101 protein-coding genes and 1 pseudogene (2 of these 102 cut by a window edge) are annotated in these 113,424 nt (G+C 70.9%); 47 read left to right on the forward strand and 55 right to left on the reverse strand.

Annotated elements, in window-relative coordinates; translation table 11 throughout:
- Positions 1-936, reverse strand: partial view of a heparinase II/III domain-containing protein gene (locus Adu01nite_RS27635; RefSeq protein WP_203730779.1) — the 5' portion only. The gene continues 861 nt to the left of window position 1, outside the view; the window shows 936 of its 1,797 coding nt (coding positions 1-936); its start codon is at positions 934-936; its stop codon lies beyond the left edge, outside the window.
- Positions 937-1,101: 165 nt separating this feature from the next.
- On the opposite strand from Adu01nite_RS27635, the gene Adu01nite_RS27640 reads away from it, so the two are divergent.
- The 10 genes from Adu01nite_RS27640 to Adu01nite_RS27685 all read left to right on the forward strand — a co-directional run bounded on the left by Adu01nite_RS27640 (position 1,102) and on the right by Adu01nite_RS27685 (position 11,275).
- The gene (locus tag Adu01nite_RS27640) at positions 1,102-2,961 is read left to right on the forward strand and encodes a DUF2264 domain-containing protein (RefSeq protein WP_239132738.1); all 1,860 of its coding nucleotides are present in this window, start codon (positions 1,102-1,104) and stop codon (positions 2,959-2,961) included.
- On the forward strand, positions 2,958-4,259 hold the full coding sequence (locus Adu01nite_RS27645; RefSeq protein ID WP_203730780.1) for an ABC transporter substrate-binding protein: 1,302 nt from the start codon (positions 2,958-2,960) through the stop codon (positions 4,257-4,259). The genes Adu01nite_RS27640 and Adu01nite_RS27645 overlap by 4 nt, the downstream gene beginning before the upstream one ends.
- A gap of 67 nt (positions 4,260-4,326) precedes the next feature.
- Complete coding sequence (locus Adu01nite_RS27650; protein ID WP_203730782.1) at positions 4,327-5,232, forward strand: carbohydrate ABC transporter permease; 906 nt, start codon at positions 4,327-4,329, stop codon at positions 5,230-5,232.
- Positions 5,232-6,113: a carbohydrate ABC transporter permease gene (locus tag Adu01nite_RS27655; RefSeq protein ID WP_203730784.1), complete on the forward strand. Its 882-nt coding sequence runs from the start codon at positions 5,232-5,234 to the stop codon at positions 6,111-6,113. The genes Adu01nite_RS27650 and Adu01nite_RS27655 overlap by 1 nt, the downstream gene beginning before the upstream one ends.
- A gap of 5 nt (positions 6,114-6,118) precedes the next feature.
- On the forward strand, positions 6,119-6,778 hold the full coding sequence (locus Adu01nite_RS27660; RefSeq protein WP_203730786.1) for a hypothetical protein: 660 nt from the start codon (positions 6,119-6,121) through the stop codon (positions 6,776-6,778).
- Positions 6,775-7,893, forward strand: coding sequence for a glycoside hydrolase family 88 protein (locus tag Adu01nite_RS27665; protein WP_203730788.1), 1,119 nt, complete (start codon positions 6,775-6,777; stop codon positions 7,891-7,893). The genes Adu01nite_RS27660 and Adu01nite_RS27665 overlap by 4 nt, the downstream gene beginning before the upstream one ends.
- Positions 7,894-7,901: 8 nt before the next feature.
- Complete coding sequence (gene iolB / locus Adu01nite_RS27670; RefSeq protein WP_203730790.1) at positions 7,902-8,723, forward strand: 5-deoxy-glucuronate isomerase; 822 nt, start codon at positions 7,902-7,904, stop codon at positions 8,721-8,723.
- Positions 8,724-8,725: 2 nt separating this feature from the next.
- The gene (gene kduD / locus Adu01nite_RS27675) at positions 8,726-9,493 is read left to right on the forward strand and encodes a 2-dehydro-3-deoxy-D-gluconate 5-dehydrogenase KduD (RefSeq protein ID WP_203730792.1); all 768 of its coding nucleotides are present in this window, start codon (positions 8,726-8,728) and stop codon (positions 9,491-9,493) included.
- A gap of 256 nt (positions 9,494-9,749) precedes the next feature.
- On the forward strand, positions 9,750-10,424 hold the full coding sequence (locus Adu01nite_RS27680; protein WP_203730794.1) for a FadR/GntR family transcriptional regulator: 675 nt from the start codon (positions 9,750-9,752) through the stop codon (positions 10,422-10,424).
- 8 nt (positions 10,425-10,432) lie between these two features.
- A complete protein-coding gene (locus tag Adu01nite_RS27685; protein WP_203730796.1) occupies positions 10,433-11,275 on the forward strand; it encodes an ABC transporter ATP-binding protein in 843 nt (280 codons plus the stop codon).
- Here the strand turns inward: Adu01nite_RS27685 and Adu01nite_RS27690 are convergent.
- Together Adu01nite_RS27690 and Adu01nite_RS27695 are read right to left on the reverse strand one after the other, a co-directional pair.
- Positions 11,236-11,595 (reverse strand): hypothetical protein, encoded by a 360-nt coding sequence (locus Adu01nite_RS27690; RefSeq protein WP_203730798.1) that lies wholly within the window; start codon positions 11,593-11,595, stop codon positions 11,236-11,238. The genes Adu01nite_RS27685 and Adu01nite_RS27690 overlap by 40 nt on opposite strands.
- Before the next feature lie 19 nt (positions 11,596-11,614).
- On the reverse strand, positions 11,615-12,544 hold the full coding sequence (locus tag Adu01nite_RS27695; protein ID WP_239132739.1) for a helix-turn-helix transcriptional regulator: 930 nt from the start codon (positions 12,542-12,544) through the stop codon (positions 11,615-11,617).
- A gap of 56 nt (positions 12,545-12,600) precedes the next feature.
- Here Adu01nite_RS27695 and Adu01nite_RS27700 point away from each other — a divergent pair, with 56 nt between their 5' ends.
- Positions 12,601-13,191 carry a mycothiol transferase gene (locus Adu01nite_RS27700; RefSeq protein ID WP_203730800.1) on the forward strand — a complete coding sequence of 197 codons (591 nt, stop codon included), beginning with the start codon at positions 12,601-12,603 and terminating at the stop codon, positions 13,189-13,191.
- Here the strand turns inward: Adu01nite_RS27700 and Adu01nite_RS27705 are convergent.
- A complete protein-coding gene (locus Adu01nite_RS27705) occupies positions 13,137-13,994 on the reverse strand; it encodes a hypothetical protein (RefSeq protein WP_203730802.1) in 858 nt (285 codons plus the stop codon). The genes Adu01nite_RS27700 and Adu01nite_RS27705 overlap by 55 nt on opposite strands.
- Before the next feature lie 195 nt (positions 13,995-14,189).
- Between Adu01nite_RS27705 and Adu01nite_RS27710 the strand changes: the two genes are divergently transcribed.
- The 3 genes from Adu01nite_RS27710 to Adu01nite_RS27720 all read left to right on the forward strand — a co-directional run bounded on the left by Adu01nite_RS27710 (position 14,190) and on the right by Adu01nite_RS27720 (position 17,033).
- Complete coding sequence (locus Adu01nite_RS27710) at positions 14,190-14,780, forward strand: phosphoesterase PA-phosphatase (RefSeq protein WP_239132740.1); 591 nt, start codon at positions 14,190-14,192, stop codon at positions 14,778-14,780.
- 23 nt (positions 14,781-14,803) lie between these two features.
- On the forward strand, positions 14,804-16,177 hold the full coding sequence (locus Adu01nite_RS27715) for an 8-oxoguanine deaminase (protein WP_203730804.1): 1,374 nt from the start codon (positions 14,804-14,806) through the stop codon (positions 16,175-16,177).
- A gap of 115 nt (positions 16,178-16,292) precedes the next feature.
- Entirely contained in the window at positions 16,293-17,033 is a 741-nt protein-coding gene (locus Adu01nite_RS27720) for a hypothetical protein (RefSeq protein ID WP_203730806.1), read from the forward strand.
- 8 nt (positions 17,034-17,041) lie between these two features.
- Here Adu01nite_RS27720 and Adu01nite_RS27725 read toward each other — a convergent pair whose 3' ends face one another.
- The 9 genes from Adu01nite_RS27725 to Adu01nite_RS27765 all read right to left on the reverse strand — a co-directional run bounded on the left by Adu01nite_RS27725 (position 17,042) and on the right by Adu01nite_RS27765 (position 27,730).
- On the reverse strand, positions 17,042-17,869 hold the full coding sequence (locus Adu01nite_RS27725) for a carbohydrate ABC transporter permease (protein ID WP_203730808.1): 828 nt from the start codon (positions 17,867-17,869) through the stop codon (positions 17,042-17,044).
- The gene (locus tag Adu01nite_RS27730; RefSeq protein WP_203730810.1) at positions 17,866-18,783 is read right to left on the reverse strand and encodes a carbohydrate ABC transporter permease; all 918 of its coding nucleotides are present in this window, start codon (positions 18,781-18,783) and stop codon (positions 17,866-17,868) included. Before Adu01nite_RS27730 ends, Adu01nite_RS27725 begins: the two co-directional genes overlap by 4 nt.
- A gap of 2 nt (positions 18,784-18,785) precedes the next feature.
- Positions 18,786-20,093 (reverse strand): ABC transporter substrate-binding protein, encoded by a 1,308-nt coding sequence (locus Adu01nite_RS27735; protein ID WP_203730812.1) that lies wholly within the window; start codon positions 20,091-20,093, stop codon positions 18,786-18,788.
- On the reverse strand, positions 20,090-22,135 hold the full coding sequence (locus tag Adu01nite_RS27740) for a glycoside hydrolase family 36 protein (protein ID WP_239132741.1): 2,046 nt from the start codon (positions 22,133-22,135) through the stop codon (positions 20,090-20,092). Before Adu01nite_RS27740 ends, Adu01nite_RS27735 begins: the two co-directional genes overlap by 4 nt.
- Positions 22,136-22,159: 24 nt before the next feature.
- Positions 22,160-24,265, reverse strand: coding sequence for a carbohydrate-binding protein (locus Adu01nite_RS27745; protein WP_239132742.1), 2,106 nt, complete (start codon positions 24,263-24,265; stop codon positions 22,160-22,162).
- Positions 24,266-24,424: 159 nt separating this feature from the next.
- The gene (locus Adu01nite_RS27750; RefSeq protein WP_203730816.1) at positions 24,425-25,486 is read right to left on the reverse strand and encodes a LacI family DNA-binding transcriptional regulator; all 1,062 of its coding nucleotides are present in this window, start codon (positions 25,484-25,486) and stop codon (positions 24,425-24,427) included.
- 98 nt (positions 25,487-25,584) lie between these two features.
- Positions 25,585-25,995 carry a hypothetical protein gene (locus Adu01nite_RS27755; protein ID WP_203730818.1) on the reverse strand — a complete coding sequence of 137 codons (411 nt, stop codon included), beginning with the start codon at positions 25,993-25,995 and terminating at the stop codon, positions 25,585-25,587.
- 35 nt (positions 25,996-26,030) lie between these two features.
- On the reverse strand, positions 26,031-26,345 hold the full coding sequence (locus tag Adu01nite_RS27760) for a hypothetical protein (RefSeq protein WP_203730820.1): 315 nt from the start codon (positions 26,343-26,345) through the stop codon (positions 26,031-26,033).
- Positions 26,342-27,730, reverse strand: coding sequence for an aminotransferase-like domain-containing protein (locus tag Adu01nite_RS27765; protein WP_203730822.1), 1,389 nt, complete (start codon positions 27,728-27,730; stop codon positions 26,342-26,344). The genes Adu01nite_RS27760 and Adu01nite_RS27765 overlap by 4 nt, the downstream gene beginning before the upstream one ends.
- Positions 27,731-27,776: 46 nt before the next feature.
- Here Adu01nite_RS27765 and Adu01nite_RS27770 point away from each other — a divergent pair, with 46 nt between their 5' ends.
- A complete protein-coding gene (locus tag Adu01nite_RS27770) occupies positions 27,777-28,643 on the forward strand; it encodes a DMT family transporter (RefSeq protein WP_239132743.1) in 867 nt (288 codons plus the stop codon).
- Here the strand turns inward: Adu01nite_RS27770 and Adu01nite_RS27775 are convergent.
- Positions 28,633-29,421, reverse strand: coding sequence for an SDR family oxidoreductase (locus Adu01nite_RS27775; RefSeq protein ID WP_203730826.1), 789 nt, complete (start codon positions 29,419-29,421; stop codon positions 28,633-28,635). The two genes, Adu01nite_RS27770 and Adu01nite_RS27775, sit on opposite strands and share 11 nt — an antisense overlap.
- On the opposite strand from Adu01nite_RS27775, the gene Adu01nite_RS48550 reads away from it, so the two are divergent.
- Positions 29,420-29,545, forward strand: coding sequence for a hypothetical protein (locus Adu01nite_RS48550; protein ID WP_275414701.1), 126 nt, complete (start codon positions 29,420-29,422; stop codon positions 29,543-29,545). The genes Adu01nite_RS27775 and Adu01nite_RS48550 overlap by 2 nt on opposite strands.
- 30 nt (positions 29,546-29,575) lie before the next feature.
- Here the strand turns inward: Adu01nite_RS48550 and Adu01nite_RS27780 are convergent, their stop codons facing one another.
- Entirely contained in the window at positions 29,576-30,535 is a 960-nt protein-coding gene (locus Adu01nite_RS27780) for a phosphotransferase (RefSeq protein WP_203730828.1), read from the reverse strand.
- A gap of 52 nt (positions 30,536-30,587) precedes the next feature.
- Here Adu01nite_RS27780 and Adu01nite_RS27785 point away from each other — a divergent pair, with 52 nt between their 5' ends.
- On the forward strand, positions 30,588-30,779 hold the full coding sequence (locus Adu01nite_RS27785; RefSeq protein ID WP_203731087.1) for a hypothetical protein: 192 nt from the start codon (positions 30,588-30,590) through the stop codon (positions 30,777-30,779).
- Here Adu01nite_RS27785 and Adu01nite_RS27790 read toward each other — a convergent pair.
- From Adu01nite_RS27790 to Adu01nite_RS27800, 3 genes are all read right to left on the reverse strand, one after another.
- The gene (locus Adu01nite_RS27790) at positions 30,776-31,846 is read right to left on the reverse strand and encodes a TFIIB-type zinc ribbon-containing protein (protein ID WP_203730830.1); all 1,071 of its coding nucleotides are present in this window, start codon (positions 31,844-31,846) and stop codon (positions 30,776-30,778) included. The two genes, Adu01nite_RS27785 and Adu01nite_RS27790, sit on opposite strands and share 4 nt — an antisense overlap.
- An 11-nt stretch (positions 31,847-31,857) precedes the next feature.
- On the reverse strand, positions 31,858-32,955 hold the full coding sequence (locus tag Adu01nite_RS27795) for an SPFH domain-containing protein (RefSeq protein ID WP_203730832.1): 1,098 nt from the start codon (positions 32,953-32,955) through the stop codon (positions 31,858-31,860).
- A gap of 99 nt (positions 32,956-33,054) precedes the next feature.
- Positions 33,055-33,528, reverse strand: a complete 474-nt coding sequence (locus Adu01nite_RS27800) for a nucleoside deaminase (protein ID WP_203730833.1) — start codon at positions 33,526-33,528, stop codon at positions 33,055-33,057.
- Positions 33,529-33,622: 94 nt separating this feature from the next.
- On the opposite strand from Adu01nite_RS27800, the gene Adu01nite_RS27805 reads away from it, so the two are divergent.
- From Adu01nite_RS27805 to Adu01nite_RS27840, 8 genes are all read left to right on the forward strand, one after another.
- The gene (locus Adu01nite_RS27805; protein WP_203730835.1) at positions 33,623-34,897 is read left to right on the forward strand and encodes an extracellular solute-binding protein; all 1,275 of its coding nucleotides are present in this window, start codon (positions 33,623-33,625) and stop codon (positions 34,895-34,897) included.
- Positions 34,894-35,772, forward strand: coding sequence for a carbohydrate ABC transporter permease (locus tag Adu01nite_RS27810; RefSeq protein ID WP_203730837.1), 879 nt, complete (start codon positions 34,894-34,896; stop codon positions 35,770-35,772). The genes Adu01nite_RS27805 and Adu01nite_RS27810 overlap by 4 nt, the downstream gene beginning before the upstream one ends.
- Position 35,773: 1 nt before the next feature.
- On the forward strand, positions 35,774-36,592 hold the full coding sequence (locus Adu01nite_RS27815; RefSeq protein WP_203730839.1) for a carbohydrate ABC transporter permease: 819 nt from the start codon (positions 35,774-35,776) through the stop codon (positions 36,590-36,592).
- Complete coding sequence (locus Adu01nite_RS27820; protein WP_203730841.1) at positions 36,589-37,728, forward strand: glycoside hydrolase family 130 protein; 1,140 nt, start codon at positions 36,589-36,591, stop codon at positions 37,726-37,728. The genes Adu01nite_RS27815 and Adu01nite_RS27820 overlap by 4 nt, the downstream gene beginning before the upstream one ends.
- Entirely contained in the window at positions 37,655-39,550 is a 1,896-nt protein-coding gene (locus Adu01nite_RS27825; protein ID WP_203730843.1) for a hypothetical protein, read from the forward strand. Before Adu01nite_RS27820 ends, Adu01nite_RS27825 begins: the two co-directional genes overlap by 74 nt.
- Positions 39,551-39,614: 64 nt before the next feature.
- Positions 39,615-40,175 carry a hypothetical protein gene (locus Adu01nite_RS27830; protein WP_203730844.1) on the forward strand — a complete coding sequence of 187 codons (561 nt, stop codon included), beginning with the start codon at positions 39,615-39,617 and terminating at the stop codon, positions 40,173-40,175.
- Between the two features lie 38 nt (positions 40,176-40,213).
- Entirely contained in the window at positions 40,214-40,780 is a 567-nt protein-coding gene (locus Adu01nite_RS27835) for an RNA polymerase sigma factor (protein ID WP_203730846.1), read from the forward strand.
- A complete protein-coding gene (locus Adu01nite_RS27840) occupies positions 40,777-41,817 on the forward strand; it encodes a hypothetical protein (protein ID WP_203730848.1) in 1,041 nt (346 codons plus the stop codon). Before Adu01nite_RS27835 ends, Adu01nite_RS27840 begins: the two co-directional genes overlap by 4 nt.
- Positions 41,818-41,864: 47 nt before the next feature.
- Here Adu01nite_RS27840 and Adu01nite_RS27845 read toward each other — a convergent pair whose 3' ends face one another.
- From Adu01nite_RS27845 to Adu01nite_RS27860, 4 genes are all read right to left on the reverse strand, one after another.
- Positions 41,865-42,932: a hypothetical protein gene (locus Adu01nite_RS27845; protein WP_203730850.1), complete on the reverse strand. Its 1,068-nt coding sequence runs from the start codon at positions 42,930-42,932 to the stop codon at positions 41,865-41,867.
- Positions 42,859-43,443 carry a SigE family RNA polymerase sigma factor gene (locus Adu01nite_RS27850; RefSeq protein WP_203730852.1) on the reverse strand — a complete coding sequence of 195 codons (585 nt, stop codon included), beginning with the start codon at positions 43,441-43,443 and terminating at the stop codon, positions 42,859-42,861. The genes Adu01nite_RS27845 and Adu01nite_RS27850 overlap by 74 nt, the downstream gene beginning before the upstream one ends.
- A gap of 458 nt (positions 43,444-43,901) precedes the next feature.
- The gene (locus tag Adu01nite_RS27855) at positions 43,902-44,732 is read right to left on the reverse strand and encodes a phosphotransferase family protein (protein ID WP_203730854.1); all 831 of its coding nucleotides are present in this window, start codon (positions 44,730-44,732) and stop codon (positions 43,902-43,904) included.
- A gap of 5 nt (positions 44,733-44,737) precedes the next feature.
- Positions 44,738-47,008, reverse strand: a complete 2,271-nt coding sequence (locus Adu01nite_RS27860; protein ID WP_203730856.1) for an ATP-binding protein — start codon at positions 47,006-47,008, stop codon at positions 44,738-44,740.
- A gap of 126 nt (positions 47,009-47,134) precedes the next feature.
- Here Adu01nite_RS27860 and Adu01nite_RS27865 point away from each other — a divergent pair, with 126 nt between their 5' ends.
- The 3 genes from Adu01nite_RS27865 (at position 47,135) to Adu01nite_RS27875 (ending at position 51,613) form a co-directional block, all read left to right on the forward strand.
- On the forward strand, positions 47,135-47,863 hold the full coding sequence (locus Adu01nite_RS27865) for a (2Fe-2S)-binding protein (RefSeq protein WP_239132744.1): 729 nt from the start codon (positions 47,135-47,137) through the stop codon (positions 47,861-47,863).
- A gap of 206 nt (positions 47,864-48,069) precedes the next feature.
- Positions 48,070-49,626, forward strand: a complete 1,557-nt coding sequence (locus tag Adu01nite_RS27870; RefSeq protein WP_239132745.1) for a M1 family metallopeptidase — start codon at positions 48,070-48,072, stop codon at positions 49,624-49,626.
- A gap of 76 nt (positions 49,627-49,702) precedes the next feature.
- The gene (locus Adu01nite_RS27875) at positions 49,703-51,613 is read left to right on the forward strand and encodes a potassium transporter Kup (protein WP_203730859.1); all 1,911 of its coding nucleotides are present in this window, start codon (positions 49,703-49,705) and stop codon (positions 51,611-51,613) included.
- 174 nt (positions 51,614-51,787) lie between these two features.
- On the opposite strand, the gene Adu01nite_RS27880 is transcribed toward Adu01nite_RS27875, so the two are convergent.
- The 6 genes from Adu01nite_RS27880 to Adu01nite_RS27905 all read right to left on the reverse strand — a co-directional run bounded on the left by Adu01nite_RS27880 (position 51,788) and on the right by Adu01nite_RS27905 (position 57,803).
- Positions 51,788-52,825, reverse strand: a complete 1,038-nt coding sequence (locus Adu01nite_RS27880) for a DUF6461 domain-containing protein (RefSeq protein WP_203730861.1) — start codon at positions 52,823-52,825, stop codon at positions 51,788-51,790.
- Between the two features lie 244 nt (positions 52,826-53,069).
- The gene (locus Adu01nite_RS48555) at positions 53,070-54,398 is read right to left on the reverse strand and encodes an MFS transporter (protein ID WP_203730863.1); all 1,329 of its coding nucleotides are present in this window, start codon (positions 54,396-54,398) and stop codon (positions 53,070-53,072) included.
- Positions 54,399-54,449: 51 nt separating this feature from the next.
- Positions 54,450-54,647: a hypothetical protein gene (locus tag Adu01nite_RS27890; RefSeq protein WP_203730865.1), complete on the reverse strand. Its 198-nt coding sequence runs from the start codon at positions 54,645-54,647 to the stop codon at positions 54,450-54,452.
- Between the two features lie 49 nt (positions 54,648-54,696).
- Complete coding sequence (locus Adu01nite_RS27895; RefSeq protein WP_203730867.1) at positions 54,697-55,596, reverse strand: helix-turn-helix domain-containing protein; 900 nt, start codon at positions 55,594-55,596, stop codon at positions 54,697-54,699.
- A gap of 35 nt (positions 55,597-55,631) precedes the next feature.
- Positions 55,632-55,841 (reverse strand): hypothetical protein, encoded by a 210-nt coding sequence (locus Adu01nite_RS27900; protein WP_239132746.1) that lies wholly within the window; start codon positions 55,839-55,841, stop codon positions 55,632-55,634.
- 228 nt (positions 55,842-56,069) lie between these two features.
- Positions 56,070-57,803 (reverse strand): NAD-binding protein, encoded by a 1,734-nt coding sequence (locus tag Adu01nite_RS27905; RefSeq protein ID WP_203730869.1) that lies wholly within the window; start codon positions 57,801-57,803, stop codon positions 56,070-56,072.
- A gap of 56 nt (positions 57,804-57,859) precedes the next feature.
- Here Adu01nite_RS27905 and Adu01nite_RS27910 point away from each other — a divergent pair, with 56 nt between their 5' ends.
- The gene (locus Adu01nite_RS27910) at positions 57,860-58,750 is read left to right on the forward strand and encodes a DUF1295 domain-containing protein (protein WP_203730871.1); all 891 of its coding nucleotides are present in this window, start codon (positions 57,860-57,862) and stop codon (positions 58,748-58,750) included.
- Positions 58,751-58,795: 45 nt separating this feature from the next.
- Here Adu01nite_RS27910 and Adu01nite_RS27915 read toward each other — a convergent pair whose 3' ends face one another.
- The gene (locus Adu01nite_RS27915; protein WP_239132747.1) at positions 58,796-62,314 is read right to left on the reverse strand and encodes a LamG-like jellyroll fold domain-containing protein; all 3,519 of its coding nucleotides are present in this window, start codon (positions 62,312-62,314) and stop codon (positions 58,796-58,798) included.
- A 233-nt stretch (positions 62,315-62,547) separates the two neighbouring features.
- Here Adu01nite_RS27915 and Adu01nite_RS27920 point away from each other — a divergent pair, with 233 nt between their 5' ends.
- Complete coding sequence (locus Adu01nite_RS27920) at positions 62,548-65,811, forward strand: S8 family serine peptidase (RefSeq protein ID WP_203730876.1); 3,264 nt, start codon at positions 62,548-62,550, stop codon at positions 65,809-65,811.
- A gap of 124 nt (positions 65,812-65,935) precedes the next feature.
- Here Adu01nite_RS27920 and Adu01nite_RS27925 read toward each other — a convergent pair whose 3' ends face one another.
- The gene (locus Adu01nite_RS27925; protein ID WP_203730878.1) at positions 65,936-66,496 is read right to left on the reverse strand and encodes a TIGR03086 family metal-binding protein; all 561 of its coding nucleotides are present in this window, start codon (positions 66,494-66,496) and stop codon (positions 65,936-65,938) included.
- Complete coding sequence (locus tag Adu01nite_RS27930) at positions 66,496-67,449, reverse strand: sigma-70 family RNA polymerase sigma factor (protein WP_203731075.1); 954 nt, start codon at positions 67,447-67,449, stop codon at positions 66,496-66,498. The genes Adu01nite_RS27925 and Adu01nite_RS27930 overlap by 1 nt, the downstream gene beginning before the upstream one ends.
- Before the next feature lie 217 nt (positions 67,450-67,666).
- On the opposite strand from Adu01nite_RS27930, the gene Adu01nite_RS27935 reads away from it, so the two are divergent.
- A complete protein-coding gene (locus tag Adu01nite_RS27935; RefSeq protein WP_203730879.1) occupies positions 67,667-69,133 on the forward strand; it encodes an LmeA family phospholipid-binding protein in 1,467 nt (488 codons plus the stop codon).
- A gap of 1 nt (position 69,134) precedes the next feature.
- Here Adu01nite_RS27935 and Adu01nite_RS27940 read toward each other — a convergent pair whose 3' ends face one another.
- The 3 genes from Adu01nite_RS27940 to Adu01nite_RS27950 are packed head-to-tail and all read right to left on the reverse strand — an operon-like array spanning position 69,135 to position 73,041.
- Entirely contained in the window at positions 69,135-71,237 is a 2,103-nt protein-coding gene (locus Adu01nite_RS27940) for an iron ABC transporter permease (protein WP_203730881.1), read from the reverse strand.
- Between the two features lies 1 nt (position 71,238).
- Positions 71,239-72,231, reverse strand: a complete 993-nt coding sequence (locus Adu01nite_RS27945) for an ABC transporter substrate-binding protein (protein WP_203730884.1) — start codon at positions 72,229-72,231, stop codon at positions 71,239-71,241.
- Complete coding sequence (locus Adu01nite_RS27950) at positions 72,232-73,041, reverse strand: ABC transporter ATP-binding protein (protein ID WP_203730885.1); 810 nt, start codon at positions 73,039-73,041, stop codon at positions 72,232-72,234.
- Positions 73,042-73,124: 83 nt separating this feature from the next.
- On the opposite strand from Adu01nite_RS27950, the gene Adu01nite_RS27955 reads away from it, so the two are divergent.
- The 4 genes from Adu01nite_RS27955 (at position 73,125) to Adu01nite_RS27970 (ending at position 75,769) form a co-directional block, all read left to right on the forward strand.
- A complete protein-coding gene (locus Adu01nite_RS27955; protein ID WP_203730887.1) occupies positions 73,125-73,649 on the forward strand; it encodes a GNAT family N-acetyltransferase in 525 nt (174 codons plus the stop codon).
- Positions 73,650-73,750: 101 nt separating this feature from the next.
- Positions 73,751-74,944: a cytochrome P450 gene (locus tag Adu01nite_RS27960; RefSeq protein WP_203730889.1), complete on the forward strand. Its 1,194-nt coding sequence runs from the start codon at positions 73,751-73,753 to the stop codon at positions 74,942-74,944.
- Entirely contained in the window at positions 74,938-75,591 is a 654-nt protein-coding gene (locus tag Adu01nite_RS27965; protein WP_203730891.1) for a TetR/AcrR family transcriptional regulator, read from the forward strand. Before Adu01nite_RS27960 ends, Adu01nite_RS27965 begins: the two co-directional genes overlap by 7 nt.
- Positions 75,575-75,769 (forward strand): ferredoxin, encoded by a 195-nt coding sequence (locus Adu01nite_RS27970; RefSeq protein ID WP_203730893.1) that lies wholly within the window; start codon positions 75,575-75,577, stop codon positions 75,767-75,769. The genes Adu01nite_RS27965 and Adu01nite_RS27970 overlap by 17 nt, the downstream gene beginning before the upstream one ends.
- On the opposite strand, the gene Adu01nite_RS27975 is transcribed toward Adu01nite_RS27970, so the two are convergent.
- From Adu01nite_RS27975 to Adu01nite_RS27985, 3 genes are all read right to left on the reverse strand, one after another.
- Positions 75,766-77,568: a polysaccharide deacetylase family protein gene (locus Adu01nite_RS27975; protein WP_203730895.1), complete on the reverse strand. Its 1,803-nt coding sequence runs from the start codon at positions 77,566-77,568 to the stop codon at positions 75,766-75,768. The genes Adu01nite_RS27970 and Adu01nite_RS27975 overlap by 4 nt on opposite strands.
- Positions 77,569-77,692: 124 nt before the next feature.
- Positions 77,693-78,358, reverse strand: a complete 666-nt coding sequence (locus Adu01nite_RS27980; protein WP_203730897.1) for an NADPH-dependent F420 reductase — start codon at positions 78,356-78,358, stop codon at positions 77,693-77,695.
- Positions 78,355-79,392 carry an LLM class flavin-dependent oxidoreductase gene (locus Adu01nite_RS27985; RefSeq protein ID WP_203730898.1) on the reverse strand — a complete coding sequence of 346 codons (1,038 nt, stop codon included), beginning with the start codon at positions 79,390-79,392 and terminating at the stop codon, positions 78,355-78,357. The genes Adu01nite_RS27980 and Adu01nite_RS27985 overlap by 4 nt, the downstream gene beginning before the upstream one ends.
- Before the next feature lie 77 nt (positions 79,393-79,469).
- On the opposite strand from Adu01nite_RS27985, the gene Adu01nite_RS27990 reads away from it, so the two are divergent.
- On the forward strand, positions 79,470-79,928 hold the full coding sequence (locus Adu01nite_RS27990) for a MarR family winged helix-turn-helix transcriptional regulator (RefSeq protein ID WP_203730900.1): 459 nt from the start codon (positions 79,470-79,472) through the stop codon (positions 79,926-79,928).
- 588 nt (positions 79,929-80,516) lie between these two features.
- Here Adu01nite_RS27990 and Adu01nite_RS47980 read toward each other — a convergent pair.
- Positions 80,517-80,768, reverse strand: coding sequence for a cation transporter dimerization domain-containing protein (locus Adu01nite_RS47980; protein WP_239132748.1), 252 nt, complete (start codon positions 80,766-80,768; stop codon positions 80,517-80,519).
- A gap of 80 nt (positions 80,769-80,848) precedes the next feature.
- Positions 80,849-80,914: pseudogene (locus Adu01nite_RS48965) on the reverse strand (hypothetical protein); the annotation flags it as partial.
- A 168-nt stretch (positions 80,915-81,082) separates the two neighbouring features.
- Between Adu01nite_RS48965 and Adu01nite_RS28000 the strand changes: the two are divergent.
- The gene (locus tag Adu01nite_RS28000; RefSeq protein ID WP_203730904.1) at positions 81,083-81,349 is read left to right on the forward strand and encodes a GlsB/YeaQ/YmgE family stress response membrane protein; all 267 of its coding nucleotides are present in this window, start codon (positions 81,083-81,085) and stop codon (positions 81,347-81,349) included.
- A gap of 54 nt (positions 81,350-81,403) precedes the next feature.
- Here the strand turns inward: Adu01nite_RS28000 and Adu01nite_RS28005 are convergent, their stop codons facing one another.
- Entirely contained in the window at positions 81,404-82,351 is a 948-nt protein-coding gene (locus Adu01nite_RS28005) for a LysR family transcriptional regulator (RefSeq protein ID WP_203730906.1), read from the reverse strand.
- Between the two features lie 91 nt (positions 82,352-82,442).
- On the opposite strand from Adu01nite_RS28005, the gene Adu01nite_RS28010 reads away from it, so the two are divergent.
- Positions 82,443-83,717, forward strand: a complete 1,275-nt coding sequence (locus tag Adu01nite_RS28010; protein ID WP_239132749.1) for an MFS transporter — start codon at positions 82,443-82,445, stop codon at positions 83,715-83,717.
- Here Adu01nite_RS28010 and Adu01nite_RS28015 read toward each other — a convergent pair.
- Together Adu01nite_RS28015 and Adu01nite_RS28020 are read right to left on the reverse strand one after the other, a co-directional pair.
- Positions 83,639-84,697, reverse strand: coding sequence for a maleylacetate reductase (locus Adu01nite_RS28015; protein ID WP_203730908.1), 1,059 nt, complete (start codon positions 84,695-84,697; stop codon positions 83,639-83,641). The two genes, Adu01nite_RS28010 and Adu01nite_RS28015, sit on opposite strands and share 79 nt — an antisense overlap.
- Entirely contained in the window at positions 84,694-85,557 is an 864-nt protein-coding gene (locus Adu01nite_RS28020; RefSeq protein ID WP_239132750.1) for an intradiol ring-cleavage dioxygenase, read from the reverse strand. Before Adu01nite_RS28020 ends, Adu01nite_RS28015 begins: the two co-directional genes overlap by 4 nt.
- A 274-nt stretch (positions 85,558-85,831) precedes the next feature.
- On the opposite strand from Adu01nite_RS28020, the gene Adu01nite_RS28025 reads away from it, so the two are divergent.
- From Adu01nite_RS28025 to Adu01nite_RS28040, 4 genes are all read left to right on the forward strand, one after another.
- Entirely contained in the window at positions 85,832-87,631 is a 1,800-nt protein-coding gene (locus tag Adu01nite_RS28025; RefSeq protein ID WP_203730910.1) for a sigma-70 family RNA polymerase sigma factor, read from the forward strand.
- Between the two features lie 55 nt (positions 87,632-87,686).
- Positions 87,687-88,466, forward strand: coding sequence for an SAM-dependent methyltransferase (locus Adu01nite_RS28030; protein WP_203730911.1), 780 nt, complete (start codon positions 87,687-87,689; stop codon positions 88,464-88,466).
- Positions 88,463-89,206, forward strand: coding sequence for an IclR family transcriptional regulator (locus tag Adu01nite_RS28035; protein WP_203730913.1), 744 nt, complete (start codon positions 88,463-88,465; stop codon positions 89,204-89,206). Before Adu01nite_RS28030 ends, Adu01nite_RS28035 begins: the two co-directional genes overlap by 4 nt.
- 100 nt (positions 89,207-89,306) lie before the next feature.
- Complete coding sequence (locus Adu01nite_RS28040) at positions 89,307-89,444, forward strand: hypothetical protein (RefSeq protein ID WP_203730915.1); 138 nt, start codon at positions 89,307-89,309, stop codon at positions 89,442-89,444.
- Here Adu01nite_RS28040 and Adu01nite_RS28045 read toward each other — a convergent pair.
- Positions 89,441-90,220 carry a phosphotransferase gene (locus Adu01nite_RS28045; protein WP_203730917.1) on the reverse strand — a complete coding sequence of 260 codons (780 nt, stop codon included), beginning with the start codon at positions 90,218-90,220 and terminating at the stop codon, positions 89,441-89,443. The two genes, Adu01nite_RS28040 and Adu01nite_RS28045, sit on opposite strands and share 4 nt — an antisense overlap.
- Before the next feature lie 130 nt (positions 90,221-90,350).
- Here Adu01nite_RS28045 and Adu01nite_RS28050 point away from each other — a divergent pair, with 130 nt between their 5' ends.
- Together Adu01nite_RS28050 and Adu01nite_RS28055 are read left to right on the forward strand one after the other, a co-directional pair.
- Complete coding sequence (locus Adu01nite_RS28050; protein ID WP_203730918.1) at positions 90,351-90,896, forward strand: hypothetical protein; 546 nt, start codon at positions 90,351-90,353, stop codon at positions 90,894-90,896.
- Between the two features lie 41 nt (positions 90,897-90,937).
- Complete coding sequence (locus Adu01nite_RS28055; protein ID WP_203730920.1) at positions 90,938-91,423, forward strand: DUF4352 domain-containing protein; 486 nt, start codon at positions 90,938-90,940, stop codon at positions 91,421-91,423.
- Here Adu01nite_RS28055 and Adu01nite_RS28060 read toward each other — a convergent pair.
- Genes Adu01nite_RS28060 through Adu01nite_RS28070 form a run of 3 tightly spaced genes read right to left on the reverse strand, consistent with a single transcriptional unit; the run spans position 91,358 to position 97,488 of the window.
- Positions 91,358-91,651 (reverse strand): hypothetical protein, encoded by a 294-nt coding sequence (locus Adu01nite_RS28060; RefSeq protein ID WP_203730922.1) that lies wholly within the window; start codon positions 91,649-91,651, stop codon positions 91,358-91,360. The genes Adu01nite_RS28055 and Adu01nite_RS28060 overlap by 66 nt on opposite strands.
- A gap of 20 nt (positions 91,652-91,671) precedes the next feature.
- Entirely contained in the window at positions 91,672-96,018 is a 4,347-nt protein-coding gene (locus Adu01nite_RS28065; RefSeq protein ID WP_203730924.1) for an NACHT domain-containing protein, read from the reverse strand.
- 60 nt (positions 96,019-96,078) lie between these two features.
- Positions 96,079-97,488 (reverse strand): amidase, encoded by a 1,410-nt coding sequence (locus Adu01nite_RS28070; protein ID WP_203730926.1) that lies wholly within the window; start codon positions 97,486-97,488, stop codon positions 96,079-96,081.
- Positions 97,489-97,629: 141 nt separating this feature from the next.
- On the opposite strand from Adu01nite_RS28070, the gene Adu01nite_RS28075 reads away from it, so the two are divergent.
- Both Adu01nite_RS28075 and Adu01nite_RS28080 read left to right on the forward strand, forming a co-directional pair.
- Entirely contained in the window at positions 97,630-99,411 is a 1,782-nt protein-coding gene (locus Adu01nite_RS28075) for an FAD-binding dehydrogenase (protein ID WP_203730928.1), read from the forward strand.
- 102 nt (positions 99,412-99,513) lie between these two features.
- A complete protein-coding gene (locus Adu01nite_RS28080; protein WP_203730930.1) occupies positions 99,514-100,149 on the forward strand; it encodes a DUF4232 domain-containing protein in 636 nt (211 codons plus the stop codon).
- A 50-nt stretch (positions 100,150-100,199) separates the two neighbouring features.
- Here Adu01nite_RS28080 and Adu01nite_RS28085 read toward each other — a convergent pair whose 3' ends face one another.
- The 3 genes from Adu01nite_RS28085 to Adu01nite_RS28095 form a co-directional block, all read right to left on the reverse strand.
- A complete protein-coding gene (locus tag Adu01nite_RS28085) occupies positions 100,200-101,867 on the reverse strand; it encodes a glycoside hydrolase family 43 protein (RefSeq protein WP_203730932.1) in 1,668 nt (555 codons plus the stop codon).
- 76 nt (positions 101,868-101,943) lie between these two features.
- Positions 101,944-102,720, reverse strand: coding sequence for an SGNH/GDSL hydrolase family protein (locus Adu01nite_RS28090; RefSeq protein WP_203730933.1), 777 nt, complete (start codon positions 102,718-102,720; stop codon positions 101,944-101,946).
- Between the two features lie 49 nt (positions 102,721-102,769).
- Positions 102,770-104,080, reverse strand: a complete 1,311-nt coding sequence (locus tag Adu01nite_RS28095) for a sugar transferase (RefSeq protein ID WP_203731081.1) — start codon at positions 104,078-104,080, stop codon at positions 102,770-102,772.
- A 603-nt stretch (positions 104,081-104,683) separates the two neighbouring features.
- On the opposite strand from Adu01nite_RS28095, the gene Adu01nite_RS28100 reads away from it, so the two are divergent.
- Positions 104,684-105,787, forward strand: coding sequence for an LCP family protein (locus Adu01nite_RS28100; RefSeq protein ID WP_203730935.1), 1,104 nt, complete (start codon positions 104,684-104,686; stop codon positions 105,785-105,787).
- Positions 105,788-105,954: 167 nt separating this feature from the next.
- Here the strand turns inward: Adu01nite_RS28100 and Adu01nite_RS28105 are convergent, their stop codons facing one another.
- The 6 genes from Adu01nite_RS28105 to Adu01nite_RS28130 all read right to left on the reverse strand — a co-directional run.
- On the reverse strand, positions 105,955-107,217 hold the full coding sequence (locus tag Adu01nite_RS28105) for a hypothetical protein (protein ID WP_203730937.1): 1,263 nt from the start codon (positions 107,215-107,217) through the stop codon (positions 105,955-105,957).
- Positions 107,214-108,860, reverse strand: coding sequence for a hypothetical protein (locus tag Adu01nite_RS28110; RefSeq protein ID WP_203730939.1), 1,647 nt, complete (start codon positions 108,858-108,860; stop codon positions 107,214-107,216). Before Adu01nite_RS28110 ends, Adu01nite_RS28105 begins: the two co-directional genes overlap by 4 nt.
- Before the next feature lie 5 nt (positions 108,861-108,865).
- The gene (locus tag Adu01nite_RS28115) at positions 108,866-110,020 is read right to left on the reverse strand and encodes a glycosyltransferase (protein ID WP_239132752.1); all 1,155 of its coding nucleotides are present in this window, start codon (positions 110,018-110,020) and stop codon (positions 108,866-108,868) included.
- A 1-nt stretch (position 110,021) separates the two neighbouring features.
- On the reverse strand, positions 110,022-111,119 hold the full coding sequence (locus Adu01nite_RS28120) for a glycosyltransferase family 4 protein (RefSeq protein WP_203730943.1): 1,098 nt from the start codon (positions 111,117-111,119) through the stop codon (positions 110,022-110,024).
- Entirely contained in the window at positions 111,106-112,236 is a 1,131-nt protein-coding gene (locus tag Adu01nite_RS28125; protein WP_203730945.1) for a glycosyltransferase, read from the reverse strand. The genes Adu01nite_RS28120 and Adu01nite_RS28125 overlap by 14 nt, the downstream gene beginning before the upstream one ends.
- Before the next feature lie 1,030 nt (positions 112,237-113,266).
- Positions 113,267-113,424, reverse strand: the 3' end of a protein-coding gene (locus Adu01nite_RS28130) for a hypothetical protein (protein ID WP_203730947.1). It continues 568 nt past the right edge of the window; only the last 158 of its 726 coding nucleotides appear in the window; its start codon lies off the right edge, out of view — the gene reads right to left on this strand; it ends in the stop codon at positions 113,267-113,269.

Consider the following 113,424-nt stretch of genomic DNA (forward strand, 5'->3'; position numbering starts at 1 on the left):
CGAGCGCGGCGGCCGGGCCGGGCCGTCGGCATGATTCAGATACCACTCGCCGCCCAGGTGCAGCCGGTGCGGGAAGGCGACGGTCTCGCGCAACGCCGGCCAGGCGGTCGCATCCCCGAGGGCGCCGCGGCTGGCGTGCGACAGCAGGTCGAACGCTTCGAGGAGCCGGCAGGCGCCGTTCCACCAGTACGCATACCCCTCGTCGATGGCGCCGTCGGGCGGGATCGACGCCACGTAGCGGTCGAGGCCCTCGACGATCAGCCGGACCAGGGCTTCCCGCCGCTCCTCGTCCTCGACCAGCCGCAGGGCCGCGGCCAGCACGTTGCCGTGGATCCACGGGTTCCAGTTGTGCACGTCGCCGTCGAGGCCCAGCCAGTGCCAGTCGCGGCGGGTCTCGAACGGGGTCAGCACCCGGCGGTCCACCTCGTAGCGGATGCGGGCCCGCAGGCCCGGCACCCGCTCGTCGAACTGCGCGCCGAGCAGATGGTCGGCCCAGGTCAGCTGCATCGCCACCTCGCTCGCCCCGAGGTCGAGGTAGGGGTCGGTGACGGTGGGCAGCACCGAGCCGTGCCGGGTGAACGTGTCGTCGTGGGCCGGCCAGCACCAGGTGCTCTGCTCGCACAGCAGGATCAGCCCGTCGGCGGCCTCGTCGATCCACGATGGATCGAGGGTGACCGCGGCCATCACCACGGCCCGGTTGACGCGGTATTCCCGCTCCCACAGCACCTGCTCGTAGGCGTCGCGGTCGCCGTCGCGGAAGTAGCGGGCGAATCCACTGGCCAGCGGAGTCGCCCATGGCGTGGCCCGCTCGGTCTCGGCGCGCGCCACGAGCAGGCCCATGGTGGCGTCGTCGAGCCGGGCCCGATCCCAGACGACGCGGTCGGTGGCCGGGGCGACGGGGAGTGCCGCCGGCGGCGGGAGCAGCAGATCGGACATCCGTCTCCTCCGATGTGATCGGACGTGAGCGTATCAGATCACTTCTGATTCCAATCAGGATGAACATGGCGTTGACATGACTGATTCTGAGCGTTTAACGTCCCGGAAACCACCCGCGTTCACGTTCCTCAACCCCCACCCACCGAGCCCTTCGGAGAGTGACGCGTGCCCGAGAACAGCACCGGCCACACCCGCGACGACTGGCTGCGGCCGGCCGACCGGATGCTGGCCGCCGCCCGCCGGCATGCTTCCCCCGGCCACGCCCGCATCACGTTCCCGGGCGCCGAGGGCGGCTACGGCCGCGCGATCGACGGCCTGGAGGGTTTCGCCCGCACGTTCCTGCTGGCCGGCTTCCGGCTGGCCGGGGAGCGCGGCCGGGGCCTGGACGAGCTGGCGGAGTGGTATGCGACCGGCCTCACCACCGGCACCGACCCGGACGCTCCCGACGGCGAGCGCTGGACCCGCCTCGAGGAGCACGGCCAGGCCAAGGTGGAGGCGGCCTCGATCGCCCTGATCCTCGACCTGACCCGCCCCTGGATCTGGGAGCGCCTCAAGCCGCAGGTGCAGGAGCGGATCGTCGACTACCTGTCCCCGGCGGTCGGCGACGACACCTACCCGCAGACCAACTGGGTGTGGTTCCGCCTGGTCGTGCAGACCTTCCTGCGCTCGGTCGGCGGCCCGTGGTCCGGCCCCGAGATGGTCGCCGACCTGGACACCCACGACAGCTTCCGGCGCGACGACGGCTGGCTCGCCGACGGTGCGACCCGCGCCTACGACCACTACAACGGCTGGGCGCTGCACATCTACCCGACCCTGTGGTCGCGGATGGCCGGCGCCGGCGACCTGGCCGCGTCCCGCACGGCGCAATACACGGCCGACCTCGACCGCTTCCTGCAGGACGCGATCGCGATGATCGGCGCGGACGGCTCGCCGCTGATCCAGGGCCGCAGCCTCACCTACCGCTTCGCCGCCGCCGCGCCGTTCTGGGCCGGTGCCCTGGCCGGGGTGCCGTCGCTGACCCCGGGCGCGCTCCGGCACGCCGCCGACCGGGTCGTCCACCACTTCGCCGACCGCGGCGTCCCGGGCGAGGACGGCCTGCTCCCGATCGGCTGGCACCGGCCGTGGCCGCGGCTCGCCCAGGCCTACTCGGGCCCGGGTTCGCCCTACTGGGCGAGCAAGGGGATGCTCGGCATCGCGCTGCCCGCCGACCATCCGGTGTGGACCGAGCCGGCCGAGCCGCTGCCGATCGAGACCGGCGACGTGCTGCGGGCGGTCCGCGCCCCCGGCTGGCTGATCTCCGGTGCGCGGGCCGACGGCATCGTCCGGGTCATCAACCACGGCACCGACCACGACGTGGAGGGCGCCACCACCGGCGACTCCCCGCTCTACGCCCGGATCGGCTACTCGACCGCCACCGCCCCGATCCTCGACGAGAGCGGCTGGACCGATCCGCTCGACCAGTCGGCGGTGCTGATCGACCCGCACACCGCCCGCCGTTCGCACCGCACCGGCTTCCGCACCCTGACCGTCCGGGTCGACGGCGAGGTCGGCGTGGCCGGCTCCACCGGCCTCGCGCATTGGAACGCGCCCGGCCCGGAGCAGCGCGACCACGGCCACGGCCGCACCGGCGAGTCCCGGCCGGCCGGGAAGATCACGGTGTTCTCGCTGGTCCGCGGCCCGTGGGAGATCCGCCTCGCGTGCTCGGACACCGCGGGCCGGCTGCGGATCGGCGGCTGGCCGGTCACCGGCGACCTGTTCTCACACCTCGTCCCGCTGATCGGCGCGGCCACGCCCGGCGCGGAGCGCCACGACGACGCCGGCCCCCTCGGCGGCGTCACCACCGTGCCCTGGCTCGAGTGGGCCGCGACCCCGGGGGAGTGGGTCGCGGCGCTGGTCAGCCTGCAGCGCGACCCGGTCCCGCCGCCGCGCGCGGTGATCGAAATCGACCACGGGTGGGAGGTGCGGGCCACCTGGCCCGACGGGATCCACACCCGCACTCCACTAACAACAGAGGAGTACCGATGAAACGCTCGATCGCGGCCGTCCTCGGCGCCACCGCGGCGATCTCGTTGGTCCTGACCGGCTGCAGCAGCGGCGACGACGAGGGATCCTCGTCCGGTCCGCAGACGCTGACCCTCGCCGGCTGGAGTTTCGCCACCACACCGGAGTTCAAGACCCTCGCCGACGGCTTCCACGCGACCCACCCCGACGTCACCGTGGAGCTCAAGGAATACGACGCCGCCAACTACGACACCCAGATGGTCGCCGACCTCGCCGCCGGCAAGGCCCCCGACATCTACGCCCAGAAGACGCTGAAGAACTTCTACACCTACCAGAACGGCAAGCAGCTGCTCGACGTGTCCGACGTGGCGTCGAAGCTGGGCGACAAGGTCGGCGGCATCTCCAGCTACCAGGCCGACGGCAAGACCTGGGCGATCCCGTACCGGCAGGACTCCTGGGTCCTCTACTACAACAAGACGCTCTTCCAGAAGGCCGGCGTCTCGCTGCCGGACGGCTCGTGGACCTGGGACGACTACGCGACCGCGTCGAAGGAGCTGACCGCCAAGCTCAAGGCGGCCGGGTCCAAGGCGGTCGGCGACTACGAGCACATCTGGCAGTCGACCGTGCAGGGCTTCGCGCTCGCCCAGACCAGCGGCGCCACCATCGAGAGCGGCGACTTCAGCTACCTCAAACCGTATTACGACCGTGCCCTTGATCTTCAGAACGCCGGGGCGCAGGTCAAGTTCGGCGACGCCACCACCAACAGCCTCACCTATCAGGCGCAGTTCGGTAAGCAGCAGGCCGCGATGATGGTGATGGGTTCGTGGTATATCGCGACCCTCCTCAAGCAGCAGGGCACCGGCGACGCCGAGAAGTTCGAGTGGGGCTTCGCGCCGGCGCCGCAGCAGACCAAGGCCACCACCGGCACCTCGGCCACGCCGGTCACCTTCGGCGACCCGACCGGCCTCGGCATCAACCCCAAGATCGGCAAGAACAAAGAGGCAACGGCCAAAGCATTCCTTGCGTACGCCGCGGGAGCGGACGGTGCGAAGGCGCTCGCCGGCATCGGGATCACCCCGGCCGACACCGAGGCGGTGAAGGACACCTTCTTCCAGCTGCCCGGCGTGCCGCAGGACGACCTGTCCAAGTTCGCCTTCACCAAGCACGACACGAAGCCGGAGAACCCGGTCAGCAAGTACACGGCGGCGCTGCAGAACATCCTGTCCGACCTGCACACCGCGGTCATGTCCGGCAGCAAGGGCGTGGACGCGGCGATCACCGAGGCCCAGAACCGGGCCAAGACCGAGGTCCTCAACAAGTGACAGCCGGTGCCGCGGGTGGGGCCTCACGCCGTACACCCGCGGCACCGAAACCACCCGGGAGCTTGAGATGACATCGTTGCCGTTGGCCCGCCGCAGGCGAGGCCGGCAGGTGTTGCGCAACACGGTGGTCGGCTGGTCGTTCCTGCTGCCCAACTTCGTGGGCTTCGCCGTGCTCACCCTCGTGCCGGTCGGGCTGCTGTTCTACTACGCGTTCACCAGCTGGAACGTGTTCGGCGGCGCGGAGTGGACCGGTTTGGAAAACTTCCGGCAGATGCTGCATGACGCCAGCTTCCGGACCGCGCTGCGCAACACCGTCTACTACACGGTCTTCCACATCCCGCTCACCCTCGGCGCCGCGCTCGCCCTCGCGCTGCTGCTCAACCAGCGGCTGCGCGGCGTCGCGTTCTTCCGGACGGTCGCGTTCTTCCCCTACATCACGTCGATCGTGGCGCTCGCCCAGGTGTGGAACATGCTGTTCAGCCCCGGCTACGGGCCGATCAACGCGGTGCTGCGCGGGATCGGCATCGATAATCCGCCCGGCTGGACCACCTCCGCCGACTGGTCGATGCCCGCGGTGATCGTGGTCGGGACATGGCGCGAGATGGGCTACTACATGCTGCTGTTCCTGGCCGGCCTGCAGACCATCCCGGGTCAGCTCTACGAGGCGGCGAAGGTGGACGGCGCGAACGCGTGGCAGCGGTTCCGTGCGGTGACCCTGCCCGGGTTGCGGCCCACCACGTTCTTCGTGGTCGTGCTGCTCACCATCGGCAGCTTCAAGGTCTTCGACGTGATCCTGGTGATGACCAACGGCGGGCCGGGGCAGTCGACCCTGGTGCTGTCGCAGTACATCTACCAGAAGGGCTTCGTGGAGAACCAGTTCGGCTACGCGTCGGCCGTGTCGATCGCGCTGTTCGCGATCTGCTTCGTCATCACGATCGTCCAGTTCGTGATCAACCGGCGGGGGACCGACTGATGACGCTGCTCGAAGTACCGGTCGCCGACACCCGGCTCGCGCTCGACCCGCCACCGGCCCGAAGCCGGCGCGGCTACCGGCTGCTCGGTTATGCGGCGCTGCTCGTCGCCGCCGCGGCCATCCTCGTCCCGTTCTACTGGATGCTGATGTCGTCGCTGAAGTCGAACAACGACGTCTACACCATCCCGGTGCAGTGGCTGCCCGACCCGGTCGTCTGGAAGAACTACGTCGACATCTGGCAGAAGTCGGACCTGACCACCTGGCTCAAGAACACCCTGATCCTGTCGGTGGCGGTCACCTTCCTGCAGGTGTTCACCGGCAGCTTCGCCGCGTACGGCTTCGCCAAGGTCCGCTTCCCCGGCCGCAACGTGCTGTTCCTCGCCTACATCGGCACCCTGGCCGTGCCCTGGCAGTCCTACATGATCCCGCAGTTCATCCTCTTCTCGAAGCTGCACCTGTCGGACACCCTGTGGTCGATCATCGCGTTGCAGGCGTTCGGCGCGTTCGGCGTCTTCCTGATGAAGCAGTACTACGAGTCGATCCCCGACGAGTTGCTCGACGCGGCCCGGATCGACGGGATGAGCGAGTACGGCATCTACCGGCGGATCATGCTGCCGCTGTCGGTGCCGGCGCTGGCCAGCCTCACCCTGCTGACCCTGGTGACGACCTGGAACGACTACATGGGGCCGCTGATCTACCTGCGCAGCCGCGACCTGTGGACGATCCAGATCGGCCTCAAGACGTTCGTGAACACCTACAACGCCGAATACGCGCTGATCATGACGGGATCGGTGCTGTCGGTACTGCCGATCGCGATCATCTTCCTGCTCGGGCAGCGCTACTTCGTCGAAGGCATCGCCAGCACCGGGCTGAAGGGATGAGCGCGATGTCCGCCCGCATCGGCCTGGCCTTCGACATCGCCTACGTGGGCCTGATGACCAACGTCCTTCTCATCCTGTCCTGCGCACCGCTGGTCGTGCTGCTGATGACCACCGACCCGGCCCGATCCTGGCCGCTGCTGGCGCTGTTCGCGCCGCTGGCCGGTCCCGGCCTGTGCGGTGCGTTCGCGGTGCTCGCCGCGTACTCGGCCGATCGCGACACCGCCGCGGCCCGGACCTTCGCGCGGGTGTGGCGGGCCTCGGCGCGCCGGGCCGCACCGCTCACCGCGGCCGCCACCGCCGTGGTCGTCGTGCTCGGCGTCGACCTGCGGTTCGTCTGGGGTCGCCAGGCCGGTGCGCTGGTCATCCCGATCCTGGTCGTCGCGATGATCCTGGTGGTCGCGACCGCGTTGCCGGCGCTGGTCGTGCTGTCCGAGCGGCCGGCCGTCCGGGTGCGGGACGCCTGCCGGGTCAGCCTCTACCTGGCCGTCCGGCACTGGTATCTGACGCTGTTCTCACTGGCCGTGCTCGGCCTGTTCGAGGCCCTGCTCTCCAGCCGGCCGGCGCTCGCGCTCGGCCTGGCCGCCGCCCCACTGCTCTACCTGGTGTGGGCCGGGAGCCGCTTTTCGCTCAATGCCGTACTGCCCGCTACGAGAGGAGCCGCATGACGGCGACCGACGTCCGTCCCAACGCCGAGGCCGTGGCCGCCGCCCTGCGCACCGTCGACGCGAACATCGCGGAGTTCGGCCTGCGCTATCCGGGTGACACCACCGACGGCGGCCGATATGCCGACCGCGGCGGGAACGTGGGCTGGACGACGAGTTTCTGGCCGGGCATGCTGTGGCTCGCCCACGAGCTGAGCGGGGACCCGTCGTATGCGCGGGCGGCCGCCGGGCACGTGCCCAGCTTCGCGTCCCGGATCGCGTCGCGGTCCGACGTGGACACCCACGACCTCGGCTTCCTCTACACGCTCTCCTGCGTGGTGCCGTGGCGGCTGGCCGGTGACACGGTCGCCCGGGACGCCGCGGTCGCCGCCGCCGACCATCTGCTGACCCGGGTGCTCGAACCGGCCGGGATCATCCAGGCGTGGGGCGACATGACCGACCCGCGGCAGCAGGGGCGCACCATCATCGACAGCCTGATGAACACGCCGCTGCTGTTCTGGGCGACCGAGGTGACCGGCGACCCGCGCTACGCCGACGTGGCCCGGCGGCACACCACCCAGCTGCGCGACCACATCCTGCGGCCGGACGGCACCACCTTCCACACCTACTACTGGGACCCGGTGACCGGAGAACCGCTGCGCGGCGAGACCGAGCAGGGCAGCTCCGACGAGTCGTGCTGGGCCCGCGGGCAGGCGTGGGGGATCTACGGATTCGCGCTCAATTACCGGCACACCGGCGATCCGACCCTGCGGGAAGCCGCCGAGCGCTGCGCCGAGCGGTTCCTCAGCCGGCTGCCCGCCGACGCGGTCGCCTACTGGGATCTCGTCTTCGGCGACGGGAGCGGTCAGGAGCGGGACAGCTCGGCGGCGGCGATCGCGGTCTGCGGGCTGCTCACCCTCGGCGGGGAGCGGTATCGGGCGGCGGCCGGGCGGATTCTCACGTCGCTGATCGACGGCTACTCGACGGCCGGCGAACCGGACTCCAACGCGCTGATCCTGCACGGCGTCTACGACAAACCCAAGGACGTGGGGGTGGACGAGGGCAATCTCTGGGGCGACTACTTCTACCTGGAGGCGCTCACGCGCATCACCCGTCCCGACTGGACCGACCCCTGGTGAGGAGACCCATGGACTACCAGTACCACTGCACGATCCCGTCGGCGTCCGGCGTGAACTCGTTGCCCTTCAATCCGTGCTCGCTGCTCGACTTCCAGCTCCTACGGCTGGGCGCCGGCGAATCGTGGTCGGGGGAGTCCGGTGACCGCGAGATCCTGGCCGTCGTGCTCGGCGGGTTCGCGTCGTTCACCGTCGGCGCCGCGTCCTTCACGGTCGGCGGGCGGCCCAACGTGTTCGGCGGGAAACCGCACTCGGTCTACATTCCGGCCGGGTCCTCCTACACGATTTCCGCGTCCTCCCCGGTGGAGATCGCGCTACCCAGTGCGCCCAGTGACCTGGCCACCGACCCCTACGTCATCGCGCCCGACCAGGTCGCCGCCGGCCGCTGGGGTGCCGCCAACTTCGGCCGGACCTATCACCAGATCCTCACCGAGATCGCCCAGCCCGAGCTGCCCGCGCGGCGACTGATCGTGGGGGAGACCTACACGCCCTCCGGGAACTGGAGCACCTTCCCGCCGCATCGGCACAAGTTCGACGAGTTGCCCGGCGAGGCCGCCCACGAGGAGATGTACTACTTCCGGGTGTCGCCCGGCGACGGCTTCGGGATCTCCCGGGTCTACACCGACGACGGGTACGAGGAGAACTACACCGCCCGCAACCACGCCGTCCAGATGATGCCGTCCGGCTACCACACGGTGGCCAGCGCGCCCGGCTACACCACGTACTACCTGTGGTTCCTGGCCGGCACCCAGCGCACCCAGGGTGCCTTCGAGGACGTCAACCTGTCGTGGGTGGGCCGCACCGTGCCGATGCTGCGCGACCTGGGCCACTGAGCATGATCCTGGACAGTTTCCGCCTGGACGGCCGGGTCGCCCTGGTCACCGGCGGCAACCGCGGACTCGGCCAGGGGTGCGCCATCGCCCTGGCCGAGGCGGGCGCCGACGTGGCCCTGCTGTGCCGCTCCGCCCCCGCCGACACGATGGCCGCGGTGGCCGCCCTCGGCCGCCGGGTCCTCTACCTGCCCGGCGACCTCGGCTCGGCGGACCCCGCCGAGCTGGCCGGCACCGTGCAGACCGTGCTCGACGAGTTCGGCCGCCTGGACATCCTGGTCAACAACGCCGGCATCATCCGCCGCGACGACGCGGTCGCGGTCACCGCCACCGACTGGAACGACGTCCTGACCGTCGACCTGACCGCGGTCTTCCACCTGTCCCAGGCGGCCGGCCGCGTCATGCTCGACACCCCCGGCGGCGGAAAGATCATCAACGTCGCGTCGATGCTGTCCTTCCAGGGCGGCATCCGGGTCCCGGCCTACGCGGCGGCGAAACACGCGGTGGTCGGCCTGACCAAGGCCCTGGCCAACGAGTGGGCCGCGCACGGCGTGAACGTCAACGCGGTCGCCCCCGGCTACATGGCCACCGACAACACGTCCGCGCTGCGCGCCGACCCGGCCCGCTCGACGGCCATCCTCGACCGCATCCCGGCCGGCCGCTGGGGCACGCCGGCCGACCTGGCCGGCGCGGTGGTGTTCCTGGCCTCGGACGCGGCCCGCTACATCCACGGCACGGTCCTGCCGGTGGACGGCGGCTGGCTGGCCCGCTGACCCGAGGTGACGGCCGCGGTCGGACAGGCCGGGTTGGCCGCCGAGCGCGGCCGCGCCGCTGGTTGTTGCGGGGTCGCCCCGGCCGTCGCGGCCCGACGGGGCGGGCGGGGCCGCTCAGCCGGGTGTGCGCGGCGGGTGCGGCGCTGGTGCGGTTGGGGGCTGGGACGCCGCGTACCCATATTTGATGTGCAGATGTCTGACATCTGCACTAGGGTGGGGGACTGATCGGGGTTGGCGGTAGCCGGAGGTGAGTGGCATGCGTGCGCCGGTTCGGCAGATTCCGCTGGTCACGCAGGTTTCTGAGGGCTTTCGGGAGCTGATCGCGTCGGGGCGGTGGGCGGTCGGGCAGAAGATTCCGGGGGAGCATGAGCTGGCCGCCGAGCTGGATGTCAGCCGGGCTACCGTGCGTGAGGCGCTGCGTGGGCTGAGCGTGACCGGGCTGCTGGAGGCTCGCATCGGTGACGGCACCTATGTGCGTGCCACCAACGAGATCACCGGGGTGCTGGTGCGGGACGACCTGTCCGCTCTTGAGCATGTGCTCGATGCTCGGGCCGGTCTTGAGGCGGCCGCTGCCCGGCTCGCGGCGCAGCATGCCACCCCGGCGGCGCTGGCCGACCTCGCGGCGAGTTTCGAGGCCCGGAAGCTGGCGCACGACGCCGGGGACCGCGCGGGCTATTCGCATGCCGATGGCCTGTTCCATCGCGCGGTGATCCATGCCGGCGGCAACCCGCTGCTCATCCGGCTGCACGCCGCCGTCGCCGAGCTGATCGAGGAATCCATCGAGCAGACCGCCGTGCTGCCGGAGGATCCCGAGGTCGGCGCCGCCCACGCGCGGCTCCTCCACGCCATCCAGGAGCGGCAGCCGGACGCCGCCGCCGGTGCCGCCTATGCGTTGAGCGCCTCGGTGAAGTCCGCGGCTGTTCCCGAGTGAGGTTCCCCTTGACGGCAGTTCTTGATCTGGCCGATGTCACCTTTCGCCGGGACGGTAAGGAGATCCTGCACGGGGTGTCCCTCACCGTCGCTCGCGGTGAGCACTGGGTGATGCTCGGGCCCAACGGTGCCGGCAAGAGCACCATCCTCGGGTTCTGCGGCGCGGTGACCCATCCGACCAGCGGTAGCGTGCACGTCCTCGGTCAGCAGCTCGGCCGGGTGGAGCTGCAAGCCCTGCGCCGGCAGATCGGGCACGTCAACCCGCGCCACCCGCTGCGCTCGCCGCTGACCGTCCTCGACATCGTGCTGACCGGCATCACCGGCACCGTCGAGACCCCGATGCGCTGGCAGCCCGGCCGCGACGAGCTCGACCGCGCCCACCACCTGATCGACCTGCTCGGCCTCGGCGACCGGGCCGGCGACATCTGGCCCACCCTCTCCCAGGGCGAGCGCGGCCGGGCCCTGATCGCCCGCGCGCTGATCCCCGACCCGGAGCTGCTCCTGCTCGACGAACCGTCGACCGGCCTCGACGTCGCCGCCCGCGAACAGCTCCTCGACACCATCGACCTGCTGACCCACACCCACCCCGGCCTGACCTCGATCCTGGTCACCCACCACCTCGAGGAACTCCCGGAGACCACCACCCACGCCATGCTGATCGCCGACGGCCGGATCTCCGCCGCCGGCCCGGTCGGCACGGTGCTGACCAGCGAGAACGTAACGGCGGCGTTCGCCCATCCGATCGAGGTCGAGCACCGCGACGGCCGCTGGATAGCCCGCACGGCCAAGCGGCGATCCGCCGTTCTCGCTGGTCAGGCGTCGAACAGCGGCCATCCGTCGACCTCGGATTGACCGGGCGCGTCGGCCTGCCATCCGCCGGCGATCGCCGCGTCGAGCAACGCCCGGACCACGCCCGGTTCGTTGAGATTCAGGGTTCGGCCATCGGCGTGCATCACCAAGCCGCCGTGCATCAGGAACCCGTCCGCGGCGAGGTGGCCGTCGCGAGACCTGAAGATCAACAAGAGCTGGCCCTTGGCGCCTTCCCGGCGGACCCGCACGATCTCACGGCAATCCACCCAGCGCTTCCCGTCGCCCGCCCCGTGGGCGTGCCCGACGGACCAGGCGAACCGATCCGGCCCGACCACCAGAAACCGCGGACCACGACGCGTCACCGGTCCAGCCTACGAACGATCAATCCGTGGCGGCCAGCAGGCGGTGGGCGATCCGGCGGGCTGCTGCCTTCAGCTCCGGGCTTCCGGTGATCGTGAAGGGAACCGGGACGGCGGCCAGCTGCTCGGCGTACCACCTGGGGTTGCTCGTCGTGCCGGTCAGCCGGCAGCGGTTCTCGCCGGCCGGGGTCAAGCGGCCCAGGCTCGGCGGGACGCGCGGTGCCGCCTCGGCGTGCGGTGCGTCGATCAGGACGTCGGTCGCGAACTCCCAGCCGGTGGCGAGATGCTCCTCCAGCTCCTTGACCGGGTCCAGATCGGCCGGTGGTTCGAAGGTCTCGGGTCCCGGTTCGACGTGCAGGACCCGGTCGACGCGGTAGGCGCGGCGACCGTTGGGGGTGCCGCACAACAGGTACCAGCGGCCGTGGCGGATCACCACCGCCCACGGGTCGGCCGGCAGGTCCCGCTCGGTTCCCGACTCGGTGCGGTAGCGCAGCGTCGTCCGGTGCCGCTGCTCGCAGGCCGCGACCAGGGCGGCCGTGATGGCCGGGTCGGGGCGGGCGGCGGCGCGGTCGGGGGCGGGGGCGGCTTTTTGGCGTACGGCGGCGGCCTGCGCGGCCACCGGCTCCGGCAGCGCTCGCATGATCTTGCCGAGGGCCGCGCCGGCCGGGCCCTCGGCGGCGTCGTGGTGGCCGTCCAGGACCGCCATCACCAGGCCCAGAGCCTCGCCGGCGGTGAACATCAGCGGCGGCAGGCGCAGGCCGCGGCCGATGCGGTAACCGCCGTAGGGGCCGCGGGACGACTCGATCGGGATGCCGGCCTCGCGTAGGAAACCGACGTAGCGGCGGGCGGCGCGCTCCGACACATCGAGCTTTGCGGCCAGGCGGTCGGCGGTGATGCCGGGGTTGCTCTGGACGAGGTCGAGGGTCTGCAGGGCGCGGGCGGTGGGGTTCACGATTCGCTCCCGGTTCCGGACGCCGAACGTCCGGAACCGAGCCTAACCTGGGCGCCATGACCGACGACATCGCGTTCCACGAGCCGTCGCTGACCGCCGGCGAGCAGGAGATGCTGTTGTTCGCGCTGGTGCGGTCGCGGGCCACGTTCGCCTGGAAGACCGGCGGGCTCGACGCCGCCGCCCTCGGCCGGGCGCATCCGCCGTCGGCGATGACGCTCGGCGGGCTGGTCAAGCACCTGGCCATGGTGGAGGAGCGGTACACGATCGACTTCAGCGGCCGGCCGCCCGGGCCGCCGCTGTCCGACGCCGACCGGGACGATCCGGCCTGGGTCTGGCGGACCGCGGCCGACGACTCACCCGAGGTCCTCTACGGCCTGTGGCGGGACGCGGTGGCCCGGTCCCGGGCGGCGATGGCGGCGGCGCTGGCCGACGGAGGGCTGGACCAGCCGGCGAAGTTCACCGCCGACGGCGACGGGAACCGGCCCAACCTGCGGCGCATCGTCGTCGACCTGCACGACGAGTACGCCCGGCACACCGGCCACGCCGACCTCTTCCGCGAGGCGATCGACGGAAGGGTAGGCGAAGACCCTCCTCAGAACGTCTCGGCGACCAGTGCCGACACCGCGCCGGAGATCGCCACGTCGTAGCGGTTCTTCGCGGTCTTGTAGTCGGGGGAGCTGAGCGTGCCCGGCTTCACCTCGCCCTGCGTCTTGCCATCGACCGTCGCCGACTTGGCGCCGGACGTCAGTTTCAGGCGAACCGCGGTGCCCGTTTTACGGCGTACGCTCAATTCGCCGATCGTGCCCGCCACCGACAGACGCACCGTGCCGGTCGGGGGTGGCAGTTGCAGCACCGCGTGCGCGGTGCCGCCGGCCAGCGTGATCGCCTTCGCCCCGCCCGCCTGCATGTCGACGTTCTGCTCGCTGGTGCCGCCGGTCAGCTTCAGCGTCCACGCCACCTTCGCGTTGAGCTGGATCTCCGCGCCGATCGTGCCCGCCTCTCCGGTCTTGGTCAGATCGACCTTGGCGGCGGCCTTGGTGTCCGTCAGCTTCGGCACCGCACTGCGGTCGATCGTCGCGATGTCGAACAGCTTGTCGCCCAGATCCGCGCTGCGCACATGCAGCACCGTCGCCGACGTCGCGGCGACTTCGAGGGTACGGGTCTTGATCGTCCCGAGCGGCGCGGTCAGCCGGTGCGCCTCGTCCGGCCAGGCCGGCGCGGTGCTCGGCAGCGACTGGATCACGTCGGCCGGCGCCGGGGTCTGCGCGTTGGCGGTGGACCGGTAGGTCGGCTCGAACGCCACCGTCTGCCCCAGCACCACCCCGATGGTCAGCGCGACCAGCACGGCCGTGAACGCCCACAGCCGCCACGGCTTGCGCGGCTTCTCCTGATAGACGATGACCGCCCGCGCGACCACCACCGGCGGCGGCTGCCGCGGAATGGTCGGCATCGACTGGGTAGGCTCACTGACCGCCTCGAACCAGTTCCGTTCATCCCTGTTGCCCGCGTTACCGGACACCGCGGCACCTCCACTCGCCGTGCGTGTCTGCCACGGTTCACCAGTGATACGCATCGCAGCCCATGTCGGATCGAAGATCTTCATTTCAACACGAGAAGCGCTCCCATGGAAGGCAGGATGTGATCGGTGCGTAACACCAGAGACACCTTGGCACGCGGCCTGACCGAGGTTTTCGCCCCCGCGGTGCTGGCCGCCGTGCTGCCGCTGATCGTCGGCGCGCAGGCCGCGTCGTCGGTGGGCGCCGGGTTGCTGTGGGGCCTGCTGGCCAGCACGTTCTGCGCCATCATCCCGTACGCGATGATCCTGCACGGGGTGCGTCGCGGGCGCCTGGGAGACCGGCACATCGGGGTGCGGGAGCAGCGATTGCGCCCGATGTTGTTCGGCTTGGCGTCGGTAACGATCGGGGTGGCTCTGCTCCTTTTGTTACATGCCCCGCGAGAGCTGACGGCGCTGATCGTGGCGTCCCTGGCCGGCGGCGTGGTGGCCACCGCCATCAACCACTTCTGGAAGTCGAGCGTCCACGCGGGGGTGGCCGCGGCAACGACCGTGGTGCTGACCATGGTGTTCGGGCCGTGGATGCTGCTCACCAGCGTGATCACCGCCGGCGTCGCCTGGTCCCGGGTTCACCTGAAGGACCACACCGTCGCCCAGGTGGTGGTCGGTGCGATCATCGGCGCGGTGGTGGCCGGCGTGGTCTTCGGAGTCCTGCGCTCGTAACGAGCGAGTGCGACATTAGCCGTATGGATCAACACGCTGACCTGCTCGTCCGCAACGCCCTGCTGGTCGCCACGGCCGACCCCGCAGGCCGGGAGATCCCGGGTGGCTGGGTTGCCGTCACCGGTGGGCTGATCAGCGGGGTGGGCGGGTCGACGGATGTGCCGCCGCAGGCGACCCGGGTGCTCGACGCCGGTGGCTGCCTTGTCACGCCGGGGCTGGTCAACACGCATCACCACATCTATCAGAACCTGACCCGCTCCTATCGGCCGGTCGTCAACGGGACGCTCTTCGAGTGGCTCACCGGGCTCTACCCGCTGTGGAGCCGGCTCGATGAGGAAGCCTCCTACCTCTCCGCCTGGGTCGGGCTCGCCGAGCTGGCCCTCGGCGGCTGCACGACCACCACCGACCACCTCTATGTCGCGCCGAAGAACGGTGGGGATCTCTGGTCGGCGGAGATCACCGCCGCCCGGGAGCTCGGCATGCGCTTTCACCCGACGCGCGGCTCGATGAGCGTCTCGCGCAAGGACGGTGGGCTGCCGCCCGACGAAGTGGTCCAGGACGAGGACGAGATCCTCGCCGACTGCGAGCGCCTGGTTAACCAGCATCACGACCCGGGCTGGGGTGCCATGGTGCGGGTCGCGATCGCGCCCTGTTCGCCGTTCAGCGTCAGCCCTGACCTCATGACGCGGGCCGCCGAGCTCGCCGAGCGCCTCGACGTCCGCCTGCACACCCACCTGGCCGAGGACCCGGACGAGGACACCTACTGCCTGGAGCGCTTCGGTCGCCGGCCGATCGAGCAGTTCGAGGAGGTGGGCTGGCTGACCGGGCGGTCCTGGGTGGCGCACTGCATCTACCCGAGCCAGGGCGAGATCGAGCGGCTCGGGGCGGCCGGCGTCGGCGTCGCGCACTGCCCGAGCTCCAACATGCTGATCGGCGGTGGCGGGTTCGCCCCGGTGCGGGAATTCCGGGCCGCCGGGGTGCCGGTCGGGCTGGGCTGCGACGGGTCGGCGTCCACCGACTCGGCGTCGCTGTGGCTAGAGGCCCGCACCGCCCTGCTGCTCGGCCGGCAGCGGCTCGGCCCGACCGGGATGACCGCCCGCGAGGTCCTGGACATCGCCACCCGCGGCGGTGCCGCCTGCCTCGGCCGGCAGGGGGAGCTCGGCGAACTGACCGTGGGTGCGGCCGGCGACCTGGTCTGCTGGCCGCTGGAAGGCGTCGCGTACGCCGGGGCCCGCACCGATCCGATCGAGGCGTGGCTGCGCTGCGGCCCCAGCGCGGCCCGGCACACGGTCGTCGCGGGCCGGCCGGTGGTCGAGAACGGACACCTGGTCGCGGACAACACCGAGGACATCCTCGCCCGGCACGCCCGTGCCGCCGCCCGCATCCAGGGTTGGTAGCCACCGGCACCGGGAACAGCCGTGCGGTGCCACCGGAAACCCGGCGCGGCTCGACGACATCGGACATGATGCCCACATCGAATCACGGAGGATGACGATGGTGAATGGTCGCCGAGTGGCGAGCGGTTTTGTCGGGGGAGTGGCGGCGCTGATCGTCGCCGGTTGTTCGGGCACCGAGCCGGACCGGCCGGCGGCGGACGTGACCTCGGCACCCTCCCCGACGTCCGCCGAGTCGCCATCGGTGGCGCCGACCTCGGCCGGGCCCGCCAAGGCGATCCCGGCCGGCATCCCCGACAGTGCCTTCCTGCAGGAGTCCGACGCTCCCGAGAAGGCCAAGGAGAAGCCCAACCGACTGGATTCGGACGGTAATGCGCTGCCGGCTTTCTGCAAGGCCGGCTACGAACAGAAGGACCAGGTCGGGGTACGCGGGACCGAGCTGCTCCTGATCGCGAGCAAGGATGCGACCGAGGGTTCGACCCCGAAGGCCGCCGTCTACGAGAACGTGATCGTCTACAAGGGCGCCGGCGCGACCGAGTTCATGACGGACCTGCGCGCGGCGGTGCGCGGCTGCGCGTCGCAGAAGGAGGACAACGGCGTGACCGCTAAGAACTTCCTGCGCGGCTCGATCGGGGCCGGCGACGACTCGGAGCTGATCGAGCGGACCCGCCCGGCCACCGACGACGCCGGCGAGCCGATCGACAACCAGGTCAACCAGGTGTTCTGGGCGGCGGTCCGGCAGGGCGACACGATCGCGTTCGTGAGCAACGGCGGCTGGGAGTCCGGTTCGGCGGAGAAGTCCGACACGGTCACCCTGGCCACCCGCGCCGCGACCCGAGTGAAGGCCTGGCGCGGGTAGCAACGGGGTCATTTCACGGCACCTCCGGTGATGCCGGAGATGATCTTTCGCTGGGCGACGGCGAAGACCACCACCAGCGGAAGGCTCATCAGGATCACGTACGCGAAGATCAGGTGCCAGTTGTTCAGGTAGAGGCCGGCGCTGGCCACCCGGAACAGGTTGAGCGGCAGGGTGTCGAGCCGGCCGCCGACCACGAAGAACGCGTAGAACACGTCGTTCCACACGTACAGGCAGATCAGGATCGTGGCGGTGGCCAGCACCGGCCGCAGCAGCGGCAGCACGATCCGGCGGAACACCAGCATCGGGCCGGCGCCGTCGATCTGCGCGGCCTCCTCCAGCGACTCGGGGATGGTGCGGACGAACCCGGTCACGAAGAAGATCACCGTGGACAGGTAGATGCCGAGGTAGACGCAGATCATCCCGATGGCGGTGCCGGCCAGGCCGAGCTGCCGCAGCAGCAGCACGACGGTGACCACGGCCGGCGGCAGGATGATGCCGCTGATGCCGACCGCGTAGAGCACCGCCATCAGCCGCGAGGTGCGCCGGGCGAGCACCCAGGCCGCCATCGAGCCGAGCAGCAGCACCAGCACGACGGTCGGCGCGACGATCAGCATGCTGCCCAGGAACGCGGCCGGCACGTCCGCGTCCACCCAGACCTGCCGCACGTTGTCGAGCAGGTGCCAGTGCGTCGGCAGGGAGAAGTTCGGGTTGATCGCCTCACCCTGCGACTTGCCGGCGGTGACGATCACCAGCCACAACGGTGCGCCGATCAGCCCGACGACCAGGAGCAGAGCGGCGAACGGTTGCAGCCGCCGCCACAGCGGGTGGTCGCTCATAAGATCTCCTCCCGCTTCCGGAGCAGGTAGATGACCGGGAACGCCAAGAGAGCCACCAGCAGGAACAGCACCAGGCTCATGGTGGTGGCCTGCGCGAACAGGCCCTGCCCGAACGTCCGGTAGATGAAGATGTTGAGGATCTCGGTCGTGCGGGCCGGCCCGCCGCCGGTGGTGGCCTGCACGATGTCGAAGCCGTTCATCGAGCCGAGCAGCGCGGTCGCCACCGTGAACGTGACCGCCGGAGCGAGCAACGGCGCCCGGATCGTCCAGAACGTGCGCCACCGGGACGCGCCGTCGATCCGGGCCGCCTCCATCACGTCCTCCGGCACGGTCTTCAGCCCGGCCAGGTAGATCAGCATGGACAACCCCATCCACTTCCACGCGTGGATCAGCGCGACCACCACCAGCGTCCAGGTGGTGTCGCCGAGCCACGCGTACCCGATCCCGAAGACGCCGTTGAGCGCGCCGGCCGGCTTGAGCAGCGCCTGGAAGATGTAGCCGACGGCGAGCGCCGACATCAGCACCGGCACCAGGAAGAACGTCCGGGCGATCCGGTTGACCAGGGTGTCGCGTTCGAGCAGAACGGCCAGGCCGAAACCGAAGACATTCTGGAAGACCGCGACGAGTACGGCGTAGATCAGGGTGATCCGCAGCGACCGGAACAGCGTGCCGTCCGATGCCAGCGACGTGAAGTTGTCGAAGCCGACCGGGTTGATGGCGCTCTTGAAGCCGGACCAGTCGGTGAACGCGTACACGAAGTTGAACAGTGTCGGCAGCACGAAGAAGACGACCAGCAGGGCGTACGCCGGAAGCAGGAACCACATCGGATGCGTACGCCGCCGGATGACGCGTGGGGCCGGGGCGGGCGCGGCGGAAGCGCGCGCCCGCACCGGCAGTTCGGCAGTGGTCGGCATCCCTAGAACCCTGCCGCCCCGGCGGCCTTGGCGAGCTGGGCGAACTGGTCCTGGGTGGCCTTCGCGACCTGCTCCGGGGTCATCGTCCCGGCGATCATGTCGGCGAGGTTGAGGTAGAGATCCGGGTTGGCGACGGCGAGGGCCTGCATCGACCCCACCGAGGCGGGCAGCGCCGCGTGCACGTCCTGCAGCGCCTTGGGCACGCCGGCCGGGCTGGGCACCGCGGTCTCCAGCGACACCGTGTTGCGGTCGGCCACGAAGTCGGCGTAGCCGGGGCCCATCCAGTAGGCGAGCAGCTGCCGGGCGGCGGCTTCCCGCTTGGCGTCGCCGGTCTTGAAGGCGACCAGCGCGTTCGACTGGTCGGGGATGAACGTGCCCACGTTGCCGGACGGCGCGATCGGGAAGAAGCCGATCTTCTTGTCCAGGGTGGCCGTGTCCGCCTTCGCCTGCAGCTGCCCGAAGAAGGAGTTGACCTGCACCACCATCGCGGCCTTGCCGTTCAGCAGCGCCGCGCCCTGGTCCTCGAACTTGGCCGTCTTGATGTCGGTGTTGAACAGGCCCTCACCGATCAGCGCCTGGTACTTCTTGATGGTGTCGAGCACGGCCGGGTCGGTGAACTTCTCCTTGCCGGTGTTGACCCTGTCCCACAGGCCGTTCTTGGCCGCGTCGGCCAGCTGCACCTGCACCCACCACTGGGTGGCCCACCGGTCGCCGCCCATCTCGTAGAACGGCGTCACGCCCTTGGCCTTCAGCTGCCGGGCCAGGGTGATCATCTCGTCGAAGTTCTTCGGGGTGGCCGTGATGCCGTTGGCCGCGAAGACCTCCTTGTTGTAGTAGACGCCCTCCACCGCCGGGCTGGTGATCAGCGCCGCATACCGGGTCTTGTCGAGGATGCCGGTGATGTCGCGCAGGTCGGGTGCCAGCTTGTCCAGCCACGGCGCGCCGGTGAGCGGCTGCAGGTTGGACTTCGCGTTCAGCGCGGTCAGCATCGACGCGGTCGGCTGCCAGAACGCGATGTCCGGCTTGTCGCCGGTGGCGACCTTGGTCTGGATGCCCTGCTCGTACGGGTCGGGGATGGTGACGACCTGGACGGTGGCGCCGGTCGCCTTCTGGAAACCGTCGATCACCTTGGTGGGCACGGTGTTGCTGTTCTGCGCCGCCCAGATGGTCAGCTTCACGCCGTCCAGCTTGGTGTCGGGCGCGGGCCAGGCGGTGTCACCGGACGCGGCGGGGGTGTCGCCGGCTCCGGGGTCGCTGCAGGCGGTCAGGGCGAGGAGGGCGATAACGGCGGCACCGATTATTCGTTTCATCGTGATCCTTCGGTCGGGGTGATCCGGAACAGGCGCGCGGCGTACGGTTCGTCGCCGGCCGCGGTGACGGTGAGGGTTCCGCCGGCGGCGTCCCACGCATGGGTCCAGGCCGGCAGATGCAGGGGAAACAGCACGTCCAGCTCGATCGGGCGGCCGCGCAGGTGGTCGAGGTGCAGGGTGGTCGTGGCGGCACCGTCGCGGCGCCACAGCGCCAGGTAGGTGACGCCGGGCGCGTTCAGCGCGAGGCTCAGCCAGGCGTCGTCCCAGCCCGGCAAACCGTGCGGCCAGGCGGGTGCGGCCTGCGCGAGGTCCGATCGGATCTTCCGGTACGCCGTGACGGCGTCCCGCACGTTCCGCTGCTGCCGCTCGCTCATGCCGTCGACCCGGCCGGACAGGTAGAGCCGCCCCATCAGGCCGGTGACCAGCGTGAACGCGGCCTCCTCGGCGCTCATCTCCGGTTGCGGGTAGGCCCAGCTGGCCGCCTGCTCGGGCAGGACGGACAGCGGCGCGGCCACCGCGATCGGCGGGTAGCGCCGCCAGTCCTGCTGGTCGCTGGTGGACTGCAGCTGCATCCGGGCGAGCAGCGCGTAGTCGGCCCGCATCCCGCCGGACGCGCAGTTTTCCAGGATCAGCTCCGGATGCCGGTCGAGCACCCGGTCGAGCCAGTCGAGGTGGGCCCGGTTGTGCCCGAGCAGCCCGGCGCCGACGCTGCCATTCCCCAGGCCGGCGGCGCCGAGGTCGGTGCCCGCCCCCGGGTCGATGTTGTAGTCGAGCTTGACATAGCCGACGCCGAGCTGGTCGACGAGCCGGTCGACCACCTCGTCGAGGTGCGCCACCGCCGCCGGATGCCGCAGGTCGAGGTGGTACCGGCCGTGCTCGACCAGCCGCACCCCGCCGCGCTGCAGGAACGCCTCGGGCGGCAACTTGTCCTGCATCGGGCTGCGCACCCCGATCACCTCGGGTTCGAGCCACAGCCCCGGCACCATGCCGCGGTCGCGGATGCGGGCGACGACCTCCTCGAGGCCGCCCGGGAACCGGGTCTGCGACGGCTGCCACTCGCCGACGCTGTCCCACCAGGCGGTGTCGTTGTCATACCAACCGGCGTCCACGCAGAACACCTCCGCGCCGGCCGCGGCCGCCGCGTCGATGAGCGGCCGCAGCTTCGCCGTGGTCGGGTCGCCCATCAGCGTGTTCATGTAGTCGTTGAACACCACCGGCAGCGTCCGGTCGGCGGGGTGCGGCCGCCGCAGGGCCCGCCGGTGCGCGGTCATCGCCGCCACCGCCGCGTCGAAGCCGTCGCCGGACATCGCGACCGACACCGGCACGGTGGTGAACGACTCGCCGGGCTCGAGCCGCTGCTGCCACTGGTGGTCGAGATCGGTCGGCCCGAGCAGCGCCAGGTAGGCGCCGCCGAGCCGTTCGCCGGTCTCCCACCGCCACGGTCCGTTGTGCTCGATCTGCCACAGCCAGGCCGCTCCGGAGTCGCGGTCGACCAGCGCCCCGGCCGGCAGGTGGGTGCCGGTCGACCAGGTGCCGGTGCCGACCTGCGCGACCCGCCCCCGGCCGTCCTGCCCGTGCAGCGGCAGGCTCAGGTCGGGGACGAGGTCGTCGCGCAGCCGCCGCCTGGTCCAGCGGCCCTCGCCGATCCACTCGCTGTCGCCGGCCAGCAGGTCGAGCGCGGCCACCGGGGGGAGGCCGAGGGCCAGGGAGGTGACGCCGAGCAGCAGGATCGGCTCGGCGCCGTCGTTGGTGACGGTCGTGCGGACCTGGCACGCGGCCACCCCGCCGGCCGAGCGGAAGCTGACCCGGCTGCGCAGCCCGGTCTGCTCGTCGCGCTGGTCGACGTGCACCCCGTCGCGGTCCGCCGAGGTGCCGGCGACCCGCATGCCGGCGCCGATGGCGGTGCGCACGTTGCGCTGGGACACGTGCGCCCGCCCGAACCCGGCGGCGAGAACCTCGACGATGGGTTGCCCCGAGATCGCCGCCGGGCCGTCGTCGGGCAGGTCGATGACCAGACCCCAGTCCAGGGAAGTGGACCTCACGATGTTGCTCCTGTTTCCGATCGATCAGCCGACGGGTGCGGCGATCTGGATCCGGTCGATGTTCGGTGCGTAGCCGGTCGAGGCGTTGCCGAAGGTGATCGTGTTGGCGCCGGCCGCCAGGTCGACGTCGACGACCGTGGTCCAGTAGTTGGACCAGCCGAGCGTGTTGCGGAAGAACACCTTCTTCGCGGTGCCGCCGTTGACGCTGATCTCCGCGTACCGGTCGACGATGTTGCTGTTGTAGTTGGTGGCGCCGTCGCCGAGCTCGCCGTTGGCGTAGCCGACCACCATCCGGTAACGCCCGGCGGCCGCCGCGCTCACGCCGTTGAAGCGCAGCGTGTTGGCGCTCCCGGCGCCGATCCAGCCGACGTACTTACCACCGGTGGCGGCGGTGTCGCTGACCACCGCGGCGGCACCGCCGAGCGTGTTGCTCGCCGCCTCCGCCTCGTAGGCCGTGACCGTCCCGCTGGTGGCGGCCACGTCCAGGTAGTCGAGGTTGACGGCGTCGCGGTCGTCGGTGGCGTACGCGTTGTACTCCACCCGGCTGATCCCGGCCGGCAGGTAGACCTTGGTGGTGGCGGTCTTCCAGGTGTTCCAGTCGGCGGTGCCGGGCAGCGCCACGGTGGTCAGGTCGGCGCCGTTGAGCCGCACCCGCAGCGAGCGGTCGGTGGGTGCGCCGGTGTAGGGACCGGCCGAATACCGCAGGCTCAGGTTGTAGTAGCCGTCGGACGGCGCGGACACCACGAACTTCGTCGAGGCGGTGCTGCTGGCTCCGTACCCCTCGGTGAAGTAGGTGCCGGCGTAGCCGGTGTTCGTCCCGTAGGTGACCTTCGCGGTGCCGCCGAGGGCGGCATATTCCGCCTCGTAGCGGTTGGCCGCCGCGGTGCTGGTGTCGGTGTTGGGGGTGACGATGATCTGGTACGCCGACTGGCCCTTGAGGCCGGTCAACGGCACGGTGACCTGCCCGCTCGACGCGGTGAAGTCACCCTCCTTGACCACGTAGGGCGCGGCCGAGGCGGCCAGCCCGGTGTTGTCGATGCCCCAGACGGTCGCGTGCACGGTCGTGCCCAGGTAGGACGGGACGCCCTTGACCACGACGTTGGTGTCGTAGGTGCCGGACGCCGGGTTGTTGCCCCCGAAGATCACCCGGGCCTGCTTCCTGTTCGCGTCGAGTGCCGCGAGGCCCTGCAGCGACCCGCCGGCCGACGGGGGAGTGACCGCCACCGTGTTGCCGGTCAGCTCGCCGTACCACTTGTAGAGCCACCACGCGCCGGTTGCCTGGTTGTTGTGGGTGACCAGGTCGTTGAGGCCGCCCGCGGTGGTCCAGTAGGCGAGGCAGCCGTCCACCTTGCTCGCCTCGAACTTGGCCACGAACTGCACCAGGTTGCCGGGCACGCCGAGGTCGCCGGAGGAGCGGCCGTACTCGTTGATGGTGATCGGCCGGGCGCTGATGCCGACGGCGGTCTCGATGGCGCGGTAGTCGTTGTAGTGGTCCTGCCAGCTCGAGTAGAAGTCGTTGCCGAGCTCGTGCCAGGTCATCACGTCGGGCAGCACGCTGTTGGCCTTGGCGTACGTCAAGAAGGTCTTCAGGTCGGCCGAGCGGTAGCTCGCGAAGTTGGGGCCGGCGATCCGCGCGGTCGCGTCGATCGAGCGGATCTTCTGGAACACCGTCTTCCAGTCGGCCAGCAGGCCGGTCAGATTCCCCGAATACCAGATGCCGTCGGGCTCGTTGAACGGCACGTAGACGTACGAGCTCCGATAAGGATCGGCGACGATCTTGCGGGTCATCGTGTCGACCTTGGCCAGGTAGTCGGTGATGCCGGCGTTGTCATACGGCCACTGCTTGTAGACGTCCTGCATGTAGACCTGGATGTCGCGGCCGCCGGCCCGCTTGAACATCGGCGCGATCTTCAGCGCGTCGCCGTTCGGGTGCTGCAGGCCGTCGGGGGCCTTCTGCGCGGTGACCTGCGGCTTGAGCGCGGCCAGCATGGTCTCGTTGGGGATGCCCTCGTCGCCGAGGCCGTAGAGGAAGCCGGTGGCGCCGTAGCGCAGCGCGCCGGTGCCGGTGGCCAGGTCGACCGTGAGCTGCGACGCGGCTGCCTGCGCCGGGGCTGTGGCCATTGTGCTCATCAGCACCACCGTCGTGATCACGGCAAGCTGTCTCGATCTCATCAGCGCGCCTCTCCATCAATGACTCTGAAATCAATGATCGTGAATGTGACCGGTCACATCATCGGCCATGAGTGTGACCGGTCACACGACTCGGAGAAAAGGGCCGTTACGAGTTTGTTACCGACGTGTGGCGGGCGGCGGTGCCGTGGACTCCCGCACGATGAGCCGCGGAGCCTCCAGCCCGGGGATGCCCAGCCCGGGGATGCCCAGCCAGCGGATGTCGGGCTCGCCGGTGAGGCGGTGCTCGTCGGCCAGCGCGGAGACGCACGCCCGGCCGAGCGCCACGAAATCCATCCGTACCGTGGTCAGCGCCGGCGTCCAGTAGGCGGCGCCGGGCACGTCGTCGAACCCGACGATGCTCACGTCGCCCGGCACGTCCCGGCCCGCTTCGTACAGGGCACGGCGTACGGCCAACGCGGTGTCGTCGTTTCCGCACAGGATCGCGGTGACGTCATCATCGGTCGCCAGCTGCTGCCCGGCCAGGTAGGCGGAGTGCGAGTCCCAGCCCGCCCCGATCACGTCCGGCACCGGGGCGCCGGCCTCGGCGAGGGCCTCCCGCCAGCCCACCTGCCGGGCGGCGAACGGCGCCTCGGACGGGATCGCCACATGGTGGACGGTGCGGTGCCCCAGCGACAGCAGATGCCGGGTCGCGTCGGCGGCCGCCTGGCGTTCGTCCAGGAAGATCATCCGATGATCGGAACCGGGCAGGCCGCCCGCCTCGGTCGCCGCCACCACCGGTACGTCGTCGGGCAGCAGCCGCAGCACGCCGGTGCCGGCCGGGTCGAACGCGACCACCACCACGCTGCCCGCGGTCGGGTCGCTGACGTAGTCGACCGCGTGCCGCACGTCCGCCGCCGAATCCGACTCGACGACGCGGATGCCCACGGCCAGCCCCAGCAGCCGCCCCGCCTCCTCGACGCCCTGCAGGAGACTCGCGTACCCGTAAAGGGTCGTGTTGGCGGTGACCACGGTGACCGCCCGGGCCCGGCCCAGGCCCAGCGCCCGCGCGGCCCGGTTCGGACGGTACTGCAGGCGCTCCATCACCTCGACGACCAGTTGCCGGGTCTCCGGCCGCACGTTCGGCGAATCGTTGATCACCCGCGAGACGGTCTGATAGCTGACGCCGGCCGCGGCCGCGACGTCCCGGATCCGCGGCGGCACGGTCCGCTGCTCCCGCATCACGCCACCGTCCGGCTCGCCCTGTCGGCCATGACCCCAGCCTAGTCATGCTGCCCGGGGCATCACGGGGGTGCCGACGAGGGTCGTTCTGCGGCGGATCAGGAGCGATGTTCACCGGGTTTCTGCCGGACGCCGAAAGCCTGGGAGGCGGGAAGCTGGGCGGCCCGGATGTCGGACGCCCACTGTTGAACGGTCGCGTCGGCCGCCTCCCGGCCGTCGACCCGCAGGCGCCGGAACCGCTCGTCGCCGGGGCTGTTCAGCATGTACGCCACCACCGTCCAGCGGCCGGTGACCATCCGCACCGGCCAGACGACCAGGGTCGCGAGCAGCGCGGCGAGCCACGTCCCCAGCCACCACGCCAGCACCGGAATCGCGACGAAGAGCGTGAACGGGTCCTGCGCGAATTGCAGCGCCCCCAGCACGTGAGCACCGGGAAGCCACGCCAGCCGGCGACGGCCGACCCGCCACCGCACCCAGTCACCCGACTCCAGCCGGGACAGCACCACCACACCCCCATGGTGACCAGCAATGTCAATCGATGGGGTCAGCGCGGGTCGGCGGTGTTCCAGGCGTAGTCGAACCGGTCCGGCGTCAGCTCCCACTCCCGGAGCACGGCCAGCAGTTGCGTCTCGTCGGCCGCGCGGGCCCGGCGGACGAGAACCTCGCCGATGTCGTAGTCGAAACCGTCGATCATCGCGGCGTCGTACTCCCGATGGGCGACCGTGAAACCGGGGGAGTCGCCGCGATCGGGGGTGATGTCGACGAAGGCCCGCCGGCCGGGGCCGGACCCGGGCACCTCGACCGCCAGCCGCCGCCCGACCCGGAGCGCGTTCCGCAGCTCGGTGGGCCAGGAGCTCATGGCAGGCTCCGGGCCAGGCGCCGGACCGCTTCGTCCATCCGGTCGGGTGGGGACGCGGCGTAGGTCAGGCGCAGGTGTGGGGCCGGTGGCTCGGCCGGGAACCATGGCCGGCCGGGGAAGACGATCACGCCCTCGGCGGCGGCCGCGGCGGCCACCGCCAGGTCGTCGGTGCCGTCCGGCAGGCGTGGCCACAGGTGCAGGCCGCCGCGCGGGATCGCCGCCGGGACCAGGTCGGGCAGGTGGCGGGTCAGGGCGGTCAGCAACGCCTCGCGGCGCGCGCGCAGGGCGGTGCGCAGGTGCCGCAGGTGGCGGGACCAGGCGGGCGCGGTCACGAACTCCAGGGTGGCCTGCTGCAGCGGCCCGGCCACGAAGAAGTCGTCGAGGAGCCGGGCGGCGCGCAGCCGGGCACCGGCCGGCCCGCGGGCGCCGATCGCGGCGATGCGCAGCCCGGGCGCCGCCGATTTGGTGAGCGAGCGCAGGTAGATGACGTGCCCGTCGGGATCGTCGGCGGCGAGCGGCGGCGGTGCGTCCCCGTCGATGGTCAGGTCGCGCGCATAGTCGTCCTCGAGCAGGAACGCCCCAGCCGCGCGGACCGCCGAAGCCACCGCCTTCCGGCGATGCAACCCGAGGGTGGCCCCGCTGGGATTGGCATGCAGCGGCTGACAATAGAAGAGCCTTGCTGATGTACGGCGGAAAGCCGCGGCCAACTGATCGGGAAGTACGCCGTCGGCGTCGGCCGGAACCGGAACGATGCGCAGGCCGGCCGCGCGCGCGGCGGCCATCGCCCCGAGATAGGTGGGCGACTCGACCAGCAGCGTGTCCCCGGGTGAGGTGAGCGCGCGCAGCGCCGAGGAGAGGGCGGCCTGCCCGCCGGGGCAGATGACCAGGTCGTCGGCGCGCAGCCCGGTGCCGGACTGCTGAGCGAACCACGCCCGCAGGTCGGCTCGCCCTTCGACCGGCCCGCGCTGCCAGGTGGCCGGCTGCCGCGCCGCCCGGGCAAGGGCGGCACCGAGCGCGGCGGCCGGTTGAAGGTCAGCGTCGAGGTAGCCCCCGGAAAGCGGAATGGCCCCGGCCGGCGGTAACGCCAGTAGCGCCGCCATGTCGGCATCCCCGGCCGGAGCGGCCCCGAGCGCAACCGTCTGCCAGGAGAGATCGGGCGCGACCGGCACCGCAGCCCGGGCGGCCACGAACGTCCCCTGCCCCGGCCGGGTCTCGATGACCCCTTGAGCTGCCAGTTGCCGGACCGCCTCGGCCACGGTGACCGGGGAGGCCTGGTGCCGGGCGGTCAACTCGCGCACCGAGGGCAGCCGCGTGCCGGGCGCGGCCGCCGTCGCCAGCCGCCGGAGATCTTGGATAACGCGGCCGGCTGCGTTACCGTCATTCATGAGAACCAAGAGTAGCGCTACCGCCCCCACGAGAGTAACGGAAGCGGTGACAGCGGGCCTCGCCCTCGGCGCCCTGGGCGTGCTCGCCTTCAGCATGTCGCTGCCCGCCACCCGGGTCGCCGTCCAGCAGCTCGACCCCTGGTTCGTGGCGTTCGGCCGGGCGGTCGGCGCGGCCGCGCTGGCCTGGATCTACCTGACCGGCACCGGCGCCACCCGGCCCACGAGCACCCAGTGGCGGCGACTGGCCGTGGTCGCGCTCGGCGTGGTGGTCGGCTTCCCGCTCTTCACCTCGCTCGCCCTGACCGGCGCGACCGCCGCCCACGGCGCGGTCGTGGTGACCGTCCTGCCGGCGATGACCGCGATCTTCGCGGTGGTCCGGGCCGGTGAGCGCCCGCCGCCGCTGTTCTGGATCGCCGGCGGCGCGGGCCTGCTCGTCGTCCTGACCTTCCTGATCGCGACCGGCACGGTGCACGGCGGCCTGTCGGCCGACGACCTCTACCTGCTGCTGGCCGTGGTCCTCTGCGGATTGGGGTACGCCGAGGGCGGCGCGCTCGCCCGTGAGCTGGGCGGCGCCCGTACCATCTGCTGGGCCTTGATCGTCGCCCTGCCCGTCACCGTGCCGATCACCGTGCTCGCCGCCTGGTCGCACCCGCCGCAGGCGGACCTGAGCGCGTGGGCCGCCTTCGGCTACCTGACCGTGATCTCCATGTTCCTGGGCTTCTTCGCCTGGTACGCGGGCCTGGCGAGGGGCGGCATCGCCAAGGTCGGCCAGATCCAGCTGGCCCAGCCGATCCTGACCCTGATCTGGTCGGCCCTGCTGCTCGGCGAGGCGGTGACCCCACTGTCGATCGGCGTGGCGGTGGTGGTCCTGGCGTGTGTGGTGCTGATCCAGCGGGCCCGGGTCAGCGGCTGAGGTCGTGCCGGCGGTGGGTGAGCTTCTCGGCGAGCGCGGCCGGCGCGATCCGGCGCAGCGCGAACACCAGCGGCGCGTTGCTGCCCACGGCGTACCGCTGCTTGGGCTTCTCCGCCTCGATGGCTTTGACGATCTCCGCGGCCACCCGTTCGGCGGAGATGCCGGCCTTCTCGTTGCGGTCGAGGGCGGCGAGCATCTTCTCGAACTCGGGGCGGTGCGGCGAGTCGGCGGCGAGGTATTCGGTGCGGCGCTCGCTGATGCCGGTGTTGATCGAACCGGGTTCGACCGTGGTCAGCCAGACGCCGTAGGGCGAGTATTCGTGCCGGGCGCCGTTGGCGAAGCCCTTGAGGGCTGCCTTGGTGGCCACGTAGGACGATCGGTAGGCGAGCGGGAACGACGCCAGCATCGAGCCGATCATCACCACCCGGCCGTAGCCGCGCTCGCGCATCCCGGGCAGCGCCAGCTGGGCGAGCCGCACCGGCCCGAGCACGTTGACCTGGAAGAGCCGCCGCAACGCATCGGTCGGCAGCTCCTCGAACGGCCCGGACTGACTCTCGCCGGCGTTGTTGACCAGGATGTCCACGCCGCCGAGAAGCTCGCCCAGCGCCTCGACCGAGTCGTCGTCGGCCAGATCGAGCTGGACCATCTCGACGCCGTCCGCGGCGGTGCCCGGCTTGCGGCTCGTGCCCAGCACCCGGTAGCCGCGCGCGGCCAGCAACGAAGCCGTCGCTCTGCCGATGCCCGACGATGCCCCGGTGACCAGCGCGGTGCGTTTCATGAAGGCACCCTATCCAGGACTGGTCGATCTCGATCGGCTCGACGCCGTGTTCGGCGCGCTCTCGCACCGGACCAGGCGGGCCATCCTGGTCACCCTGATGGCCCACGGCGGGTCGCAGACATGACCGAGCTCCTGACCGAGTGGATCGGCCGGTTCACCGATGGGTCAGCGCCGCGATGACCTCCGCCCGGTGCCCGGTCCACCAGCGCAGAGCCCGGCCCCGCCGGCCGAAGAGGTGGTCGCAGGTGGTGTCTCCGTCGCGGTAATGCCGGTCGAGCGGCCACGGGTCGGTGGCCAGCACCCACCACCTGCGGTGGGCAGCGTCCGCCAGCTCCGCGTCGGACACCTTGATGTGTACGCGGTAAGCAAGCGCGAACGCCGCCACCCGCGCAAGGTCGACCGCGCCCTGGTCACCGGTGCTGAAGGTGATCGTCGCGGTCCGCACCACTTCAAGGCCGTAGGTGCGCACCCCGAGCCGGTCCCAGTCGAGCACACCGGTGACCCGCCCGTTCTCGGCCAGCAGGTTGTAGGGCTGCAGGTCGCCGTGCGTCCACCCGGCCGGCCCGACCGGGCCGGGGGCGGGCCGCTGTTCGCCGAGCTCCGCGAGCAGGTCGAGCCGCCAGGCGATCTGTTCCCGGGCGAGCAGGTCGAACTCGTCGCCCGGCCCGAGCTCGGCGTACTCCCGGAGCTCGTCGCCGGCCGCCGGAACGTCCATGATCGTCGGTGGCGCCGGCGGGCACAGCCGGGCCAGCGCGAGATGCATCCGCCCGACCATGTCCCCGAAGGCCGCGCAGGCATCGAGGTCGAGGCCGCCCTCGCGGGGATGGGTGCCGGGGAGCCACGGGAAGACCGAGTACCAGTCGTCGCCCACCCGCAGCAGGGTGTCGCCGTCCGGGGCGGGCAACGGGAGCGGCACCCGGAAGTCCAGCTGCGCCAGCACCCCGTGCACGGCCCGGATCTGCTCCGGTGTCCCGTCCCGTTGCAGCTTCACGGCGTAGGTTCCGCGTTCGGTGACCAGCCGCCAGTTCAGGTTCATCACCCCGGCGGTGGCCCGCGTCCAGTCCAGCACCGGCCCGAGCCCGAACTCGCGCGCGACGATCTCGGCGACATCCATCCCGCCATCAAACACGCCCGGCCCCTACGCTGTGAGCGGGAGGCGACGATGGGTGACAGCGGCGGGTTCCGGTTCAACGTCATCGCGGGGATGGGCTTCTTCAGCCGCATCCGCCCGGATCACCGCCCTGCCCAACCCGAACGAGCTCTACCTGCGGGTGGTCGAGGAGATGTACGAGCCCCGCGCCGTGGAGGCCCGGCTCGGCGACGACCCGTTCAACCCCTACGACGAGGGCCCGCACTAGTTTCGGTTGAGGGCGATCAGCACCACGATCACGATGATCAGCAGGACCGCGGCGGTGATCGCGGCGGCGATCTTCGCGGCGCTGTACGGGCGTTCGCCGGCGACCTCGGCCGTACGTCCGTTGACCAGGATGTTGTAGGTCTTTCCGGCGTGCAGGTAGCAGGCGATCCAGACCGGCAGCAGCATCAGCTTGAAGGTGACGTCGGAGTACTGGGTCTCGACCGCCTCGACCCGCTGCTCGTCGCCGCCGATGTCGCTGCGGCAGTCACCCTCGATGATCGGCGCCATCCGGGATTTGGCCGTGCCCAGCCCGGTCTCCGGCTCGACGTCGTAGCGCAGCGTCTCGTGCCCGGCCAGGTATTCGGGCCGGTACACCTCGGCCTGCGGCAGCGGCCACGGCTCCAGCTTGTCGAGATGCTTGGGCGCGACCCGGCCGGTGCCGGCGATCAGCACGTCGTCGAAGTCGCGGGCCACCACCCCGCTCGCCGACCGCCACCGGGTCTTCTGCACCTGCCGGGTCCGGGTCTGGCCGTCCTCGGTGTAGGTCTCGGTGACCCAGTAGTGGTCGCCGCGCTGGCCGCGGTAGTGCGACACGGTGCGCGCGTCGTAGGTCCAGTGCGGCAGGTAGGTGCTGTGCGACGACTCGGCCTCGGTGACCTTCTTGAGCCCGTTCGGCGCGAACCACCGCGATGACGCCCACTGCCGCAGCGCCTCCCGCAGCGCCTTGCGGTCGATCGCGAACGGCAGCACGCCCTCCGGCATGACCTGGTCGCCGGACGAGACGTCGGCGACCAGGGGAGCACCGCAGAACTGGCAGCGGTCGGAGATCTTGTCGCTCTGGGTGACCGCGCCGCAGCCCTGGCAGGTGAAGGTGTGCGGGGCCAGGGTGGCGATCGGCTTGCGGGGCAGGCCGGCGAACTCGGCGTACGAGTGTTCCCGGATCTGCCGCCCGGCCACCGCTACGAGCGGGGTCTCGGCGCCGCAGTACGGGCATTTGAGCACCGTGGTGCCGGGGGCGAACTCGACGTTCGCCCCGCAGTTGGCACACGGGTACTGGCTCTGACTCACTGCGCTCCGGCTCACTGCGGCGGAAGGGGCGGCGGGACCGCGGCGAAGACGCTGCCCAGCTCGGGGACCTGCCCGGCGGCGAGCCAGCCGGCCATGCCGTTCTTCCACACCAGGGTGTCCCGGGTCAGCGACCCGCCGGACGCCTGAGTGCGCAGCGCACCCAGGTCATACGGACCCTGCTGCTGCCCGTCGACGCCGACGAACCATTCGGCGGTCGGCAACGGGGGCGGGCCGGAAGCCGCGGGAGCCGGGGCCGGCGTGTTCATCGCCTGAGTCGCCCGCTGGCCGGCGGCCATGCCGAGGCCGAACCCGAACGCCTCGCCGGCCCCGCCGGAGTTGTTGGCGGCGTCCTCCATCGCGTTCGCGGCCTGGAACTTGGTGTAGTTGTCCAGGTTGCCGACCACGCCGATCGAGGTGCGCTTGTCGAGGGCGGCCTCGACCTCGGGCGGCACCGAGATGTTCTCGATGATGAACTTCGGGATCGAGATGCCGCTCGGCGCGAGCTCGTCGGTGAGCACCGCGGCGAGGGTGCTGCCGATCGCCTGCTGCTTGGCGGCCAGGTCGAGCATCGGCACCCCGGCCGTGGCCAGAGCGCTGCCGAGGTGGCTGGCGACCAGCTGGCGAAGGTATTCCTGCACCTCCTCGGTGCGGAATTGCGGGTCGGTGCCGACCAGCTCGCGCAGCAGCAGGGACGGGTCGGTGACCCGCATGGCGAAGGCGCCGAACGCGCGCAGCCGGACCGCGCCGAACTCCGGGTCGCGGACGATGACCGGGTTCTGCGTGCCCCACTTCATGTCGGTGAACTGCCGGGTGTTGACGAAATACACCTCGGCCTTCCACGGCGACTCGAAGCCGTACTTCCAGCCCTTGATCGTCGAAAGGATCGGCATGTTCTGCGTGGTCAGGGTGTAGGTGCCGGGTGTGAAGACGTCGGCGATCTGACCCTCGTTGACGAAGACGGCCGTCTGCGACTCGCGCACGATGAGCTTGGCGCCCATCTTGATCTCGTTCTCGTAGCGGGGGAACCGCCAGACGATGGTGTCCCGGCTGTCGTCGAGCCACTCGATGATGTCGACCAGCTCACCCTTGAGCTTGTCCCAAAGACCCATGCCGACTCCTCGACCGATGTGCGGGCGCGGTGATCATCGCGCCGCGACGACGGTACCAATCCCCGGCCGGCGACTGCGCTCACCTGCCGGAAAGGCGACTCAGTCCCAGAAGCCGGCGTGCACCTCGGTGGCGCTCGGCAGGGGTGCCGGGCCGTCGACGACGATCTCCCGGCCGCCGTGGGCGAAGACCTCGCGGGTGGGCAGCCGCAGCGGCGGGATGCCCTCCTCTTCCTCGACCATCCCGGCCAGGTCGGCCTCGGAGAGGGCGAACACCACCCGGGCGATGCCGGACCAGTAGATGGCGCCCGAGCACATCGCGCAGGGCTCGGTGCTGGTGTAGAGCACGCTGCCGGCCAGGGTCGCCCGATCGAGGGACCCGGCCAGCCGGACGAGGTTGGTCTCCGCGTGCCCGGTCGGGTCCGACCCGGTGACCACGCTGTTGCGGGCTTCGAGGACCGTCCCGTCCGGGGTGAGCAGCAGCGCTCCGAACGGATGATCGCCGCGCTCCCGGGCCTCCCAGGCGAGCGCCACCGCCCGCTCCAGAAACTCCAGATCCGTGTCCGACATCGTCATGATCACGAGCCTACGGCCCTCTCGTCTCGAAATGCGGGAGAGCGGAAACGGGTTTACGTTCGGCTCGACCTCCGCGCGTCCTTTAGGAGGAACCATGAAACGCACCCTCCCGGCCGCCTTCCTCACCCTCACCCTCCTCGCTGCCGGCTGTGACGGCAGCGGCGGAGGCGACGCCACCAAGGCCAACGCCGCCGCCGGCCCGATCACCGTCTGGCTCTCCAACAACCAGGAGGAACTCGCCTGGGGCAAAGCCATGGTCGAGGCCTGGAACACCGCGCACGCCGACCAGAAGATCACCGCCCAGGAGATCCCGGCCGGTAAGAGCTCGGAAGAGGTCATCGGCGCGGCCATCACGGCCGGCAACGCGCCCTGCCTGATCTTCAACACGGCGCCGGCCGCGATCCCGCAGTTCCAGAAGCAGGGCGGCCTGGTCGCGCTGGACTCGTTCGACGGCGCCACGCAGTACATCGCCGACCGCACCGGCGGCACCGCCGAGCAGTACAAATCGCCGGACGGCAAGTTCTACCAGCTGCCGTGGAAGTCCAACCCGGTGATGATCTTCTACAACAAGGACATCTTTGCCAAGGCCGGCGCGAATCCGGCGATCAAGACGTATGACGACTTCCTCGCCGCCGCCCGCGCGATCAAGGCGAAGAACGCCGCCCCGTTCGCCATCTACCCCTCCCCGGCCGGCGAGTTCTTCCAGTCGTGGTTCGACTTCTACCCGCTGTTCGCCGCCGAGACCGACGGCAAGCAGCTCGTGCAGGACGGCAAGGCCCAGTTCAACTCGCCCGAGGGGCAGAAGGTCGCCGCCTTCTGGAAGACCCTCTACGACGAGGGCCTGGCCGCCAAGGAGCAGTACAACGGCGACTCGTTCGCCGACAAGAAGGCCGCCATGGCGATCGTCGGACCGTGGGCGATCGCGGTCTACGGCGACAAGGTCAAGTGGGGCGCGGTGCCGGTGCCGACCTCGACCGGCAAGCCCGCCGAGCAGATAAAGACGTTCAGCGACGCCAAGAACGTCGCCATGTACAGCGCCTGCCAGAACCGGGCCACCGCCTGGGAAGTGATGAAGTTCGCCACCAGCAAGGAGCAGGACGGCGAGCTGCTCGCCAAGACCGGTCAGATGCCTTTGCGTACGGACCTGGCCGCGGCCTATCCCGACTATTTCGCCAAGAATCCGGAGTACAAGCAGTTCGCCGACCAGGCCGCGCGCACCGTCGAGGTGCCGAATGTGCCCAACTCGGTGGCGATCTGGCAGGCCTTCCGGGACGCGTACTCCGCATCGGTGATCTTCGGCAAGAAGCCGGTGGCCGATTCCTTCGATGCCGCCGCACAGAAGGTCGATCAGCTCGCCAGCGGCTCATGATCGCCAAGGTCCTCGGCCGGCACCCGGTCGGGTTGATCCTGTCCGCGCCGTACGCCGTCTACCTCGCCGTGATCTTCGCCTACCCGCTCGGGTTCGCGGTGTGGATGAGCTTCCACGACTACTTCTTCGCCGCGCCCGGCGCGATCGTCGACCACCCGTTCATCGGGCTCGACAACTACCGCGCCGTGCTCGGCGACCCGGGCGTCCACCAGGCGTTCCGCAACATCGTGGTCTTCCTGGTCATCAACGTGCCGCTGACCACCGGTCTCGCGCTGCTGCTCGCGGTCACGCTGAACCGGGTGGTGCACGCGCGGACGTTCCTGCGGGTCGCGTTCTACGTCCCGTACGTCACCGCCAGCGTCGCCGTCGTCGGCGTGTGGATGTTCCTGTTCAACTCCGGTGGCCTGGTCAACTCGGCGCTCGGCCCGCTCGCGCCGGACCCGTCCTGGCTGATCAACGAGCATCTCGCGATGCCGGTCATCGCGGTCTTCGTGACCTGGAAACAGCTCGGCTTCTTCATCCTGCTCTACCTGGCCGCGCTGCAGAACGTGCCGACGGAGCTGTACGAGTCGGCGTCGGTCGACGGCGCGAACGCGTGGCACCGGTTCTGGTCGGTGACCGTGCCCGCGGTCCGGCCGGCCACCGCCCTCGTGGTGATCCTGGCCCTGATCACCGGCGCCAACCTGTTCACCGAGCCGTACCTGCTGACCGGGGGCGGCGGCCCGAACGGCGCGTCCGCCTCGCCGGTGCTGGTCATGTACCAGCGCGGGATCCAGCAGGGCGAACCGGACTTCGCGGCGGCGCTCGGCGTCCTTCTCGTCCTCGGGGTGCTGATCGTCGCGTACCTCAATCGCCGGCTCATCGAGAGGGACTGACATGAAGGTGCTGCGCTATGTCGTCCTGTTCGCCGGGGCGTTGCTCTTCCTGTTCCCCTTCTACTACATGCTGATCGGCTCGTTGCAGTCCGAACCGGACACCTCGGTGGCCGGCGCGTTCCCGACCGGCGGCCTGACCCTGCACAACTACGCCGACATCAACTCGCGGGTCGACCTGATCGGCTCGCTGATCAACTCCGGGATCTTCACCGGGGGAGTGCTGCTCGGCACGGTCGTCTTCGGCGTCCTCGCCGGCTACGCCCTGGCCCGGCTGCGCTTCCGCGGCCGCGGCACCTTGTTCATGCTGGTCCTGCTCGTGCAGGTGATCCCGTTCCAGCTGCTGCTGATCCCGCTCTACGTGCTGATCGTGCGCGGCTACGGGCTGGCCGACTCGTACCTCGGCATGATCCTGCCGTTCGCCATCAACACCACCGCGGTCTTCATCTTCCGGCAGTTCTTCCTGCAGCTGCCGGACGACCTGTTCGCGGCGGCCCGCCTCGACGGCGCCGGTGAGGTGCGGGTCCTCTGGTCGGTCGCGTTGCCGCTGGTGCGCCCGGCCCTGCTCACCGCGGTCCTGCTGACCTTCATCGGGCCGTGGAACGAGTTCCTCTGGCCGTTCCTGGTCACCAAGGAGGCCGGCATGCAGCCGCTCGCCGTCTCGCTGGCCAACTACATCAGCACCGTGTCGGCCCGGGCCGCCAACCCGTTCGGCGCGATCCTGGCCGGCGCCTGCGTGCTGGCCGCGCCGGCGGTCGGCCTGTTCATCGCGTTCCAGCGCCAGTTCGTCTCGACCGACCTCGGTTCCGGGGTCAAAGGATGATCCGGTACGCGATGACCAGGCTGGGCGTGCTGATGGCGCCGGACACCGGCGACCCGTTCGAGGCCGGCGGCGTGCTCAACCCGGCGAGCGGCCGCACCCCGGACGGGACACTGCACCTGCTGCCGCGGCTGGTGGCGGCCGGCAACGTGTCCCGGATCGGGCTGGCCGAGGTGGAGATCCGCGACGGCGTGCCGGTCGGGGTGCACCGCCGGGGCGTGGTGCTGGCGCCGGACGAGGGCTGGGAACGCGGCCGGGCCAGTGCCGGCGTCGAGGACCCGCGCACCACCTGGGTGCCGAGCCTCGGGCAGCACGTCATGACGTACGTCGCGTTCGGGCCGCTCGGCCCGCGCCTCGCGCTCGCCGTCTCCGCCGACCTGACCCACTGGCGGCGGCTGGGCCCGGTCCAGTTCGGCTACCAGCCCGGCCTGGACACCGACCTCAACCTGTTCCCCAACAAGGACGCCGTCTTCTTCCCCGAACCGGTGCCGGGCCCGGGCGGGGAGCCCTGCTACGCGATGCTGCACCGGCCGATGTGGGACCTCGGCTGGGTCCGGCCCGGCGAGGGCGTCCACCTGCCGGCCGGCATCACCGACGAGCGGCCCGGCATCTGGATCTCCTATCTCCCGGTCGCCGAGGTGGCGGCCGACATCACCGCGCTGGTCCGGCCGCGCGACCACCGCTGTGTGGCGACGCCGCGGTACCCGTACGAGAAAGTCAAGATCGGCGCCGGTCCGCCGCCGCTGCGGGTGCCCGAGGGCTGGCTGCTCCTGCACCACGGGGCGGTCGGCTACGTCCCGCCCGGCTGGGACCCCACCGGCCAGGACGTCACCTACGCCGCCGGGGCGATGATCCTCGACCCGGCCGACCCGGCCCGCGTCCTGTCCCGCACCGCCGAGCCCATCCTCGTCCCGGAGACCGCGGACGAGCGGTCGGGCACCGTGCCCAAGGTTGTCTTCCCCACCGCCATCGAGCAGGTCGACGGCGTCCACTACGTCTTCTACGGCATGGCGGACACGAAGATCGGCGTCGCCCGGCTGGACCGCATCACCGAAGGAGTGCGCGATGAAGCGCCGAACCGTCCTGCTGGGCAGCGGCCTCGCCCTGACAGCTCCGCTGCTGACGTCCACCGCGGCTGACGCAGCCGCTCCGCTGACCAACCTCGCCCACCTCGACTTCCTGCGCGACCAAGTCGCCCCGCCTGCGCAGACCGGGCACACGACGTTCGGGAGCGGCCCGATCGGGGTGCTGTGGACCTACGCCGAGCCCAACCCGGACGGCACCTACCGGCGGATCGGCGGCGGGCCCGGCCAGGGCGCGTTCAACTCCGACGACATCGCCCGCGCCGCCGTGGTCTACCTGCGGCACTGGCGGCAGACCGGCTCCACGTCGAGCCGGGCCGCCTCCTACGAGTTGCTCCGCGGCCTGGCCTACTTCCAGTCGCCGAACGGCAACGTGGTCCTCTGGATGCGGGCCGACGGCACGCTCAACCCGAGCGCTTCACCGGCTGAGCTGCCCGACCCGTCCGACAGCGGCCCGTCCTACTGGCTGGCCCGCGCAGTGTGGGCGCTCGGCGAGGGTTACGCCGCCTGGCGGACCGGCTCGCGGATCGGCGACCGCGAGTTCGCGGGCTTCCTCAAGCAGCGGCTCGACCGGGCGATCGGCGCCCTCGACCGTCAGGTGCTGACCCGCTACGGCACCTGGCAGACCGTCGACGGCCGGTGGGCGCCCGCCTGGCTGATCGTCGACGGCGCCGACGCCACCGCCGAGGCGGTGCTGGGCCTGGCCGCCTACGGCCAGGCGCCGCGACAACTGCGCCAACTCGCCGAGGGCATCGCCGCACTGTCCGGCGGCGGCCCGCGCACCTGGCCGTTCGGTGCGGTGCTGCCCTGGGCGCTGTCCCGCTCCGACTGGCACGCGTGGGCGTCGCAGATGCCGGCCGCGCTGGCCCGGGCCGGACTGCTGCGCCCGGCCGTCGCCGACGCGGCCGTCTTCACGCCGTGGCTGCTCACCTCGGGCGGCCCCGACAACGGCCGGCTGCCGGCCCGGATCGACCGCACCCAGATCGCGTACGGCGTGGACTCGCGCCTCCAGTCGCTGCTCGCGGTGGCCGGCGCGACCGGCCGCACCGGTTTCCGCCGGCTCGCCGGCATCCTGGCCGCCTGGTACTTCGGGGCCAACGCGGCCGGGGCGCCCGCCTACGACCCGGCGACCGGCCGGACGGTCGACGGCATCGCCGGCGACGGCACGGTCAACCACAACGCCGGCGCCGAATCCACCATCCACGGCCTGCTGAGCATGCTGGCCCTGGACGCCCACCCGGACGTGGCCGCGCTGGCCCGGCAGGGCCACATCCTGGAGCGGGCCGGGGCGATCACGGTCGAGGCCGAACAGGGCAGCGGCGGCACCGTGGTCACGCCGCCGTCGGCGTGGACCGGCGAATCGCAGTTCAGCAACGGCAGCTACGTCGAGCTCCCGGCGGGCGCCTCGATCCGCTGGCAACTCCCGGCCGCGGACCGGCCGCACCTGGTGCTGCCGGTCGTCGACCTGCGGCCCGGCAGCGCCGCGGTGACCGCCTGGGCATCCGGCCGGCACCAGCTGGGCACGGTGCGGCATCGGGTCGGCGCGCAGGGTGCCTCCCCGGCGCCGGGGGCGCTGCTGCCGGTGACGCTCGGCGGCGAGCTGCCGGCCGGGCACACCGAGCTGGTCGCCACCGCGACCGGCGGGGGAGCGGTGCTGGATGCGATCATGCTCGAACCGCTGGTGTCCCGCTACGTCATCGGCGGCGGCGGGCGCACGACCGCGTTGCTGCGCAGCGCGGCCCGCACGACGCAGTCGGTGAACCTGACCGGCCCGGCGGTGGTCGAGGTCTACGACGGCGAGGGCATCCAGCGGGCCCGGGACGCCGGGACCGTGCGAGCGAGAGTGCTACCCGGCGGATTTACCGTCATACGACGATAAACCCGCGTTACCGTACCTTATGCCCACAAAACGGATAAAACACCTCACTGCGGTCGTCGTCGGAATGACCGCCGCGGCATTGCTGGCGGGCCCGGCGCGGGCGGCGCCGCCGCCCGCTCTGCTCACCGCCGCCGACCTGCCCGGCTACGAAAACGCCGAGGACTGGAACGACATCGTCCGGCCCGGCGATCCCGATCCGGCCATCTGCACCGACCCGGTCGCGGTCGGCAGCGTGGTCAACCGCCCGGCGATCACCACCCACACCTCGTTCATCCGGCGGGCCGGCGGCCCACTGCTCTACGAGATCCTCATCGCCGCCGGTCCGGCCAGGGCGAACGCCCTCGTCGCCGAGATCGCCGCCGCACCCCGCCGCTGCCCGCAGGTCAGGCTCGGCGACGACCACACCCTCACGATCACCAAGATGCGCGTCCCCGAGCTCGGCGCGCGGGCTTCCGGCGTACTCATCAGAACCGCAACTCCGTCGCCCACCGTGACCAGGCTGATCGTCTTCGCCGAAGGCGGCCGCACCGCGATCCTGATGATGGTCGGCGGCACCGACATCGGAGTCCTCGGCATGCACAAGATCGCCCTGACGGCCGCCGCGAAACTGGCGCCCGGAAATTAACCTGTCACGATGAGCAGCCTGCCGGACATGGACGGGACGTGACCTTCGCGACCGCGGACGAGGACAGGTTCCGGCACATCTATGCCGGCAACTTCGAGCACCTGCTTGCCTACGCGACACGGCGGGTCGACCAGCCGGCGGATGCGGCCGATGTGGTGGCCGAGACCTTCCTCGTCGCCTGGCGGCGACATCGTGACATTCCGGACGGCGCCGAGGCGCGCCTCTGGCTCTACGGGGTGGCCCGGCGGGTGCTTTCCAACCATCTGCGTGGTGGGGTGCGCCGAGATCGATTAGGGGTACGCCTCCGGCAGCGCCTCACCGCAGCCGATGCCCCGGATCCGGGCACTGAGGTGTCCGACCGGCTGACCGTGCGCGCCGCCCTGGCCCGTCTCGGCGACCTCGACCGCGAGGTGCTGATGCTCACCGTCTGGGAGGATCTCGAACCGCGCGAGGCGGCCGTGGTGCTCGACGTCAGCCCGGCGGTGGTGCGGACCCGCCTCACCCGGGCGCGGGCCCGGCTCCGCGAAATCATCGGTCACGATCCGGGACCGCCCGGACATGTACTCGACGTCCTGGCAGCACCCGTCCCGGAGGAGGGCAGATGACCGACGAGCAGCTGGACCGGAGGGTCCGCGACGCCGACCCGTACCGTCGGATCGCGCACCTCGACGAGGCCGGGCAGACCCTACTCGAGGAGATCATGTCCCAGCCCACCGCACGCCGCACCCTGAGCCGCCGGCTCGGCGCCGCCGTGGCCGCCGCCGCGGTCCTCATCACCATCCTCGGTGTCGCCGCCGTCCTGCGTAACCAGTCGCCCACGGGCGACCGGCAGCAGGCCGCACCGGCGGTGACCACCTACGACGCTGCCGCGTGGTCGCAGCTCGTGCTGAAGGCGGCGCAGGACAACCCGCGCCTGCTCATCGACGAGCCCGGCTGGAAGGCGACCACCGTCTACGGCTTCACCGAGGAGTCGGGCACCATCGGCTTCACCAACGGTGACCGCAGCCTGGAGATGAACTGGTACCCGACCAGCGACTACGACAGCCGCTACAAGGACCGGCTGGACGTCAGCGCACCGCAGCCGGCCAAGGTCGCCGGGCAGGACGGCAGCCTGTTCACCTACAGCGCCAACGACTTCGCGATCATCGTGAAGCCGAAGAACGGTTCGTACGTCGAGTTGCGCACGGGGGGCAATTGGACGCGCGCCACGTTCGACGCGGTCGTCGCCAAGATCATCCAGGCGGACGTGCCGACCTGGCTGGCCGCGCTCCCGCCGGAGATCGTCACCCCCGACCGCGCCGCCGCAGCCGCCGACAAGATCCTCGCCGGCATCCCGCTGCCGCCCGGCTTCGACCGGTCCCGCCTGGCCGCGATGGGCACCAACGACCCGTACCAGTTCGGCGCCGGGGTGACCGGCCTGGTCGGCTGCGGCTGGATCAGCGAGTGGCTGCGCGCGCAGAAGGCCGGCGACAAGGCCGCCCAGCAGAAGGCGGCCGACGCGATGTCGAGCAGCCACAAGTGGAAGGTCCTCAACGACATGAACGCCGAGGGCGACTGGCCCGAGGTCTTCTGGGAGATCGCCGACAGGATGGCCGCCGGCAAGTCCCCGGCCGGCTACGAGTCGGGCATCGGCTGTAGCTGACGCGTTGCGGAGTGGCCCGGCCGTTTCTTTCCGGCCGGGCCATTTCCCTATCCGCCGATCGGCAACCAGGCGTTGTGGTCGGTGAAGTCCACCGGCTTCAGCCCGTCGACGATCTGCCGGACGGTGGCCGCCGACAGCCCGCTGGCCCGGCCGTCCACGTCGATGAAGTAGTCACCCATCACCCGCGTGCAGGCCGGCACGGTGTAGCAGTGCACGCCGTCCTTGCCGCGGATGTCGCCGTCCTTGGGCTGGCCCCGCATGACCAGGATGTTGACGCCGTCCAGCCGGATGTCGACCGGGTCGGCGGCCGGCAGCGTGCCGTTGAAGAGGTACAGCTCGGAGACGATGTTGCTGTAGGCCGTGGTGTTCTCCTCGGCCGACACGGTCCGCCATCCGGCCGGCACGAACGTCATCCGGAAGGGCGCCCGCACCTCGTGGCTCGCCCCCGGCACGACCGCCTCGGCGATCCGGATCGCGTCCGCGGTGGAGCTCGACCGGTCGGTCGCCCGCGGCACGTAGGCGGCCCAGGCGTCATCCGCGTACTGCCAGGCCAGCGCCGTCCGCACGGATTGATCCGGCGGCGCGCTCTGGAGCCCGGTCGCCGCCGGCGTCATCTTCCGCCCGATCCCTTCCTTGCCGCCGACCGTGACCGGGAAGGCGGCCCCGAACGTCACGCCCGACTCCTGCGACCCGAGCGTCGCCGGATCGAAGACCCCGGCCGCGTAGAACGTGATCGCCCCGTCGGTCAGCGGATACTTGCGGCCCTGGTCGTCGTCCCAGGTGTCGCCGTCGCGATAGACCGGCAGCTCCTGGAACCCGGCGGTGACCTGGGTGACCGGCCCGATCCGCTCCGGTCCGGTGCGGTACTCCCCGAACACGGTACTGAAGCCTTCGCCGATCGCCTCGCCGGTCGGCATGCTGTTGCCGCCGGACGGCTTCACGAGAACTCCGGCCCCGATCGCGGCGACCGCCAGCACGGCGGCCGCGCTGCCCGCCACCGCCCGCCGCCGCCCCCGAATCCGGTGAGCCCGGGCGATGATGTCATCGGTGCTGGTGTGCGCCGGCGGTGGTACCGGCCGAGCCGAATCCAGCACGTCGCGGACGTGATAGACCATGGTCGTTCCCTTCGGTATGGATGAGGATGTCTTCGGCCGCCAGCACCGTGCGCAGCGTGTCCAGCCCGCGCGAGCACTGACTCTTGACGGTGCCGGAGCGGCAGCCCAGGACCTCGGCCGTCTCGTCGACGCTGAGGCCCTCGAGGAACCTCAGCACCAGAACGGCACGTTGCCGGGGCGGCACTTTCTGCAGCGCGGCCCGAAGCCGAAGCCGCTCATCAACGTCACCGGAGAGATCCGGCCCGGCAACGTCGGGCAACAGGTCGCCGGCCGACCGTTCCCGCCGCCAGGGCCGCCGCTTCTCCCGAACGGCAGCCCGAACAACCATGGTCCGGACATAGGCATCAGGCGAGGCAACCCGTTCCCACCGCAGATAGAGCCGAGCCATGGCGCCGGCCACAGCGTCTTCGGCAATCTGCCAGTCCCCACAGGTCAGATAGGCAAGAGTCCGCAACGAATCAAACCGAACCCGAACAAACTCCCGAAACCCGTCTTCGTCGTCGCCATCCACTAGGCAGTGCCCCCTTCGTCGAGAGTGAGAGGCACGCGGCCCATCCGGAGGTTGCATCGAGCGAGATGTCCCACCGAGCCGGCCAACGGGTGTGGCCGGCTGCCAGACGCCGGGTCGGGGGCCAGGGCCACCGACTTCGCGGAAGTTGGGGCCTAGCCCGCTTGCCAGAGGCCGAGAGCCAGGAAATCGGGGTCTGGCTGCGGGTCCGAGGCCCCGACATCAAGGAAATCGAAGTCCCGACCCGCGCTGAGCGGACGATTTGCAGGACCGGTAGCCGAGATGACGGCCGCCGGCAACGGGTACACGCCGACAGCCCGCTATATCGCCGGACGAGATCCCGCGATCAACCGAGCGTTCGAGAAGCATGTAGGGCGTCCGCCGCAGTCGATCAGAACTGACTTGGTCGTGATCGTCACACCATCGCTGAATCATGATCCGCTGCTGCGCCATCGAGGGCATCATCGCAGCAGCTCGCGGATGCGGTCCACGGCCTTGCCGAAGTAGCGGTGGTCGGGTGGGCGGGTCAGGAAGTCGGCCAGGGAATACAGGTCCAGGGCCCGGCTCAGCTGTTGCCAGTTGTCGGGGAGGGTGCCGCCGGCGTCCTGGTAGCCGCGCAGGAAAGCGTCGGTGAAGCCTGGTGGGCGTGGGTCTCGGAGCATGTTGCCGATGTCGAACAGCGGGGAGCTGCTGAAGGCGAACTCCCAGTCCAGTACGGCGGTCACCTCCGTCGTGGCGAGCAGGTTCTTCGGGTTGTAGTCGCCGTGTACCAGCTGGTGGCTGCCCTGCAGGACGTCCAGCTCGGGGGACAGTGCCGCGGCGTACCTCAGCAAGGATTTTTGGTCTAAAGGGGTCAGGTGGCCTGCTGCGTTTCCCTCGCGCAGGCATCTGTCGACGAAAGCGTCCAGCCAGCCGATCGGCTCGGTCCCGTCCGGGGTAAGGGTCTCGTCGCTGAAGAAGCCGGGCGCCTCGAACGTCACCGCACCCAGCCTGGCCAGTGTCTCGCCGGCCGAGTAGCCGGGGATCTCGGGGGTCCCGGGCACGAACTCGGACAGCAGCAGGCCGGCCGGCTCGTCGGTGGCGACGACTGCGGGGACCGGCACCACGCCCTGCAGGCGGCGGGACAGGGCCGCCTCCACCGCGCAGCGGTTCTTGCCCAGGTAGCGCCGCAGGACGAAACGGGTGCCGTCGTTCATCTCCAGCAGCACGTTGTGGTTGCTGTAGCCGCCGGTCAGTACCCGCGACGACACCACGTGGCGGCCGGGCAGGGCGGTCTCCACCCACTCCATCATGCTTTTCAACCCGCCTTGCTCTGTACGTCGTGGGCGGTCAGCTTGGCGCGCACCTCGTCGGCGTCCGGGTGGTCGAGCTCGGTGAGGATGGCCAGGGAGTTGCGCCAGGCGTCCCGGGCCGCTCGTGGGCGGCCGGCCGCCTCCTCGGCGTCGCCCAGGTGGGACAGGACGATCGCCTGGTACTGCTGGTCGCGCTCGTCGCGGAACAGCGCCGCCGCCCGCCGGTAGCAGCTCGCCGCCTCGGTCATCTCGCCCAGCCGGAAGTGGGCCATGCCGACGCTGTCCCACGAGTGGGCGGCGCCCATCCGGTTGCCGGCCGCCTCGTGCACGGTGACCGCCCGCCGGCAGTGGTCGAGGGCCTGCCGGAAGTCACCCATCGTGAGGTAGCACCAGCCGATGTTGTTCATCGCCCGGGCCTCGGCGATCCGGTCGCCGTCCTGCCGGGACAGCTCCAGGGCCCGCTCGCCCTCCTCGAGCGCCTCCGCGTAGCGGCCCTCGCGGCGCGCGACGATCCCCAGGTTGAGGTGTACGTCGGCCATGCCGCGCACGTCGCCGAGCTTGCGGTAGAGGGCGAGCGCGGTGGTCAGGTGCGAGCGGGCCTGCACGAGGTCGCCGAGCTCGGCGTGCGCGTAGCCGACGTTGTAGTGGCTGACCGCCTGCAGCAGCACGTCCCCGGCCCGGCCGGCGGCCTGGACGGCGAGCATCTGCCAGGTCACCCAGTTGCGCTTGTCCCACCGCCGTTCCAGGTAGGTGAGCACCGCCCAGGCCATCCACCAGGCCTTCGTGTCGAGGCCGGCGGCCACCGCCAGACCGGCGCAGGCGCGCAGGGCCGGCTGCTCGGCGGCGAACCAGGCCATCGACGCGGCGCCGTCGCCGAACGACTCGGGGGCGGCGCCGGCGGTGACCTCGGTGGGGCGCCGGCCGCTGAGGTTGCGGGCCCGCTTGAGGCACTGGTCGGCGTTGAGCGCGGTGTGCAGGTAGTGGTCGATCACCCGCAGCGTGGCCGCGTCCCGCTCGTCGGCCGAGTCGAACTCCTCGGCCAGGTCGCGGGCGTAGTCGCGGAGCAGGTCGTGGCAGCCGTAGCGGCCGGGCAGCTGCTCGGCGACCAGGTTCGCGGCGACCAGCTCCTGCAGCGCCGACCGGACCCGGCGGTCGGGCAGCCCGGCCAGGCCGGCCATCGCGGGGGCGCCGGCCACCGGGGTCGGGTGCTGGGCGAACAGCCGGAACAGCCGGGCGGCGTCGGCGCCGAGCTTGCGGTACGACCAGGAGAACACCCCGCGCACGTCGGTGGCCGGGTCGGGGCCGGCCAGCACGTCGAGGCGGGACCGGGCCTGGCGCAGCTCGGCGGCGATCGCGGTCAGCGGGAACCCGGGGTTGGCGGCGGCCCGGGCGGCCACGATGGCCAGCGCCAGGGGCAGCCGGGCGCAGGAGCGGGCCAGGTCGTCGACGGCCTGCGGTTCGGCCCGGACCCGGTCGGCGCCGATCCGCCGGGCCAGCAGGTCGCGGGCGGCCGGAGCGTCGAGCACGTCGAGCAGCAGCAGCTGGGCGCCGTCGGCGACGGCCAGGCCGGCGAGGCGGTCGCGGCTGGTGACGACCACGACGCAGCCGGGGACGCCGGGCAGCAGCGGCCGGACCTGTTCGGCGTCGCCGGCGTTGTCGAGCAGGATCAGCATCCGCTGGCCGGCCAGGACACTGCGGTAGAGGGCGGCCCGGGACTCCAGGTCGGCCGGAATGCGCTGCGGGGTGACGCCGAGCCCGTCGAGCAGCCCGCGCAGCGCCTCGGTGGCCGGCACCGGCGGGCCGACCGGGCCGAAGCCGCGCAGGTTGACGTAGAGCTGGCCGTCGGGGAAGCGGTCGCGGACCCGGTGCGCCCAGCGGATGGCCAGGGTGGTCTTGCCGACCCCGGCGGTGCCGGACACCGCCGAGATGATCACGCCGCGGGCCGACTCCTCGGGCGGGCCGGCCAGCAGGTCGTCGAGCCGGACCAGCTCGCGGTCGCGGCCGGTGAAGCCGGACGGGTCGCTCGGCAGCTGGGCGGGGGTGATCTCGGATCGGGTGACGGCCGGTTCGGTCGCCGAGCGCAGGAAACGCTCCCGGTCGGCGCCCTCGAGCCGGAACGCGTCGGCGAGCAGCCGCATCGTCCACATCCGCGGCGCCGCGATCTTCCCGGCCTCCCACTTGCCGACGCTGCGCACGCTGACGCCGGCTCGCTCGGCGAGTTCCTCCTGGGTCATACCGAGCCGCCGGCGGTGAGCGCGCACCAGGTCAGCGAACACCTAACTCCCCACGAAAACCGCCATAGATGTCCAGCAATCCTCTCAGGTGGAGTCACTTGCGGGATAGCAAGGCCTGCACCCCAAAGTTCCGGTCAAGTTCCGATGGACGTCCACTACCCTCGACCGGTGAGCGGAGTCGACGCGGCGGAGGCGCTGGCCCGGGCGGCCGGCCTGGGGCCCTATTTCGGCTGGGAGCCGGCCGGCGACCTCTCCGGTTGGCGCCCCTGGCCGGAGCTGGCGGACGGGACGGTCCTCGCCGAGCGGGTGGCGGCGGCCCGCACCGCGCTCGCGACCATGGGCGGGCTGCCCGAGGACGCGATTCCCGGGCGGGTGGTCGCGTCGGTCGCGTTCCTCGGCTATGCCGCCCGGGTGCTTTCCCCGCTGCTGGGTGCGGCCGCGCTCACCGGCACCGTTCCGGCGGCCACGAAAACCACGTTGTGGTGGCGGCCGGTGCCGGCCGGTCCACTGCCCATCGCGTACGCATCGATCAGCGGAACCCGGCCCGCCTCGCCGGAAGCCCTCCGGGAGGTCGCCGTCGAGGCGATCCTGGAGCCCGTGCTGCTCGCCTGCCGTGCCCGTTTCCGCCTTTCCCCGCAGGTGTTATGGGGAAATGTGACCTCGGCACTGGCCGGTGCGGCCACGATGATCACGACGGCCGACCCGGTGGCCGGTGAAAGGGCCGGTGCTCTGGTCGAGGGCCTGCTCGCGTTGCCGCCGCTGGCCGGCACCGGCACCCTGCGCCGTCCCTCGCCGACCGGCCCGCGCCGCGTCCTGACCAGGAACAACTGCTGCCTGTACTACCGCATCCCGGGCGGCGGCACCTGCGGCGACTGTGTGCTGCGGCGCAACCGCTGACCGCCAAAGTGCCGATGAAGTACCGGTTTCCGCCCTGGCTGGCACCCCTTACACCGAGGAACCTGAAGGGCAAGCCAGGGGCGGTGTCACGCTGAACCAGAGGGGGAGGCTCAGCGGAGGGGGGCACCGCCCCGCATGCTTTTCGCCGGGGGGTCGGCCGAAAAGCGGTACTTATTGATCTAGATATATTGTTACGCTCGGCGGCCATGAGAGCTGATTTGGGTAACGTCTCAACACGCCTGGTGGCGCTGGGATCGGCGACGATCCTGAGCGTGACCGGTGTCGTGGTGATCGCAGCCGGACCGGCGTCCGCCTCGGGTGGGCGCGCGACGCCGGGTGCCGCCGGGCTCGGCGACCGGTTGTACCCGCTGCTCGGCAACGGGGGCTACGACGTTCAGAATTACGACCTCAGCCTGACCTATCCGCAGAAGGATCCGGCGCAGCAGGTCTCCGGCGATGTGACGATCACTGCCGTCGCCACGCAAAATCTGTCCCGCTTCGACCTCGACTTCGGCGGCGACGCGGTCGGCGCGGTCACCGTGAACGGCAAGCCGGCCCGCTTCACCCGCTCCGGTGACGAGCTGATCATCACGCCGAAGAGGGCGTTGCCGTCGCATCGGAAGTTCACCGTCCGGGTCTCCGGCTTCAAGGCCACCCCGATCGAGGCCGACGCGGATTCGCCGGCCGGTTTCGTGCGCACCCCGGACGGCACCATCGTGGCCGGTCAGCCCGACGAGACGCACAATCTCTACCCGAGCAACGACCACCCGCGCGACAAGGCCACCTACACGATCCGGATCACCAACCCGGTCGGCTGGACCGGGACGGCCAACGGCGTGCAGGTCAGCAGCCGGGAAAAGAGCGGCCAGGTGGTCTCGGTCTACCGGGAGAACCACCCGATGGCCAGCGAGCTGATCCAGGTCGCGGTCGGCGACTTCATCACCTACGACCGCGGTAAGGCCGGCGGCGTGCCGGTCCGCGACGTGGTGCCGCGCCGTCTCGCCGGCGAGTTGCTGCCCAAGGCGGCCGACGAGATGAACGAGATCCCCTGGATGCAGGGCAAGGTCGGGAAGTACCCGTTCGAGAACTACGGCACCCTGGTCATCGACGCCGTGCTCGGCTTCGCGCTGGAGACCCAGACGCTGTCGCTGTTCGACACGTGGTGGTTCAGCTTGCCGTCCTACGTCCTCGACCCGGTGGCCGCGCACGAGCTGGCCCACCAGTGGTTCGGCGACAGCGTCGCGCCGTGGGAGTGGAGCGACGTCTGGCAGAACGAGGGCCACGCCACCTGGTACGAGTACGAGTACGCCCTCGAGACCGGCAACCTGGAGAACTACTCGGGGTATACGAACCTCACCGACCTCTACAAGAGCATCTACGCCCGCGGTGACCAGCTGCGCGCCAAGTACGGTCCGTCGGCGCAGCCGATCAAGGCCGACTCGATCTGGGACGTCTTCAACCCGAACGTCTACGACGGTGGCGCGATCGTGCTGTTCGCGCTCCAGCAGAAGGTCGGCGACGCGAAGTTCCGGCAGATCGAGCGGGCCTGGGTCAGTAAATACAAGGACAAGTCGGCCTCGACCGGCGACTTCATCCGGCTCGCCTCGACGGTGTCCGGCCAGAACCTGACGTCGTTCCTGACCGACTGGCTCTACAGCGCCAAGACCCCGCCGATGCCGGGCCACCCCGACTGGACCGTCACCCCGGTCACCGCCACCACGGCCTCGACCCTGGCCGCCCCGTCGGCCCGGGCGCACCGCTAACACCTCAGTTTCCGCGTTATGGCCGCTCCTCGGCCCGTAATGTCCGTTCTGGGATATTCCGGGTCGAGGAGGAGCTGTGGCTCATGCCAGCCCGCACGACACCGTGCGGCTCGCGGTCGTGGTCGGTGCGCTCGGCGTGGTCTTCGGTGACATCGGGACCAGCCCGATCTACGCCCTGCAGACCGTCTTCAGCCCCGACGACCCGCACCCGGTTCCGATCACCACGGCCAACGTGTTCGGCGTGGTCTCGCTGATCTTCTGGTCCGTCATGATCATCGTGACGGTCTCTTACGTCCTGCTCGCGATGCGCGCCGACAACGACGGCGAGGGCGGTGCGATGGCGCTGATCACGCTGATCCGGCAGTCCGGCCCGCGCTACGGCGGCAAACTGGCCGTCTTCCTGGCCGCGCTCGGCATCTTCGGCGCCGCCCTGTTCTTCGGCGACAGCATGATCACCCCGGCCATCTCGGTGCTCTCCGCCGTCGAGGGCCTCAAGATCGTTGAGCCGTCGCTCGGCGAGGCCGTCGTCCCGATCACCGCGGTGATCATCGTCGCGCTGTTCCTGGCCCAGCGGCGGGGTACCGCCGCGGTCGGCAAGGTCTTCGGCCCGGTGATGATCATCTGGTTCGGGACGATCGGCATGCTCGGCATCGGCGGCATCGCCCGGAATCCCGAAATTCTCAAAGCCCTTTCTCCGACGTACGCGGTGAGCTTCCTCGCCGGGCACTTCGGCATCGCCTTCTTCGCGCTGGCCGCCGTGGTGCTCTCGGTGACCGGCGCCGAGGCGCTCTACGCCGACATGGGCCACTTCGGCCGCCGGGCGATCAGCCGGGGTTGGCTGTTCCTGGTCTTCCCGGCCTGCGTGCTCAGCTACCTCGGCCAGGGCGCCCTGATCGTCGAGGATCCGGCCCACGCCAGTGGCCCGTTCTTCCTGCTCGCCCCGGAGTGGCTGCGGCTGCCGCTGGTGCTGCTGGCGGCAGCCGCCACCGTCATCGCGTCCCAGGCGGTGATCACCGGCGCCTACTCGGTGACGTCGCAGGCCGCCCAGCTCGGCTACCTGCCCCGGCTGCGGGTCACGCACACCAGCGAGTCCGAGATCGGGCAGATCTACGTGCCCTGGATCAACTGGCTGCTGCTGGTGTCGGTGCTGACCCTGGTCTTCGCCTTCCGCAGCTCGGCCGCTCTCGCCTACGCCTACGGCTTGGCGGTGACCGCCACGATCACCATCACCACGCTGCTGTTCTTCTACATCGCCCAATGGCGGTGGAAGGTCCCGCCATGGCTGCTCGCGGCCGGCGCCGGCATCCTGGTCACGATCGACCTGCTGTTCCTGGCGGCCAACCTGACCAAACTGCTGCACGGCGCCTGGCTGACCCTGCTGATCGGGCTCACCGCCTTCACCGTGATGACCACCTGGCAGCGCGGCCGGGAGGTGATCACGGCGGAGCGCAGGATGCGCGAGGGCTCGCTGCCCGGCTTCATCGAGCAGCTGCGCGAGTCCGGCGACAGGATCGCCAAGGTGGCCGGCACCGCGGTGTTCCTCAACCGGGGGATGGAGACCGCGCCGCTGGCGATGCGGGCCAACGTCGAGCACAACCATGTGCGGCACGAGCACGTCCTGATCATCTCGATCGAGACGATGGTGGTGCCGTGGGTGCCGGACGCCGAACGGGTGGTGCTGGACGACCTGGCCTACGCCGACGACGGCATCATCTTCGTGACGGTGCGCTTCGGCTACGCCGACACCCAGGACCTGCCGGCGGCGCTGCAGCTGCTCGACCCGGCCCGGACCGAGGGCCGGCTCGACCTGGAGAACGCCTCCTACTTCTTGTCCAAGATCACCCTGCGCCGCGGCGACGCGCCCACCATGGCCCCGTGGCGCAAGCGCCTGTTCATCGCCACCTCGTACATCACCGCCGACGCGGCCGAGCACTTCGCCCTGCCCCGCGACCACACCGTGATCATGGGCTCCCACATCGACCTGTGACGCCGCTTCACCACCCGCCGAACCGGCCGCCGCCTCTCCGGCAACGCCCCCGAGATCATGTTTTCCCTGGCCACCAATTCCGCCGTCCCCGGCGGCCTGCGATCCGGTGACCAGGAACGAAGCCAGGAATCCGTCCCGTACGTCCTGCCCGTTCCGGGCGACCGGGGACAGCGCTCAGCCGCGGGCCGAGAGGTGCAGGTGGTCCCGGACTCGGGTCAGGACCTCGAACTGGGCGGCGAGGTCCGGCCGCAGCGGGTGGAAGGCACCTTGCACCATCCGGTCGCGGCGCTGCGGATTCGGGTCCGGGCCGAGCTGGGCGTTGATCTCGCCGATCGCATACATGGTCCAGAGCGCCGCCCCGCGCCGCTCGCCGGCGGAGTAGTCCTCCGCCACGGCGGCCAGGCCGAGATAGCGGGCCAGCAGCCGTTCGCGCACCGCTTCCACCGGCGGCCCCGATCCGGCCAGCACCTCCTGGACCTCCGGGTAGTCGCCGATGCCGGCATCCTCGGCGACGATCGCCGCCATCCGATGGCCGATCGCGGGGAGGGCCGCCCGGGTGGGTTCGGCGAGCAGGTCCTGCAGGAACGGATCGGCGAGCGCCGGGTGGTCGATCAGATCCTCCGGCACGAGATCCTGCGGCACCGGGGTGAAGACGGCGCTCGGGAGCGTGGCCGCCAGCAGATCGAGCGTCAGGCGGCATCCGGTGATCCGTTCCGCGAGAGCCAGGCCGGCCGCCTGATGATCGCCCTCGCGGTGGAAGGGGAGCCCGGTCATCAGGTTGTCGAGGGCGGCCGGGTCGGTGCCGTACCGATCGCCGGCGCCGGACATGTCGAAGACCGTGACGGTGCGGCCGTCCTGCGCGTAACTGAAGTGGTTGTAGGCGTTGATGTTCCAGTAGACGTTGACGGCCTGCCCGCGCCGCGACAGCGATCGCAGCACCTCGCGCCGCGACCCCTGAAACCCGTAGCCCTCCATTGCCAGCAGCCACTCGCCGCCCGCCGGCCCGACCTTGACCACATCGAGCCCTTCGCTGCGGGTCAACTGCTCGAACACCGCGATGGTCATCGGCTCCGCCGCCGCCGGATCGCCCCCGAAGCCGCGGATCAGATCGCCCTCACCGAGCCCGCACGCCCAGGTCAGGCACAACGCTTCGCGCATCCAGGGATGGGCGTCGAGCAGGGCCGTGTAGTACGGAACCGGGCTGTCGCTCATCACCTCACGCTAGGCCCCAATGCCGATTCATCGGGGCCGGTTAGCGCTTCCGGCCGCCGCCGCCGAGTCGGTGCGGGCGGCAGTGCGTCGGCCCGGTCGGCACCGGCCCCGGCTTGGTATTGCCGGCCTCAGCGCGCCACCCGCCGCCCCCGGAGGCCGCCTGCCACCCGCAGCTGTCCGTCGTCGTTGCCCCTTCGGGCTGCTCCGGGCTGCTCCGGGCTGTGTCTGGCGGTGGTCCGCCGGATTACCCGAGTGGGGCGGGCGCTGCCCGGCGGCGGGGCTGCAGGACGCCGGCCAGCAGGATCACCAGCACGCCGGCGAATGGGACGACCAACAGTCCGGCGCGCAGGCTGGTGGCGTCGGCGATCGCGCCGACCACCGGTGGGGAGAGCAGGAAGCCCAGGCGCATCAGCCAGGACACCACGGTCAGGCCGGTGCCGGGCTTCAGGCCCGGCAGCTCGTCGGCCTCGTGCATGGCCGCCGGGACCAGCGTTGCCACGCCGAAGCCGGCGGCGGCGAAACCGCAGATCGTTCCGGCCACGGTCGGGGCGGCCAGGGCCAGGCCCATGCCGGCCGCGACGATCAGGCCGCCGGCCCGGGCGACCGTGCGCTGGCCGAAGCGGTCGACCAGCCGGTCGCCGATCATCCGGCCGATGAACTGGGCGCCGACCAGGGCGATGTAGCCCCACGCGGCGACGGCGGCCGCGGCGTGCAGCGACCCGGACAGGTAGACGGCGGCCCACGAGTTGCCCGCGTCCTCGACGATCGTGCCGCCGATGGCGATCAGCACCAGCGCGCCGACGATCAGCCAGACCCGCCGGCCGGGGAGCCCGCGGCCGACGGCCGGCCCGGTGCGCCCGGCCGCCGACTCGCCGCCGGAGCCCGCCCCGCCCTCGGCCCGGAGGTCGCCTGCGGTGCGGAGGTCGGCGTCGCCTCTGGCGTCGAGGTCGGCGTGGGGCGTGGTGTCGGGAGTGGTCTCGGGTTCGGTTTCGCTGCCGGGCAGGCGGAAGCGCCATGCCACCAGGGCGACCACCGTCAGCACTGCCCCGGAGATGCCCAGGTGGACGCCGACCGGCAGGTCGAGGGCGATCGCGGCGGCGGCCGTCGCGCCGCCGGTCACCGCGCCGATCGACCAGATCGCGTGGAACGAGTTGATGATCGAGCGGCCGTAGCGGCGCTGCACCCGCAGGCCGTGGGCGTTCTGGGCGACATCCGTGATCGCGTCCATGGCGCCGGCCAGGAACAGCACCGCGGCGAACACCGCCACCGCGGGAGCCACGCCGGCCAGCAGGACGCCGGCCGCGGTCAGGAACGTGCCGGCGACGGCCACGCTCGCCGAGCCGAACCGGCGGACCAGCACCCCGGCTGCCAGGCCGGCGACGATCGCGCCGGTCGGGAACGCCGCCACCGACAGCCCGTAGGCCGCGTTGCTGAGCCCGAGATCGGCCTTGATCTGGGGATAACGCGGAATCAGGTTGGCGAGGAGCGCACCGTTGGTGAAGAACAGGGCGGCGACCGCCACCCGAGCGCGCCGTTCGACCAGACCCGGCGGGGCGGGGGCCACGAGTGTCATGCGTACGAGCGTACACACGCTGTGTACGCTCGTACATATCAAGGCTCGAAGTCAGCCATCCTGTTCCTGGATTCGCCGGGCGGCCTCGAGCAGCAGGTCGCGGGGGATCTCGACGAGCAGTTCACCGTCCGGCGGGGTGATGGCGGTGGTGGCATAGCCCTGGATCAGCACGGTGTCGCGATCGGTGCGGTAGACGGTCGGGCAGCTTCCGCCGCTGCAGGTGGTGACCAGCAATTGGGGGTTCGTCATGAATCGACGTTAGGAAACGCGAACTGACCCTGACAAGTGCCGGAATCTGTCAGCCGGCCATTGATTCCGGCAGCAGCATTCGGGCGTACCGTGCCTGATAGGCATTCAGGAGATCATTGATGTCGGTACTCGCGACGCTCAGAAGGGCATCGAAGACCCGCCGGTAATCCTGGATCGTCTTCCGTCCATTCGACCAGACCATCGTGTTGAGCAGATCGACACTGATCTGCCGATCGTCGATGATGCTGAACCCGTGATAGGGCGCTACGGGTAGTTCGGCCGTATCCGGGAGGATTCGAAAGTCGACATTCTGACAGTTTGCCAACTCGCGGACCCGGGCGATCTGCGCAACCATCGCCGCGGGTTCGCAGACTCGATTGCGTAAGACCTGCTCGGTGATCAGAAAATAGAACTTGTGATCCGGCAGGAAAAGGATCTCGCTGCGCTTCATCCGCGCGTTGACCGCCTCGGAGACGGCGAGCGGCGAGTCGCTGTTGTGCGGGTCGTAGAGGTCCTTGAGGGCGAAGAGCACGGCCCGGGCATATTCACTCGTCTGGGTGAGCCCCGGGACGACCGCCGGCTGGAAGACGCGGATCTCCCGGGCCTGCATCTCCACCCGGCCGACCTCCTGCTGGCGCTCCACCAAGCGCGGCCGGGCGGTCGTCCAGTCGGTGAGTCGTTCCTGGCCACGCTCGGCCAGCGCGACCGCCTGGATCACCTCGGTGGCCGGGATGCCGAGCTTCTCGCCGATCAGCCGCACGTCGGCGGGCTCGGCGGTGACCGCGCCGGTCTCCAGCCGGGAGATCTTGGCCTGGCTCATCCCGACCCGGTCGCCGAGGGCCTGGCCGGTCATCTTTCGTGCCTTACGCCAGCGGGCCAGCATGGCACCCACCGCATCGGCGGGCTGCTCGGCCGTGGGCTGCTCGGCAGGAGGGGGCGACTCGGTCACCTTTCCTCGCCCCCTTCCATCCCGATCGAACTGCGCTATTCGCTCGCCCGCAGGGCTGCGGCGAGCAGATCTGCCGGGACCTCCACCAACTGCTCGCCCGCCGGCAGGTCGATGTCTACATTGTCTGCTGTGATTGTGTAGCCCTGCACCACCAGAGTGCCCCGATCGGTCCGGTAAACGGTCGGGCAGGTGCCACTTCCACACAGGCTGGTTACCAGAGTCAACTGCGGCGCATCAGATTTCACAAGCCGGACCATACGTCGGGGGTCAAGTCGATCACGGAATATTCGTGTCCGTGGCTCGGGTCGTGTTCTGAACCTTCACCCTACTCACGCAGTGACCGCTGCAGAAGTAGATGAGTTTCACTCACAAGGGGCGGTCGCATAGGCGTGCATATTCCGGATCGACCGGTAGAGAATGCATTTCTCCGGGCCGGACCCGGCGAGCATCAAGGCCGCCCAAGAGGGCCGGCGCTAAGGCCGGAGCGCGCTCGGGGAAAGGGTGTCGCGTCGCAGGACCTGCAGCAACTCCTCGTACGGGCCGATCAGGTAGGCCTGGTCGCCGGCGGCGAAGCGGGTGTCGCGGCGCGGCGGGTGTTCCAGGGCGCCGCCCGCGGCGGCCCGGCTGATCGCCACCACCCGGGTGCGGGCGGACAGGTCCTGCATGGCCAGGCCGTCGAGGCCGCCGCCGGGCGCGACGGTCAGCCGGCCGACCAGCATCAGCTGCGCGCCCACGTAGAAGGTCGCGATCACGTCCAGCCCGAGGGCCGCGCCGACGAACCACGGCGCGGCGAGGGCGGCGGTGGAGCGGGTCCGGCCGAGCCCGAAGTTGCGCTCGACGGTCGCGGCCAGGGTGCGGTCGAAGAGGCGCAGCACCACCGGCACGTCGCCGTCGAGCTGGTCGCGCAGGGCCAGCCCGGTCTCCAGGTTGACCAGGTCGTCGCTGGTCAGCACGGCGACCGCGCGGGCAGTGGACAACTGCACCCGGTCGAGCGTCTGCGGCAGGGTGGCGTCGCCGAAGATGACCGGGATGCCGCTGCCCCGGACCTGGGCGGCGTAGCGGCTGTTCTCGTTGCGTTCGATGACGACCACGTCGATGCCGGCGGCGGCCAGCCGTTCCACCACCCGGACCCCGACCGAACCGAGCCCGATCACCACGACGTGCCCGCTGAGCTGCCGGAGCCGCCGGTTGCCGAGGGCTTCCTCCAGTCGCAGGGTGACGACGGTGTTGGTGAGCAGCGCGAAGAACGTGGTGGCCAGCAGCACGCCGGAGATCATCAGGGTGATCGCGAAGGCCCGCAGCCACGGATGCTGATCGCGGAAGTTGAAGTCGCCGAAGCCGACGGTCGCGATCGTCTCGACGGTGAAGTAGGCGGCGTCGAGGACGCTCATCCGGGTGCCGTCGGGTTCCCGGTAGCTCAGCCGCAGCACCACGATCGAGACGCCGGCGAGCAGAAACAGGGCACCGAAGACGTACGCGAGCCGCCGGTCCAGCGCCGCGAGCAGTGACCGCGCCAGGTGCCGGCGCCCACGCAGCCGGCGGGGCTGCGAACGGGCCGGCCCGCCGAGCCCGGCCTCGGCCAGCTCGGCGGCCGAGCCGAACAGGGTGACCAGGTCGCCCTTGCGGACCCGGTGGTCGCGGCCCGGGCAGACCACCATGTCGCCGCCGTCGGCGCCGGTCACGGCGAGCGGTGCGAGCGATCCGAACCGGGTGCGCAGCCGGCTGTCGGCGTCCGCCACCACCTGCATCGCCAGGAACGGGTGCCCGTCCAGGTCGAGGTCGTGGGCGCCGGTGCCCAGGCAGGATTCGACGAGCGAGGGCGCGGACAGCCCGGCCACGTCGAGGACGGCGATCGACAGGGCGGCCAGCGCGCGCCCGACGGCCGGGTTGCGCAGTTGCACCACGATCCGCAGGTCGGGCCGGTTCTCCCGGGTCAGCAGCGCCACCTCGATGGTGTGCAGGTCGTCGGCGAGCACGCAGATGACGGCGACCGCCCCGGCCAGCCCGGCCTCGTCCAGGGTCTCCACGAGCCGCGGACTGCCGACCACGATCGGCACGCCCCAGCCGCGCACCACCCGGACGAGACGCGGATCGGCATCGTCCTCGACGACGACCACCTGAACCCCGGCGAGATGCAGCTGCTCGACCGTGCGCAGCCCCACGTCGTCGAGCCCGCAGACGATGATGTGCCCGCGCCAGTCATCCATCGGAGCAGGATCGACGCCGACGATTTCACCCGCGTTACGCCGTCTACCCTCTAGTCATGCCGGTCGATCTGGGCACCTCACGACGGGCCGGATTCACCGTCGTGGCCCTCGGCTACCTGGTGGCCGGCCTCGCCGCCTGGGCTGTCCTTGCCACATCAGGATCAAACCCTTTGCTGCGTACGCTCGAAGCGGACCTCGCGGCCACCGGCGTCATCTTCGGGCTGAGCCTGATCGTGCGAAATGCGAGCCTGTACGACGCGTACTGGAGCATCGCCCCGCCCTTGATCGTCATGGGATGGGTGTGGCTGTTGACCGACGGGCTCACCGCGCGGCAGGCGGTCGTGCTGCTGCTGGTGGTGGCGTGGGCGATCCGGCTGACCGCGAACTGGGCGCGCGGGTGGCGAGGCCTGGCGCACGAGGACTGGCGTTACGTGCAGTTGCGCGAGCAGCGCCCGCCGTGGCTCCCGTTCTGGCTGGTCAGCCTGCTGGGCATCCAGCTGATGCCGACGCTGATCGTGTTCGCCGGGCTGCTCGCGGTCTGGCCCGCGGCCACGGTGACCGACCGGCCGTGGCGTTGGCTCGACGTCGTCGCCGTAGTGGTCACGGCCGGCGCGATCGTCCTGGAGACCGTCGCCGACCGGCAGATGAGCCGCTTCACCCGCGACCCGGCGCACCGCGGCCAGGTCATCGACCGGGGCCTGTGGCGCTATTCGCGGCACCCGAACTACGTCGGCGAGATCGGCTTCTGGTGGGGCCTGTGGCTGTTCGGCCTGGCCGCGGCCCCGGACTGGTGGTGGACGATCGCCGGGCCGATCGCGATGACCGCCCTGTTCGCCTTCATCAGCGTCCCGCTGATGGACCGCCGTTCCCTGCAGCGCCGTCCGGCCTACGCCGAGCACATGCGCCGAGTCCCGGCGCTCCTGCCGCTGCCGGGCCGGCACGCTTAGCCCTAGGGGCCCGGGGTGAGCGGCTCGCTCACCCCGGGCGGTCGTTCAGCGCAGCTGCTTGCTGTACGGGGTGACGGTCAGCTTGTCGAGGACCGGGGCGTACGCGGAGCGGAGCAGGACGTCCGGCCACACGTTGGAGGCGTACGTCGTGCCGTCGAAGTTGGGCAGCTCGGCCGAGGAGAAGCGGATGGTGTTGGTGCCCTTCTTCAGTTGGACCGGGACGGTCAGCTCCCAGAAGTTGTTGTCGTGAAAGCTGTGCGGGAACAGCACCCGCTTGGCCGCGCCGCCGTTGATCGCGATGTCCGCGTGCCGGGCGAGCGGGTCGGGGTTGTAGTGGGTGGCCTCGGCCTGCTCCGGGTTGGAGTAGCGGATGCGCAGGGCGTAGGTGCCGGCCTGGGTGGCCGGCACGCTGACCGTCAGGGTGTTGTCGCCGGTCACGCCGGTGACCGCCGAGCCGCCACTGGCCAGGGACTTCGCGGTCGCGGTGGCGGTGCCGGCGAGGGTGCCGCTCTCCGCCTCCACCGTGGTCGCCCGCAGGCTGGTGCCGGCCGGGGTGACGTCGAGCTTGTCGAGCAGGGCGACACCGGTGGCGGTGATCTTGTTGACGCCGCCGGACAGCGACGCCGCCACCTTGGTGTGGCCGGGGGTCAGCGTGCCCACGTCGACGCCGTTGACCGCCAGCTTGGCCGCGCCCGCGACGACCGCCAGGTTCAGTGTCGCCTCGGCGTCGGCCTTGGAGTAGACCCAGAACGTCGCGCTGCCGCCGGGCGCCACCGCGGCGCCGCCGGAGCCGGAGGCCTTGCGGGGGAGCAGGTAGGTGGGCAGCGCCCTGGTCAGCGAGGCCAGCTCGGCCTCGTAGGTGGACGTACCCGCGGCCGGGTTGGGCAGTGCGAGGGTGATCCGGTCGAGGATGGTGTCGCCCTTGGTGGCCTTCGTGCCGTCGAGGCTCTTGGCGGCCAGCGCGATGGTGTGCTTGCCGGCCGTCAGCGTCACGGTCGTGTCGGTGTGGTCCCAGACCACCCACTTGTAGCCGAGCGGCAGGAACAGTTCCTGCTCGGCGGCGCCGTCGACGCGCAGGAACACGTTGGTCGGCCCCTGCTCCTGCACCAGCGGGTAGGTGTTCAGCGAGTTGGCGAACACCGACAGGTCGTATTTACCGGTGGTCGGCACGTCGACATCGAAGGAGAGGACTCCGTCGCTGCCGGTGCGCAGGCCACCCACGTCGTACCCGCCGGAGGTGTAGAACTTCGACACGTCGGCCGTCGAGCCCTCCGGACCGTTCTTGCTGTAGCCGCCGCCGGTGTAGGTGGCCGCTTCGGCCTCATACGAGCCCTGCCACAGCGTCGTCGATGCGGCGGCCGCGGAACCACCGGTGGCCGGCGACAACACGATCTCGTACGCCGAGGATTCGCTGAGTTTGGGCAGGTCACCCGTACCGAAATCAAGCGAGACCGCGCCGCCGCCCACCGCAAGATCCTTCTCGGTGATGAGGCGCGGCTGCGCCGAATCGCCGACCTGGCCGGTCCAGGGAATCTCGCGCACCCAGGCGTGCACCTTCCGGCCGAACGACGCGGGCACGTTCGCGAACTGGACGAAACCTTTGCTGGTGGCGCCGCCGATGATCGCGCGGGCCTGGCGCTTGGACCTGTCGAGGGTGGCGACGCCCTGCAGCGTGTAGTTCTGGCCGGGGTAGGGCGGCGTGACCGCCACCGTGTCGCCGGTCATGCTGCCGTACGCGTTGAACAGCCACCACTGGCCGTTGCCCCGGTTGGCCTGCACGGCCGAATCGGAGATGTTGCCGTCGATGTTCCAGTACGCGATGTCCGCGTCGACCTTGGACTCCTCGATCGCCGAGATCCACTGGATCATCTGCCCGGGCACCGAGGTGTGGTAGTTGAACGCGTACTCGTTGATGTTGATCGGAAGGTGTTTGCCGGGAAGCACCTCGGCTTCCCATTCGCGGTACTGCGCGACGCTCTCGCGGACCGCCTCCGGGTGGCTCAGCTCGTGCCAGGTGATCACGTCGGGCAGCGTGCCGGCCGTGTCCGCGTGCTGCAGGAAGCCCTTGACCTGGCTGAACAGGACGCTGGTGTTGGGTCCGGCGATCCGCGCCGCCGGCATCTTGCCCTTGATCAGCCGGTAGACCTCGTCCCACGCCCGGAAATAGTCGGTGGGATCGGTGAGCCAGGAGACGCCGTCGTAGCTCCACTCGCCGGTGCCGAACATGTTGCCCTCGGGCTCGTTGAACGGCACGAAGACGATGTTGTCCTGATATTTGCTATCCAGCTTCCGGACCTGATCGACCTGTACGCCGATCTTCTGCTCGAACAGCGACAGCTTCTCGGCCGGCGTGCTGCCCGGCCACTGGTAGGGGAAGCCGCGGTGGATGTCGGTCATGTAGATGTAGACATCGCCGTCGGTGCTGTCGGCGAGCGGCTTGACCACCTCGAGCGCGTCCGCCCCCGGGTGCTGCGGGCCGTCCTGCGCCTTGGTCGAGACGGTCCGCAGGTTCATCCCCTCGATCAGGTTGTTGGTCGGCACGCCCTCGCCGTAGAGGCCGTAGAGCGAGCCGGCCGCCCCGCCGTGGAACTTCCCGGTCGACTTGCCGAGGTCGATGGTGATCTCGCCCTCGCGGATGACGGTGACGGTGGCGGTGACCGCCCGGCCGGCCGCGGTGCCGGCCACCGTGAACGTGCCGCGCTGGGCGTAGGCCGACGGGTCGACCGCGGCCCACGTGATCGGCACGTCCCGGTCGTAGCCGTCGGAGAACGTGCCGCGGACGGTGGCGGGCAGGGCCGGCGCGGTGCCGATCGTGGTGCCGACCGGGAACGCGGTCTGGCTGAGCCCGGTCACCGCCGGCACGGTCTGACCCTCGGCGACCTGCGCGGCGGAGAGCGCGGTGTCCCAGACCCGGAAGTCGTCGATCGCGCCGTCGAACAGCGGGTCGGCGTAGAACGACTTGCCGATGTAGCCGGACGTCGTGGTGGCCGCATCGATCAGCGCGCCCGCGGTGACCGTGGTCGCGGCCGACGAGACGAACGCGCCGTCCAGGTAGGTGCTGAGCCGGCCGGCCGAGGTGTCCAGGGTGAACGTGATGGTCTTCCAGGCGTTCGCGGGCAGCGCGGCCGAGCCGTACACCTCCGCCGCGGCGCCGCCGACGTTGGCCGCGACCGCGGTGAGCAACCGGCCGTCGCCGCTGTACGGGGTGGTGAAGATGCGGCTCGTGGTGTCCTTGCCGAGCGCGTAGATCCACTGCCAGGGCGCGAGGACGCCGTCCCACTTCACCCGCAGCGAGACGGTCAGGTCGGTGCGGCCGGCCAGGACGCCGCGCGGCAGCGTCACGTACGCCCCGGTCGACGTCGGGGCGCCGCCGGGCAGCACGAGCGCACCGTCCACGAGCGACGCGGTGGATCCGTTGACGAGCGTGCCGTTCAGGCCGTTGCCGGACGAGTCGGTGATCACCCCGGTCGCCAGATCGTCGGCGTCGAACGTGTAGGCGACCACCGGCGCCGGCACGTCGGCCGCCGCCGCGGGCCCGGCGGCGACGGCGAGCGAGGCGGTCACCCCCAGAAGAGTGATGACCGGGAAACTAAGAAAACCTTTTCTCAACGGGACCCACCTCATCGATCGCGATGTCACCCTGGGATTTCGGCCACGTTACGTACGGCCGGTCCCGCCCGTCAATCCCTTGGCGTCCAGTTAGGAAAAGGTTTTCCCTTTTTCGGGCGGCGTGGGTTGCGCGCATTTGCAAGGGTCTATCCCGGGGCCGGGAAGGACCCGGCACGGGGAGGCACCAGATGCGTAGACGAAGACTGCCCGCCGTATTGCTCAGCTCAGCCCTGGTCATCGGGGCCCTACAGGCACCGGCGGCAGCAGCGCCGTCCACGACCACCGCTCTGGATTCGTCGAACAAGGCAATTTCGGTCACCCTCATCACCGGCGACCGGGTCACCACCAACGGCAAGGGCGCATCGGTTCAGCCCGGACCGGGCCGCAGCAAAGTCCGGTTCCTGAGCCAGACCGTCCAGGGCCACCGCTACGTGATCCCGTCCGACGCGCTCGCGCTCCTGCGCGCCGGCCGGATCGACAAGCGCCTGTTCGACCTGGGCGCGCTCACCGGGCGCGGCGGGGCCGACCTGCACCTGCTCATCTCGTACCCGAAGAACAGCGCCACCGGCGCCCGCAGCGCGCTCACCGCCGGCGGTGCCCGGGTCACCCGCGACATCCCGGCCGTCGGCGTCATGGCCGCCCAGGCCAACCTGACCGAGCGGGCCGCCCTCTGGTCGTCGCTGACCGGCGGCGGCACGAACGCGCGCTCGCTGAAGCCCGGCCTGCAGCGGGTCTGGCTCGACGGGCAGCGCAAGGTCACGCTCGACCACAGCGTGCCGCAGATCGGCGCGCCGACCGCCTGGCAGGCCGGTTACGACGGCACCGGCACCACGGTCGCCATCCTCGACACCGGCGTCGACGCCACCCACCCGGATCTCGCCGGGAAGATCGCCGGCACGGAAAACTTCACCACCACCGCGACGGCTGATGACGAGGTCGGGCACGGCACCCACGTGGCGTCGATCATCGCGGGCACCGGCGCCGCGTCGGGCGGCCGCTACAAGGGCGTCGCCCCCGGCGCCAAGCTGCTCATCGGCAAGGTGTGCGAGACCGAGTTCTGCGACGACTCGGCGATCCTGGCCGGCATGGCCTGGGCGGCCGAGCGCGCGCCGGTGATCAACATGAGCCTCGGCGGTGGCGACACCCCCGAGATCGACCCGCTCGAGCAGGCCGTCAACGACCTGACCGCGCAGTACAACACGCTGTTCGTGATCGCGTCCGGCAACGCCGGCCCGAACTCGGCCGGCTCGCCGTCCACCGCCGACGCCGCCCTCGCGGTCGGCGCCGTCGACCGCGACGACCAGCTGGCCTACTTCTCCAGCACCGGCCCGCGGGTCGGCGACCACGCCATCAAGCCGGACATCACCGCGCCCGGCGTGGACATCGTGGCCGCCAAGGCCAAGAACGGCTTCATCGGTGACCCGGCGCCGGTCGACGGCTACGTGTCGCTCTCCGGCACCTCGATGGCCACCCCGCACGTGGCCGGCGCGGCCGCCATCCTGACCCAGGAGCACCCGTCCTGGTCGTCGGCGCTGCGCAAGAACACGCTGATGGGCTCGGCCAAGCCGATCGACGGCACCGGGGTCTTCGAGCAGGGCGCCGGCCGGGTCGACGTGGCCCGCGAGATCGCCCAGAACGTCTCCGCCGACCAGGGCAGCCTCAGCTTCGGCCTGGCGATCTGGCCGCACGGCGACGACCAGCCGGTCACCAGGACGATCACCTACCGCAACTCCGGCACGGCGGCGGTCACCCTGACCCTCTCCGCGCTGTCCGCACCGTTCTCGGTCGCCGCCACCACGCTGACCGTTCCGGCCGGCGGCACGGCGAGCACCACGGTCACCGCCGACACCAGCAACCCGGCGCTGTCCGACGGCACGCTCGGCGGCTACCTCACGGCCACCGCCGACGGCGGCGTCCGGGTGGTCACGCCGGTCGGGGTCGACCGCGAGGTGGAGAGCTACGACCTCACGGTCAACACCATCAACCGGGACGGTACGCCGAGCCTCGACCACTACGCGGGCCTGTTCAACCTGGACACGTTCCAGAACTTCGACGTCTACCAGGAGAAGGGCACCGAGACGGTCCGGGTGCCCAAGGGCCGCTACGGCGCGTTCGTCTGGATCAACAACGCCGCGGACGAGACGACCGCCATGCTCACCCTGACCGAGCTGGTCGTCGACAAGGCGAAGACGGTCACGTTCGACGGCCGCACCGCCAAGCCGATCGTGGTCAAGGCGCCGCAGGCCGACGCCGGCACCACGCTGGCCGCGGTCAACGCGGACTGGGCGCTTCCCGAGTTCGGCATCTCGGCGAGCGCGCTCGGCCTCACCTTCGACCAGCTGTTCGCGGCGCCGGCCTCGTCGGTGTCCAAGGACTTCTTCCTGGCCGGCGTGAACGGCGGGTTCGCCGTTCCGGGGGCGGACGGCCGGTTCCGGAACAGCCCGTGGACCACCGACCTGGCCTACTTCCAGCCCGGCAAGATGTTCGACGGCCTGGTGAAGAAGCCGCGGCTCAGTGACCTGGCCACGATCAAGGCCGACTACTCGGTGGCCGCCACCGGGGCCGAGGGCACCAAGGGCAACATGGCCCAGTATTCCGAGAACAGCGGTGGCTGGTTCACCGCGCTGCCGTTCAGCCTGCCGTTCCACCGCACCGAGTACGTGAACACCGAAGCGCCGTGGATGGGCGACTTCATGCAGCAGCTGCCGGCCGCCGGCGACGACGAATGGCCGGAGCTGATCAGCGAGCAGATCGCCGGCCGGGTGCCGTTCCGGGCCGGTCGCACCTACCACCATGCGTGGAACACCGCGGTGTTCGGGCCGAACGTCACGCAGCCGCTCTGGGAGGGCGACTGGGTGACCCGGCAGGGCGACCACCTGATGGCGTACCCGTCGCTGTTCGGTGACGGAGCCGGCCACCCCGGCTTCTCCACGGTCGACACCCAGACGGCGGCGCTCTACCAGGGCAGCACCAAGCTGGGCGACGGCAACGAGTTCGACCTGCCGGCCGCGACCGGGACCTATCGCCTGGAGGCCTCGGCCACCCGGAGCGCTCCGCACCTGTTCGCCACCTCGGTGAGCGCGTCGTGGACGTTCAAGTCCGGGCACGCACCCGCCGAGGGCTACCAGCGGCTGCCGCTCTCCACGGTCCGGATCAGCCCGCGCCTGGACAGCGCCAACACGGCCGCGTCGGGCTGCCGCTTCGAGATTCCGCTGACCGTCGAGCACCAGCCGGGCTCCACCGCCGGCACGGCTAGGTCGGTGCGGGTCGACGTGTCCTACGACGACGGTAAGACGTGGCACCGGGCCGACGTGCGCGGTTCGGGCGACAACCGGGTGGCGACCGTCAACCACCCGCGCGGCGCGGGCTTCGCCTCGCTGCGCGTCTCGGCCACCGACAGCAAGAACAACACGGTGACCCAGACGGTCATCCGCGCGTACGCCCTGCGCTGATGACCGGGCCGGGGTGGCGGGCGATGTGCCCGTCACCCCGGCCTTTTGGTCAGTCCCGGGCTACCGCGTAGCCGACGACCACGGCGGCCGACACTCGGCCTTGGCCCGGGCCGCGGCGACCGCCTTACCGGCGGCCGAGGAAGGCCAGCAGGCGGGCGCCCGGTGGGGCGTCGCACGGCAGGGGGAGCGGGCGGGCGAAGCGGCCCGGGCGGTCGGCCGGGTGCAGGAGCAGGACGGCCAGGTCCAGGAGCTCGTCGGCCAGGTCGTCGGGGATCGGGCGCGGGCGGTTGCAGGACTGGGAGACGTCCCAGCCGTGGGCCGCCAGCTCGATCGCGCCGGCGCCGGCTACCAAAGGTGCGCTCAGGGTCGCGTGCTCCACGCGTACGGAAAAAGGGGTGTCGCAAGCGGAAGCCCATGCGCCCAGCAAGCGCACCGCCTGGTCCCGCGCCTGCGGGATCACTCCGCCCGGCGAAGGCGGCGGCAGCAGGGTGACCGACGCGGTTTCGGCGGCCTCCTCCAGCGCCGCCATCGAGTCGAGCAGGTGCTCCAGCAGGGCGTGCAGGTCCCAGGCGCGGCAGGGGGTCGGTGCGGACAGCAGCGCCGGCGTGACCAGGGAAAGGCTGCCCAGGCAGTACGCGACTGCCCGCTCCAGCACGGCCACCCCGGCCCGCAGCGCCACGTCCATCAGGTCACCGGCAGTTTTTCGGGCAGGCCGAACGTCCGGAACAGGCGCAGGTCGAAGAAGCACGACACGTGGCTCACGCCGTCCTTCGTCAGGGTCAGCACGGGCATGTTGAACGGGCGGTAGACGTCGCCGTCGCGCATGTAGAGGCCGAACCCGTGCTGGCCGTTCGCCCGGATCGGGAGCAGTTTCATGTCACCAGGGCCCTTCGCGGGGCAGCGCGTGTCGACCAGGCGGGCGATGTCGTCCGGGCCCTGGTACCAACCGGTGAACGGGGGCATCTCCCAGACCGCGTCCTTGGTGAAGATGTCGACCATCGCGCGGATGTCCTTGGCCTCGAACGCGGCCACGAAACGGTCCAGCAGCTCGCGCTCGGCGGCGGAGTCCGGCTCGGTCATCTCGTCGGCGGACACCGTCACGTGCGACAGGTGGGCACGGGCCCGCTGCAGGGCGCTGTTCACCGACGCGACCGTCATGTCGAGCATCTCGGCGACCTCTGCCGCCGGCCACTGCAGCACGTCCCGCAGGATCAGGACCGCGCGCTGCCGTGGCGGAAGATACTGCATGGCGGCGACCACGGCCAGCCGGATGCTCTCCCGGCCGGTCACCACCGACGCCGGGTCGCCCTGCATCGCGTCCGGCAGCGGCTCCAGCCACGGCACCTCGCGCTGTTCGATCAGGTCGTCGGCCGGGTCGGAGCTGGGCGCGCCGAGGCCGATCGGCAGCGGGCGGCGGCTGCGCGACTCCAGTGCGGTGAGGCAGGCGTTGGTGGCGATGCGGTGCAGCCAGGTGCGCATCGAGGAGCGGCCCTCGAAACGGTCGTACGAGCGCCAGGCCCGGACGTACGTCTCCTGCACCAGGTCCTCGGCGTCGTAGACCGAGCCCAGCATGCGATAGCAGTGCGCCAGCAGCTCGCGACGGTACGGATCCGCCTGCTGAACGAACTCGGTGTCCACCACGCCACCTCCTCGTGAAGTACTGACCGGCGTCCGCCGCCGAACTCATCGCATGGTAGTGACCGCGGGGTCAGCGGAGCTGCTCCCGGCGGCGCAGCAGGGCATGGAACAGGATCAGCGCCTCGCCCGGTTCAGTCGCGGAGAGTGCCAATTAGGTCCGTGTGGATGAACCTCCGGAGGTTACCGGCACGTAAACAACGCCGAAGGGGGTGTCGACATGACCATGGTGGAGACGGAGACCCGGACCGAGGCGCATCGGCCGCTGCACTCCGCGCGCGGCACGCGCCATAAATGGATCGCCATCGCGGCCACCGCACTGGTGCTGCTGCTGGCGCTGACCATGCTCGCCTACGCCGTGCCCCTGCCGCTGCTCGACGGCTATCTGCGCCAGCAGATCGTCGACCGGGTGAGCAGCCAGGTCGCCTGCCCGGGTGCGGCGGCGGTGGCCACCGAGGTGACCGTCGGCGGCGGGACGCTGGTGCCGCAGGCGCTGCGGCAGAACCTGTCCGAGGTGAAGCTGACCGTCCCGGACGCCACCCTCTCGGGTGTCCCGCACGCCCGCTTCACCGCGACCATGCGCGACGTCACCCAGCCGGCCGGCGGCACCCACGTCGGCAGCATGGACGCCACCATCGCGGTCGGTTTCGCCAACCTGCCCACGCCGAAGGGCACCCCGAAGCGCACCTTCCACCGGGCCGGCGACGGCGGGCTCAGCGTCGACGTGACGATGCCGGCCGACGCCGCCGACAACGTCCAGGCCAAGCTGTTCATGAAGATGCGCCTGCGCGGCGAGACCGCGCAGTCGGTGCCGGAGCGGTTGGAGATCTTCGGGAAGTCGCTGCCGGCTTCGCAGGTGGGCGATCTTGCCGGTGGGGTACGCAGTCAGCAGTTGCCGCACCTGCCGGCCGGCGTCACCTACAACTCGATCACCCCGCGGACCGACGGCGTGCACATCGGGATCGGCGGTGTCTCGGTCAACGCGCTGAGCACGCTGCCCACCGACGTCGGCGGCCGGACCGTCTCCTACACGGCGGCGAACGGCCTGCTCGGCATCAACACCACCGCGATCGGCGTGCCGCTGACCATCCACACCGCGCCGGTGCTCAGCGGCGGCACCCTCAACCTGGAACCGAGGCTGGTGCACATCCTCGGCGGCGACCACAAGCCGAACGACCCGATCGCGAAGCTGGTGCTCGGCCAGATCAACCAGGAGGACCTGAAGCAGACCCTGCCGGTGCTGCCGTCCGGGGTGAGCTACCGGTCGGTGAGCGTGGACGCGCAGGGCATCAAGGTGGTCATCGGCGGGGTCACCACCCAGCCGTTCTCGGTGCTGAAGCAGCCGCCCGGCAACCCGACCGTGTTCGGCGCCGAGGGCGGGCGGCTGACCGCGACCGCGACCGGCGGTTCCGGCGAGGCGACCCCGGTGGTCCTCTACGGCCGCCCGGTCATCAAGGGCAGCACCTTGGACATCGCCCCGGACCAGGTGGAGATGTTCGGCGTACGCTTCCCGGCCGCCAACGTCCTGTCCCAGGTGGCCCCCCAGGAGACCACTTACGAGCTGCAGAAACTCCCGGCCGGCCTGATCTACGCGGGGGTCGACGTGCAGCCGAACGGCCTGCTGATCCGCCTGACCGGCCAGGACGTCACCCTGCAGCGCGGCGCCCTGACCGGGGGGAGTTGCTAGGTCAGCCGGTGGCGCGGCTGCGCCACAGCAGCCAGACGAAGTAGGGCGCGCCGATCATGGCGGTCATCAGGCCGGCCGCCAGCTGGGACGGCGCGATGACCGTGCGGCCGAGGGTGTCGGCGACGCTGACCAGCAGCGCGCCGAGCCCGACCGCGACCGGGATGGCCCGGCTGTGCCGGGCGCCGACCAGCGCCCGGGCGGCGTGCGGCGCGACCAGCCCGACGAAGGCGAGCGCGCCGACCGCCACCGCCGCGACCGCGGTGAGCAGCGCGGCGATGGTGAGGAAGCCGAGCCGGGCCCGGCTCAGCGGCACGCCGAGCACCCGCGGCACGTCCTCGTCGAGGGCGACCAGGTCGAGGGTGCGGGCCCCGGCCAGGGTCAGCGGCAGCGCCACCAGCAGGGCGATCGCGACCGGGACGACCTGCGCGGTGGTGCGGCCGTAGGTCGAGCCGGACAGCCAGGTCAGCGCGGTGTTGACGTTCCACGGGGAGACCGCGACCACGATCAGCGTGGTGATCGCGGTGGCCGCGGCGCTGACCCCGACCCCGATCAGCACGATCCGGTCGGAGGCCGGCCCACGCCCGGCGGCCAGCCAGTAGACCAGGGCGAACGTGCCGAGCGCGGCCGCCGTGGCGGCGCCCAGCACCGGCCAGACGCCGAGGCCGGGCAGCAGCATGACGACGGCGACCGCGCCGACACTGGCGCCGGGGGTGACGCCGAGCAGGCTGGGCTCGGCGAGGGCGTTGCGGCAGACGGCCTGCACGATCGCGCCGGCCAGGGCCAACGCGGCGCCGCCGAAGAGCGCGGCGAGGACCCGCGGCCAGCGCTGGTCGAGCACGAAGCTGACCTGCCGGCCGGAGATGCCCTTGGCCCAGTTGACGACGTCGCCGAGCAGCACCATCCGGTCGCCGAGCAGCAGGGCCGCGACGAACGCGGCGACCAGGGCCACCACCAGGACCGTGCTGACCGCGATGATCCAGCCGCGGGAGCGGACCGAGCCGTGCGCGCCGCGGGCCGGGACCGAGGCCGGGCCGCCGTCGCGCAGCCCGCGGGCCAGCCAGACCAGCACGACCGCGCCGGCCAGGGTGGTGACCACGCCGGTGGGCACCGAGATGGACTTGTCGGCCGAGAACACCCAGCGCATCAGCACGTCGGCGCCGACCACGATGACCGCGCCGGCCAGGCCGGCGAACGGCAGGAGCCGCAGGTGGGCGCCGAGGCCGGGGACCTTGCGGGCGATCAGCCGGGCGATCACCGGCGCGCACAGGCCGACGAAGCCGATCGGGCCGGCCACCGTGACGGCGATCGCGGAGAGCAGGACGGCCAGGGTCACCGCGAGCACCCGGGTGCGGCGTACGTCGATGCCGAGCACCCGGGCGGTGTCGTCGCCGAGGGCCAGCACGTCGAGGCGGTGCGCGATCAGCAGCGCTCCGGCCAGGGCCGGCGCGATGATCGGGGCGGCCACGGTGACCTGGTGCGATCCGGACTGGACGGTGGAGCCGCTGCCCCACGCGTACAGGCCGAGGGTGTTCTGGGTGAACAGCATCAGCAGCACGGTGGTGAGCGAGTTGAGGGCGAGGGCCACCGCCGAGCCGGCCAGCACGAGCCGGGTCGGGCCGGCCGCGCCGCCGCGGGCCACCAGCAGCACCAGGCCGGAGGCGAGCAGGCCGCCGACGAAGGCGACCAGGCCGTTGGCGACGAACGGCAGGGCCAGGCCGGAGGCGGCGACGGCGACCACCGAGACGTAGGCGCCGGCGTTGACGGCGAGGGTGTCGGGGGAGGCGAGCGGGTTGCGGGCCACCGACTGGAACACCCCGCCGGCGACGCCGACCCCGATGCCGACGAGCAGGGCGGCGGCGAGGCGGGGGAGGCGGCTGGCGACGAGTACGGCCACCGCCTGGTCCCGGGCGCTGTCGTCGGGTGCCCACGGCCAGAGGGCGTTCAGGAGTTCCCCGACGCCGAGGCGCGCGGTGCCCTGGGTGAGGTGCACCGCGGCCAGGGCGGCGAGCAGCACGACCGCAACGGCGAAGACCCCTATGACGCCGTACGTCCTAGGAGCGTTTTTCGCCTTTTGTTCTGGTAGTAAAACGGTCGTGCTGGTCATGTCAGGCGGTTACGGCCGCGGTGAGGGCGTCGATGTAGGCGTTCGCCGAGAGCGGCCCGCCGAACATCCAGATGCCGTCCGGGATGCGCTTGACCCTGTTCGCGGTGACGAACGGCAGCTGCTTCCACACCGCGTTGGTCTTCAGGCTGTCGGTGAAGTCGCCGCCGTCGCTCTTGTTGGCCACGTAGAGGAAGGTGGTCTGCGCGTCGGTGATCTTGGTGAGGCCCTCGACGTCGGTATGCGCGAGGCCGTAGTCCTTGTCGCCGCCGGTCGTCCACTGGCCGGTCAGGCCCAGCTCCTTGGCGATGCCGCCGAAGAACGAGGTCGGCGTGTACATCCGGACGGTGACCGTGCCGGAGTCGACCCAGCCGTCGGCCATGACGAACGGCGCGCCGGTCCTGCCCGCCTTGGCGAGGGCGTCCTTGCCCGCCGCGACCTTGGCGTCGAAGCCGGCCAGCAGCTCGGTCGCCTTCGCGTCGGTGCCGGTCGCCTTGGCCAGGGTGGTGACGGTCTTGCGCATGTAGCCGATCGGGTCGGTGCCGTCCGACCCGCGCAGCGCGAGCACCGGGATCTTCGCGGCGATCTGCTTGATCACCGTCTCCGGCAGGTCGGTGGTGGTGACGACCAGGTCGGGGTCGAGCGCGATGATCGCGTCGAGGCTGGGCTCGCCGCGGGTGCCGACGTCCGGGGTGGAGGCGTCGATCGGGGCGCTGGTGTCCCAGGTGTTGTAGCCCTTCACGTCGGCCTCGCCGACCGGCTTCACGCCGAGCGCGACGAGGTTCTCGGTGAGGCCCCACTCGAGGGAGACCACGTTCTTGGCGGGCGCGTCCAGGTGGACGGTGCCGCGCTCGTCGGTGAGGTCGACCGGGCCGGTGGGCGCCGACGACGCCGGGGCGGCGGTGTCGGTCGTGTCTTCGGTGGTGCCGCAGGCCGCGATCAGCATCACGGTGAGCGCGACCGCCGAGGTGGCGAGGGCGCGGCGGGTGATCCTCATTTAGATGGAAACCTTTCGGGTGTGATGCCGGCCGACCGGCCGGGTGCGGACGTGGCCGTCACCGTCGACGTGGACGTCGATGCGCAGGCCGTAGATCTCGGTGAGCAAGTCGGACGTGAGCACCTCGGCGGGGCTGCCGGTGGCGCGCACGACGCCCTTCTCCAGCAACACGACCTCGTCGGCGACGGCGGCCGCCTGGTCGAGGTCGTGCAGCACCACCCCGACCGCGACGCCGTGCTCGTCGGCGAGGTCGCGCACGATGTCCAGCGTCTCGATCTGGTAGCGCAGGTCGAGGAAGGTGGTGGGCTCGTCGAGCAGCACCACCCCGGTGTCCTGGGCCAGGCAGGTGGCCAGCCAGACCCGCTGCAGCTCGCCGCCGGACAGCTCGTCGACGGCCCGGTCGGCCATCCCGGCGACCCCGGTCAGCTCCATCGCCCGCTGCACGTGGGCCGGCCCGTCGGCGTCGCCGGCGCCGAACCGGCCGCGGTAGGGGTGCCGGCCGTAGGCGACGACGTCGCGCACCCGCACCCCGCCCGGCGTCGGCCGGGACTGGGTGAGCAGGGTGACCTGCCGGGCGAAGTCCTTGGGGCGCAACGCGAACGCGTCCGCGCCGTCGAGGGTGACGGTGCCGGACTGCGGGTGGTGCAGCCGGGCGAGCGAGCGCAGCAGCGTCGACTTGCCCGACCCGTTGGGCCCGATGAGCGCGACGACGGTGCCGGCCCGCAGGGCGATGCCGGCGCCGTGCACGACGGTCCGCCCGTCGTAGGCGAGCGTCAGATCTGCGCCGGTGAGCGCAGCGTCCCTGGTCATGAGGTGAGGCTAACCTAATTCACCGAGGCCGAACACGAGGGTTCATCCTGGTGAACCGCATCACGCCGCTACCATCCCGAGGAATGATCTCCTTCGCCGATCCGGCCCTCGCCACCGACAACGTCTTCGTCGCCTCGATCACCGACCTGGTCAACGAGGTCTACGCGGCCGCCGAGCAGGGGTTGTGGTCCGGCGAGACGGACCGCACCAACGCTGCGGCGGTGGCCGCGCTGATCGCGGCCGGCGAGCTGGTGGTCGCGCGGGAGGACGGCGAGATCGTCGGCGCGGCCCGGGTGCAGCGGCTGCCCACCGGCGAGGGCGAGGTCGGCATGCTGGTGGCGCACCCCAAGCGGCGCGGCGCCGGCATCGGACGAGAGCTTTTGGCGTACGCCGAGGGCTGGGCCCGCACCCGCGGACTGACCACCATGCAGCTGGAGTTGCTGGTGCCGCGGACCTGGACGCACCCGGTCAAGGACTTCCTGCGCGGCTGGTACACCCGGGCCGGCTACCAGGTCGTCCGGGTCACCGACCTCACCGAGGACTACCCGGAGCTGCACCCGCGCCTGGCCACCCCCTGCGACTTCCTGATCTTCAACAAGGCGCTGTAAGCCGTTTGTGCCAGTTTGCCGGGCATGCATTGATGTCGATCAGTCAACTGACTTAGGTTCCATTGGTCTTCTTCTCTTTGGCTATTTCTTGGGGGGACACAATGGACTATCCGTTTACCCAGCCCACCGCACTGGAGCCGCCGGAGGAGTGGGCTCAGTTGCGCGACGAGTGCCCGGTCGCCCGGATCCGGATGGCCAGCGGTGACGAGGCACTGCTGCTCACCCGCTACGACGACGTGCGCGGCATGCTCGCCGACCCCCGCTTCACGCACAACCTGACCCAGCCCGACGCGGCCCGCATCGCCGACTCGGAGAGCGGCGGCGTGTTCAACGAGGGCTCGATGGTCTCGGACATGAGCAGCGGCGAGGGCCACCTGCGCTGGCGGCGGATGATGAGCCGCTCGTTCACCGCCAAGCGGGTCAACGCGCTGCGCCCGCGGATCGAGGAGCTCGCGCACGGCCTGATCGACGACATGGAGGCGAGCGGCGCCCCGGCCGACCTCGGCGCCGCGCTCGGCTTCCCGCTGCCGGTCTTCGTGATCTGCGAGCTGCTCGGCGTCCCCGCCGACCACCGGGACCGGTTCGCCCACTGGTCCGACGCGATGCTCAACCTCACCCGCTACCCCCAGGACGAGCTGGACACCGCGGCCGCCGAGTTCCACGAGTTCATGGCCTCCCACGTCCGCGGCAAGCGGGAGAAGCCGGGCGACGACCTGCTCAGCGAGCTGGCCACGATCGTCGACGCGCAGGACGGCCGGCTCGGCGAGGCCGAGCTGATCATGACGGCGCAGGGCCTGCTGGTGGCCGGGCACGAGACCACCGCCAACATGATCGGCAAGATGGTCGCGATGCTGCTGGCCGACCGCTCCCGCTGGGAGTCGCTGCTCGCCGACCGGGAGCTCATCCCGTCGGCGGTGGAGGAGTCGCTGCGCTTCGACGCCAACCCCAACTTCGGCATCCCGCGCTACCTCAGCGAGCCGGTCGAGGTCGCCGGTCAGACGCTGCCGGCCGGCACCACGGTCATCACCAACCTCGCCGCCGCCAACCGGGACACCTGCGCCTTCGCCGACGCCGGCGAGATGGTGCTCGACCGCAAGCCCAACCCGCACCTCGCGTTCGGTGCCGGCCCGCACTCCTGCCTGGGTCAGTCGCTCGCCCGGGTCGAGCTGCAGACCGTCCTCGGCGTCCTCCTCGACCGGCTGCCCGGCCTCGATCTCGTCGTCGGCCCGGACGAGCTGCGCCGCCGGGAGGGCCTGATCGTCGGCGGCATCGAGGAGGTTCCGGTTCGATGGTGACCGCGGCTTCGCCGCGGCGGGTGCGGGCTGACGCGCTGGCCACCCAGCAGCTTTTGGTGCGTACGGCGGAAAGGTTGTTCGCGGAGCGAGGGGTGCACGCCGTCTCGAACCGGCAGATCGCCGAAGCCGCCGGCCAGGGCAGCAACTCCGCGGTCGGCTACCACATCGGCACCAAGGCCGACCTGGTCGCCACGATCATCCGGATGCACGCGGTCCCGATGGACCGGATGCGCACCCGGATGCTGAGCCGCGCCACCGACCCGCGCGCCCTGATCGGCTGCGTGGTGCTGCCGCTCACCCGGCACCTGGCCGAGCTGGGCGTGCCGAGCTGGTACGCCCGCTGCTCGGCCCAGATCCTGATCGACCCGGTCCTGCGCACGGTGGCCATCGACTCGGCGACCTCGACGCCGCCGATGCGCGCGGCGATGGACGCGCTGCTCGCCGCGGTGCCGCCGGCCGCGGTGGCCCGGGCCGGCATGGTCGGCCACCTGATCATCCACACGTGTGCCGACCACGAGCGGGACATCGCCGGCGGCAACGCCCCGCCCGGTTCGTGGCCGCAGACCGGCAACCTGCTGATCGACGCGATCGCCGACCTGCTGGGCGTCTCGTCCGGAAAGGACCGTCACCGTGGAGATAACCGTTGACCAGGACTCGTGCTGCGGCGCGGGTCAGTGCGTGATGATCGCCCCGGAGGTCTTCGACCAGCGCGAGGAGGACGGCGTCGTGGTCCTCCTCGACCCGGCCCCGCCCGCGTCGCTGTTCCCGGTCGTCGCGAACGCCGCGGCCATGTGCCCGGCCGCGGCGATCACGTTGACGGATTAGTTCGCGACCATCGAGTAGTTGTCGGTGGTCACCTGCCCGACGCTGTCCAGCGTCAGGCCGAACGTGACGGCCTTGGTGCCGGCCGGCACGACCGGTGAGGTCCAGCTCGCGGTGGCGTAGGCGGCCGAGGCCGTGAACGCCGGGCTCTGCGTCCACCACGACCACGTCCCGGCGCTGTCCTGCCGGTAGAGGGTGAGGAAGGTGGGCGCGCTCGACTTGTACGTCAGGCTCAGCGTGTACGTGTGGCCGGTCAGCACCAGCGGCGCGCAGTTCCCGCTGTCCCAGCCCGGGATCAGCTTGGCGTCGCCGTCGGTGCGGCTGGTCAGCTCGAGCCGCTCGGCCCAGCTGCCGTCGGCCGCGTCCGCGACCCTGGTCCACACCGGCGTGTTGGTGCCGTAGCCGGTGCCGGTCCAGCACTGCGGGAAACCATCCGCCCCGGGTGTCTCCAAGGATGGGTTGACCAGCGCGTTCACCCCGACCGGCGCGGGCACCGCGGTGGTGTCGGCCAGGCCGTAGTCGTCCACGGTGAGGGTGCCGACGCTGTCGATGGTCAGCCCGAAACTGACCGCGACGGCGGCGGCCGGTGGCACCGGGCTGAGCCAGGTCGCCTGGGTCCAGGCCGCGGCGGCGGCCAGGCGCGGACTCTGCGTCCAGTAGCTCCACTGCCCGATCGCGTTGCGCTGGTAAAGGGTGAAGAAGACCGGGACCGTCGACCTGTACCAGGCGCTCACCTGATACGTCCGGCCCGGCGCCACCTGCGACGAGCACTGGCCGAGGTCGAACGTCGGCACCAGCTTCGCGTCCCCGTCGGTCCGGCTGGTCATCGCGATCTGCGACGCCCACGAGCCGGTGTGCGCGCCGGCCACCCGCGTGGTGGTGACCGTGTTCGTGCCGTACCCGGCCGAGCTGAAGCAGTCCGGAATGGTGGTGGCAGCGGTCTCCAGCGACGCGTTGCGGACCGTGTTGACGCCGGGCGCCCCCGGTGCCGGCGGCGCGGTCGGCGCGACCGCGGGTTTGACCGCCCCGCCGAGGACCTGCTGGACCGTCCGGACCGTGGTGCGGATCGTCGGCGCCGAGCGCGGCTGGAGCCACGCCAGGAACTGGTCGAGGATGGCCGGCGTGATCGACTCGGCCGGGCAGCCGCTGCCGGCGCACAGGTGGTGCAGGTTGAGCGGCACCCACCCGCCGGTGACCTCGGCCCGGGTGACGACGCTCTTCAGGTTGGCCAGGGTCCAGTTGCTCTCGATGTCGTCCGGGGTGCGGATCGCCCACTTGTCGGCGGGCGGCACGGTCTCGGCCACCGGGCAGTCCGAACAGCTGAACGGCGAACGCAGGTCGCCGGCCGCCCGGGCCGAGTTGTATCCGCACGTCTGCACGATCGACTTCGTAGTCGAATCGAATTCAACGAATGGGTACGCGAACGACGTCACCGAATATCCCCAGGACAACAGCGTATTGCGGTCCAGGCAGATCTGCCGGTTCTGTTCGGCCGGGGAAAGGGTCGGCAGGTTTTGGTGGGTCGCGGTATGCCCGCCGATCTCGTGGCCGGCCGCCTTGAGCGAATCCAGGTCGGCCCTGGTCATGTAGCCGGGCAGCCCGATCAGCGCCGAGTTGATGTAGAAGGTGCCGGTCATGCCGTACTTCTCCAGCAGCGTCTTGCCCTGCAGCTGGTCGGCGACGCCGTCGTCGAACGTGAACGTGACCTGCACCGGTTTGCTGGCCGAAGCCTGCGCCGGCGCCCCGATCAGCGCCACCATGATTGCCCCTGCCAAAACCGCGGCGAAAGCCTTCCCCGTCATTTTTGGGACTATGCCACTCGGTTCACGAATCTCCTACCGGCACAAAGATGCCTTTTGGTGGCGGCGGGCGGTAATTCCGAAATGGACTGCCCGAAAGAATGACGGGCGGCCCGGATGATCAGACTTATCGGCGCGCTTTTGCGACGACCCGGCCGCGCTCGGAGTCGGGGAAACGGTCGAGCATCGCCCGGACCTCGGCGGCGTCGGTATCGGCCCCGAAGATCTCGGTGCCGGGTTCCATCCGTACGCCCTCGGCCAGCGGCCCGGCCACCACCGGGTCGAAACCGAGCGTGTCGACCAGGGCGGCGACCTCGTCCACGCCGTCGTCCCCGGCGATCGCGATCGCCTTGCGCCCGGGCGACCCGGCCGGCCGGGCACCCTCCTCGATGTCGTGGTAGCCCATGTGGTTGAACGCCTTCACCACCCGCGCCCCCGGCAGGAACGCCTGGACGATCTCGCTGGACGACGTGCGCGGGTCGGTGAGGTCGTCGCGGCGGCCGTCGACCTCCCACCAGTAGTTCATCGCGTCGACGACCAGCTTGCCGCGCAGCGCCCCGGCCGGCACCGTGCGGTACTTGCCGAGCGGCAGCGCGAGGATGACGATGTCCGACCGCTCGGCCGCCTCGGTCGCGGTCACCGTGGTCGCGCCCGGGGTCAGCACCTCGACGATCAGCCGGATCTTCGCCGGGTCGCCCGAGCCGGCCACCAGCACCTGGTAACCGGCGGCGACGGCGAGGCGGGCCAGGACGGTGCCGACCTTGCCCGCGCCCAGGATGCCGATCGTGGTCATTTTTCCTCCGCCAGCAGCTCGCGGACCATCGGCGCCACCTTCGCGCCGAACAGCTCGACCGCGCGCGTCCGGGCGGCGACCGGCTGCGCACCGGCGGTGTAGATCATGTCGAAGCGGCCCACGCCGAGTGACCTTACGGTGCGGGCGATCTTGCGGGCCACGGTGTCCGGCGACCCGATGTACAGCGAGCCGTGCTCCGCCTCGGCGTCGAACTCGGCCCGCTTCAGCGGCGGCCAGCCGCGCAGCGCCCCGATCCGGTCCCGGATCACCTTGTAGGGCGCGTAGTAGAGCTCCCTGGCCTCCTCGTCGGTGTCGGCGACGAAGCCGGGGGAGTGCATGCCGACCGGGTGCGCGACGGTGCCGAGCTGGTCGGCGGCCCGCCGGTAGAGATCGACGTACGGAGCGAAGCGCTCCGGGGAACCACCGATGATCGCCAGCATCAGCGGCAGGCCGTAGCGGGCGGTGCGGACCACCGACTGGGGTGAGCCGCCGACGCCGACCCAGGTGGTCAGCCGGCCGGACTCGGTCTTCGGGAACACGTCGGCGTCCTGAAGCGGGGCACGGGTGGTGCCGCTCCAGGTGACCGGCTCCTCGTCGAGCAGCTTCGCGAACAGGTCGAGCTTCTCCTCGAAGAGGACGTCGTAGTCGCTCAGGTCGTACCCGAAAAGGGGGAACGACTCGGTGAACGAGCCGCGCCCGAGGATGACCTCGGCGCGGCCGTTGGCGATCGCGTCGACGGTCGCGAACCGCTGGAACACCCGGACCGGGTCGTCCGAACTGAGCACGGTGACGCCGGAGCCGAGCCGGATGCGCTTGGTGCGCCCGGCGATGCCGGCCAGCACGGTCTCCGGGGTGGAGATCGAATACTCCGGGCGGTGGTGCTCGCCGAGGGCGATCGCGTCGACGCCGAGTTCGTCGGCGAGCACCGCCTCCTCGACCACCTGCCGGATCGCGGCGGCGTGCGAGAGAGGGGCGCCGGCGTCGTCCACCGGCACGTCGCCGAAGGTGTCGAGGCCGAGAATGAGGTCACTCATGGTGCTGTCCTCCAGTAATTGACGTGTCAACTATGAAGCCGTACGATTGACATGTCAACTACAGGGGGTGGGTTCTTATGCCCGGCACACGCAAGCTGCCGACCCGCGAGGAGTTGCGCATCTGGCGCGACTTCCTGGAGACCGGCGAGGCGCTCCGCAATGTGCTCGCCGCCCGGCTGCAGGCCGACACCGGTCTCTCGCCCGGCGACTACGCGGTGCTGCTGGCGCTGAGCGAGGCCGAGGGCAACCAGGTGCGCTCGTCCGAGCTGGCGGCGCTGGTCGGCTGGGAACGCAGCCGCCTGTCCCACCACCTCGGCCGGATGGAGCGGCGCGGCCTGATCACCCGCGAGGAGTGCGCCACCGACAGCCGGGGCGCGGTCGTGGTCCAGGCCCCGGCCGGCGCCGAGGCCTTCCAGGCGGCCACGGTCCCGCACCTGCGAGCCATCCGGGAGCTGTTCGTCGACGCGCTCACCCCGGCCCAGATCACCGCCGCCGGCGAGATCGCCGCCGCCCTGCGCCAACGCTTGCGTGACTAGGTTCCGGCCTATTGGAAATCGAGCTGTGCGATGTCCCAGGTGGACAGGCAGAACGGGTGTCCCACCGGATCGGCGTACACGAAGCAGTGATCGAGTTGGGCTGGAAGTCGAAGCGGGTGGCGCCGGCAGCGAGGAGCGCGCCGCGGTCGCCGCGAGGTCGTCGACGGCTCGCCTCGGCTCGATCTTGTCGAGTTGCGGTGCCAGCCGCACAGTGACTCGACTAGATCCTTCCGGGCAGGGTCACAGTCAGCTCCCTGCAGTCGAGCTGCCGGGCGGCCCGAGACCCGTCCTTCGGGAGGTCGAGCTGCCGGGCGTGCCGAGACCCCGTCCTTCGGGAAAGTGGAGCTGCTGGTGGCGGGCAAGGCCCCAACCTCCGGGAAGTCGGGCCGTCGGTTGCCGGCCAAGACCCCAATTTCAAGAAATCGGGGCGCGGAGGTTCGCATGCGGAGTGGATGTGCCGCCGGAACGCCGCCCGATCGGAAGCGGAGCAACAGCCTGACGGCGGGGGAGCCGCGCATCGGGCGGCGGAGCCGGGTGTCGAAGCCTGGGCAGCGGAGCGGGGTGGGTCGTCGAATCCGTCGGCTCGGGTCAGGCGGCGGGTGTGCGTGGATCCGGGTGGTAGATGTCCGGCTCCAGGTAGATGACCTTTGCCGACGGGACGGCCGTGCGAACCCGGGCCTCGGCATCGTCGATGGTCGCCGCGATCTCGGCCCCGTCGTCACGAGCGTCGACGGCGATCTTCGCCGCCAGGAGGAGCTCGTCCGGCCCGAGGTGCATCGTGCGCAAGTGGATGACCCGGTCGACGCCAGGGGAGGCGAGCAACGCTTTTTCGATCGCCACCACCTGCTCCGGAACCGCGGACTCGCCTGGTTGGCCGAGTCGGCGACCGAGTGCACGCCTTCGGCCAGCATCGATGCCGAGCCGGTGATCGCGGCGGCGATGAATTTCGCTACTCCGATCGCCAGATTCGCGCTCAGCGCCGTCACTACGGCCTTCGTGCTGCCCTCGCCCGCCGTCGAACCTCTCCCCGTTGATCAGCAGACAGTCTCGCAGCCCGTTCGGTGCGGATGGCGGGAGACCGGGCAGACCCGTGAGGTTTGGCCGGTGACAGCGGCCGGGAACTCCGTGCGCAACCCCCGAAGCGAGGAGCTGACGTGGAAATCTCCGGCATCATCACCGCGATCATCATCGGCCTGATCATCGGCGCGCTGGGGCGGCTCGCGGTGCCCGGCAAGCAGAACATCCCGATCTGGCTCACCATCGTGATCGGCATCGTCGCGGCCCTGATCGGCACGTTCATCGCCGCCGCGATCGGCGTCGACGACACCGACGGCATCGACTGGATCGAGCTGATCCTGCAGATCGCGCTGGCCGCCGGCGGCGTAGTGCTGGTGGCCGGCCTCCGAAGCCGCCGCCCCTGAGCCTGCCGGGCCGGAAGCGGGCCCGAAGTCAAGGAACCGACACGCCCGGCGCGATCACTGCCAGTCCGGCAGCCAAACGGTCGAGCCGGGCGTCTCTGCGTCCGGGCGGTGGGGGCGGAATCGGGTGCGGAAGTAGTCGCTGAGCTCGGCCAGCCCCGGGTGTGGGTTGTCGGCGTGCCAGATCAGGGACATGGGGTAGATCGGGGCCGGGTTGCGGACCGGGATGCGGCGCAGGTCGTAGCTGTCCGGCCACAGGTAGCGGGAGCCCTCGCCGACCAGCGTCGCCAGCTCGGCCGAGTCGGCTATCTCGGCCAGCAGGGCCTCGTTGCCGAACACCGGGCCGACCATGTCGATGGTCAGCCCGAATGCCGCCGCCAGCTCGACGTAGTAGGCGGCCCACTCGGTGCCGGGGGCCATCCCGGGCATCCAGATCCGGTGGCCGGCCAGCTGGGCGGGGGTGACGGCGGCGGCCCCGGCCAGCGGGTGGCGCGGGCCGACGAGGAGCTGGTGCGGCTCGTCGATGACCCGGGTGGTCCGGATCGGGCGGGGCAGGTGGGCGGCCGGGACCGTCACCGCGTGGAAGGTGGCGTCGATCGTGCCCGCCTCGACCTCGGCGATCGCGGCGGCCACCCCGATGTCGAGGGTCACGACGTCCAGGTCGATCTCGGGGTGCAGGCGGTAGAAGTCGTGCAGGAGCACCGCCGCCGCGATCCGCCGGTTGACCACGTCGACCCGCAGGGCACGACGGCCGGGGCGCACCGAGGCGTCCGCCCGCTTCTCGACCCGGAGCAGCTCGCGGGCGTGCGGCAGGAACGCCTGCCCGTCGATGGTCAGCTGGATGCCGCGGGCGGTGCGGGTGAACAGGCGCACCTCGAGGTCCCTCTCCAGGGCGGCGATGCGCTTGGAGACGGCCTGCTGGGTGATCGCGAGGGCGGCCGCGGCGTCCTGAAATTGGCCGGCGTCGGCGGCGGCCACGAAGGTGCGCACGGCGTCGAGATCCATCCGGCGACCCTAGCGGCACAACGAACGGTTGTGGCTCGCCGACCGGGCGGTTGTTTGCGGAGCGGTCGGCGGCGCTGCTTGGATCGCTGGCGTGGCGAGGAGAGCTCTGGGGCGGCAGTTCGGCTGGCTGTGGGTGGCGTACGCGGTCAGTGCCTACGGCTCGGGCTTCGGCTTCGGGGCGCTTCCGCTGATCGCCGTGCTGGTGCTGCACGCGACGCCGGCCGAGGTGGCCGCGCTGTCGGCGGTCGGGCCGGCGGTGGGGGCGCTGCTGGCGTTGCCGCTCGGGCCGTGGGTGGAGTTCCGGCCCAAGCGGCCGGTGATGATCGGCATGGACCTGGCCCGGTTCGCGGTGATGATCACGATTCCGGTCGCGTACGCGCTGGGCCGGTTGAGCTTCGCCCAACTGCTGGTTGTGTCGGCGGTGGTCGCGGCGGCGAAGGTGGCGTTCGGGGCGGCGAGCGGCGCGTACCTCAAGGCTCTGGTCCCGAAGGGGGACCTGCTGGTGGCCAACGCCCGGTTCGAGTCGACCACCTGGAGCTCGATCGCGGTCGGTCCACCGCTGGGCGGGGCGGCGATCGGGGTGTTCGGGCCGGTCACGACCGTCGTGGCGGACGCGGTCAGCTACCTGGGGTCGGCGCTGGCGCTAATCGCGATCCGAGGAGGAGGAGGCCGGCCGGAGGCGCAGCAGAAAGAAACGCGGAAGCTGACTGACGGGTGGCGGCACATCCTCGGCCACCCGGGTCTGCGGGCGCTGTTCCTGAATCAGCTGCTGGTCAACGGCCTGATCATGGCGACCGAGCCGCTGCTGGCGGTGCTGCTGGTCGGTGAGCTCGGGTTCCCGCCGTGGCAGTACGGCCTGGCCTTCGCGGCCCCCTGTGCCGGCGGCCTGATCGGGTCGCGGCTGGCCCGCGGGGTGGTGGCCCGGTACGGCCGGCGCCGGATCCTGCGGACCGTCGGCACGTTGCGGGTGATCTGGCTGATCGGGCTCGCCTTCGTCCAGCCGGGCGTCACCGGCCTGGTCACGGTGATCGCGGTGGAGCTGGCCATCATCATCAGCATGAGCCTGTACGGGCCGGTGCTCGCCACCTACCGGCTCGAGCACACCCCGGACGACCGGGTCGCCCGCACCCTGTCGGCCTGGTCGATCAGCACGAGTGCGGCGATCGCCGTCTGCACCGCGCTCGGCGGGGTGCTCGCGACGCTGACCGGCACCCGGACCGCGCTGGTGGTCGCCGGTCTGCTGATCCTCGGCACGCCGGTGCTGTTGTTCCGCAGCAAGGCCTTTGATCAGCCGAGCGCGCCCTCCCAGGCCGAGCGCAGCAGCGCCGCCACCACCTCGCGGCCGGCCGGGCGCGGGTTGGCGTAGGGGCTCGCCGTGACCGCGTCGGCGATCCGGTCGATGTCGGTGAACGCCATGCCCAGCTCGCACAGCGACCCGGGTGCGCCCAGGCTGTCGGCGAGGTCCCACAGGTAGCGGGCCGGGTCGTCGGTGCCGAAGGCCCGGCCGAGGGCGGCGACCGCGGGGGCGGCGAACGGCGCGTTGAACGCCAGCACGTGCGGCAGGACCACGGTGTGGGTCGCCGAGTGCGGCAGGCCGAGGGTGCCGCCGAGCGCGTGGCACAGCTTGTGGTGCAGCGACATCGTGGTGGCGCCGAGCACCGCGCCGCACAGCCAGGCGCCGTGCTGGGCCTCGGCGCGGGCGTCGAGGTCGTGGCCGTCGCGCACCACCGCGGGCAGGGCGGTGACGAGCGCCCGGGCGCCCTCCTCGGCCATCAGCGACACGATCGGCGAGGCGTCGGGTGCGTAGAGGCCCTCGACGGCGTGGGCGATCGCGTTGAAGCCGCTCGTCACGGAGAGTTCGGTGGGCATCGACACGGTGAGTTCCGGGTCGTAGACGACGCTCACCGGCAGTACTCGAGGGTCGCGGCCGGTGCGTTTCACCCCGTCGGTGGTGAGCCCCCAGACCGGGGTCATCTCCGAGCCGGCGTACGTCGTCGGCACCGCCACCACCGGCAGCCCGAGTTCCTTGGCGATCGCCTTGCCGAGCCCGATCGACGAGCCGCCACCGACCGCGACACAACCGTCGGCGCCGAGCGAGGCGGCCAATTCGCACGCAGCCGCCGCGGTGGCCGCGGGGACGTGCTCGCGGGCGGTGGGGAGAATGCCGGCGGCCCGCGAGCCGAGCGAGGCGAAGACCTGCTTGGCGACGGCCTCCTGGCGCGGACCGCTGATCACCAGCACCCGGGAAAGGCCCAGCGCGGCGACCTCGGCCGGCACCTGGCGCAGCGACCCGGCCCCGAACACCACCCGCATCGGCAGCGCCGAGTAGATGAACTCCCGGCTCACGAGCGCAGCAGCCCGATGTCGAAGGTCAGCGTCCGGAACGGATTGTCCAGGCCGGCGGCCTCGGCCCGGGCCGGGTCGTCCACCAGCGGCACCTCACGGACCAGGCTCTCCTTGACCCCGAAGACGGCGTCGGAGTCAAGGTACGGACTGTCGGCGACGAAGACGTGCGTGGTCACCGAGCGATAGCCCGGTGCGGTCACGATGAAGTGCAGGTGCGCGGGCCGGTAGGGATGCCGGCCGGTCGCGGCGAGCAGTTGGCCGACCGGGCCGTCGTCGGGGATCGGGTAGAAGCGCGGCACCACCGACCGGAACCAGAACCTGCCTTCAAGATCGGTCCGGAACAGCCCGCGCAGGTTGCCCGGCGGCTGGATGCCGGGCTGCTGCACGTCGTAGAAGCCGTCCTCGTTCGCCTGCCAGACGTCCACGACGGCGTCGGCGAGGGGCTCGCCGGAAGGCCCGGTGACCTGGCCGGACACCAGGCAAGGCGTGCCCTTGTCGTCGAGCACGATCAGATCGCCGAGCGAGCGCGGCGGCGACTCGACCACATGGAACGGCCCGAGCACGGTCGACTCGGTGGACGTGCCGCCGCTGCGATGATTGATCGTCTCGACCAGCATCGACACCCCCAGCACGTCGGAGAGCAGGATGAACTCCTGCCGCGCCGCGTCCGACTTCTGCCCGGTGCGGGTCAGGAAATCGACCGCGGCGGCCCACTCGGCCTCGGTCAGCTCGACGTCCTTCACGAACGCGTGCAGATGCTCGACCAGCGACGTCATCACCTGCCGCAGCCGCGGATCGGCGGTCGCCGCGAAGCTTTCGGCGACGACCTCCGCCGACCGCTCCTCACTGAACAGCTCCATCCGCCCAGCTTAGGGTCTGCGCCGCCGCCACGGGCAAATGCGTCGCGCGCACCGGATTACCGAATTCACCACGGTCTTAAGAAATTCTTAATATGAGTACGCTGATCGGCTCCCCATTTCCTCCACGAATATCCTGCTCAGGAGCTTGTGACGCACCCGATCCGGGGAAAGTGATATGCGCCTGCCGTCAATAGAGCCGCCGATTGACAGGCACCCGGAAAACAATTTAGCCTCGCTCGGCGGAAACGACGGAACGGTAATTCGAGGAGTGCTGATGCGGGAACGGGATGTGGTCGTCGCGGCCCAGCGCGGTGACCGGCGGGCCCGCGAACAGCTCGTCCGCGCCTACCTGCCGCTGGTCTACAACGTGACCGGCCGCGCGCTCGGCGCCGACCCGGACGTCGAGGACGTGGTCCAGGAGACGATGCTGCGGGTGGTCCGCGACCTCGGGTCGCTGCGGCAGCCGGAGAGCCTGCGCTCCTGGGTGCTGACCATCGCCGTGCACCAGATCAGCAGCCACCAGGGCCGGCTGCCGACCGTCGGGCTCGACCAGGTGCCGGACGCCCCGCAGGACTTCGAGGAGTTGACCATCCTGCGGCTGCGCCTGTCGGGGGAGCGGCGGCAGGTCGCCGAGGCGGCCCGCTGGCTCGACGGCGAGGACCGCACGGTGCTGGCGCTGTGGTGGCAGGAGGCGGCCGGCGAGCTGACCCGCGGCGAGATCGCGGCGGCGCTCGGGACGACCATGGCCTACGCGGCGGTGCGGGTGCAGCGGATGCGCGGGCAGCTCGACCGCGGCCGGGCGATCGTGGCCGCGCTGGCCGGGTCGCCGCGCTGCGCCGGGCTGGCCGAGACGGTCACCGGGTGGGACGGGCGGCCGGCCGCGCTCTGGCGCAAGCGGATCGACCGGCACGTGCGGGACTGTCCGGCCTGCCTCGCGCGGTCGCGCGATCAGGTGGCCGTCGAGCGGCTGCTCGCGGGCTGCGCCCTGGTCCCGGTTCCGGCCGGAATGCAGGCCATCGCGGGGGGCAAGTCCCTCGCCTCCTCGGGGCGATCATGGGCCCTCGCGACTGCGGGAACGGCCGCCGTTGCGGTGGTGGCAGGTCTCCTCGCGTACACCCAAATGGCGGACGCGAAGCCGACGCCGACCGCTCAGATCGTGGCGGCGCCCAGCTCCGTGGCCGTGACCACCGCGGCGCCGACGCCGTCACCGTCGGTTTCCCCCTCGAAGTCGGCGGCAGCAAAGAAGGCCGCCAAGAAGAAAGTTGCGGCGGCCGTGAAGGCTGGATGTAATGCCGGGCTTGACCGGATCTGGGCGAGTTGGCCGATGGTGGCGGCGCCGAAATACACCGATCTGGGGGACGGGACGGTGCGGGACGAGGCGACCTGTCTGGTGTGGCAGAAGGCGGTGGCGCCGTCGACGCACACGTTCACCGATGCGCAGAGTTACTGCAGCGAACTTGATCTTGCCGGCGGTGCCTGGCATCTGCCGAGCCGGATCGAGCTGACGTCGATCGTGGACCCGTCGCGGTCGGGGCCGGCGATCGACAAGGCGGCGTTCCCGTCGACGCCGGCGCAGTTCTTCTGGACGTCCTCGCCGTGGGCGGTGACCAAGGAGCCGCTGCGGGCCTGGATCATCAACTTCTACGAGGGTCTCGCATCGAACGGCGCCTATCAGTCGGGCGCGTATCAGGTGCGATGTGTGCGTTCCTCGACCGAGGGTAAGGGTCGGCCTGAATACGAAATTTCCGGCAGCGTGGTCACCGATCCGGCGACCGGGCTGACCTGGGAACGGACCGGTTCGACGGCGACCATGACGGTGGCGGAGGCGGAGGCGCGCTGTGCCGATCTGGAAATGCGACTTCCGACCCTTCGTGAACTGTCCACCACCGTCGACGAGACGCGGGTAGCCCCGGCCATCGACGTCGACGCATTTCCCTCGACCGTGAAGAACGGCTGGTACTGGACATCCACCTCGGCCGCGCCGGACAAGACGAAGAATTGGGCGCTCAACTACGACGACGGGTACACCAACTACCGCAAGGCCACGGCCGGTTACGCGCGGTGTGTTCGCTGACTCCTTTGAGGACGGCGCTTGCCACGAGGCATCTTCGGGCACTAGAAAGAGCGCCATGACGGACGAGGACCTGTCCAAAGAGCTCCAGGCTGACATCCCGCACGCTGCGCGCATGTGGAACTACTGGATGGGCGGCAAGGACAACTTCGCCGCCGACCGGGCCGCCGGTGATGCGGTCGCCGGGGTCTACCCGGAGATCGCGCTGATGGCCCGCTACTCCCGGCAGTTCCTCATCCGGGTCGTGCGCTACCTGGCCGCCGAGGCCGGCATCCGCCAGTTCCTCGACGTCGGCACCGGCCTGCCCACGATGCAGAACACCCACGAGGTCGCGCAGGGCATCGCGCCCGAGTCGAAGATCGTCTACGTCGACAACGACCCGATGGTGCTCGTGCACGCCCGCGCCCTGCTGCGCGGCGCCACCACCAGCTACGTCCCGGCCGACTACCACGAGCCGGAGGCGATCCTGACCAAGGCGGCCGAGACGCTCGACTTCTCGCAGCCGACCGCGGTCATGTTCATGGGCGTGATGGGCTACGAACCCGACCTGGCCGAGATCCACCGGATCGTCGGCACGATCTTCGGAGCGACCTCGTCCGGCAGCCACCTGGTCCTGTGGGACGGCACCAACACGTCGCCCGAGGTGGTGGCCGGCTCCGACAAGCTGGCCGAGAGCGGCGGCGTGCCCTACATCCTGCGCAGCCCCGCCGAGCTGGCCACCTGCTTCGAGGGCCTGGAGCTGGTGGAGCCCGGCCTCACCCAGATCACCAAGTGGCGGCCCGAGCCGGGCAAGGTCGAGTACATCGACGCGTACGGGGCGGTGGCGCGCAAGCCGTGACCGGGGAGGTTCGGTCGGTCGCCCGCGCGCTGGACATTCTCAGTGCGTTCAGTGCGGCGCACCCACGTCTCACCCTGTCCGAGCTGGCCGAGGCGGTCGGCCTGCCCCGGCCCAGCGTCCGCCGGCTGGCCGTCACCCTGATCGACCGCGGCTTCCTGCGCCAGGACGACGACGGCTCCTACCTGCTCGGGGTGCGCCTGGTCGAGCTGGGCAGCCAGGTCACGGCCGGTTCGGCGGTCACCCACCGGGCCGGTCCGGCCGCCGACGAGCTGGCCCGGCGCACCGGCGAGACCGTGCTGATCGCCGAGGTCGACTGGGCCACCCTGTCCCTGCTGATCATCGGCAAGCGGCACTCGCTGCAGCCGGGCGCGGCCACCTCACCGGTCGGCCACCGCTACGCGATCACCAGCGGGTGCCTGGCCAAGGCGGTGCTGTCCGGCCTGCCGCCGTCCGGCCTCGCGTCGGTGGTGCCGAAGCTGCGGCTCACCCCGCGCACCACGGCGTCCATCGTCGACCCGGACGCGCTCGCCGCCGACGTGGCGGCCAGCCGGGACCGCGGCTACGCCATCCAGTCCGGCGAGTTCCTGCCCGGCATGTCCGGCGCGGCAGTACCGGTCTACGTCTCCGGCCGGGTGGTCGGCGCCCTGGCCGTGCTGGGTTCGACGATGCGTTACCCCGGCCCCGAGCTGCACCGGGCCGGCCGCCTGGTGCGCAGCGTCCTGACCGCCACCACCCGATGACGGTCGGTGACGCGTTTCGCGCTGCGGAATGACGCCTCGCCCCGGCCCGATCCTGATGGCTAACCTCCCGGCGTTCAGTTCCACACGCAGGAGGACCGCCGTGGCCGACGACAAGCAGGACGACATCGCGTACGAGAAGGACGGCGGCGGCACAGCCGTGACCCTGATCGTCGGCGGCCTGATCCTGCTGATGGTGGTGGCCCTGGTAGCACTGCTCTACCTGGCCTTCAAGGGTTAGGCCAGGGCGACCCAGAACGAAGGCGGCAGGAGCTCGACCTCGGCGGCGGACTTCTGCAGCAGGCCGGCGATCGGCAGCAGCGCGGTCGCGGCCGGGTCGCCCGCCTCGGCCATCTCGCGGATGACCGCCGCCTGCCGCCGGGCGCGGGCCACGATCACCGGGCCGAACGCAAGGCGGTCGCCCTCGTAGCCGTATGCGTCGAGCAGCAGGTGCAGGCGCCGGGACCGCTCCTCGGGCCGGTCGTGGCCGACCAGCTCGGCCGCGGCGACCGGGGTGAGCGGCACCCACAGCAGCGCCGAGAAGCCCAGATCGACCTCGCGGGGGGACGGGCTCGCGGTGTCCCAGTCGAAGAAGCCGGCCAGCCGGTCGCCGTCCATCACCGCGTTGTAGGGCGCCGCGTCCTGGTGGCCGATCACCATGCCGGGCTGCAGCTTGTCGCCGGTGAACCAGCGCGCGTCCGGCGGCGGGACGAAGGTGGCGGACGCGTCGTGCACCCGCCGCAACCAGCGGCCGACCTGTTCGAGGGTGTCGTCCCGGTAGACCCAGGCCGGCCACGGTTGCCGGCCGCCGATCACCTCGCCGGGCAGGTAGCTGAGCATCTGCCGGCCCTGATCGTCGAAGCCGAGCGGCCGGGGCACCCCCTCGACACCCGCCTGTTCCAGATGTCGCAGCAGCGCGTGCACGCTCGGCGTCCATGGCGCGGCCGGCTTGTGGACGACGTTTCCGGCCCGGACCGCACCGGTGGTGTTACCGCCCGGCAGTGTCTGCTCGCTCATCGGTACTTCATACCGGCGGCGCTGTGGCGGGGATACCGGTTTTACCTCGTCCGGGTAAAGCCGGGACGCCGCACCGGTCGGGGCCGGACGCTGTAATGGTCCAGCAGGAAGATCGCCAGGAGGCACGGGGATGACGTTTTCGCAGGCAGTCCGGCGGTGCGGCACGGCGGCCGCGGTCGCGGTGACGTGCGCGCTCAGCGGCGGCGGCACGGCGGTGGCCGCCCCGCCGGTCGCGCATCTGACCAAGGCCGAGCGGGCGAAGCTGCTGGCGGTCACCGGGAAATTCCGCGACGTGCAGCGGGCCATCGACGCCGGCTACCTGCCGACCAAGGACTGCGTTCCCGGCATGGGCCTGCACTACGTGAACCCGGCCTACGCCGGCGACGGGCGGATCGACCCGCTGAAGCCGGAGATCCTGCTCTACCTGGCCGGCCCGCACGGCAGGCTGAAGCTCACCGCCGTGGAGTACTTCCTGCCCGACGGCGACGGCGACCTGAACACCGACCGGGACCGGCCGGCCCTCTACGACCACCCGTTCAACGGGCCGATGCTCGGGCACCCGGTCCCGCAGGGCGCCCCGCCCATGCCGGTGCACTACGACCTGCACGTCTGGCTCTACCGGCACAACCCGGCCGGCGAGCTGGCCACCGAGAATCCGACGGTGACCTGCGGCTGAACCCTTTGAGTTGAGCACGGTGGCTGCCGACATGGTGCGGCGTGAACAAGCGCCGGCCGTGGGTCGTTCTGGTGGTGGCGGTCCTGGCCGTGGCCGGAGTGCTCGTCTGGCACCGCAGTGCGGATGAAACAGTCAAAACCACCAAAAGCCCAGCGGTGGGCACGCCGGTCACCCAGGACGGGATCTTCGAGTACACGGTGACCGCGCACGACTGCGGGGTGACCGCCATCGAGGGCGCGACCGCGACCGGCCAGTTCTGCACCGTCGCCATCATCGTTCACAACCTCAGCGACACGGCCCGCAAGCCGGGGATCGCGTTCGCCAAGGCCTACGACACGCAGGGCACCGCGCATCCCGCGGACGCGGTCGCGGAGGTCCGGATCGGCACGCACCTGCTCGACGACTTGGCCGCGGGCGCGAGCATCACCGACGAGCTGGTCTACGACGTGCCGAAGACGACGTCACTTACCTCGGTGGTGCTGCGGGAGTCGACCGGCTCGGCCGGCATCACCGTTCCCCTGGGTTAGGACGCCGCGCTTCGCCTTCCAGGCCAGCACCGAGAAGATCGACACGGCGGACAGCACCGAGCCGACGCTCAGGAACGACCCGATCGACGCGATCGAACCGTAGGACCCGATCGAGCCGATGGACAGCGCCGACCCGGTCGACCCGATCGACAGGACCGACCCCTTCGACCAGAGGCTGAGGACGGAACCCTCGGACTTGTACGAAAGGATCGATCGGCGACCGTTCATGGGGCCGACAATAGCGGCTTTCATGCCAGTGGCGTGAGGAACGGTGCCTCGTCTCGGAACCGCTGCACGCGGGTCATTGCCGAGTCCGGGCTGGTCGCCAGGTGGGCCCGGGCCGATGCCAGCAGATCTACGCCCTTGCTTCGGTCCGTGTTGCTCAACCAGTCGACGGTTTTCGGGGTGTCCTCGGTGAAAGCGTGAAGCAGCGTCGCCGCGTAGCAGGCGTAGCTGCAGGACTGGCTTACCAGCGACGCCAGGACGGACCCGGGCTCGACGGCCGGCGGTGACGTCACGGTTCGTTCCAGTGCCGCGCTCGTGGCTTCGGAGTCGGCGGCCCGGGCCAGCCACGCGGTCACGGCCGGGCGGGCGGGATCGGTGGCTACCTCGGCCTGGAACAGCTGGGCCCGGAACACTGACCGGACATCGTGCCCGATCAGTTCTCGGGCCAGCGTCGGCAGGTCGTCCACCTGGTCGGCGGACGCGGTTGCCAGCTGCAGGACGGATCGGAGCAGATCCCGCGGGAGCCCGCCGGACAATGCGTGGCACAGCCACAGGTAGGGCTCGGGGAGCGAGACTCCGCGCAGACTCAGCAGCTCGCGAGCTTCGTCGAGCCCGAGCGGCGGCACGGTGATGATCTGGTCGAAGGCGCTGTCGAAGGTGGTCCGGACCGAAAGGGACCGCCGATCGAACGCAGCCAGGGCGTCGTCGGAGACGGCGACCAGGAAGAAGCAGCCCGGAACACCGAAGATGACCTTGAGATCGTTCAGGAAGCGTTCCGCGTCGGCGGGTGAGTCGATCTTGTCGAGTTCGTCGATGCCGATGATGACACGGCGGCCAAGGCTGCGTCGTTCCAGCGCGACCTGGTGCAGAAGCTCACGGAAGTCGGCGACCAACTCGGGATAGCTGCGCATCTGCTCGGTTCGCTGAGTGCCCGCCGTGGTGCTGAACTCGACGCCACGCGGCAGCCCGATCTTGCCGACCCGCGAGGTGGAGGTCGTGAGCTGGTAGCGCAGCCGGTTCAGCTGAGCGATGGCACTCTGCTGGGTGGTGGCCGAGCGCTGGCTGGCGCGGCCTCCGCTTCGGCTCATCAGCAGCGCCATCATGAGACCGAGGCCGGTGATCACCAGCCCACCGACGATGATGGCGGTGCGCTGGCTCATGGTCACCAGGTGCGCGGCGGAGACCACGCTGGACCAGGACCAGGCCAATGCGGTCGTCAGGAGGCCGCCGGCCACGAGGACCCCGGGCAAGGCCCGCCACGCCGCCGTGAGCAGGCGCCGCCGTTGCGGGCGGACCGCGTCGTCCTCGCCCACCACACGTTCGCAGATTTCGGCGAACAGGTGGATGAGGAACTCCCGGCGGTCGTACGCGGTGGGCGCAGGCACCAGCAGCAGCAGGTCCTCCGTGGTCCGGGTGAACTGGGAGACGCAGAAGCGCTGCAGGACCGTGCTCTTGCCGGCTCCGCGCGAACCGCTGATGCCGACACTGATGCTGCTCAGGTCGCGCAGGTAACGGTCGAGCTGCCGGGTCGCCGGGGTCTGCACCAGCTGGTCGACCCGGCTGACCCCGCCGAGCCGGCTGGCGTCGAATGGGAGCAGCGTGGTGCTGAACCGGCTCGTGCCGGCACCCAGTTTGTCGCGCAGGAACGGCATCACCCCGTTGCGGGCGAGCGCCGTAATCCAGTCCTGCCGTGCCTGCTCGGCGGCCGTGCGCAGCTGCTCGGTTCCTGGCGCGTCCGGCCAGTAGGCCGGCTCGTCGGCGGCCAGCCGCTGCTGGATCCGTTCGTGGGGCCTGCTCAACAGCCACGCCAGTGCCGCCGGCGGCCAGCAGACGGCGATCACCAGGGTGGCCGACATCAGGGCCGGTTCCCTGGCGACGTCCACCGGCACGGCGATCGCGGCCCCGGCGACCGCCGCGACCAGCACCAGCCACGCCGCCGCCCGTAATCGGGGAAGGCTTACGCCGATCGGCATGGTTACGCGCCAGTTGAGATATTGCACCGCTCGCGACGCCGTCGTGGCGGCAGCGACCAACGCGGCCCCGGCGATCAGTGCCGGGCCCCATCGTGGAAGAAAGGTGAGCGCGGCGCCCAGCAGCGACAACACCAGAGAGAGCCAGAGCACGATCTGGTAGGCCCACGCGAGCCTGGTCCAGCCGGGCCGGCCAACGGCGCGTACCAGCCGGCCGTGTGCCTGCCGGAATCGGATCCGGTCCTCCCGGCCCCGGTCGAGCACCTCTTCGGGTCGTTCGGCGAGGATCAGGCGGACGCGCTGCTCGATGTCCTCGCGGGGCCCGCCCAGCTTGCTCGGTTGTGGCCGCACTTCTTGCTGCCTGGCCAGGCGCATGGCGACCTCCGGCAGCACGAAGACCTCGTCCACGATGGCCTGGGCCAGACTCGGCTTGATCGCCGGACGTCCGGCTGGCCGGCCCTTCGGACCGGCGAGCATGTCCTGCAGTGCCGCGTGCCGGAACTCGAAGCGGCCGGCGTCCGAGCGCAGCACTCCGATGCTGTTCGCGTAGCTCATGAAAGCGCTCAGACGCCAGGGCAGTTGACCGCGTGCCGCCAGCCAGATGCGAGCAAGCCGGAACTTTCCGGAGGCGGCACTCGCGGCCATGACGATGACGAACGTGGTCGCCGCGGCCACGGCGACCGTCCACCCTGCATGCGGGAGCGTTCGATCCACCACGGCGGCGGTGCCGGCGCCGGTGGCCACGCCGGCCGCGGTTGCCCGGACGAGGATCGCGCGCCGATCGCGGCGAACCTGTTGAGTCAGTGTTCCGCCCGGGTCGGTGATCGGAACGACGGCGGCGTCCACGAGCGCGAGAATCACGAGCGCCAGACCGGCTGCCGCCAGCCAGGCGATCCAGGTCGAGACGGAGATCTGCGGTTGCAAGGACAGCGGGGCGACCAGGCCGACCGTCGCGAGTAACGCTCCGCTTATGCCTATGACAATCCGTCGGCCGGGTGCCCAGGCGAGTTGCCGCGGTGTCTCCTCCCGCCTCTGATCAGGCCAGACGGCAATGCCCGTGGTCCACAGGGCCACGATCGCCGCTTTAAGATCGATCGGCGCCAGCAGAACGGCCAGCATCGGCCAGTACCCGGCGTTCCGCAGCGGGGACGGTAGCGCTTGCGCGAGGTCCCACCAGGCCAGCTGCCGCTTGTCGGTGTCGCGCAGATACCCGGCCAGCCAGCCCAACCACCGTCTCGTCGCCGCTGGATCGAACCGTGGCTGCCGCGAAGCCGACGGTCGTAACTCGCGGTGTCGCATCAGGCTGTCGAGCCAGACGTTGAGCAGATGGCCTTCGAGCGCGGCCGATGACCCGAAGCGGCCATCGTCCAGCAGCTCACGCGGATCAGTGCCGGCATCCGCGTAGGCCGTTCGGGCCGCGTAGGCCGCCCACGGCATCGAGAGCGTGCGGGCCACCAGCCCGGCCGGGTGCTGGGCCAGCTCCGTCAGCACCGGCTCCCAGCGTTGGTCGTCCGCGGTTTGGTGTCTGCGCAGGTACCGCGCGAGCGCGTCCGGCGAGGCCGGGTGCAGCTCGATCACCGCCATGTCGGGCGGCAGGGTGGTCGACTCCGCAGCCCGGTCGAAGGCGTCGGTCCGGCTGGTCAGGACGTAAGGCCGCCGCGCCAGCCGTGATCCGGAGAGCCGGGCGAGTGCTGCCGTCTGCAGTTCGGCGGGGAGCTCGTCCAGCCCGTCGAGCACAGGCAGGATGCGGCCCGCCGCGACCAAGGTCGACACCGCGAGGGAGCCCATCGAACTGAGGAAAGGAAACAGGACCGCGAGCCGAAGGCTGAGCCACGCTTCCGGTGGTTCGGTGCGCGGGTTCCAATCCGCAAGGGACACCAGGACCGGGACCGGATCTCTCTTCTGTCTCCGGGTCAGCAGTCCTTCGACAAGCGCGAGCGCCAGCGTCGACTTTCCCGAGCCGGGAGCACCGATGATGGACAGGCGCCCGGACGGCAGCTGCTGGAAGGCATCCGCCATGAGCTCCTCGGGGCGGTGGGATCCGAGGTCGAGCGGCGACTGCCCGAACAGGTCCGGTTGGCCCGGCCGACTGCGCCACCGGGCTTCGCCGAGGCCCGATTCCTGTGCTCGGCCGCGTCGCTCGGCCACGGTCCGGTCGAGTTCGATCTCGGCCAGCCGCGCCGTGGCATCGTCGAGAGTCTGCCGGGTGATTTCTGGTGGTTCCGGAGTCTTCATCGAGACGGCCACCGCGGCCAGGGTGGACAGAACGAGGGCACCCCAGATCCACGGTGTCCACTTGGCAGGAGCCACGACGCTGGCCGTGGCGTAGTTGAGGCCAAGGGGAATGACGATCAAGGACACGACCACGGCCAGCGTCGAGGTGATCCGGAATCTCCGCACCCCGCCATATTGCAGGTGGCGGTGGATCGGCCACCGGTCAGATTGCTGACAGCATCCCGGTCAGGAACTGATCAGCGGCGGGGGGACACGCTGGACCCAGTCCGCCCGGCGCTCGGCGGCCAGGGCCAGCTCGAGCAGTGAGCGGTCGTCGTGGTTGCGGCCGATCACCTGCAGGCCGATCGGCAGCCCGTCGGTGCTGAAGCCGGCCGGCATCGCCAGGGCCGGGGCGTTGATCAGGGTCGCGAACGTGCTCACCTCCATCCAGCGGTGGTAGGAGGTCATCGTCACGTCGCCGATGTGGTCGGGCCAGTGCAGGGTCGCGTCGAACGGGAACACCTGGGCGGTCGGCAGCACCACGTAGTCGTACGTCGCGAAGAGCTCGCGGAACGACTGGTAGAGGGCGCTGCGCTTGACCGAGGCGGCGAGCACCTCGTGGCCGCTGAGGTGGGCCGCGCCGTCCGCCTCGTACACCATCTCGGGCTTGAGTTTGTCGCGGAAGGCCGGCTCGTCGAGCAGCAGCCGGCTGCCGAAGCCGGACATCCAGTGCCGGAGCGTGAGCCAGGTCGGCCACAGATCGGCCAGATCGAAGCCGGGCAGGTTACTCAGGGTGGTGACCGGCAGGCCGAGGTCGTGCACCGCCGCCCCGGTCACCCGCAGCACCTCGGGCGCCATCGGCAGGTAGCCGCCGAGGTCGCCGAGCCAGGCGATGCGCCGGCCGGAAAGGTCGCCGCTCAGGCCGGTCAGCGCGGCCGGGTCGTCGCGCAGGGACAGCGGGGCGCGCGGGTCGTAGCCGGACATGGTGCGCAGCAGCATCGCCAGGTCCTCGGCGGTGCGGGCGATCGGGCCCTCCACCCCGGCCTGAGCGAGGAAGACCTCGTCGCCGCCGCTCGGCACCCGCCCGGCCGACGGGCGCAGGCCGAGCACGTTGTTCCAGCCCGGCGGGTTGCGCAGCGAGCCCATGAAGTCGCTGCCGTCGGCGACCGGCACCATCCGCAGGGCCACCGCCACCGCCGCGCCGCCGCTGCTGCCGCCGGCCGAGCGGCTCTGGTCGTAGGCGTTCAGCGTGGTGCCGAAGACGTTGTTGTAGGTGTGCGAGCCGAGCCCGAACTCGGGCACGTTGGTCTTGCCGATGAAGATCGCGCCGGCCGCCCGGATGCGCTCGACGAAGATCGAGTCGGCGGTGGCCGCGGGCGCGTCGTGGAAGAAGCCGGCGCTGGTCGGCAGGCCGCGGGCGTCGGCCAGGTCCTTCACCGCGAACGGGAAGCCATGCATCCAGCCTTTCGGTGCGATGGCGTCCGCAGCGGCCGCCTCGGCCAGCAGCTCGGCGCGCGGGCGCAGCGCGACGATCGCGTTCACCGCCGGGTTGACCTGGTCGATGTGGTCGAGATAGGCGGTCATCACCTCGACGCAGGTGACCTCGCGCCGGTGGATGGCGGCCGAGAGCTCCGCGGCGCTCCAGTTGACGATCATGAGTGGACGGTACTGGGTCCCGGCGGACAACGAACCGGCTCCGGCTTGGCGCTCGGCGACTATCGGTGGTTTCGATCGAACTGTTTCCATGTCACGGCACGACGGAAACGCGAAAAGAAATCATGAACGCCGGGAGGGCATATGGAGTCGCCAGGAATCAGCCGTCGGCAAGCTCTTGCCGTCGCCGGCGGGACGGTGGCCGGCGCGGCCATCGCGCAGGCCGTGGCACCGGCCGCGTTCGGGGCGGCCGCCGCCACCGACGCGGACGCGATCGTCATCGGTGGTGGGCTGGCCGGGCTGGTGGCCACCGCCGAGCTGGTCGCGGCCGGGCGCAAGGTGCTGCTGCTCGACCAGGAGCCGGAGGCCAGCCTCGGCGGGCAGGCATTCTGGTCGTTCGGCGGGCTGTTCTTCGTGAACTCCGACGAGCAGCGGCTGATGGGCATCAAGGACAACGTCGACCTGGCCTGGCAGGACTGGCAGGGCGCGGCCGGGTTCGACCGCGGGGTCGACGACCCGCTCGGCCAGGACTACTGGGCGGCCAAGTGGGCGCGGGCCTATGTGGAGTTCGCGGCGGGGGAGAAGCGGTCCTGGTTGGCCGGCCTCGGCGTGCAGTGGTTCCCACTCGTCGGCTGGGCGGAGCGTGGCGGCGGCCTGGCCGACGGGCACGGTAACTCGGTGCCCCGCTTCCACGTGACGTGGGGCACCGGGCCGGCCGTCATGGAGCCGTTCGAGAAGAAGGTCCGGGCCGGAGTGGCCGCGGGCAAGGTGGTGTTCAAGTTCCGGCACCGGGTCGACGAGGTCGTCAAGACCGGGGGCGCGGTCACCGGCGTACGCGGATCGATCCTCGAGGCCAGCACGGCCGCGCGCGGCACCCCGAGCTCGCGCACCGTCGTCGGCAGCTTCGAGCTGCGCGCCCCGGTCGTGATCGTCACGTCCGGCGGCATCGGCGCCAACCAGGACCTGATCCGGCAGAACTGGCCGGCCCGCCTCGGCAAGGCGCCGACCAAGATGATCACCGGCGTGCCCGCCCACGTGGACGGCCGGATGCTGGCCATCACCCAGTCGGCCGGCGGCCGGATCGTCAACCCGGACCGGATGTGGCACTACACCGAGGGCCTGAAGAACTTCGCGCCGATCTGGCCCAACCACGGCATCCGGATCCTGCCCGGCCCGTCGTCGATGTGGTTCGACGCGAAGGGCAAGCGGTTCAGCGCCCCCGACAACCCGGGTTACGACACGCTGCACACGCTCGGCACGATCACCGGCACCGGCTACGACTATTCGTGGTTCGTCGCCACCCAGGAGATCGTGGACAAGGAGTTCGCGCTCTCCGGCTCCGAGCAGAACCCGGACCTCACCAACAAGGACGTCTGGCAGCTGCTGTCGCGGATCTGGCAGACCCCGGAGCCGATCCAGAAGTTCGAGAAGTACGGCGAGGACTTCGTGGTCGCCACCACGCTGCCCGAGCTGGTCGCCGGGATGAACCGGATCGCCGGCAACAACCTGATCAACCTGGCCGACCTGCAGCGGCAGATCGAGGCCCGGGACCGCGAGATCGACAACGTGTACAGCAAGGACGCCCAGGTGATGGGCATCCGCAACGCGCTCTCGTACATCGGTGACTCGCTGAGCCGCACCGCCGGCGCGCACAAGATCCTCGACTCGAGCAAGGGCCCGCTGGTCGCCGTGCGGCTCAACATCCTCACCCGCAAGACCCTCGGCGGCCTGCAGACCAACCTGCAGGGCCAGGTGCTCGACGCGGCGGGCGCGCCGATCCCCGGCCTCTACGCGGCCGGCGAGGTCTCCGGTTTCGGCGGCGGCGGGGTGCATGGTTACCGTTCCTTGGAGGGTACGTTCCTGGGCGGTTGCCTCTTCTCCGGCCGGCAGGCCGGGCGCGCCGCCGCGGCGGCCACCGCGTCGTGATCGCGTCACCGGCGGGGAGAGGGGGGCGGCCGCTCCTCGCCGGTGACGTACGGCATGAACGCGTGAGGTAGAAGTGGGCCGTCAACCGGTAACAAGGTTGGTATGAGACGACTTCTGCTTCTGATGGCCGCGCCGGCGCTGCTCGCCGCGGGCTGTTCCGGTTCGCCGTCGGCGGCTCCGGCCACCACCGCCCCGCCTCCCGCCGCCTCGCCGTCCGCCTCTTCCGCGCTCGGGACCGCCGCGCCGACCGGGGGCGCGACTACGAGCCCCACCGCGAAGCCCACCCGGACCGACTCGCCGGTCGCGAGCACGCCGCGCTGCCACACCGGCGACCTGTCGGTGAAGCTCGGCGGCGGCGACGGGGCGGCCGGAACGCAGTACATCGCCCTGGTCTTCGCCAACAGGTCCGACCACAGATGCACGCTCTACGGCTACCCGGGCGTCTCGTTCGTCGCCGGCGCCGAGGGCACCCAGGTCGGCAAGGGCTTCACCCGGCAGGGCGGCGGTCTGATCAAGGTGCTGCTGGCGCCGGGCGCCGTCGCGCACGCGACGATCTCCGGCCACGACGTCGGCTTCTTCGACGCGAGCGAGTGCAAGCCGGTGAGCGTACGGGGTTACCGCGTGTACCCACCCGACGAGACGGCATCACTGTTCGTGGCCGCCCCCACGAAGGCGTGCTCGGCTGACGGCGTCAACCAGTGGAAGGTGGCGGCGATCGCGGAGGGCGCCGCTACCTAGGGGTTAGTTGCCCGGGCCGGGCGCACCCTGCCCGGCCCGGGCACCCCTCTTCACCCAGAGGTCTGGTAAGTGGCGCGGTCGAAGTCGGCGAAGCCGCCCTCGCGGCCGAGGTCCTGCACCCAGAGCCCGGCGAAGGCTCCGGTGAAACCCCAGGCCGCGGGCTCGCCGTCGATGACCTGCGCCGCGTACTCGTCGGAGAGGGTGGTGGCGTCGAACGCCGGGCCGAGGTCCTGCCACTGCGGGTCGGGGCCGGGATCCGTCGCGTACGCAAAAGAAAGCTCGGGACCGTCGAAGCGCAGGCGCAACGCCACCCGGTGCACCCCGCTCAGATCGCGGCGCACGTCCGGGACGATCCGGACCTTGCCGCTGTCGCAGGCGAGGATGCCCAGCACCGGGGTGCCGTCGTCCTCGGCGGTCACATACAGGTAGTACCAGTTCTGCGTGTTGTAGTAACCGGTGATGCCGGCCAGTTGCCGGTAGTTACGGGGGCTGAACTCCATCACCGCGTCGAAGGTGAGCCGGCGCGCGGTCACCCGGCGGGCCACCAGGCTCGGCCGCAGCCGGGTCATCGGCGACTGCCCGCCGTAGATGCGCAGGTGCGACGGCCGCTCGGTGAGCGAGACCCAGTCGGGGGTGGCGGGCCGGCGCAGCGTCGACCAGTTGACCCCGAGCTTCTCGGCGTCGAAGTCGTCGGCCTCGGACTCCTCGGAGGAGACCGGGCGCTCGGCCGGCACGGTCACCCCGAGCGGGGCCGGCACGATGTCGGCGGGCACCCCGCCGGCGATCCGCGGCCAGCCGTCCTCGGTCCAGGTGACCTCCTGGATGGCCGACTCGCGGCCGAGCACGCAGCGGCCGAGCGTGGAATACGGCCGGCCGACCAGGTGCGCCAGGTACCACTGGCCGGTCGGGGTCTCGACCAGGCTGCCGTGGCCGGCCTTCTGCAGGGTGAGCTCGGGGTGGCCGTTCGAGGTGAGCAGCGGGCCGGCCGGATCCGCCTCGTACGGTCCGAGGAGCTCTTTTGATCGGGCGACCGTGACCTGATGCTCCCAGCTGGTGCCGCCCTCGGCGGTGACCAGGTAATACCAGCCGTCCTTGCGGTAGAGGACGGGCGCCTCGGTGACCCGTGCCTCGGTGCCCTTGAAGATCATGTGCTCGTCGCCGGTGAGGGCGCCGGCCGCGCGGTCGTAGCGCTGGATCGAGATGCCGCCGAAGCGGTTCCGGCCCGGGCGCCAGTCGGCGACCATCGACAGCATCCAGGTCGTGCCGTCCTCGTCGTGGAAGAGCGAGGCGTCGAAGCCGCGGCCGTGCAGCACCACCGGGTCGGACCACGGCCCGTCCAGGCTGGGCGCGGTGACCACGTAGTTCTGCGGGTCCCAGTAGCCGCCCTGGAACGTCGAGACGTCGGTGTAGAGCAGGTGGAACAACCCGTGCGCGTAGGTCAGGCTGGGCGCCCAGACACCGCCGGAGTCGCCGGCGCCGGTGAGGTCGAGCAGCCGGGTCTCGGTGAGGGCGCCGCCGAGCGGCTGCCAGTCGACCAGGTTGGTGGAGTGGTGCAGGCGCACGCCCGGGAACCACTCGAACGTCGACGTGGCGATGACGTAGTCGGAGCCCACCCGCAGGATCGACGGATCGGGGTGGAAACCGGTCAGCACCGGGTTGGCGATGGCCCGGCCGGCCACGGTCTCCGCGTCGGCGGTCGTGGTCTCGGTGCTCGTCATCGTCGCTCCACCCCCGGGTCGTAAGTTCCGTGACTCTATCGCAAGTTGCGATTCGGGGGAGTGGTTACTTTCGGCGCTATCCGACGGCGGCTCCTCGCTGCCCGCGGAGCTCCTCGGCCACCATCCGGGCCAGGGCCGGCATCAGATCCGTCGATCGGCGCAGCAGCCAGCGGTTTCCCTGGGTCGCCATCCACCAGACGCGCTCGGTGATGGTCGGCTCCGGGTTGGTGGCGGCCAGTCCCGGCAGGGCCGGCACCGGGTGGCCGGCCGCCCGCAGCGCGGTCGCGAACCGGAACGCGATCAGCCGGTGGCCGCGCTCGCTCGGGTGCAGGCGGTCCACGCTCCAGTTGTTGCGGGCGTAGACCGCGGTGTCCTCGGGCAGGCCGGCCAGGTCCACGTGCAGCGTGCCGTGCTCGGCCGCGATCCGGTCGAGCACCTCGTTGAGGGCGTTCATCCGCCGGCCCAGCGGCCGGGCGATCACCGCGGGCAGGCCGAACATCCGGCCCGGGTCGGGCAGCCGGGCGGTCAGCACGGTGGCGCCGGCCGCGGTCAGGGCGGCCACCGTGTCGTCGAGGACGCGGCCGAGGTGCGCGGCGTCGAAGTCGCCGCGCAGCGTGTCGTTCATGCCGACCAGCACCGACGCCAGGGTCGGCCGCAGGTCGAGCGCCGCCGGCAGCTGCCGGTCGGCCACGTCGGCGATCCGCGCTCCGCTGATCGCCAGGTTGGTGAATTGCGCCGGTTCGAGACTTTCGGCGAGGATCGCCGCCCAGCCGCGCCAACCGCCGCCGGGCATCGGGTCGCCGTAGCCGCTCGTGACCGAGTCGCCAAGGGAGACGAACCTGATCGTCGACATGACCACACTGTCGCGTGGCCGGCGAAGCAGCAGGTGACCAGCCGGTTGCCTACCGCCCGCCGCCGCGGAAAACCTCGCCGACGGTGCGCAGAATGACCTTGACGTCGAGCCAGAGCGACCAGTTCTCGATGTAGTAGTTGTCGAAGCGGGCCCGGTCCGAGATCGGGGTGTCCCCGCGCAGACCACTGACCTGGGCCAGGCCGGTCAGGCCGACCGGCACCCGGTGCCGCATCGCGTACTCCGGGTAGTCCACCGAGAAGCGGTCCACGAAGTACGGGCGTTCGGGGCGGGGGCCGACCACGGTCATGTCGCCGCGCAGGATGTTCCACAGCTGCGGCAGCTCGTCCAGCGACGTACGCCGCATGAACTTGCCGAACGGCCCGACCCGCGGGTCGTGGCCGATGTTCCAGTTGGTCTGCGACTCGGTGTCGTCCACCGGCCGCATCGAGCGGAACTTCAGCACGTTGAACGGCTTGCCGTAGCGACCGATCCGCTGCTGCTTGAAGATGATGCCGCGGCCGCCCTCGAGGAACGTGCCGATCGCGCAGAACGCCAGGATCGGCGAGAGCAGCAGCAGGGCGAGACCGGAGAAGAACACGTCGGTGCTGCGCTTGACCGCCCACTTCGGCCCGGAGAGGGTCGGCTGCCGCAGCGGCACGACCGGGATGGCGCCGATGTGGTCGGGGGAACCGACCGAGCCGGGGAACTCGCGCAGCCGGGGGACCATCCACAGGTCGGTGCGGGCCATCCCGGGCGCCCGGACGGCGCGCAGCAGGCGATTTTCCGAGCAGTCGATGTCGGCGATGATGACCACGTCGCACTCGGTGTAGCGGACCAGCTCCTCGAGCGACTCCACCTCACCGACCAGCGGCATGCTCTCCTTCTTGTTGTGCGCGGTCGAGGGCACGTCGACGAAGCCGGCGAAGCGCAGGCCGTACTGCGGGTAGCGGCGCAGCAGGCGGGCCAGCTCGATGGCGATCGGGCCGCCGCCGACGATGATCGCCGAGTGCTCGACCAGGCGCTTGCGGCGGGCGTAGAGCACCGCGGCCCGGCTGATCGCCCGGGCCGGCAGCAGCAGCACGGCCGAGATGCCGGCCAGCCGCAGGAAGCCGTCGATGTAGTTGATCGAGTTGTGCCGGCCGGCCACCACGATCGCGACCGCGGCGGTGGCGGCCAGGAAGCGGAAGTAGATCTGCGGCAGCTCGTCGAGCACGCTCAGGTGCCGCCGGGCCCGGTAGAGCCCGCCGATCATGAAGGCGCCGACGGTGATCACCGCGACCGCGACGGTGCCCTTCCAGAACTGCTGGCTCCAGGTGATCGGGGCGAGCAGCGCGGCCAGGTCGATCGGCAGCGCGAGCATCCAGGCCCGCAGCGGCCGGGTGCGGGACGCCTTCGCCGACGGGATGTAGGGCAGCACCACGGTCGACCGCGAGTTACCGCCGTCGACGATGATCCGTTCGGTCGGCGGCTCCTCCGGGCTGCGCCGGGGCGCGGGAATGACCGGCTGTTCCATCGGATGCTCCCCGCTCGGCGCCCACCAATCGAACGACTGCTGTTCCGGCCGGCCCGGCTCGTCCGTGGACTCCTCGGACGGCTCGGGGCGCGGACCATCGGTCGACGAGCCCGGGGAGCGCCCCGGGAACGCAGGACCTGTCTGCACCATCAACTTCCCCCGTGTTACGAAAGCGGTTCATCTACCGCGATCGACGGGGAATGTTAAAGGTTGCTGTGGATCGGCACCACCCGCTTCCCGACACCCCCGCCGGTCGATGCATATCGAATCATTGGGTGGTTTGTCCGATTCATGTGGTTCGATGGCTTTGGTCGTGCGGGCAATAGTCGCCAATTCGGCCATTACGCAAGCAGTTGGCCCCCGATGTAATTCATCACATCTTCATTTTGCGCGCGTTCTCCCGCGGCTCCGGGACGATGCGGACTTGCGGCTGTCAGTACGATCTCAGCCATGCCGACCAGACAGCCGATCTACGACCGCGATGCCACCGAAGTAATCGGCCCGGCAAACGATCCGAACGCGCCGGGTGTGGCACCCGGCAAGCACAAGAACAAGAAGCGCAACAAGAAGAAGATCATCCTGATCTGCGTCCTGGTCCCGCTGGTCCTGGTCGGGCTCGGGCTCCTCGGCGGCGGCATCTACCTGCACAACGTCGAGTCCAATGTGCAGCGGGTCGACGCGTTCGAGTCGGTCCCCGAGGCCAGCCGCCCGCAGAAGGACGCGGTCGCCAAGGATGCGATCAACTTCCTGCTGCTCGGCAGCGACACCCGCGACCCGGAGAACGTCGGCGGTTCCCGGTCCGACACGATCATCGTGCTGCACCTCAACAAGGACCAGAACGCCGCGCAGCTGATCTCCATCCCGCGCGACACCTGGGTGCACATCCCCAAGTCGGCGAACGGCAAGCACGGCAACGTCGATTCGAAGATCAACGCAGCGTACGCGTGGGGTGGCGTCCCGCTGATGGTGCAGACCGTCGAGGACTACACCGACGTCCGCATCGACCACGTGGCCCTCGTCGACTTCGCCGGCTTCAAGGAGATCGTGGACGCTCTCGGCGGCGTCACGGTCGACGTGGAGACCACGTTCACCTCGACCCACTCGCTCAACGCCAACAGCATCCGGCACTTCGACAAGGGTGTGCAGCAGATGGACGGGGCGGCGGCGCTCGACTACGCCCGCGAGCGGTACTCGTTCAAGGACGGTGACTTCGCCCGCATCCGCCACCAGCAGCAGGTCATCAAGGCGATCCTGGACAAGGCGTCCTCCGGCGGCGTGCTCTCCAGCCCGACCCGGATCAACGCGTTCCTCAAGGCCACCACCGACACGGTCAGCGTCGACAAGGACCTGAACATGCTGTCGATGGCCACCCAGCTGCGGCACCTGCGCAGCGGAAACCTCAACTTCTACACCAGCCCGACCAAGGGCACCGGCAAGATCGGCGACCAGAGCGTCGTCCTGCCGGACACGGCGAAGGCGAAGGCGCTGTTCGACGCCGTCCGCAAGGACGACACCGCGACCATCGAAAAGCTCGGTGCGGAAAGCGCGAAGTAGTCAGTCGGTAGCAGTAAAGGGGTCGGCCGGGTTCGTTAACCCGGCCGACCCTTTTTTGAAACAATGCAATTCCCGATCGGGCAGCTATCCGCGATCGGGTAATTACGCGTTGTCGTTCGACGCCGGTGAATTGCCCAGGGCCGCTCGCGTAATAGATGTGACGCGAGTTACTTGAGCCAGTAAGCCTGAAGTTCCGCGGTGGCGGCCGGGTCGGCTATCGGCAGCGGAATTTCCACCGTGTCGTCCGCCCGTGGGTCCGGGATATCGGGGGTGCCGGCCATCCGCCAGACGAACCAGAGGATGACCAGGGCCTCGACGATCAGCAGCTGCAGGAACAACTGCGGGACCCGCTCGACCCAGAACACGCTGATCGCCAGGCCGCCCAGGGCGATCACCCGGCTGCCCACCCCGGAGACCAGGTAGCGGCGCGGGGTCGCCCAGATCATGTGCCGGACCGACAGCCAGGTGGAGAACATCAGCAGGCCCTTGTAGCCGCAGTAGGCGGCCACCGCGCCCAGCGCCAGGTCGCGCAGGTCGTCGGCGAGCAGGCCGCGCACCCACGGGCTGAACAGCACGATCGCCGACACCACCGCCCAGCCCGCCACAGTCAGCAACCGGGTCGGGTTGATCCACTTCGTGGCCCGGCCCAGCACCACGTCCTCGCGGGTGGTCGCGCTCAGCGTGACGTGGAACGGGCCGAACGCCAGCTCCATCGCGCGCAGCACGATGACCGCCTCCGGCCCGGCCAGCGCACCGGCCACCGACGGCAGCGCCACCGAGTAGGTCAGGTCCACCGACGCGGTGACGAAGTAGGCGGCGCCGACCCGGATGCTGGCCACGTAGCCGGGGCGGACGGTGCCCGGGGCCAGCGACCGGCGGCGCAGCAGCAGCCAGGCCAGCACCGCCACCTGGCCGGGCACCGCGGCCACGTCGACCCGCATGCCGACCAGCGCGAACACCGCACCGACGAGGATCGTGCCGACCGCCACCGTCTGCGGGATCAGGTTGGCCTCGCGGGTGTTGCGGGTGCGGGCCATCGCCCAGAACGCCGCCTCCAGTGGGAGCTGCAGCAGCACCGGGGTCAGCATCAGCAGGCGGTCGGTCCAGGTCACGTCGGGCAGCGCCACCGCCGCCGAGACCCCGCCGATCAGGGCCACCGGGAGGATGGTGGCGAGCGCCGCGCGGCGGGCCCACGACTCGATGTCCCAGTCCCGGGGGAGCAGGCCGGCCGAGACCGGCCGGCCGACCAGCGACTCCATCAGGGTGAACGGCAGGGCCAGCAGCGCGCCCTGCAGCGCGACCAGTGGCAGCCGGGTGCCGTCCGCCCACGACGCCAGGAGGAACAGGATGACGCTGGACAGGCGGGACAGCGCCTGCACCGACAGCTGGGAGCCCTGCAGCTTGCGGGCGACGCTGATCAGCCGGCTCATCGCAGGTAACGCTCCGGTCGTTCCGGGGGCTGTCTCGGGCTGGGGTTTCTCGGGCCGGGGGTTCTCGGGCGGGGGTTCATCATGATCACCGTGTCGTCGAGGGTGGCCGGGCGCTTCATGATCACCGTGTCGGCGGGCGACGGCTCCCGCTCGAGGCGCGCCGTGTCGGCGGGCGACGGCTCCAGCTGGAGGCGCACCGTCTCGGCCACGTCGGGCGAGGTGCGCGGATGCGGCACGGCCGGCACCGGCGGCTCCGGCTCGGGCGCGGTCACGGCCGGGACGGTGACCCGGGCCGCGTACGCGACGAACAGCGCGAGGCAGAACATCGCGTCCGCGTACTCCCAGACCTCGATCATCATGCAGCCGGCCGCCAGACCGCAGACCACCGCGAGGTGCACGGCGTTCTGCGGCTTGGTCGCCGAGCCGCGGGAGAGCCGGAAGACCGCCCAGCCGAGCAGCAGCACCACCGCCACCAGGATCGGGATGCCGAGCTGCAGCGAGATGCTGACGAAGTAGTTGTCCACGAACACCTGCGGCGAGCTGGACGCCCGCGAGGTGGTGGCGGCGCCGACCGCGCCGACCCCGGCGCCGTACCAGGGGGCGCCGTCGCGCAGCAGGCGGCCCCACACGCCGAACCGCTCGAACGTGCTGCTCGAACCGGTGGCGCCGATCGCCAGGAAACCCCCGACCACGACCACCACCACGACCGCGCCGACCACCCGGGCACGCTTGCGGGCCGCCGGCCCGCCGCCCCGGTTGAGCACCACCGCCGCGATCAGCCCGCCGGCCAGCAGCAGGGCGCCGGTGCGGCTGGTGCTCAGGGCCAGGCCGACCACGGCCGCGCCGGCCGCGGCATGCCAGTACCACTCCCGCGGGCGCAGGTCGCGGACCAGCCACAGCGCCGCGTAGCCGAGCAGGTAGGCGCCGGCCAGCAGACCCAGCTCGGCGTTGACCTGGGTGAGCCCGGGCGCCCGGAAGGTGCCGCCGATGTAGCGGATCGCCAGGTCTTCCTTGAAGCCGAACTCGACGAGCTTCGCCGGGCCGATGATGTATTCGGCGATCGCCGCCACGCCGTTCGCGATCACCAGCACCGCCGTCCAGCCGACCTGCAGCCGCAGCTCCCGGCCGGTGAGGCCGAACAGGACGATCAGCAGGATCACCGGCACGACGGTGAGCCGCGCGCCGACCAGGGTCTGCGGGATGCCGTTGTGCACCACGCCGAGGACGACCCACACCGAGTAGAGCGCACCGGCGGCCAGCGCGGTCAGGAACTGCGCCCGGGTCGGCGGCCGGCGGATCACCGTGACCAGCAGGGCCGCGCAGGCCACCACCGAGGCGGACAGGCTCAGGGCGTACTCCCGGCCGCCGAACGCGTCGCCGACCAGCCGCTGGATGCCGAGGAGCCACAGACCGAGCGGCACGCACACGACGGCCGCCACGTAGGCCATCGCGGCGACCGGGCGCAGCGCCACGAACACCAGCGCGAGAAGGACCGGCGGCAGCAGCGGCGAGGCGCCGGCGAAGAAACAGCCGAGCATCGCCACGACCAGCGCCGCCGACCCGCCGATCAGCAGGCTCTTACGGCGGCCGGGCGGGTGCTCCCGCCACCACTCGCGGACCGACGCCGCCCGGACGAAACTCATGTCCCTCACCCGCGATCGGCCGGCAGGCGCCGGCGGGATCGCACCGTCTCGTAGCTGTCGACGATCGCGTCGACGTGGGTGTCCCAGTCCAGGCGGGCGCCGTCGGCCAGGGCCGACGCGGTCATCCCCCGGTAGACGGCCGCCGGCATGGTGGCCGCCTCGGCGAGCCGGGCGGGCAGGTCGGCGGGCTCGTCGAAGAGCAGGTAGGAACCGGGGGAGGCCATCACCGGCTCGGCGATCCGGCTGGCCAGGATCGGCCGGCCGGCGATCAGCGCCTCGGCGCAGACCAGACCGTACGTCTCCGGCCACTGGCTGGCGAAGACGAACCAGCCGGCCCGCAGCAGCGCCGCCCGCTTGCCGTCCTCGCCGAGATAGCCCAGGAACTCGACGCTCGGCTCCCGCCCGGCCAGCGCGGCGACCTCGTCGCGCATCGGGCCGTCGCCGCCGACCAGCAGGGTGCCGAGCGGGTTGGCGGTCCAGGCGGCGAGCAGGTCGGCCAGGCCCTTGTGCGGGCTGAGCGCGCCCAGGAACAGGAAGGTGCGCTGGTCGCCCGGCGGCAGCGCGCGGCGGGCCGGCGGGACCGGGGTGGACAGCAGCACGACCCGCTGCGCCAGCTCGGCGGCCGCGGGCACGTGCCGCAGCAGGGTCTGCCGGGTGCGCTCGGACGGGAACAGCAGGGTGACGTCGCGCAGGTTGCGGACCAGCATCGCCGACCGGGCGGCCAGCACCGCGTCGAGCGCCTTGGCCTTACCCAGGTTGCCGAGCGCGTTGTTGGGGTCGGCGACCGCGAAGTCGTGCACCGAGTGGCAGGTCGGCCAGGTCTCGGCCAGTTTCCGGACCGGGCGGATGCCCAGGCCCTGCCAGTTGTGCACATGCACCACGTCCGGCGCGAACGCGGCCACGTCGTGCATGCTCAGGCCGGTCGGGTCGGCCACGTCACCGAGGTGGGTGAAAACCTTGCGCAGCGGGCCGGTGCGGTCGCCGAGCCGCTCGCTGACCCGCCGGCCGACACTCTGGTCGGCCGCCTCCTCGTGCTCGGACGGCCGGCTGAAGACCCGCACCTCGTGCCCGCGGTCGAGCAGACCGGTGGTGAGGTCGCGGACGTAACGCTCGGCGCCGCCGCGGACGGCGAACGACGAGTGCACCATGGCGATCCGCATGTCAGCCTCCCTGATGCGCGGACTGCGCGGGCGCATCGGCGAGCAGCGCGACCAGATGCTCGGTCGCCTCCCGCCAGGACCGGCCGCCCAGCTCGGCGGACGCGACCGGCAACTGGCCGCTCTCCACCTGCCGCAGGGCTCGCACCATCGCCTCCGGGGTCCAGCTGTCCATCCGCACCGCGGCACCGCCGGTCGCCTCGAGCAGCGCTGGATCGGGCGAGATGACGGTGGGCGTGCCCAACCGTAACGCTTCCGCGGCCGGCAGGCCGTACCCCTCGAAGTGGCTGGGCATCAGGAAAGCGGCCGCGCCGGTGAGGGTCGCCGCATACTCCGCGTCGGAGACGCGGTCGAGGAACAGCACCCGCGGGCCGGCCGGCGACTGGGCCGCGACCCGGCGGAACTCCTCGACCGGGTCGCCGCCGGTCAGCACGACCAGAACGTAGCCGGGCAGTTCGGCGACCGCATCGATGGCGATCTCGACGCCCTTGTGCGCGGCGTGCCCGGCGACCAGAAGGTAGCGCCAGCCCGCCTCGCGCACCGCCGCCACGTCCGGCGGCAGCGCGCCGGGCACCACGCTCAGGTCGCTGCCCGGATGCCAGACGGCCGTTTTTGAATAGGGCACGTCGTAGATGCCGAGCAGGTCGTGCCGGGTCCGGGCGCTCACGCAGATCAGCTGCTGGGAGCGGCCGATCGCGGTGCCGTAGCTGAGCCGGCGGTACTGCTTGACCGAGGCCGACAGGTTGTGCGGCCACAGCTTGAAGGCGAGGTCGTGGACGATCGTGGTGACCGGCAGTCGGCTGCCGCGGATCGCCAGCGACGGGCTCAGCGACAGCACCCGGGCGTCCGGGTAGCGGCCGGTGACCCGGCGCAGCTGCTCGGTGGCGCCGGCGATGGTGCCGACCCGGCCGTGCTCCTGCCGGCTGACCACCTCGGTCTCGACCGCCCGGTCGGCCGGCGGCTCCCAGCCGGGCGGGGACGCGACGATCCGCAGCGGGCCGCCGGCCGGCCAGTAGCGGACCAGCTCGCTGAGCACGCGCGTGATGCCACCGGCGCCGACCCCGCTGCAGTCGACGATCGTGGTGGCGTTACCGGGCTGCATCGTCGATCCAGCGGGCGATCTTGTCGGCGAAGCGGTCGCCGGAGAAGGCGTTGGCGTGCCACTGGATCCGGTTCGGGTCGAGCTCGGGCAGGCGCTGCACGGCCTGCGCGTACGGCCCCGGCTCCAGCGAGTCGAGCAGGAAGCCGGTCTCACCGTCGACGACCGTCTCGAGCAGGCCGCCGCGGCGCAGCCCGAGCACCGGAGTGCCGCAGGCCTGCGCCTCGACCGGGATGATGCCGAAGTCCTCGTGCGCGGGGAAGAGCAGCGCCCGCGCTCCCCAGTAGAGCCGGCGCAGCCGGTCACGATCCGGGCGTACCTCGAAATGAATCGGCACCCGCTTGCCCTCGGCAAGCTTCCGCAGCCGCTCCTCCTCCGGCCCGGACCCGGCGATGACCAGCGGCAACCCGGCCGCGTCGGCAATCTCAATCATCAGATCGAAGTTTTTGTACGGGATCCAGCGGCCGATCCCGAGCAGATAGTCCCGCGACTGATATTGATCGTCAGCCGGCGCCCCCGCGAAGTAGCGCACATCGACCGGCGGGTTGATCACGACGGCGTCGCGCTTCCAGAACCGGTTGATCCGCCCCTGCACCTCGATCGAGTTCGCCGCGTAGGCGTGCACGTGCTTGCTCAGCCGCAGATCGGCCTCCTGCAGCACCTTGCGCGGCAGCTTGAGCAGCGGATGCGAGCCGCGGCCGTCGAAGTCCGGGCTCCACACGTAGCGGGCCGGGGAGTGGATGTAGCTGAGATGCCGCGTTTCGGCGGGATCGCCCAGTTTCACGGTGTGTGCGAAGGCGTGCGAGGACGAGATCACCACGTCGAACTTGTGGTTGCTCAGCGTCCGCCAGACCAGCGGCATGGCCGGCAGGGCGAGGGCCTTGCTCTTGATCAGCGGGGTGTGCGCCATCCAGGACTGGTGGAGGCGGAGCCGGTCGGTCTCCACGCCCTCGTCGGCCCAGAGAACCAGGCGCTCGGCGTGCGGAAGCAGGTCGGCGATGGCCAGGAAGACGGCCTCGGAGCCGCCGGTGGCCCCGAACCACTCATGGACCATGGCCACCGACTTGTCGCCCAGCAGAGGCAGACGAGGAAGACGTGCCGTCGAGTCGGGCAGCGTCATGCGGCGGCGCCCAAAACCCGCCAACGACCGGCGATTCTCACTTTTCCCCCGAAAATGTAAGCGCGCAGGGGAAAGCCCCACGCGGACGGCGGGACTAACTTAGTCGGCGGCCGCTCGCGTTTGTCAACCCAGCGATGTGACGTGCGCCATCAAGATCACAGACGGCTACCGTAAGTGATACCACAGGTCAGCAATTCGCCCGATCGGTCTCATTCACGCAGTGTCGACCCCGGGTCAATGCCAGACGCGTGAACACTCGGTTACGAAGACGCCCGTCGCTCGACCCCATCGAGATCGACAGCCGTGCACGCCACGAATAGACCGACCTGAACAGCACGTTCGGCTCACCCCCACCGGCAGCCGCGAGCGCACGTCAGACCCGGCCCCCGGGCCGAAGCCTCGCTCTGCTTACGTGGCGCCGCGCCGCAGTGGGTGCGGGTCCCGTGCCGAGGGTCGAAGCCTTGCTCTGCTTACGTGGCGCCGCGCCGCAGTGGGTGCGGGTCCCGTGCCCGGGGCCGAAGCAAGCCTTGCTCTGCTTGCCTGGCGCCGCGCCGCGGTGGGCGCAGGTTCCGTGCCCAGGGGCGACGTCTTGCTCTGCGTGCCTGGGGTTGCGCCGCGGCGGGGCGCGGGACCTGTGCCCTGGGGTGATGCCTTGCTCTGCTTACCTGGGGGCGCGCCTGCGGTGGGCGGCGGGCTCGATGCGTGGCCATGCCTTGCTTTGCTTACCTGGAGGTGCTGATTGCCCAGCGGCTCCACGCTCAGAGGTGGTGGATCAGGGCGGTTTTGCGAGCTTCGTCCCAGGTGTGCCGCTCGCTTTCGCTTTCGCGGCCTCTCGTGCTGTGCCGACTCGTGGATCTTGAAGATCTACCGCACGGTTTGCACCGCAATTCCACATGATCGCGCTGACCTCGGCCGCCCAAGGTGGACAAATGCGGTATGTCGGGTGCGGCCGGTCAATGCGCTGGCTCTCGGCGCGACTCGGTGGTGGCCAAAGGCCCGGCGGCGTGGCCGCCGGGCCTTTGCGTTGTGGTCAGGCTCGGTGCTGGAGCTTTCGGACGGCGGCGATGGTGATGGCGTTCGTCTCCTGCGGGGTGGTCTGCGGGACGCCGATCAGCATGATCGTGAGGGCCACGCCGCGGTGGGCGACCGAGATCATCTTGCCGTGGACCGTCAGGCCGACGTTCGGGA

Origin of the sequence: Paractinoplanes durhamensis (assembly GCF_016862175.1) — a bacterium.
Taxonomy (GTDB): domain Bacteria; phylum Actinomycetota; class Actinomycetes; order Mycobacteriales; family Micromonosporaceae; genus Actinoplanes; species Actinoplanes durhamensis.

Excerpts from the sequence above, each read along its gene's own strand:
- Adu01nite_RS28025 (WP_203730910.1), top strand. The coding sequence starts at position 85,832 with ATGCGGGAACGGGATGTGGTCGTCGCGGCCCAGCGCGGTGACCGGCGG.
- Adu01nite_RS48550 (WP_275414701.1), top strand. The coding sequence starts at position 29,420 with ATGAAGGCACCCTATCCAGGACTGGTCGATCTCGATCGGCTCGACGCC.
- Adu01nite_RS27925 (WP_203730878.1), bottom strand. The coding sequence starts at position 66,496 with ATGGACGTGGCGCTGCGGGCCGGGGTGGCCGTGCTGGAGCGGGCAGTC.
- Adu01nite_RS27950 (WP_203730885.1), bottom strand. The coding sequence starts at position 73,041 with ATGACCAGGGACGCTGCGCTCACCGGCGCAGATCTGACGCTCGCCTAC.
- Adu01nite_RS27975 (WP_203730895.1), bottom strand. The coding sequence starts at position 77,568 with ATGACGGGGAAGGCTTTCGCCGCGGTTTTGGCAGGGGCAATCATGGTG.
- Adu01nite_RS27700 (WP_203730800.1), top strand. The coding sequence starts at position 12,601 with ATGACCGACGACATCGCGTTCCACGAGCCGTCGCTGACCGCCGGCGAG.
- Adu01nite_RS27825 (WP_203730843.1), top strand. The coding sequence starts at position 37,655 with ATGAAGCGCCGAACCGTCCTGCTGGGCAGCGGCCTCGCCCTGACAGCT.
- Adu01nite_RS28095 (WP_203731081.1), bottom strand. The coding sequence starts at position 104,080 with ATGCTCGCGCTGCCGATCGACCTGGCCGCGCTGCTCGCCCCGATCACC.
- Adu01nite_RS28020 (WP_239132750.1), bottom strand. The coding sequence starts at position 85,557 with ATGGAGCTGTTCAGTGAGGAGCGGTCGGCGGAGGTCGTCGCCGAAAGC.
- Adu01nite_RS28120 (WP_203730943.1), bottom strand. The coding sequence starts at position 111,119 with ATGCAGCCCGGTAACGCCACCACGATCGTCGACTGCAGCGGGGTCGGC.
- Adu01nite_RS27795 (WP_203730832.1), bottom strand. The coding sequence starts at position 32,955 with ATGGGTCTTTGGGACAAGCTCAAGGGTGAGCTGGTCGACATCATCGAG.
- Adu01nite_RS27890 (WP_203730865.1), bottom strand. The coding sequence starts at position 54,647 with ATGACGAACCCCCAATTGCTGGTCACCACCTGCAGCGGCGGAAGCTGC.
- Adu01nite_RS27660 (WP_203730786.1), top strand. The coding sequence starts at position 6,119 with ATGTCCGCCCGCATCGGCCTGGCCTTCGACATCGCCTACGTGGGCCTG.
- Adu01nite_RS27715 (WP_203730804.1), top strand. The coding sequence starts at position 14,804 with ATGGATCAACACGCTGACCTGCTCGTCCGCAACGCCCTGCTGGTCGCC.
- Adu01nite_RS27665 (WP_203730788.1), top strand. The coding sequence starts at position 6,775 with ATGACGGCGACCGACGTCCGTCCCAACGCCGAGGCCGTGGCCGCCGCC.
- Adu01nite_RS27935 (WP_203730879.1), top strand. The coding sequence starts at position 67,667 with ATGACCATGGTGGAGACGGAGACCCGGACCGAGGCGCATCGGCCGCTG.
- Adu01nite_RS27730 (WP_203730810.1), bottom strand. The coding sequence starts at position 18,783 with ATGCCGACCACTGCCGAACTGCCGGTGCGGGCGCGCGCTTCCGCCGCG.
- Adu01nite_RS27655 (WP_203730784.1), top strand. The coding sequence starts at position 5,232 with ATGACGCTGCTCGAAGTACCGGTCGCCGACACCCGGCTCGCGCTCGAC.
- Adu01nite_RS27650 (WP_203730782.1), top strand. The coding sequence starts at position 4,327 with ATGACATCGTTGCCGTTGGCCCGCCGCAGGCGAGGCCGGCAGGTGTTG.
- Adu01nite_RS27965 (WP_203730891.1), top strand. The coding sequence starts at position 74,938 with ATGGTGACCGCGGCTTCGCCGCGGCGGGTGCGGGCTGACGCGCTGGCC.
- Adu01nite_RS27750 (WP_203730816.1), bottom strand. The coding sequence starts at position 25,486 with ATGCGGGAGCAGCGGACCGTGCCGCCGCGGATCCGGGACGTCGCGGCC.
- Adu01nite_RS27870 (WP_239132745.1), top strand. The coding sequence starts at position 48,070 with ATGAGAGCTGATTTGGGTAACGTCTCAACACGCCTGGTGGCGCTGGGA.
- Adu01nite_RS28070 (WP_203730926.1), bottom strand. The coding sequence starts at position 97,488 with ATGATCGTCAACTGGAGCGCCGCGGAGCTCTCGGCCGCCATCCACCGG.
- Adu01nite_RS28030 (WP_203730911.1), top strand. The coding sequence starts at position 87,687 with ATGACGGACGAGGACCTGTCCAAAGAGCTCCAGGCTGACATCCCGCAC.
- Adu01nite_RS27645 (WP_203730780.1), top strand. The coding sequence starts at position 2,958 with ATGAAACGCTCGATCGCGGCCGTCCTCGGCGCCACCGCGGCGATCTCG.
- Adu01nite_RS28105 (WP_203730937.1), bottom strand. The coding sequence starts at position 107,217 with ATGAGCCGGCTGATCAGCGTCGCCCGCAAGCTGCAGGGCTCCCAGCTG.
- Adu01nite_RS27735 (WP_203730812.1), bottom strand. The coding sequence starts at position 20,093 with ATGAAACGAATAATCGGTGCCGCCGTTATCGCCCTCCTCGCCCTGACC.
- Adu01nite_RS27800 (WP_203730833.1), bottom strand. The coding sequence starts at position 33,528 with ATGACGATGTCGGACACGGATCTGGAGTTTCTGGAGCGGGCGGTGGCG.
- Adu01nite_RS28060 (WP_203730922.1), bottom strand. The coding sequence starts at position 91,651 with ATGAACGGTCGCCGATCGATCCTTTCGTACAAGTCCGAGGGTTCCGTC.
- Adu01nite_RS28005 (WP_203730906.1), bottom strand. The coding sequence starts at position 82,351 with ATGGATCTCGACGCCGTGCGCACCTTCGTGGCCGCCGCCGACGCCGGC.
- Adu01nite_RS27985 (WP_203730898.1), bottom strand. The coding sequence starts at position 79,392 with ATGAGTGACCTCATTCTCGGCCTCGACACCTTCGGCGACGTGCCGGTG.
- Adu01nite_RS27960 (WP_203730889.1), top strand. The coding sequence starts at position 73,751 with ATGGACTATCCGTTTACCCAGCCCACCGCACTGGAGCCGCCGGAGGAG.
- Adu01nite_RS28080 (WP_203730930.1), top strand. The coding sequence starts at position 99,514 with ATGAGACGACTTCTGCTTCTGATGGCCGCGCCGGCGCTGCTCGCCGCG.
- iolB (WP_203730790.1), top strand. The coding sequence starts at position 7,902 with ATGGACTACCAGTACCACTGCACGATCCCGTCGGCGTCCGGCGTGAAC.
- Adu01nite_RS27845 (WP_203730850.1), bottom strand. The coding sequence starts at position 42,932 with ATGGTCTATCACGTCCGCGACGTGCTGGATTCGGCTCGGCCGGTACCA.
- kduD (WP_203730792.1), top strand. The coding sequence starts at position 8,726 with ATGATCCTGGACAGTTTCCGCCTGGACGGCCGGGTCGCCCTGGTCACC.
- Adu01nite_RS28050 (WP_203730918.1), top strand. The coding sequence starts at position 90,351 with ATGACGTTTTCGCAGGCAGTCCGGCGGTGCGGCACGGCGGCCGCGGTC.
- Adu01nite_RS27805 (WP_203730835.1), top strand. The coding sequence starts at position 33,623 with ATGAAACGCACCCTCCCGGCCGCCTTCCTCACCCTCACCCTCCTCGCT.
- Adu01nite_RS27765 (WP_203730822.1), bottom strand. The coding sequence starts at position 27,730 with ATGAATGACGGTAACGCAGCCGGCCGCGTTATCCAAGATCTCCGGCGG.
- Adu01nite_RS28085 (WP_203730932.1), bottom strand. The coding sequence starts at position 101,867 with ATGACGAGCACCGAGACCACGACCGCCGACGCGGAGACCGTGGCCGGC.
- Adu01nite_RS28125 (WP_203730945.1), bottom strand. The coding sequence starts at position 112,236 with ATGACGCTGCCCGACTCGACGGCACGTCTTCCTCGTCTGCCTCTGCTG.
- Adu01nite_RS27705 (WP_203730802.1), bottom strand. The coding sequence starts at position 13,994 with ATGCCGACCATTCCGCGGCAGCCGCCGCCGGTGGTGGTCGCGCGGGCG.
- Adu01nite_RS27745 (WP_239132742.1), bottom strand. The coding sequence starts at position 24,265 with ATGAGCACAATGGCCACAGCCCCGGCGCAGGCAGCCGCGTCGCAGCTC.
- Adu01nite_RS27815 (WP_203730839.1), top strand. The coding sequence starts at position 35,774 with ATGAAGGTGCTGCGCTATGTCGTCCTGTTCGCCGGGGCGTTGCTCTTC.
- Adu01nite_RS27760 (WP_203730820.1), bottom strand. The coding sequence starts at position 26,345 with ATGAGCTCCTGGCCCACCGAGCTGCGGAACGCGCTCCGGGTCGGGCGG.
- Adu01nite_RS27880 (WP_203730861.1), bottom strand. The coding sequence starts at position 52,825 with ATGAGCGACAGCCCGGTTCCGTACTACACGGCCCTGCTCGACGCCCAT.
- Adu01nite_RS27920 (WP_203730876.1), top strand. The coding sequence starts at position 62,548 with ATGCGTAGACGAAGACTGCCCGCCGTATTGCTCAGCTCAGCCCTGGTC.
- Adu01nite_RS27680 (WP_203730794.1), top strand. The coding sequence starts at position 9,750 with ATGCGTGCGCCGGTTCGGCAGATTCCGCTGGTCACGCAGGTTTCTGAG.
- Adu01nite_RS27940 (WP_203730881.1), bottom strand. The coding sequence starts at position 71,237 with ATGACCAGCACGACCGTTTTACTACCAGAACAAAAGGCGAAAAACGCT.
- Adu01nite_RS27955 (WP_203730887.1), top strand. The coding sequence starts at position 73,125 with ATGATCTCCTTCGCCGATCCGGCCCTCGCCACCGACAACGTCTTCGTC.
- Adu01nite_RS27980 (WP_203730897.1), bottom strand. The coding sequence starts at position 78,358 with ATGACCACGATCGGCATCCTGGGCGCGGGCAAGGTCGGCACCGTCCTG.
- Adu01nite_RS27840 (WP_203730848.1), top strand. The coding sequence starts at position 40,777 with ATGACCGACGAGCAGCTGGACCGGAGGGTCCGCGACGCCGACCCGTAC.
- Adu01nite_RS28045 (WP_203730917.1), bottom strand. The coding sequence starts at position 90,220 with ATGAGCGAGCAGACACTGCCGGGCGGTAACACCACCGGTGCGGTCCGG.
- Adu01nite_RS28115 (WP_239132752.1), bottom strand. The coding sequence starts at position 110,020 with ATGCGGATCGCCATGGTGCACTCGTCGTTCGCCGTCCGCGGCGGCGCC.
- Adu01nite_RS28075 (WP_203730928.1), top strand. The coding sequence starts at position 97,630 with ATGGAGTCGCCAGGAATCAGCCGTCGGCAAGCTCTTGCCGTCGCCGGC.
- Adu01nite_RS27780 (WP_203730828.1), bottom strand. The coding sequence starts at position 30,535 with ATGGATGTCGCCGAGATCGTCGCGCGCGAGTTCGGGCTCGGGCCGGTG.
- Adu01nite_RS27855 (WP_203730854.1), bottom strand. The coding sequence starts at position 44,732 with ATGATGGAGTGGGTGGAGACCGCCCTGCCCGGCCGCCACGTGGTGTCG.
- Adu01nite_RS27820 (WP_203730841.1), top strand. The coding sequence starts at position 36,589 with ATGATCCGGTACGCGATGACCAGGCTGGGCGTGCTGATGGCGCCGGAC.
- Adu01nite_RS27725 (WP_203730808.1), bottom strand. The coding sequence starts at position 17,869 with ATGAGCGACCACCCGCTGTGGCGGCGGCTGCAACCGTTCGCCGCTCTG.
- Adu01nite_RS28090 (WP_203730933.1), bottom strand. The coding sequence starts at position 102,720 with ATGTCGACGATCAGGTTCGTCTCCCTTGGCGACTCGGTCACGAGCGGC.
- Adu01nite_RS27990 (WP_203730900.1), top strand. The coding sequence starts at position 79,470 with ATGCCCGGCACACGCAAGCTGCCGACCCGCGAGGAGTTGCGCATCTGG.
- Adu01nite_RS48555 (WP_203730863.1), bottom strand. The coding sequence starts at position 54,398 with ATGACACTCGTGGCCCCCGCCCCGCCGGGTCTGGTCGAACGGCGCGCT.
- Adu01nite_RS28110 (WP_203730939.1), bottom strand. The coding sequence starts at position 108,860 with ATGAGTTTCGTCCGGGCGGCGTCGGTCCGCGAGTGGTGGCGGGAGCAC.
- Adu01nite_RS27910 (WP_203730871.1), top strand. The coding sequence starts at position 57,860 with ATGCCGGTCGATCTGGGCACCTCACGACGGGCCGGATTCACCGTCGTG.
- Adu01nite_RS27830 (WP_203730844.1), top strand. The coding sequence starts at position 39,615 with ATGACCGCCGCGGCATTGCTGGCGGGCCCGGCGCGGGCGGCGCCGCCG.
- Adu01nite_RS28100 (WP_203730935.1), top strand. The coding sequence starts at position 104,684 with ATGCCGACCAGACAGCCGATCTACGACCGCGATGCCACCGAAGTAATC.
- Adu01nite_RS27775 (WP_203730826.1), bottom strand. The coding sequence starts at position 29,421 with ATGAAACGCACCGCGCTGGTCACCGGGGCATCGTCGGGCATCGGCAGA.
- Adu01nite_RS27810 (WP_203730837.1), top strand. The coding sequence starts at position 34,894 with ATGATCGCCAAGGTCCTCGGCCGGCACCCGGTCGGGTTGATCCTGTCC.
- Adu01nite_RS27945 (WP_203730884.1), bottom strand. The coding sequence starts at position 72,231 with ATGAGGATCACCCGCCGCGCCCTCGCCACCTCGGCGGTCGCGCTCACC.
- Adu01nite_RS27905 (WP_203730869.1), bottom strand. The coding sequence starts at position 57,803 with ATGGATGACTGGCGCGGGCACATCATCGTCTGCGGGCTCGACGACGTG.